General features: G+C 71.5%; 90 protein-coding genes and 1 pseudogene (2 of these 91 cut by a window edge). 38 read left to right on the top strand and 53 right to left on the bottom strand.

Features of this window, described 5'->3' with window-relative positions:
* Positions 1–380, top strand: partial view of a PepSY domain-containing protein gene (locus AB0B14_RS00610; protein ID WP_357520354.1) — the 3' portion only. Its footprint begins 1,084 nt before the window's first position; the window shows 380 of its 1,464 coding nt (coding positions 1,085–1,464); the start codon falls outside the window, past its left edge; its stop codon occupies positions 378–380.
* Between the two features lie 116 nt (positions 381–496).
* A complete protein-coding gene (locus AB0B14_RS00605) occupies positions 497–1,324 on the top strand; it encodes a GNAT family N-acetyltransferase (RefSeq protein ID WP_357520352.1) in 828 nt (275 codons plus the stop codon).
* 48 nt (positions 1,325–1,372) lie between these two features.
* On the opposite strand, the gene AB0B14_RS00600 is transcribed toward AB0B14_RS00605, so the two are convergent.
* The 6 genes from AB0B14_RS00600 to AB0B14_RS00575 form a co-directional block, all read right to left on the bottom strand.
* Positions 1,373–2,254 (bottom strand): TauD/TfdA family dioxygenase, encoded by an 882-nt coding sequence (locus AB0B14_RS00600; RefSeq protein ID WP_357080643.1) that lies wholly within the window; start codon positions 2,252–2,254, stop codon positions 1,373–1,375.
* Positions 2,255–2,271: 17 nt separating this feature from the next.
* On the bottom strand, positions 2,272–3,051 hold the full coding sequence (locus tag AB0B14_RS00595) for an ABC transporter ATP-binding protein (RefSeq protein ID WP_357520350.1): 780 nt from the start codon (positions 3,049–3,051) through the stop codon (positions 2,272–2,274).
* Complete coding sequence (locus AB0B14_RS00590) at positions 3,035–4,081, bottom strand: ABC transporter substrate-binding protein (RefSeq protein WP_357080637.1); 1,047 nt, start codon at positions 4,079–4,081, stop codon at positions 3,035–3,037. Before AB0B14_RS00590 ends, AB0B14_RS00595 begins: the two co-directional genes overlap by 17 nt.
* Positions 4,082–4,116: 35 nt before the next feature.
* The gene (locus AB0B14_RS00585; protein WP_357520348.1) at positions 4,117–4,983 is read right to left on the bottom strand and encodes an ABC transporter permease; all 867 of its coding nucleotides are present in this window, start codon (positions 4,981–4,983) and stop codon (positions 4,117–4,119) included.
* 169 nt (positions 4,984–5,152) lie between these two features.
* Entirely contained in the window at positions 5,153–5,785 is a 633-nt protein-coding gene (locus tag AB0B14_RS00580) for a VOC family protein (protein ID WP_357520347.1), read from the bottom strand.
* 58 nt (positions 5,786–5,843) lie between these two features.
* Positions 5,844–7,034 (bottom strand): MFS transporter, encoded by a 1,191-nt coding sequence (locus AB0B14_RS00575; protein ID WP_357520345.1) that lies wholly within the window; start codon positions 7,032–7,034, stop codon positions 5,844–5,846.
* A 241-nt stretch (positions 7,035–7,275) separates the two neighbouring features.
* Between AB0B14_RS00575 and AB0B14_RS00570 the strand changes: the two genes are divergently transcribed.
* Complete coding sequence (locus AB0B14_RS00570; protein ID WP_357520343.1) at positions 7,276–11,538, top strand: hypothetical protein; 4,263 nt, start codon at positions 7,276–7,278, stop codon at positions 11,536–11,538.
* Positions 11,539–11,989: 451 nt separating this feature from the next.
* Complete coding sequence (locus AB0B14_RS00565; protein ID WP_357080622.1) at positions 11,990–12,490, top strand: hypothetical protein; 501 nt, start codon at positions 11,990–11,992, stop codon at positions 12,488–12,490.
* A gap of 18 nt (positions 12,491–12,508) precedes the next feature.
* On the opposite strand, the gene AB0B14_RS00560 is transcribed toward AB0B14_RS00565, so the two are convergent.
* Positions 12,509–14,809 (bottom strand): LLM class flavin-dependent oxidoreductase, encoded by a 2,301-nt coding sequence (locus AB0B14_RS00560; protein ID WP_357520341.1) that lies wholly within the window; start codon positions 14,807–14,809, stop codon positions 12,509–12,511.
* Between the two features lie 109 nt (positions 14,810–14,918).
* On the bottom strand, positions 14,919–15,752 hold the full coding sequence (locus AB0B14_RS00555) for an SAM-dependent methyltransferase (RefSeq protein ID WP_357080616.1): 834 nt from the start codon (positions 15,750–15,752) through the stop codon (positions 14,919–14,921).
* A gap of 234 nt (positions 15,753–15,986) precedes the next feature.
* Between AB0B14_RS00555 and AB0B14_RS00550 the strand changes: the two genes are divergently transcribed.
* The 4 genes from AB0B14_RS00550 to AB0B14_RS00535 all read left to right on the top strand — a co-directional run bounded on the left by AB0B14_RS00550 (position 15,987) and on the right by AB0B14_RS00535 (position 23,420).
* Positions 15,987–18,782: a BTAD domain-containing putative transcriptional regulator gene (locus tag AB0B14_RS00550; protein WP_357520339.1), complete on the top strand. Its 2,796-nt coding sequence runs from the start codon at positions 15,987–15,989 to the stop codon at positions 18,780–18,782.
* A gap of 57 nt (positions 18,783–18,839) precedes the next feature.
* Positions 18,840–20,408 carry an alpha/beta fold hydrolase gene (locus AB0B14_RS00545; protein WP_357080610.1) on the top strand — a complete coding sequence of 523 codons (1,569 nt, stop codon included), beginning with the start codon at positions 18,840–18,842 and terminating at the stop codon, positions 20,406–20,408.
* Between the two features lie 777 nt (positions 20,409–21,185).
* Positions 21,186–21,518 (top strand): hypothetical protein, encoded by a 333-nt coding sequence (locus AB0B14_RS00540; protein ID WP_357520337.1) that lies wholly within the window; start codon positions 21,186–21,188, stop codon positions 21,516–21,518.
* Between the two features lie 168 nt (positions 21,519–21,686).
* Positions 21,687–23,420 (top strand): cellulose binding domain-containing protein, encoded by a 1,734-nt coding sequence (locus AB0B14_RS00535; protein ID WP_357074986.1) that lies wholly within the window; start codon positions 21,687–21,689, stop codon positions 23,418–23,420.
* Positions 23,421–23,498: 78 nt separating this feature from the next.
* Here the strand turns inward: AB0B14_RS00535 and AB0B14_RS00530 are convergent, their stop codons facing one another.
* The 6 genes from AB0B14_RS00530 to AB0B14_RS00505 form a co-directional block, all read right to left on the bottom strand.
* Positions 23,499–25,226, bottom strand: coding sequence for an IlvD/Edd family dehydratase (locus AB0B14_RS00530; protein ID WP_357074989.1), 1,728 nt, complete (start codon positions 25,224–25,226; stop codon positions 23,499–23,501).
* Between the two features lie 59 nt (positions 25,227–25,285).
* A complete protein-coding gene (locus AB0B14_RS00525) occupies positions 25,286–26,170 on the bottom strand; it encodes a carbohydrate ABC transporter permease (protein ID WP_357074992.1) in 885 nt (294 codons plus the stop codon).
* Positions 26,170–27,111 carry a sugar ABC transporter permease gene (locus AB0B14_RS00520; protein ID WP_357520335.1) on the bottom strand — a complete coding sequence of 314 codons (942 nt, stop codon included), beginning with the start codon at positions 27,109–27,111 and terminating at the stop codon, positions 26,170–26,172. Before AB0B14_RS00520 ends, AB0B14_RS00525 begins: the two co-directional genes overlap by 1 nt.
* Positions 27,112–27,192: 81 nt before the next feature.
* A complete protein-coding gene (locus AB0B14_RS00515) occupies positions 27,193–28,533 on the bottom strand; it encodes an extracellular solute-binding protein (RefSeq protein WP_357074999.1) in 1,341 nt (446 codons plus the stop codon).
* Positions 28,534–28,638: 105 nt separating this feature from the next.
* Positions 28,639–30,798 carry an alpha/beta hydrolase-fold protein gene (locus AB0B14_RS00510; protein WP_357520333.1) on the bottom strand — a complete coding sequence of 720 codons (2,160 nt, stop codon included), beginning with the start codon at positions 30,796–30,798 and terminating at the stop codon, positions 28,639–28,641.
* A 108-nt stretch (positions 30,799–30,906) separates the two neighbouring features.
* Positions 30,907–31,902, bottom strand: a complete 996-nt coding sequence (locus AB0B14_RS00505) for a LacI family DNA-binding transcriptional regulator (protein ID WP_357520876.1) — start codon at positions 31,900–31,902, stop codon at positions 30,907–30,909.
* 697 nt (positions 31,903–32,599) lie between these two features.
* Between AB0B14_RS00505 and AB0B14_RS00500 the strand changes: the two genes are divergently transcribed.
* Complete coding sequence (locus AB0B14_RS00500) at positions 32,600–34,123, top strand: alpha-L-arabinofuranosidase C-terminal domain-containing protein (protein WP_357520331.1); 1,524 nt, start codon at positions 32,600–32,602, stop codon at positions 34,121–34,123.
* Positions 34,124–34,222: 99 nt separating this feature from the next.
* Here the strand turns inward: AB0B14_RS00500 and AB0B14_RS00495 are convergent, their stop codons facing one another.
* From AB0B14_RS00495 to AB0B14_RS00470, 6 genes are all read right to left on the bottom strand, one after another.
* Positions 34,223–35,740 (bottom strand): aldehyde dehydrogenase family protein, encoded by a 1,518-nt coding sequence (locus AB0B14_RS00495; RefSeq protein ID WP_357075011.1) that lies wholly within the window; start codon positions 35,738–35,740, stop codon positions 34,223–34,225.
* Entirely contained in the window at positions 35,737–36,948 is a 1,212-nt protein-coding gene (locus AB0B14_RS00490; RefSeq protein WP_357075014.1) for a fumarylacetoacetate hydrolase family protein, read from the bottom strand. The genes AB0B14_RS00495 and AB0B14_RS00490 overlap by 4 nt, the downstream gene beginning before the upstream one ends.
* On the bottom strand, positions 36,945–38,126 hold the full coding sequence (locus AB0B14_RS00485) for a mandelate racemase/muconate lactonizing enzyme family protein (RefSeq protein ID WP_357520329.1): 1,182 nt from the start codon (positions 38,124–38,126) through the stop codon (positions 36,945–36,947). Before AB0B14_RS00485 ends, AB0B14_RS00490 begins: the two co-directional genes overlap by 4 nt.
* A gap of 8 nt (positions 38,127–38,134) precedes the next feature.
* Positions 38,135–38,965 (bottom strand): carbohydrate ABC transporter permease, encoded by an 831-nt coding sequence (locus AB0B14_RS00480; protein WP_357520327.1) that lies wholly within the window; start codon positions 38,963–38,965, stop codon positions 38,135–38,137.
* On the bottom strand, positions 38,962–39,915 hold the full coding sequence (locus AB0B14_RS00475; RefSeq protein WP_357520325.1) for a sugar ABC transporter permease: 954 nt from the start codon (positions 39,913–39,915) through the stop codon (positions 38,962–38,964). The genes AB0B14_RS00480 and AB0B14_RS00475 overlap by 4 nt, the downstream gene beginning before the upstream one ends.
* A 74-nt stretch (positions 39,916–39,989) precedes the next feature.
* A complete protein-coding gene (locus tag AB0B14_RS00470; RefSeq protein ID WP_357520323.1) occupies positions 39,990–41,237 on the bottom strand; it encodes a sugar ABC transporter substrate-binding protein in 1,248 nt (415 codons plus the stop codon).
* A gap of 118 nt (positions 41,238–41,355) precedes the next feature.
* On the opposite strand from AB0B14_RS00470, the gene AB0B14_RS00465 reads away from it, so the two are divergent.
* A complete protein-coding gene (locus AB0B14_RS00465; protein WP_357520321.1) occupies positions 41,356–42,198 on the top strand; it encodes an IclR family transcriptional regulator in 843 nt (280 codons plus the stop codon).
* A 19-nt stretch (positions 42,199–42,217) separates the two neighbouring features.
* Here AB0B14_RS00465 and AB0B14_RS00460 read toward each other — a convergent pair whose 3' ends face one another.
* The 3 genes from AB0B14_RS00460 to AB0B14_RS00450 all read right to left on the bottom strand — a co-directional run bounded on the left by AB0B14_RS00460 (position 42,218) and on the right by AB0B14_RS00450 (position 43,550).
* The gene (locus tag AB0B14_RS00460) at positions 42,218–42,778 is read right to left on the bottom strand and encodes a GNAT family N-acetyltransferase (RefSeq protein ID WP_357520319.1); all 561 of its coding nucleotides are present in this window, start codon (positions 42,776–42,778) and stop codon (positions 42,218–42,220) included.
* Positions 42,779–43,011: 233 nt separating this feature from the next.
* Positions 43,012–43,257: a flavin reductase gene (locus AB0B14_RS00455; RefSeq protein WP_357520317.1), complete on the bottom strand. Its 246-nt coding sequence runs from the start codon at positions 43,255–43,257 to the stop codon at positions 43,012–43,014.
* Positions 43,257–43,550, bottom strand: a complete 294-nt coding sequence (locus AB0B14_RS00450) for a hypothetical protein (RefSeq protein WP_357520315.1) — start codon at positions 43,548–43,550, stop codon at positions 43,257–43,259. The genes AB0B14_RS00455 and AB0B14_RS00450 overlap by 1 nt, the downstream gene beginning before the upstream one ends.
* Positions 43,551–43,839: 289 nt before the next feature.
* On the opposite strand from AB0B14_RS00450, the pseudogene AB0B14_RS00445 reads away from it, so the two are divergent.
* The 3 genes and pseudogenes from AB0B14_RS00445 (at position 43,840) to AB0B14_RS00435 (ending at position 46,011) form a co-directional block, all read left to right on the top strand.
* Positions 43,840–44,606: pseudogene (locus tag AB0B14_RS00445) on the top strand (DUF5753 domain-containing protein).
* Entirely contained in the window at positions 44,603–44,785 is a 183-nt protein-coding gene (locus tag AB0B14_RS00440) for a DUF397 domain-containing protein (RefSeq protein ID WP_357520313.1), read from the top strand. Before AB0B14_RS00445 ends, AB0B14_RS00440 begins: the two are co-directional and overlap by 4 nt.
* A gap of 113 nt (positions 44,786–44,898) precedes the next feature.
* Positions 44,899–46,011, top strand: coding sequence for a hypothetical protein (locus AB0B14_RS00435; protein ID WP_357520311.1), 1,113 nt, complete (start codon positions 44,899–44,901; stop codon positions 46,009–46,011).
* Positions 46,012–46,092: 81 nt separating this feature from the next.
* Here AB0B14_RS00435 and AB0B14_RS00430 read toward each other — a convergent pair whose 3' ends face one another.
* The 5 genes from AB0B14_RS00430 to AB0B14_RS00410 form a co-directional block, all read right to left on the bottom strand.
* A complete protein-coding gene (locus AB0B14_RS00430) occupies positions 46,093–46,311 on the bottom strand; it encodes a hypothetical protein (protein WP_357520309.1) in 219 nt (72 codons plus the stop codon).
* Between the two features lie 54 nt (positions 46,312–46,365).
* On the bottom strand, positions 46,366–46,662 hold the full coding sequence (locus tag AB0B14_RS00425) for a chorismate mutase (RefSeq protein ID WP_357075038.1): 297 nt from the start codon (positions 46,660–46,662) through the stop codon (positions 46,366–46,368).
* 98 nt (positions 46,663–46,760) lie between these two features.
* The gene (locus AB0B14_RS00420; protein ID WP_357075040.1) at positions 46,761–47,432 is read right to left on the bottom strand and encodes an HAD hydrolase-like protein; all 672 of its coding nucleotides are present in this window, start codon (positions 47,430–47,432) and stop codon (positions 46,761–46,763) included.
* Positions 47,429–48,109 (bottom strand): creatininase family protein, encoded by a 681-nt coding sequence (locus AB0B14_RS00415; protein ID WP_357520874.1) that lies wholly within the window; start codon positions 48,107–48,109, stop codon positions 47,429–47,431. Before AB0B14_RS00415 ends, AB0B14_RS00420 begins: the two co-directional genes overlap by 4 nt.
* Before the next feature lie 51 nt (positions 48,110–48,160).
* Positions 48,161–48,790 carry a GTP cyclohydrolase gene (locus AB0B14_RS00410; protein ID WP_357075043.1) on the bottom strand — a complete coding sequence of 210 codons (630 nt, stop codon included), beginning with the start codon at positions 48,788–48,790 and terminating at the stop codon, positions 48,161–48,163.
* Positions 48,791–49,054: 264 nt separating this feature from the next.
* Here AB0B14_RS00410 and AB0B14_RS00405 point away from each other — a divergent pair, with 264 nt between their 5' ends.
* Positions 49,055–51,703, top strand: a complete 2,649-nt coding sequence (locus AB0B14_RS00405; protein WP_357520307.1) for a family 78 glycoside hydrolase catalytic domain — start codon at positions 49,055–49,057, stop codon at positions 51,701–51,703.
* Here the strand turns inward: AB0B14_RS00405 and AB0B14_RS00400 are convergent.
* The 4 genes from AB0B14_RS00400 to wrbA form a co-directional block, all read right to left on the bottom strand.
* Positions 51,685–53,118 carry an FAD-dependent monooxygenase gene (locus AB0B14_RS00400; protein WP_357520305.1) on the bottom strand — a complete coding sequence of 478 codons (1,434 nt, stop codon included), beginning with the start codon at positions 53,116–53,118 and terminating at the stop codon, positions 51,685–51,687. The two genes, AB0B14_RS00405 and AB0B14_RS00400, sit on opposite strands and share 19 nt — an antisense overlap.
* A 208-nt stretch (positions 53,119–53,326) precedes the next feature.
* A complete protein-coding gene (locus tag AB0B14_RS00395) occupies positions 53,327–54,064 on the bottom strand; it encodes a tetratricopeptide repeat protein (protein WP_357520303.1) in 738 nt (245 codons plus the stop codon).
* Between the two features lie 49 nt (positions 54,065–54,113).
* Entirely contained in the window at positions 54,114–54,854 is a 741-nt protein-coding gene (locus AB0B14_RS00390) for a GNAT family N-acetyltransferase (RefSeq protein WP_357520301.1), read from the bottom strand.
* Between the two features lie 146 nt (positions 54,855–55,000).
* A complete protein-coding gene (gene wrbA, locus AB0B14_RS00385) occupies positions 55,001–55,600 on the bottom strand; it encodes an NAD(P)H:quinone oxidoreductase (protein WP_357075058.1) in 600 nt (199 codons plus the stop codon).
* 233 nt (positions 55,601–55,833) lie between these two features.
* Between wrbA and AB0B14_RS00380 the strand changes: the two genes are divergently transcribed.
* Positions 55,834–56,778, top strand: coding sequence for an acyltransferase domain-containing protein (locus tag AB0B14_RS00380; RefSeq protein WP_357520299.1), 945 nt, complete (start codon positions 55,834–55,836; stop codon positions 56,776–56,778).
* A 36-nt stretch (positions 56,779–56,814) separates the two neighbouring features.
* Here the strand turns inward: AB0B14_RS00380 and AB0B14_RS00375 are convergent, their stop codons facing one another.
* On the bottom strand, positions 56,815–57,249 hold the full coding sequence (locus AB0B14_RS00375; RefSeq protein ID WP_357075064.1) for a VOC family protein: 435 nt from the start codon (positions 57,247–57,249) through the stop codon (positions 56,815–56,817).
* Between the two features lie 73 nt (positions 57,250–57,322).
* Complete coding sequence (gene rph, locus AB0B14_RS00370; RefSeq protein ID WP_357520297.1) at positions 57,323–59,923, bottom strand: rifamycin-inactivating phosphotransferase; 2,601 nt, start codon at positions 59,921–59,923, stop codon at positions 57,323–57,325.
* 474 nt (positions 59,924–60,397) lie between these two features.
* Here rph and AB0B14_RS00365 point away from each other — a divergent pair, with 474 nt between their 5' ends.
* Together AB0B14_RS00365 and AB0B14_RS00360 are read left to right on the top strand one after the other, a co-directional pair.
* Positions 60,398–61,810, top strand: a complete 1,413-nt coding sequence (locus AB0B14_RS00365; protein WP_357520871.1) for an acyl-CoA synthetase — start codon at positions 60,398–60,400, stop codon at positions 61,808–61,810.
* Positions 61,811–61,945: 135 nt separating this feature from the next.
* Positions 61,946–62,701 (top strand): MBL fold metallo-hydrolase, encoded by a 756-nt coding sequence (locus AB0B14_RS00360; RefSeq protein WP_357520295.1) that lies wholly within the window; start codon positions 61,946–61,948, stop codon positions 62,699–62,701.
* A gap of 63 nt (positions 62,702–62,764) precedes the next feature.
* Here the strand turns inward: AB0B14_RS00360 and AB0B14_RS00355 are convergent, their stop codons facing one another.
* Both AB0B14_RS00355 and AB0B14_RS00350 read right to left on the bottom strand, forming a co-directional pair.
* Positions 62,765–65,158 carry an FtsX-like permease family protein gene (locus AB0B14_RS00355; protein ID WP_357520293.1) on the bottom strand — a complete coding sequence of 798 codons (2,394 nt, stop codon included), beginning with the start codon at positions 65,156–65,158 and terminating at the stop codon, positions 62,765–62,767.
* Positions 65,155–65,847 carry an ABC transporter ATP-binding protein gene (locus AB0B14_RS00350; protein WP_357075075.1) on the bottom strand — a complete coding sequence of 231 codons (693 nt, stop codon included), beginning with the start codon at positions 65,845–65,847 and terminating at the stop codon, positions 65,155–65,157. The genes AB0B14_RS00355 and AB0B14_RS00350 overlap by 4 nt, the downstream gene beginning before the upstream one ends.
* 205 nt (positions 65,848–66,052) lie before the next feature.
* Here AB0B14_RS00350 and AB0B14_RS00345 point away from each other — a divergent pair, with 205 nt between their 5' ends.
* From AB0B14_RS00345 to AB0B14_RS00330, 4 genes are all read left to right on the top strand, one after another.
* Positions 66,053–67,423, top strand: coding sequence for a histidine kinase (locus AB0B14_RS00345; protein ID WP_357520291.1), 1,371 nt, complete (start codon positions 66,053–66,055; stop codon positions 67,421–67,423).
* A complete protein-coding gene (locus AB0B14_RS00340; protein ID WP_357520289.1) occupies positions 67,420–68,079 on the top strand; it encodes a response regulator transcription factor in 660 nt (219 codons plus the stop codon). Before AB0B14_RS00345 ends, AB0B14_RS00340 begins: the two co-directional genes overlap by 4 nt.
* Before the next feature lie 326 nt (positions 68,080–68,405).
* Positions 68,406–69,881: a family 43 glycosylhydrolase gene (locus tag AB0B14_RS00335; RefSeq protein WP_357520287.1), complete on the top strand. Its 1,476-nt coding sequence runs from the start codon at positions 68,406–68,408 to the stop codon at positions 69,879–69,881.
* 144 nt (positions 69,882–70,025) lie between these two features.
* Entirely contained in the window at positions 70,026–71,594 is a 1,569-nt protein-coding gene (locus AB0B14_RS00330) for an RICIN domain-containing protein (protein ID WP_357520869.1), read from the top strand.
* A 48-nt stretch (positions 71,595–71,642) separates the two neighbouring features.
* On the opposite strand, the gene AB0B14_RS00325 is transcribed toward AB0B14_RS00330, so the two are convergent.
* Positions 71,643–72,908: a PHB depolymerase family esterase gene (locus AB0B14_RS00325; RefSeq protein ID WP_357520285.1), complete on the bottom strand. Its 1,266-nt coding sequence runs from the start codon at positions 72,906–72,908 to the stop codon at positions 71,643–71,645.
* 161 nt (positions 72,909–73,069) lie between these two features.
* Entirely contained in the window at positions 73,070–73,669 is a 600-nt protein-coding gene (locus tag AB0B14_RS00320; protein ID WP_357075095.1) for a hypothetical protein, read from the bottom strand.
* A gap of 118 nt (positions 73,670–73,787) precedes the next feature.
* Between AB0B14_RS00320 and AB0B14_RS00315 the strand changes: the two genes are divergently transcribed.
* The 4 genes from AB0B14_RS00315 to AB0B14_RS00300 all read left to right on the top strand — a co-directional run bounded on the left by AB0B14_RS00315 (position 73,788) and on the right by AB0B14_RS00300 (position 78,722).
* A complete protein-coding gene (locus tag AB0B14_RS00315; RefSeq protein WP_357520283.1) occupies positions 73,788–76,103 on the top strand; it encodes a tetratricopeptide repeat protein in 2,316 nt (771 codons plus the stop codon).
* Positions 76,104–76,247: 144 nt separating this feature from the next.
* Positions 76,248–77,486 (top strand): MFS transporter, encoded by a 1,239-nt coding sequence (locus AB0B14_RS00310; RefSeq protein ID WP_357520281.1) that lies wholly within the window; start codon positions 76,248–76,250, stop codon positions 77,484–77,486.
* Positions 77,487–77,689: 203 nt separating this feature from the next.
* Positions 77,690–78,430 carry a hypothetical protein gene (locus AB0B14_RS00305; RefSeq protein WP_357520279.1) on the top strand — a complete coding sequence of 247 codons (741 nt, stop codon included), beginning with the start codon at positions 77,690–77,692 and terminating at the stop codon, positions 78,428–78,430.
* A gap of 13 nt (positions 78,431–78,443) precedes the next feature.
* Positions 78,444–78,722, top strand: a complete 279-nt coding sequence (locus tag AB0B14_RS00300; protein WP_357075106.1) for a hypothetical protein — start codon at positions 78,444–78,446, stop codon at positions 78,720–78,722.
* A gap of 96 nt (positions 78,723–78,818) precedes the next feature.
* On the opposite strand, the gene murQ is transcribed toward AB0B14_RS00300, so the two are convergent.
* Positions 78,819–79,712, bottom strand: coding sequence for an N-acetylmuramic acid 6-phosphate etherase (gene murQ / locus AB0B14_RS00295; RefSeq protein WP_357075109.1), 894 nt, complete (start codon positions 79,710–79,712; stop codon positions 78,819–78,821).
* Positions 79,713–79,975: 263 nt separating this feature from the next.
* Here murQ and AB0B14_RS00290 point away from each other — a divergent pair, with 263 nt between their 5' ends.
* From AB0B14_RS00290 to AB0B14_RS00280, 3 genes are read left to right on the top strand one after another with little or no spacing between them, the layout of a single operon-like run.
* Positions 79,976–81,538, top strand: coding sequence for a sodium:solute symporter (locus AB0B14_RS00290; protein WP_357520276.1), 1,563 nt, complete (start codon positions 79,976–79,978; stop codon positions 81,536–81,538).
* Between the two features lie 11 nt (positions 81,539–81,549).
* Complete coding sequence (locus tag AB0B14_RS00285) at positions 81,550–82,722, top strand: anhydro-N-acetylmuramic acid kinase (RefSeq protein ID WP_357075114.1); 1,173 nt, start codon at positions 81,550–81,552, stop codon at positions 82,720–82,722.
* A 23-nt stretch (positions 82,723–82,745) separates the two neighbouring features.
* Positions 82,746–85,613 carry an FAD-binding and (Fe-S)-binding domain-containing protein gene (locus AB0B14_RS00280; RefSeq protein WP_357075117.1) on the top strand — a complete coding sequence of 956 codons (2,868 nt, stop codon included), beginning with the start codon at positions 82,746–82,748 and terminating at the stop codon, positions 85,611–85,613.
* 15 nt (positions 85,614–85,628) lie between these two features.
* On the opposite strand, the gene AB0B14_RS00275 is transcribed toward AB0B14_RS00280, so the two are convergent.
* From AB0B14_RS00275 to AB0B14_RS00235, 9 genes are all read right to left on the bottom strand, one after another.
* Complete coding sequence (locus AB0B14_RS00275; protein WP_357075120.1) at positions 85,629–86,672, bottom strand: NAD-dependent epimerase/dehydratase family protein; 1,044 nt, start codon at positions 86,670–86,672, stop codon at positions 85,629–85,631.
* On the bottom strand, positions 86,669–88,639 hold the full coding sequence (gene asnB, locus AB0B14_RS00270; RefSeq protein ID WP_357520274.1) for an asparagine synthase (glutamine-hydrolyzing): 1,971 nt from the start codon (positions 88,637–88,639) through the stop codon (positions 86,669–86,671). The genes AB0B14_RS00275 and asnB overlap by 4 nt, the downstream gene beginning before the upstream one ends.
* Positions 88,640–88,650: 11 nt before the next feature.
* Positions 88,651–90,741: a 3-oxoacyl-[acyl-carrier-protein] synthase III C-terminal domain-containing protein gene (locus AB0B14_RS00265; RefSeq protein WP_357520272.1), complete on the bottom strand. Its 2,091-nt coding sequence runs from the start codon at positions 90,739–90,741 to the stop codon at positions 88,651–88,653.
* A 39-nt stretch (positions 90,742–90,780) separates the two neighbouring features.
* Positions 90,781–92,052: a beta-ketoacyl-[acyl-carrier-protein] synthase family protein gene (locus AB0B14_RS00260; protein ID WP_357075129.1), complete on the bottom strand. Its 1,272-nt coding sequence runs from the start codon at positions 92,050–92,052 to the stop codon at positions 90,781–90,783.
* Positions 92,052–92,351, bottom strand: coding sequence for an acyl carrier protein (locus tag AB0B14_RS00255; protein ID WP_357075131.1), 300 nt, complete (start codon positions 92,349–92,351; stop codon positions 92,052–92,054). Before AB0B14_RS00255 ends, AB0B14_RS00260 begins: the two co-directional genes overlap by 1 nt.
* Positions 92,352–92,666: 315 nt before the next feature.
* Positions 92,667–93,383: an alpha/beta hydrolase gene (locus tag AB0B14_RS00250; protein WP_357075134.1), complete on the bottom strand. Its 717-nt coding sequence runs from the start codon at positions 93,381–93,383 to the stop codon at positions 92,667–92,669.
* A gap of 101 nt (positions 93,384–93,484) precedes the next feature.
* A complete protein-coding gene (locus AB0B14_RS00245; RefSeq protein WP_357520270.1) occupies positions 93,485–93,844 on the bottom strand; it encodes a DNA polymerase ligase N-terminal domain-containing protein in 360 nt (119 codons plus the stop codon).
* A gap of 39 nt (positions 93,845–93,883) precedes the next feature.
* Positions 93,884–95,065 carry a MalY/PatB family protein gene (locus tag AB0B14_RS00240; protein WP_357075140.1) on the bottom strand — a complete coding sequence of 394 codons (1,182 nt, stop codon included), beginning with the start codon at positions 95,063–95,065 and terminating at the stop codon, positions 93,884–93,886.
* Positions 95,066–95,154: 89 nt separating this feature from the next.
* Positions 95,155–96,480 carry a glycoside hydrolase family 6 protein gene (locus AB0B14_RS00235; RefSeq protein ID WP_357520867.1) on the bottom strand — a complete coding sequence of 442 codons (1,326 nt, stop codon included), beginning with the start codon at positions 96,478–96,480 and terminating at the stop codon, positions 95,155–95,157.
* Positions 96,481–96,964: 484 nt separating this feature from the next.
* Here AB0B14_RS00235 and AB0B14_RS00230 point away from each other — a divergent pair, with 484 nt between their 5' ends.
* Genes AB0B14_RS00230 through AB0B14_RS00205 form a run of 6 tightly spaced genes read left to right on the top strand, consistent with a single transcriptional unit; the run spans position 96,965 to position 103,056 of the window.
* On the top strand, positions 96,965–98,029 hold the full coding sequence (locus AB0B14_RS00230; protein ID WP_357075143.1) for an ABC transporter substrate-binding protein: 1,065 nt from the start codon (positions 96,965–96,967) through the stop codon (positions 98,027–98,029).
* Positions 98,026–98,862 (top strand): ABC transporter permease, encoded by an 837-nt coding sequence (locus AB0B14_RS00225; RefSeq protein ID WP_357520268.1) that lies wholly within the window; start codon positions 98,026–98,028, stop codon positions 98,860–98,862. The genes AB0B14_RS00230 and AB0B14_RS00225 overlap by 4 nt, the downstream gene beginning before the upstream one ends.
* A 29-nt stretch (positions 98,863–98,891) precedes the next feature.
* Positions 98,892–99,575, top strand: a complete 684-nt coding sequence (locus AB0B14_RS00220; protein ID WP_357520865.1) for an ABC transporter ATP-binding protein — start codon at positions 98,892–98,894, stop codon at positions 99,573–99,575.
* The gene (locus AB0B14_RS00215; protein WP_357520266.1) at positions 99,572–100,909 is read left to right on the top strand and encodes an LLM class flavin-dependent oxidoreductase; all 1,338 of its coding nucleotides are present in this window, start codon (positions 99,572–99,574) and stop codon (positions 100,907–100,909) included. Before AB0B14_RS00220 ends, AB0B14_RS00215 begins: the two co-directional genes overlap by 4 nt.
* An 18-nt stretch (positions 100,910–100,927) precedes the next feature.
* Positions 100,928–101,971, top strand: a complete 1,044-nt coding sequence (locus AB0B14_RS00210; protein ID WP_357520264.1) for an aldo/keto reductase — start codon at positions 100,928–100,930, stop codon at positions 101,969–101,971.
* Positions 101,971–103,056, top strand: coding sequence for an LLM class flavin-dependent oxidoreductase (locus tag AB0B14_RS00205; protein ID WP_357520262.1), 1,086 nt, complete (start codon positions 101,971–101,973; stop codon positions 103,054–103,056). Before AB0B14_RS00210 ends, AB0B14_RS00205 begins: the two co-directional genes overlap by 1 nt.
* Here AB0B14_RS00205 and AB0B14_RS00200 read toward each other — a convergent pair.
* The gene (locus tag AB0B14_RS00200; RefSeq protein ID WP_357075158.1) at positions 103,053–104,348 is read right to left on the bottom strand and encodes a GAF domain-containing protein; all 1,296 of its coding nucleotides are present in this window, start codon (positions 104,346–104,348) and stop codon (positions 103,053–103,055) included. The two genes, AB0B14_RS00205 and AB0B14_RS00200, sit on opposite strands and share 4 nt — an antisense overlap.
* 416 nt (positions 104,349–104,764) lie before the next feature.
* Between AB0B14_RS00200 and AB0B14_RS00195 the strand changes: the two genes are divergently transcribed.
* From AB0B14_RS00195 to AB0B14_RS00185, 3 genes are all read left to right on the top strand, one after another.
* A complete protein-coding gene (locus AB0B14_RS00195; RefSeq protein WP_357520260.1) occupies positions 104,765–105,970 on the top strand; it encodes a hypothetical protein in 1,206 nt (401 codons plus the stop codon).
* Positions 105,971–106,169: 199 nt separating this feature from the next.
* Positions 106,170–106,775, top strand: a complete 606-nt coding sequence (locus AB0B14_RS00190) for a response regulator transcription factor (RefSeq protein WP_357520258.1) — start codon at positions 106,170–106,172, stop codon at positions 106,773–106,775.
* Positions 106,776–106,895: 120 nt separating this feature from the next.
* Positions 106,896–107,480 carry a response regulator transcription factor gene (locus tag AB0B14_RS00185; protein WP_357075167.1) on the top strand — a complete coding sequence of 195 codons (585 nt, stop codon included), beginning with the start codon at positions 106,896–106,898 and terminating at the stop codon, positions 107,478–107,480.
* Between the two features lie 29 nt (positions 107,481–107,509).
* Here AB0B14_RS00185 and AB0B14_RS00180 read toward each other — a convergent pair whose 3' ends face one another.
* From AB0B14_RS00180 to lanKC, 4 genes are all read right to left on the bottom strand, one after another.
* On the bottom strand, positions 107,510–109,285 hold the full coding sequence (locus AB0B14_RS00180) for an ATP-binding cassette domain-containing protein (protein ID WP_357075171.1): 1,776 nt from the start codon (positions 109,283–109,285) through the stop codon (positions 107,510–107,512).
* Positions 109,282–111,009: an ABC transporter ATP-binding protein gene (locus AB0B14_RS00175; RefSeq protein ID WP_357520256.1), complete on the bottom strand. Its 1,728-nt coding sequence runs from the start codon at positions 111,007–111,009 to the stop codon at positions 109,282–109,284. The genes AB0B14_RS00180 and AB0B14_RS00175 overlap by 4 nt, the downstream gene beginning before the upstream one ends.
* 73 nt (positions 111,010–111,082) lie before the next feature.
* Positions 111,083–111,202: a SapB/AmfS family lanthipeptide gene (locus AB0B14_RS00170; RefSeq protein WP_013734295.1), complete on the bottom strand. Its 120-nt coding sequence runs from the start codon at positions 111,200–111,202 to the stop codon at positions 111,083–111,085.
* Positions 111,203–111,207: 5 nt separating this feature from the next.
* Positions 111,208–113,844 carry a class III lanthionine synthetase LanKC gene (lanKC, locus tag AB0B14_RS00165; protein WP_357520254.1) on the bottom strand — a complete coding sequence of 879 codons (2,637 nt, stop codon included), beginning with the start codon at positions 113,842–113,844 and terminating at the stop codon, positions 111,208–111,210.
* 310 nt (positions 113,845–114,154) lie between these two features.
* Here lanKC and AB0B14_RS00160 point away from each other — a divergent pair, with 310 nt between their 5' ends.
* A protein-coding gene (locus AB0B14_RS00160; RefSeq protein WP_357520252.1) for an RICIN domain-containing protein crosses the window boundary here: on the top strand, positions 114,155–115,343 show its 5' portion. 554 nt of this gene lie beyond the right edge of the window; 1,189 of the gene's 1,743 nt are visible here — the first part of the coding sequence; its start codon is at positions 114,155–114,157; its stop codon lies off the right edge, out of view.

Genomic DNA, 115,343 nt, shown 5'->3' with positions numbered 1-115,343 from the left:
TGGCCAAACTGAGCGGCCTCGGCATCCAGGCCCACATGGGTCTGCTCTTCGGCCTGGTCAACCAGATCCTGCTCGCCGCGCTCGCCCTCGGGCTGCTCTGCGTCATCGTCTGGGGCTACCGCATGTGGTGGCAACGCCGACCCACCCGCACCGACCGCCGCGCCCTCGCCGGCACCCCGCCGGCCCGTGCCGGCGTACGCGGCCTGCCGCTGTGGGCACTGCTGATCGGCGTACCGGTGGTCGTGGCGGTGGGCTGGGCGCTGCCGCTGTTCGGACTCACCCTGCTGGCCTTCCTCGTCATCGACATCGTCGCCGGTGCGGTGTCCCGACGCCGACGACCCGCCGAGGCTCCCACCTCCCCGGCACCCGCCGGGAGCTGACCGAGCGGTCCGGCCGCCCGGCCGAGGCGACTCCGCTCCATATATCACAAGCTGGGCATTCACCATCGGATGCAGTTGGTGCGGGCCAGGGACCGGTACCGGGCGAGAATCGGCTGATGACCGACACGACCGACCTGACCCCGCTCGCCGAGGGCGTGGAGTGCGAGTTCATGTACGCCTACGAGTCGCGGGCGCCCGAGCCCGCGTACACCGATCTGGGGGTCGCGACCACGCGCATCGGCGGCGGTGTCGCCCTCGCCATGCGCAACGACCCCTCCGGCGGATACTGGAGCAAGGCGCTCGGCTTCGGCGTCACCGAGCCGTTCACCGTGCGGGTCCTGGATCGCGTCCTCGACTTCTACCGGGAGCAGGGCGTCGACCAGGCGGTCCTCCAGCTCGTCCCGGCGGTCCTGCCCGACGGCTTCGACGCGGTCGCCGCCGCACGCGGGCTGGAGCCGGGCAGCACCTGGGTCAAGCTCGCCGCCCGAGCGGGTGACGTCGCCGCGGCGCGGACCCACCTGCGGGTCGCCCCGGTGCCGGCGGCCGAGGCGCGGCGCTGGGCCGACGTGTTGCTTGCCGGCTTCGGCATGCCGGCCGGTGGGCTCACCGACATGCTGGCGTCGACCGTGGGCGAGCCGGCCTGGCGGCCGCACGCGGCGTGGGACGGCGACGAGGTCGTGGCCGGCGGCAACCTGTTCCTGCACGGCGAGTCGGCCTCGCTCAACGCCGCCGCGACGGCACCCGGGCACCGCGGCCTCGGTGCGCAGTCGGCGCTGATCGCCGCCCGCGCCCGCGCCGCGGCGGAGGCCGGGTGCCGGTGGCTGTTCGCCGAGACCGGGAAGCCCACGCCCGGTACGCGGAACCCGTCGCTGGACAATCTGCGCCGGGCCGGGCTGGTGCCGCTCTACGAGCGCCGCAACTGGGTCTGGCGATCGGCGCCCTGACCCCTTCCTGGCCAGGCCCTCCCCGCGAGCGAGGAGGGCCAGCGCGGCTCAGCGTGGCGGGCCACGCCAGGGATCGGCCGGACCCTGCGGGCGGTCGCCGCGCAGGGTGATGCGGTGCACGACCCGCCGGGCGCCGCCGTAGTCGCGGTTGGCGTAGTGGGCGGTGCTGCGGTTGTCCCACATCGCCACGTCGCCGGGGCGCCACCGGTGTCGGACCAGGTGCTCCGGCTTGGTGAGGTGGGCGTAGAGCAGGTCCAGGATGGCCCGGCTCTCGGCCTCCGACACCCCGACGATGTGCGAGGTGAAGCCGGGGTTGACGAAGATGCCCCGGCGGCCGGTCTCCGGATGCACGCGCACGACCGGGTGCTCCACCGGATCCAGTCGGGTGACGACCTCGCCGTCCCACACACTGCCCCGGCCACCACGGCGTTGGGCCAGGTAGTAGCCGAACTCGCGGTTGCCGTCGTGCACGGCCACCAACGTGTCGACAAGTCGGCGCACCGGCTCGGCGAGCGAGTCGTACGCGAGTTGGCTGTCCGCCCAGGTCGTGTCGCCGCCACTGGGCGGCAGCGTCACCGCGCGCAGGATCGACCCGAGCGGTGGACGGGCGACGAAGGTGACGTCGGTGTGCCACACGTCGGCGAACCCGTTGTCGGCGCTGTCCAGGGCGTATACCTCGGGGTGTCGCTCGTCCACCCCGCCGACCACGGGGTGCGAGGCGGTCAGCTCGCCGAGCCGGCGACCGAGGCGTACCTGCCCGTCGTCGTCGAGGCGCTGGTCGGCGAAGAACAGCACCTTGCGGTCCACCAGCGCGGCGCGCACCGCCGCGAGTTCGTCGTCCGTGGCTCGGTGCAGGTCCAGGCCGCGCACCTCGGCGCCGAAGTGCGGCCCGAGGGGGTCCAAGGTCAGGTGCAGCAGGGTGTCGGTCATGGCGGTGCCCCTCACATTCAGGCGGCGGCGGCACGCACGGCGTGGCCGATGGTGGCGCGCAGGGCCGCGTACTCCGGTGAGCCGCGCAACTCGTCGGGTTCGACGCCGCTGCGTGGAAGATCGACGTTCAGGTCGAGGGCCACCCGGCCCGGCCGGCGGGTCAGGACGATCACCCGACTACCGAGGAAGACGGCCTCGTCCACGCTGTGCGTGACGAACACACACGTACGGCCGGTCTCGGCGCTGACCCGGCGCAGGTCTTCCTGCAACCGCTCCCGGGTGAGCGCGTCGAGCGCCGCGAACGGCTCGTCGAGCAGCAGTAACGGGTTGTCCACGGCCAGCGCCCGCGCGATGGCCACCCGCTGCTGCTGGCCGCCGGAGAGCTGCCAGGTGCGGCGGTGCGCGACGTGCGGCAGGCCGACCCGGTCCAGCAGGGCGGTCACCCGGGGGGACCGTTCGGGCCGGGGCACACCGGCGTAGCGCAGCGCGAGACCGACATTGCCGCCGACCGTCTTCCACGGCAGCAGCCGGGGTTGCTGGAAGACCAGACCGGCGTTGCGGCCGGGCACCGGCGGCCGGCCGGCGGCGGTCACCGTGCCGGCCGTCGGCCGTTCGAAGCCGGCGATCAGCCGCAGGAGTGTGGTCTTGCCACATCCGGAGGCGCCCACGAGGACCAGGAAGGTGCCCGGGGGTACGCGGAGGTCGACCGGGCCGAGGGCGGTGACCGCCGCCGGCCCGGTCCCGTACGTGTGGGTGACGTCGCGGACCTCGACCGCGGCGTCAGGGCTGGAGGACACTCGGCAGGCCCTTGGTGTAGACGGCCGCCTCGAACACCGACCGGTCCGGTATCGCGTCGACCTTCTTCTGCCCCTTGAGGAAGACCGCCGCGTTGTACAGGTTGTCGGCGAGCGCGCCGACCTTCTCCGGCGAGCCCAGCCACTCGGGGCTGGCCAGGTCGGCGGGCTTGAGGAACACGCCCTGACTGAGCTGGTGCTGGGCCGCCGCGGTGTCCAGGTTCAGCTCCCGGCCGACGGCGGTCGCCGCGGCGGTCGGGTCGGTCGCGATGAGGTCCAGGGCCTTCGCCTCGGCCTTGCGCCACGCGTCGACGGCCTCCGGGTGGGCGTCGGCGAACGCGGTGGACACCACACCGAGGTCCAGTGTGGGCTTACCGGCGGCGGCCAGCTCGCGGCTCGTGACGAGCACCTTGCCGGTCTTCTTCAGGTCGTCGAGCGAGGGCAGCCAGGAGTACGCGGCGTCGAGGTCGCCCCGGGTCCAGGCGGCGAGGATGTCCTGCGGCTCCAGGTCGACGAGTGTCACCTCGCTCTCCTTGACTCCGGCGCGCTCCAGGGCGGCGAGCAGACTGAAGTGCGCGGTCGAGGCGAACGGGGTGCCGATCTTCTTGCCCCGCAGGTCGGTGATGGTGGCGACGTTGGCGCTGTTGCGGGCGACAAGCGCCTCGTTGTCACCGGCGACGTCGAGGACGAAGGCCACCTTGTAGGGCAGGTTCAGGGGCGCCGACAGACCGCGCGCGACCGGGCTGGAGCCGATCGCGGCGATGTCCACACTGCCGGCCGCGAACGCGGTGTTGATGCTCGCGCCGGAGTCGAACTTGGTCCAGGTGATCGCGTAGTCCGGCAGCGCCTCCTCCAGCAGCCGCTGGTTCTTCACGATCAGGTCGCCGCTCGGGAACGCCTGGTAGGCGAGCCGGATGCTCTTGCGCTGCGGGTCGCCGCCGCCGCTGGCGGCGCCGTTGCCGCACCCGGCGAGGGGGGCGGCGGCCAGCAGCAGGGCAGCCGCGAGGAGAGTTCCGACAAGTGGTCTGCGCACGGGACGTCCGTTCTGCGAGGTGGGGAACAGCGCGGTCAGCTTCGACCGCGCCAGGGAACGAGCCGGTCCTCCGCGGTGCGCAGCAGTGCGTCGATGAGGAGGCCGGACAGGCCGATGGCGAACAGACCGAGCACCACCACGTCGGTCTGCGAGTACCGTTGCGCGTCGCGGACCATCCCCCCGATGCCCGGTACGCCGTTGATGGTCTCGGCGGCGACCACCGACGAGTAGGCGATGCCCACGGCGAGCCGGATGCCGGTGAAGATCTCCGGAAGCGCGTGCGGCAGCACCACGTCGCGGGTGACCGCCCAGCGTCCGCCGCCCAGTGCCCGGGCCGCCTCGACGAGGGTGGCGGGCGCGGCCTTGACGGCGGCGGCGGTGGCGACCGCGACCGGGGGCAGCGCGGCGATGGACAGCAACCACAGCTTCGGCGTCTCGTCGATGCCGAACCAGATGATGAACAGGCTGAAGTACGCCAGGGGCGGCAACGCGCGGACGAAGGTGACGACCGGTTCGGTCGCGACCCGCACCCAGGTGACGGTGCCCATCACCAGGCCGAGCACCAGCCCGGCGGCCACGCCCACCACCGAGCCGATGAGGATGCGCCGCAGACTCACGCCGAGGTGCTCGATCAGCAGGTGACCGCTGTAACCCCGGACACCGTCGTGGGTGGTGGACGTCTGCACCAGGCGGGCCCACACCGCGCCCGGCGACGGGATGAACGTGGGGTTGTCGGTCAGCACCGCGAGGATCTGCCAGAGCGCCAGCAGGACCACCAGGGACACGGCGCGCAGCGCGACGCGTCGCCACCACCCGGCCCGCTCCCCCGCCCGCGGTGGACGTGTCGGTGGTGGGGCACCGACATCGGAGCCCACGGTCTGCGCCGCGGTCACAACAGTCATGGCTTCTCCCGATCAGGATGACCCACTATTCCTACAGTTTTAGTGGGGTATACACAAGGGATCGCCCACTGCGTGGAAACTCGGCGCGGGACGGGCTCAGCCTGCCGCGGAAGACAGTGCTGCCGGCGAGTCGTCGTGCTGACCCACCGGCATCAGGCCGACCCGGGGCTCACTCGGGCGGCTTGGCCCCGGACTGCTCACTCACCAGGTACGCCGCGTACCAGTCGGGCCAGTTGTCGTCGTGCTGGCCGGTCCGCTTCTCGTGCTCACCGTGCGCGGCGGCCGCGCGCCGCAGCGCGTCGGCCAGGTCGCTCGTGGAGCCGAACGACGTCAGGCCTCCCTCGACGCGCCCGGGCAGTCTGGTCGTGATCTCCTGGAGCAGCCAGGTGTTGCCGTCCGGGTCGCGCAGCGTGGCGCGCGAGAAGTAGCTGCGCCGCTGCGGGTCCAGCCCGTCGACCGGGCCGTCCGGGCTGACGTGGAAGACGTCGCCGACCTCGACACCGGCGGCGACGAGGGTGCCGTGGGCCGCCTCGATGTCGGACACGACCAGGTACGCCACGGCCGAGCCGGGTGCCGCTGGCGTGAGGCCGGGGCCGAACTGCACCGAGCACGCGGAGCCGTGCGGCGTGAGCTGCACGATGCCGGGCGGTGTCTGGTCGAGCCGCCACCCGAGCCGTTCGTAGAACGCCTTCGCCCGGTCGACGTCCGACACCGGGATGACGATCACCTCCAGCTTCACGTCGACGCTCTCGATGCTCGACCCGCCGCTCGCCGCACCCTGGGCACTCTTCGGGCTCATCATCGCCCCCTCCCGATCCGCCGATCACCGAAACCGTGTGCCGGATGCCGCCTTCCCGGCATCAGCCCGACGACACCCTCGTGGCCCGGCGCACCCCGAACAGGGCGATCAGGGCGAGCAGGATGACGGCGACGGAATACTCGTCGGCGGTGCGCGGCAGGCCACCGGCGTAGACCACGAGGAAGCCGGCGATCACCGTGGGGAGGCCGAAGCCGACATAGCAGACGACGTACAGCAGAGAGAGCACACTGGCACGTTCGTGCGCCTCGACCAGCGGCATGATCGTCTTGAGGCTGCCCTGGAAACCGGCACCGAAGCCGACGCCCCCGAGGGCGAGGCCGACGAAGAAGCCCGGAACGGTCTCGCCCAGCACCGATACCAACGTGACGATCATGCCGAGGATGAGCGCGACGATCCCGGTCAGGATCACGGTCCGCGCGGCGGTATCGCGCAACAACAGGACGGCGATCGACCCGAAGACGGCGAAGACGAAGAGGACCAGGCCGCCGACCACGATCGACGTGTTCATGAGGCTGCGGACGAGCGCTGGTCCGAGGGCACCGAAGAACCCGGCCAGCGCCCAGACCGCGAAGAGCACCGGGACGACGACAAGCACCGGCTGGCGTACGGATCGGGGCAGCGTGACGTCGGGCCGCAGGCTACGTAGCGCGCCCGCCATCGGCGTGACAGTCTCCGACATCAGCGCGACCCCGACGGCCTGGAGCAGGAGGATCACGAGCAGGACGACGTACACCAGCCGCGTCGGCGCGGGCAGAAAATCGATGAGCAGCGCCGAGAGCAGCGCACCGCTCCCGGTGCCGATACCGGGGGCGATCGAGTTCGCGAGCGTGCCCCGGGCGCGGTCGATGTCGAGCATGCCGGCACCGACGGTGCCGGTGGCGGCCCCGGCGGCGAGCCCCTGGAGCAGACGGGCGGCCAGCAACGTGGGTACGCCGTTGGCGAAGACGAAGACGACGAGCGACAGCATCTGCACCACGATCGCGACGGCCAGGACCGGCCGCCGGCCGACGTGATCGGACAACCTGCCGAACGTGAGCAACGAGGCCAGCACCGCGAGCGCGTAGACGGCGAACACCACGGTGGTCGTGACCGGTGAGAAGTGCCAGCGCTGCTGGTAGAGCCCGTAGAGCGGGGTCGGGGCCGCCGACGCGGCCAGGAACGACACGAGAATCGACGCCAGCAGCACCAGGGATACCGCCGGCGAGAGTCGGGCCCGCCCTGCGATAGGCATGTCGGTGCTCCTCGGCTGCGCGGAAAGCGACAGCTCCCGGGCGTCCTGCCAGCCCGGGGCCACGGCGGCGTACCCGGCGAGCGCCGTCACATGCCGGCTCAGCCCACGGTGTCGTGGCCGCGATCAAGATGGGGCCGTTCGAGCGCGTGAGTGGGCATTCGAGGGCTGCCGCCTTTCCGACAGATCGATGTCGGCCGCCCGGTCTACGATGTTCGGCAGGTCCGGCCCCGGGTGGGAACGATTGACCAGCGAGAGTGACGACGCGCAGTTGCGCGACAAGATGCGCGCGGCGGTGGCCGGGCTCGCTCGCCGCGGCGGAGTTCTGAAACAGTCCTCCGGCCCGTACCTGGTCGGCCTCCTGTGCGCCACGAGCTTGGTGCCCGTGGTGGCGGCCGGGTTGACCAACACGTCTGTCGGTCTGGCGATCTCGGCGGGTCTCGGCTCGGTTGGTGCGAACGTTCTGACGAACGTCGTCTCCACCGCGATCGAGCACCTGCGCGGGACTGAGCCCGATCAATCTTCGCCCGAGGCGATCGAGCGGGAGCTGATTGTCCTGCTCGATGAGGTGCTGTCCGAGGATGGAGAGCAGGCGAGCGTGGCGCGGGCCGAGATCGCGGAGTTGCTCAAGCGGATCGACGCGGTGGGTGCCCTGGTTGAGGCGGGCGACGCGGAGCTGCGGGACAGCGTCCTGGAAACTCTGGCATTGCTCGCGAGCCGGTTCGCGGAGTTCCGGTTCGTCGTGGCGGAGGCGCGACAGGCGCTGTGGCGTTTCGAGGCCTCGCTGCGTCGGCAGGAGGAGCTGCAGCGGGTCGGGCTGGAACGGGTTGCCGACCAACAGGTGACGTTGCGGCTGGTCTTGGAGAAGGTCTCCGCCGTGGAGGCTCGTACGAGTGCCGATCCGGGCGCGTCCGTGCGGGCGGCGCCCTGGGTGGGCTCTCCGTACCGGGGCTTGGCGCCGTTCGAGGAACGCCACTCGGGCGTGTTCTACGGGCGAGCCGAGGCGACCTCGCGTCTCGTCCAGCAGTTGGCTGCCCGGTTAGCCCACGGCCAGCTGTTGTTCTTGGTCGGCGCGTCGGGCGCCGGCAAGTCGTCGTTGCTTCGGGCCGGTCTGATTCCTCGGTTGGCCGGCGATCGGCTGGTGCCGGGCTCGGCCGCCTGGCCCCGCCGGGTCATGACGCCGACCGGTAACCCGCTGGAGGAGCTGGCCGCTCATCTGGCGGACCTCGCCGGCACGGATGCTGCCGCGGTTCATCGGTCCCTGGTCGCCGATCCGTCCAGTGCCCGGTTGCTGGCGCGGCAAGCCACGCGTGGCGATGCGCCCGGCGGGGACGGTGTGATCTCCAGGCGTCTGGTTCTGATCATCGACCAGTTCGAGGAGTTGTTCACCCTGGTCGCCGATGATCCGCCGGGTCGGCAGGTGCGGTTGGCATTCGTCGCCGCGTTGCACGCGATGGCGGCAGTACGGCGTACGGGCGATCTACCCGCCGCGTTGCTCGTCATCGCGGTGCGTGCCGATTTCCTGGACCGGGCCGCCGCCTATCCCGAGCTGCGCGAGGCGTTGCAGGCCGGCTCGTTCCTGCTGGGGCCGATGACCGAGGCGGAGTTGCGCCTGGCGATCTGCGGGCCGGCCGCCGAGGCCGGCGTGCCGCTCGAGCGGGGCCTGGACGAGGCGATCCTCGGAGAACTGCGCGATCGCACGCTGGTCACCGGCTTCGACGCCGGTGTGTTGCCGCTGTTGTCCCAAGCGATGCTCGCCCTGTGGGAGTCGCGCGACGGGGGCCCGCTGACGGTGCGGGCCTACTGGCGGATGGGCGGGGTCGGGCAGGCCGTGCAGAGCACCGCCGAGTCGGTGTACCAGGCGTTACCGGCCGCCAGTCGCGAGGCCGCACGCTCGGTCTTCGTTCAGTTGACGGTCGTCACCGGCAGCGGACAGCTGGCCTGCCGCCGGGCGACCAGCGAGGAGTTGGGGGCCGCGACGGGCGTTCCGCAGGAAGACCTCGACGCGGTCCTGGCCCCGTTCGCCGGCCGCCGGTTGATCGTGCTGGAGCGTCACAGCGTCCGGATCGCCCACGACGCCTTACTACTGGGGTGGGCGAGGCTACGCGGCTGGCTGGACGCCGAACAGGCCGACCGCACGCTCTATCGGGAACTGGCGGAGGACGCGTCGCTCTGGGACAGACGCGGACGCGACGCGTCGTTCCTTTACCGCGGCTCGCAACTGGGCTCGGCCGTGCGGGCGGCCGAGCGCTGGAGCGCGGCAGCGAACCGGTTTCCGGCGCTGGCACCGGGTACGCAGGAGTTTCTGGCCGCCAGCAAGAGGGCCGCGGTCCGCAACGCCTGGCTACGCCGCGCGGTCATGGCGGCTCTGTCGATGCTGACGATTGCGGCACTGGTGGCGGCCGGGCTTGCCACCAGCCGCCAAGCGGACCTGCGCCGGCAGCAGGCCGTGGCATTGTCGCGCCAGTTGGCCGCGCAGAGTCAGGTCACCCGCCAACATGATCCTCTCCTCGCCGGCAGGCTGGCCGCCGCCGCGTGGCGGATGGCTCCCACCGACGAAGCCTTCGCCAGTATGCGGATGCTGATCGCGGAACCCCGCTCGGTGCTCTACGGCCACACGGCGAGCGTGCACGATGTGACGTTCAGCCCACGCGGACAGCTACTGGCCAGCGCCGGCGGCGACGCGACGGTACGGCTGTGGGACTCGCTCACCGGCCTGCCGATCGGCCGCCCGCTTGTCGGTCACGAGGGCAAAGTGAGCCGCGTGGCATTCAACGCCGACGGATCGCTACTGGCCAGCGTCAGCGACGACGGCACCGTCCGCCGGTGGGACCCGGCCACCGGCAGCCCGGTCGGTGGCCCGCTGACCGGCCACCAAGGCCCGGTGACAACTGTCGCGTTCCACCCCCGCGATCGCCTGCTCGCCAGCGCCGGTGACGACGGCACCATTCGGCTCTGGAACCCCGACACCGGTTCCCCCGTCGGTCAACCGTTGACCCCCCGTTCCGGGCCGGTCACCGCTGTCGCGTTCAGCCCGGACGGCCGGCTGCTTGCCGCAGCATCCCGATCGGCAGCGGGCCACGGTGTGATCCAGTTGTGGGATCCGGCCACCAGCCGAACCGTTGGTAAGCCGCTGAGAGGGCACTCCGACTGGATCTGGAGCCTGGCGTTCAGCCGCGACGGTCGGTTGGCCAGCGCCGGCCTGGACGGCAGCGTCAGGCTGTGGGAGCCGTCCACGGGCGGCTCGGCGGGACCGGTGCTCAGCGGCAGTGGCAGCAAGGTGACCGGGGTGGCGTTCACCCCGGACGGTACGCGGCTGGCCAGCACCGGCGCCGACCGGACGATCCGGCTGTGGAACGCGGCCGACGGCAAGCCCGTCGCCGCACCGCTGACCGGCCACCGCGACTGGGTCTGGAGTGTCGCGTTCAGCCCTCACGGACAGCTGATGGCGACCGGCAGCAGCGACGGCACAATCCGGCTGTGGGATGCCGCAAGCGGCCAACCGGTTACCAGGTCGACGGGGATCGGCCGGGGCTACCTGAGCGACGTGGCGTTCAACCCGGACGGCAGCCTGGTTGCCACCGCGAACGGCAACGACCGGACGATCGGCCTCTGGAACCCTGCCACCGGGCGGCCACTCGGCAAGTCGATCGACGCCCAGCAGCAGGACGTCACCGCTGTCGCGTTCAGCCCGCAGGGCTCCATCCTGGCCAGCGGCGGCAGTGACGGCAGCATCCGGCTCTGGAACCCCGCCACCCGCCGGCCAATCGGCCGCCCGCTGACCGGCCACCGGAAGGTGATCACCGCACTGGCCTTCAACCGCGATGGAACGCTGCTGGCCAGCAGCGGCGACGAGCAGGCGGTATGGCTGTGGGACCCCACCACCGGCCAGCCGGTCGGCGACCCGTTGACTGGCCATCCGGGCACGGTGAACGCGGTGAGCTTCGGCAGCGACCTGTTGGCCACGGGAGGCGACGACGGCACCGTTCGCCTTTGGAACCCCGCCACCGGCCACGCCGTCGGCCCTCCACTGACCGGCCATCGCGGCCCGGTGACAGCGATGCGCTTCAGCCGCGACGGACACCTGCTGGCCGCCGCCGGCGACGACGGGACCATTCGCGTGTGGAACCCCGCCACCGGCCGGCAAATGAGCACAATGAGCGCCGGAAGCTCCGTCTCCGGCCTCGATTTCAGTCCGGACGGGAGCGTCCTGGCCGGCGGCGCCCAGAACGACGCCGTACGCCTGTGGAATCCGGAAGACGGCCGGGAAATCGGGCGGCCGGTATCCGTCGCGGCCGAATTGACAAGTGTGTTGGGAGTCAGCGCGGTGGCCTTCAGCCCGAACGGCAAAATCATCGCGCACATCAGTATACGCGGACTATCCATCACCGACCGCGCTGTCGTCGCCGACACATTCGGGACGGTCTGCTCCCTCTATGGGTCGCTGGCCGGCGATGAGTGGAAGACGTACCTCCCCGGAAGACCCTTCGCAACCGTCTGCCCGTAGCGCGACCGGCAGCCGATCAAACAATTCGCCTTTCCCCTACGGCAAAGATTCCCATCGATCATGAATAGGGTGAAATGAGGATGCTAAATTCCGTGCCATGTTCTCGCGGTGTCTCACCCGGCTCTGCGTAGCCGGGCTCGGAGTGGTCCTGCTGGCCGGTTGCGGAAGTGCCGAGCGTTCTGCGCGCGGTGCCGACCCGGCTGCCTCGGCCAGCGATCCGGCCACCTCACCAGCCGCCGCACCGACAACACCGGTCCCACCCTCTGCCACGGTGACGCCTACACCGCCGGTCACGAGTCCTGGCCGGTCGGCCACACCGACCCGGCGGCCAACGCAGCGCACGCCACCCACCAAGCAACAAACGGAGCGTACGCCAGCCACCAAGCAACAGTTGCAAAAGATCGTTGTGCGGGCGACGGACGTGCCTTCCGACTGGGTCACCACGGAGTCGATGAGCATGCTGGACCCGGACGTCAACGCCGCGACGGCGACGTGCATGGGAGTACGCGACACCACCCCGAACATGGTCGCCGGAGTGGAATCAACGCCCTACTCCGGTGGGCCGGTGTTCATCCAGTCCGTGGCGGCGAGCTACCGATCAGAAGCTGATCTCGACGTCGATTTCGGCCTGTTGACCAACCCGAGGCTGCAGCCCTGCACGGAGCGCATCACGCGGCTGGTTTACGAGCAGCTCGACTGGACCGTGGACTCGATGTCCACCAAGGTCACACTCGCGCCGACCCGGGGCGCGGCCAACGTGGTCGGTGTCGTGGACAACAAGCTCGTCGGCACGATCGCCGGGCAGGACCTGGTCCAGTACGACCGCACCGCGTTCATCCGGGGACCGCTCATCGAGGTCCAGGTGGCGATGGCCAGCATCGACGAGCCGATTCCGGAAGCTCTCTGGAACAGGATCCTTACCCAGGTCGCCGGACGCGCCGCCGCCCACTGACCCCCGCCGCCCGGCCTGTCAGGAGTTGGCGAGCGCCTTGTCGCCGGTGTTGTCTGCCGGTGGGATCGGGAAGTTTCGGTTGAAGACGTTGTCCGGGTCGTAGGTGGCCTTGATGGCGCGCAGCCGGCCGAGGGTGGGCTCGGGCCAGGCGTCCAGCAGGCGGTCCGGATCGGTGTCGGTCTCGAAGCTGAGGTACAGGCCGTCGAGATGCGGATACAGCTCGGTCCACAGCTTGTCGAGGTGGGGCCTGCGGTCCGGCACGGTGGCGGCGAGCACCGAGAAGTTCTGCGTCCGGTGCGGGTAGGCGGTCGCGTCGCCGGCGACGTCGTTGACCGCCGCGCCGACGGATCGGACCTGCATGATCATCACATCGCCGGAGTTCATCATGGTCGCCATGCGGTCCGCCACCTCGGGTGTGATGTGGTGCAGCAGCCCGCTGCGGGTGTCGTTGAGCCGCTGACCCCGGTGCCGATTGCCGGGCGGCGCGACGATCGCGGGATAGGGCACGAGCTGCGCCTGCTGGTCGAGAATCGGTCCGATCTCCAGGAACGGGCTCAGGGCCGACCGCGCCGCCTCGATGTCGTCCCCGGCGAAGACGAGGGTGACCTGGGCCGTCGCCGGGTCGCCCCGACGACCGGGGAAGAGGGACAGGAAGCTGGTCAGGTCCCGGGGCGCCTCCTCGACGAGTTGACCCCAGCGGCGCAGCAGGTGGGCGGTGTCGGTCGCGTCCGCGACGAGCTGGGCGTAGACGACGTTGTCGACCTCGTACGCCGCCATCTCGATGGCGGTGACGACGCCGAAGTTGCCGCCGGCGCCGCGTACGGCCCAGAACAGGTCGGGGTGATGCTCGTCGTCCACGCGGAGCAGGCGGCCGTCCGCGGTCACGATCTCGGCGGCCACGATGTGGTCGATGGTCAGGCCGTGTTTGCGCGCCAGGTATCCGATGCCGGCGGTGGTGGCGAGACCGCCGACGCCCACGTCACCGTAGTCGCCCGAGCTCATCGCCAGGCCGTACGGGGCGAGTGTCTGGGCCACGTGCCCCCAGCGGGCGCCCGGTTCGAGCCGGATCCGGCGGGTCGCCCGGTCGAGCACCTCGACCTTGTTCATCAGCGACATGTCGATGATGACTCCCCCGTCGTTCGTCGACCGACCGCTGATGCCGTGCCCGCCGCTGCGCACGGACAGCGGCACGTTCTGCGTCCGCGCGTACGACACGGCGTCGATCACCTCGGCGACGGCCTGCGGCCGGATGACCAGGGCCGGTGATCCGTGCCAGCTGTAGCTGTGGCGGACACCGTCGTACTCCGGGTCGCCCGGCTCGACGGCCCGGGCGGCCAACGATTCCGGTAGCGCGTCGTAGTCGACGCCCGGGTGACGCTCGGCCAGGGCGGAGACGCCGCGGCTCCGTCCGGTGTCGGGCCCGCCCGCCGCGCGCTCCTTGGCGACCGCCTCGCGCAGCGCGGGGGCGATCTCCTGACCGAGGGTCTGGATCAGGCGCGGGTCGTCGCGGCCGATCAGGAAGGTGCTGAACCCCTCCTCGAGGACCATCGGAAGGAGCTGTTCGACCCACTGTTCGGCAGGCCCCTGGAGGAAGCCACGGCTGCGCGACGAGACGTCGACGGTGAACAGGTTGAGCAACCGCCGGATCTTTCGAGGGTCGCGTCCCGCCGCGACGGCCGCCTCGTCGATCAGCCGGTTGGCGGTCACCCGGTCCGGCGAGCGCAGGTACTCCAGGGTCGGCAGCCAGCCGTTCGCCTTCTGGCCGGTCAACGCCAGCATCTTCGGCTGGTACGCGCCGAGCCAGATGTCGATCTCGTGTGCCGGCTCGGGGCCGCGCTGCGTGCCGGGGGTCGGGTAGTACCTACCGTCCTGCCGCAGCGGCCCGGCCGCGGTGACATCCCAGACACCGCGCAGGATGTCGATCGCCTCGCGGAGCGCCTCGACGCCCTGCCCCGGCGTCAGCCGGCGGGCGCCCATGCCCTCGATCCCGTCCCAGAACGCGCCGGCGCCGAGGCCCAGCTCGAAACGGCCGTGGGACAGCCGGTCCAGGCTCGCCGCCGCCCTCGCCAGCACGGCCGGCGGACGCAGCGGAAGGCTGAGGACGTTTCCCGAGATCCGCAGCCGTTGCGTGCGGGCCGCGACCCAGCTCAGCAGGGTCCAGGTGTCGAGGAACTCGGCGTTGTAGGGGTGGTCCTGGAAGGAGGTGAGATCCAGCCCCGCCGCTTCGGTCAGCTCGGCGAGCGCCACCACCTGGTCCGGGTTCTGCGCCCCGGGGGTCAGAAAGGTCCCAAACAGGATTTCGTGCCCGTAGTCAGGCATCTCTTCGCCATCTCCGTGGTCGTGTTTTCAGAATACGTTCTGTTTCGCAGACCGTATTTCAGACAACACACTTTCCCCACGGGCTCATTCCGCGACCGTGCGGGGCGTCCTACCGCTTGCGGCCCACCCCGCCGAACGCGTCGATGTCGGCAGGCGTGTCGACCGCGTCGTCAGGTCGCCACTGCGGGCACGGCACGACGCCGGGCTCCACCAGCTCCAGGCCGTCGAAGAACCCGGCGATCTCATCCGGCGAGCGGAGCGTGTACGGAACCGCACCAGTGTCGTTGTAGTCGTCCTGCGCCTGCTGCATCTCGGCGCTGATCAGGCTCGTGCCGTCGTTGAGGGACAGGTAGCTGCCGCTGGGCAGCGACGCCAGCAACTGTCGCGTGATCGAGCGGGCCGCCTCGTAGTCGGGCACGTGGCCCAGCACACCGCTGAGGATGAGGCCGACCGGCTGCTGGAAGTCGAGCGTCTTGCCGGCCTCGGCGATGACCGCGGCCGGGTCGTGCAGGTCGCCGTCGATATAGGCGGTCCTGCCCTCGGCCGTGCCGACCAGCAACGCACGGGCGTGCGCCAACACCAGCGGGTCGCTGTCCACGTAGACGATCCGCGCGTCCGGTGCGATCCGCTGCGCCACCTCGTGGGTGTTGTCGGCCGTCGGCAACCCCGTGCCGACATCGAGGAACTGGCGGACGCCCGCCTCGCCGGCGAGGAACGTGATCGAGCGGACCAGGAACTGCCGCGAGGCGCGGGCGACGTCGACGACGCCGGGGAAGACCTGCCGGTACTGGTCGCCGGCTTCGCGGTCGACCGCGAAGTTGTCCTTGCCACCGAGCCAGTAGTTCCAGATCCGTGCCGAGTGCGGCACCGACGTGTCGATCTTCTGCACCGCATCGACCGCGCCGGCCTCGGGTCGGTCGGTCGCCTGCGAATCCGTGGTCACGACGAACCCCTCTTCTCATCGCGTACGCGATGTCATGGCGGGGACGGCCCGCGACCGTGCCACGGTATATAAGGCAACGAATCCACGCCACCCCGAGCGGAGTCCCCGTGCCGGCCGGCCAGGACCGCCGCGGTCGGTGCCGGTGGGACCCTGCCGGACCTCCTCGGGAGGCAGTGGACCGGCGGCAGGCCGTACGGTGGGGTGATGGTCCAGCGTGACGGGGGGAGGCCGGCGATGCGGTACCACCTGCTCGGGCCGGTCGAGGTGTGGTCTCCCGCGGGGGAACGGCTGGCCCTCGGCACGCCGATGCAGGTGCGCCTGCTGGCCGTCCTGCTGTCGCGGCCGGGCAGCGCGTGGTCCATCGACCAGCTCGTCGACGAGCTGTGGCAGGGCCGCGCACCGAAGACGGCAGCCGGCAACGTGAAGACCTACGTCTGGGCGTTGCGCCGGGCGCTGCGGTCCCCGGGGGCACCCGACCCCGCCATCCTCGCGGGGGCCACCGGCTATCGGCTCGTCCTCGATGGGCAGACGGTGGACACCGTCACCTTCGACGACCTGGCCCAGCAGGGATATCAGGCGTTGCGGCAGGACCGCGCCCCGGATGCCCTGCGGGCGTTCGAGGGGGCGCTGGCGCTGTGGCGGGGCGAGCCGTTCGCGGGCCTGCCCGGCGCGGGGGTGTTGCTCGCCGTCCGGGCCCGACTCCAGGAACAGCGGTCGACTCTGCTGGAGGAGGTCGCGGACCTCCAGTTGCGCGCCGGCCGGCACCACGAGCTGATCGAGCCGCTCCGGACGCGGATCGACGGGGATCCGCTGCGCGAGCGCCCCTGGGGGCAGCTCATGGTGGCCCTGGCCCGGGCCGGTCGGCGGGCGGACGCGCTGGCGACGTACCGGCGGTTACGCCGGGTCCTGTCCGAGGAGGTGGGCGTCGAGCCCGGTGCCGAGCTGCAACGGCTGCACACCAGCATCCTGCGGGCCGACCGGGAGGTGTCGATGCCCGGGGCGCGACCGCCGCGACGACCCGCGCCCCGGATCGTGCCCCGGCAGTTGCCGGCCCCGCCGACGTTGTTCACCGGCCGGACCCGTGAGCTGGCCCGGCTCACGACGCTGCTGCTCGACGACACCGACCCGGCCGGCACCGTCGTCGTCACCGGCACCGGGGGCGTCGGAAAGACGTGGCTGGCGTTGCGCTGGGCACACGACAGCCTGCGCCACTATCCGGACGGGCAACTCCACGTCGACCTGGGCGGTTTCGGCACGGCCACCCAGGAGGCCGCACCGTCCGCCGTCGTCGTACGCTCGCTGCTGCCCGCCCTGGGCGTCAAGCCCCTGGAGATACCCGCCGAGCCAGCGGCCCAGTTCGCCCTGTACCGGAGTCTGACCGCCGACCGACGGCTGCTCGTGCTGCTCGACAACGCGCGCGACGCCGAACAGGTGCGACCGCTGCTGCCCGGGTCCAGCCGATGTGGCGTGATCGTGACGAGCCGCCACACGCTGCCCGGCCTGGTCGCCGCCGAAGGCGCCCACACCGTCGCACTCGACCTGCCCAGCACCCCCGAGGCACGCCAGTTGCTCGTCCGGCGACTGGGTGCACGGCGGGCCGCCACCCAGCCGGCCGCGGTGGACGAGCTGATCACCCGTACCGCGCGGTTGCCCCTCGCACTGTCCATCGTGGCCGCGCGGGCCGCCGCCCGGCCCACGTTCCCGCTCCAGGCCATCGCCGACGATCTGGCCGTGAGCAGGGGTGGCCTCGCCGCCCTGGCCACCGACGACGCCGCCACCGACCTGCGGACGGTGCTCTCCTGGTCGTACCGTCTGCTCAGCCCGGACGCGGCCCGGCTGTTCCGGCAGATCAGCCTGCACCCCACGGCGGACATCAGCGCGGCGGCGGCGGCCAGCCTCGCCGGGGCACCGCCGCACCTGATCCGGCCGGCACTCGACGAGTTGACCCGGGCGAACCTGCTGGCGGAGCAGTCCCCCAACCGCTTCCGCTGTCACGACCTGCTCCGGGCCTACGGGGAGGAGCTGACGGACGCGCACGACTCCGCGGACGACCGTGCCGCGGCGCGCAGGCGCGTGTTCGACCACTACCTGCGGGCCGCGCTCGCCGCGGCGAGGCTTGTCGACGCCGGCCACCAGCCGGTCGATCCGCTGCCCGCCGACTGGTCCACACCGACGTTCGCCGATCACCGGTCCGCACTGGCCTGGTTCGCCATCGAGCAGGGGGCGCTGCTGGCCGCCGTCAACGACGCGGCCACCCACCGCTTCGAGGCGCACGCCGGCCAGCTCGCCCAGGCCCTCACCCCGCTGCTCAGCCGGATGTCCCGGTGGCACGACCTGAGCACCGTACAGTCGGTCGCGGTCGCGGTCGCCCGACGCCGGGGCGAGCCGCGGGCCGAGGCGGTGGCACACCGGGACCTCGCGCTGGCACACCTCCAGCTCCGCCGGTACGACGCGGCCCGCCGTCACCTGCGCAGCGCGATGGCACGGTACGACCGGCTCGGTGACCGGCCGGGGCAGGCGAGCACCCACCTGCATCTCGCCTGGGTGTACGACACCGAGGGAAACCCGCGGGCAGCGCTGCCGCACGCCGAGAAGGCGCTGGCGTTGTCCAGCGGCAGCGACGACCGACGCGGCGTGGCCGCCGCGCTCAACGCGATCGGGTGGGGCCACGCCCGGCTGGACGAGCACGTCCGTGCCATCGCCTACTGCGAGCAGGCACTCGCACTGCACGAGGAGGTCGAGGACCGGGTGGGCTCGGCCCACACCTGGGACAGCCTCGGCTTCGCCCATCAGGGTCTCGGTGCGCACCCGACGGCGGCGGCCTGCTACCGGCGCGCTCTGGCGCTGTACTCCGGCGCTCAGGACCAGTGCGGGCGGGCCGAGACACTTGTCCGGCTCGGCGACACCCATCGGGCGGTGGGCGACCACGACACGTCGACGGACCTGTGGCGACAGGCGTTGGAGATCTTCGACCGGGTCGGTCATCCGCAGGCCGGGGAGTTGTCCGAGCGGTTGGCGACCTCGCGCTGAGCCTGCCCACGGGCCGGCATGGATCCGACGTGGACCGGGCGTCGGCAGGCTGGGCGCATGCTGACCACGAAGAGAACCACTCTCTGGCGTCGCGGCGGGGTCGACCGCCGGCGCCCACCACTTGTTCGTCGCCTTCCGGCCGTCGTCGCGATCCTCGTCGCCCTGTCGCTCAACGCCCCACCGGCGTTCGCGGGCCCCACGCCGGCGTCGTCCGGCGGCACCGGTTCGGTCGCCGGGAGCGGCACCGGCGGGTGGAACGGCCGCATCGACTGGCGGGCGTGCCCGGAACGGCCCGACGATCCGGGTACGCGGTGCGGCACCCTGCGGCTCCCGGTGGACTGGGCCCGACCGGGTGGGGAGACCTTCGAGCTGGCCCTGGCCCGGCGTACCGCCACCGACCCGGCCGCCCGCATCGGTGTGCTGGTCTTCAACCCCGGCGGGCCCGGTCTGTCCGGGGTCGACGTGGCGCTGACCGCCGAGACCCAGCTCGGGCCGGACGTGCTGCGCCGCTTCGACCTCGTCGGCTTCGATCCCCGGGGCACGGTCCGTAGTGCGCCGGTGCGCTGCTCGTCGGCGTTGCTGGGCCGGCACCCCTCCCTGACGCCCACCAACGCGGCGGAGTTCGAGCGACTCCGCGCCTACAACCGCCAGTTGCGCGACGACTGCCGCGCGCAGAGTGGCCCACTGTTCGACCACCTCGACAGCGTGAGCGTCGCGCGGGACACGGACGCCATCCGGGCGGCACTCGGTGAGCGGCAGCTCAGCTTCTACCAGTGGTCCTACGGCACCCTGATCGGGCAGGCCTACGCCGAGTTGTTCCCCGACCGGGTCCGGGCCCTGGCCATGGACAGTGTGATGGACCACAGCCAGGGGGTCCGGGGGTACGTCCGCAGCGGCGCGGCCAGCAACGAGGCCCTGTTCCACGAGTTCGTGAGCTGGTGCGGGCGAACCCCCAGTTGCGCCCTGCACGGACGCGACGTGCCGGCGCTGTACGACCGACTGGTGCGCCGCGCCGACGCCGGCACGCTTGTCGACGCGAGCACCGGCCGGACGCTCACCTGGTTCGAGCTCGGGTTCGCGACGTTCGTCAACTTCTTCGACGCGACCTGGGCCGACCTCGCGAACATGCTGCTCGCGTTGGAGCGGGGCGAGGAATACCCGCTCGCGTCCCCGATGGTGCCGGTCGACGGCGACGCGGGCCTGACCGAGTACGCCCTGCCCGCGTTCTGCCAGGACTGGTCGCTGCCGGTCGACGGTTTCACCGAGTGGAACCAGTACCTCGAACTGGCCCGCGCCGCGGCACCGCACCTGCGGGCCTCCCCCGTCGTCGTCCGCTTCACCGCGATCTGTTTGGGCTGGACGGCGAACAACCCGCAACACCGGCTGCGGGTGCGGACGAGCACCCCGCTGTTGCTGCTCAACGGTCGCTACGACCCGGCCACCCCGTACGACGGGGCACAGCGGGTGGCGGACCAACTCGGCACGCATGGTCGCCTGCTCACCTACGAGGGGTCGGGCCACGCCAGCTACCCCCGCACGGAGTGCACCCGCAGCCGCGTCGAGCGGTACCTGATCAGCAGGGTCATCCCGCCGGTCGGTGCGAGTTGCCCGGCCGCCCCGGCCTGACGCACCGGTGCCGCCCGGACGAGTGCCGGACACCCGGGTCGGCGCCGAGGCCTCAGCCTCGGCGCCGACCCGGCGCCGCGCCGCGTTCGGAGCGAGGAGAGTAGATCCCTCCCGCGAGGGAGCACCCGTCCCCTGTCAGCGGGGTTCGTCCGCGCCGAAGCGGCGCAAAGATCGGATGCATGGCGACGACGATCGCCCGCAGGACGGGCCACCGCCAGACGTACGTTGTGCTCGGCTGGGCCGTGGCATACGGGGGCGTGCGTCTGGCGTGGACCGTCGGCGAGGCTCCGGCCCTCCGGCGGTTCGGGTCGGACCTGCTGGGCTTCACCGGCTGGTGGTCGGTGGCGTTGTGCCTGACCGTGGCCGTGGTGGCGGTGGCGCTGGACCGGGCGACGACGTGGCGGCCGATGCTCGCGGGAGTGGCCTGGGCGGTCGCCGGGGCGCTTGTCGCGGCGGCCGCGATCCTGCTGCCGGAGCTGGTGGGCTTCCTGCTGTTCACGGTCGGCCCGTACTTCGATCCGACGGCGTTCGCCAGCCGGCTCGGTTGTGTGACCGGGGCGGTCCTGCTCGGCCTGGCCACCGCCCACTACCAGCGGCGCACCCGGGGCGACTGTCCGCAGTGCTGCCGGACGGTCCGCCCGGGTTGGCGGCGCGTGGCCCCGGCACGCTGGGCACGCTGGGCCGCGTACGCCGCGGTGGCCGGCCTCGTCGGCCGCTTCGCGGCCCAGCTCCTGGTGGGCTTCGACGGGCTCACCCGGGACGCCTCGGTGGTCGGGGTTGGAGATCGGCCTGCTGTTGGCGGGAGTGCTGTTGCCGCTGGCGCTCGTGCACGGTTGGGGGGAGATCTGGCCGGCGTGGGTGCCGCTGCTCGCCGGCCGCCCGATCCCCCGTCCGCTGTTGCTGGTGCCCGGCTTCGGGCTCGGGGCGGGCATCGTGGCCTACTTCGGCATGGGGCTGACGCAGTTGGTGTCCGGATCGGTCAGCCAGTTCTCCGACACGTTCCTCTGGCTGGCGATGTCGGCGTACTGCGTCCTCGGGCTCGGGCTCGTCGTGGCGTCGAGCGACTACCACCTGCGCACCCGCGTCGCGTGCGGGGCCTGTGGACGATGACGGCCACCGGGCCGGGACGTTACGGCATTGACATACATCATTAGACGAATTAACTTCCTGGCAACGAGGCGATTGGGAGCGCTCCCAATGGCCGAGCCACCCATGGGCTCGACGAACAGTCGGGCCCCTGGACGCGTCGACCGCCACCACCATGTCAGGAGAGGTCGCATGAGAAGACGAAGAGGGACAAACACGGCGCTGGTGTCGGCCAGCGCCGTCCTGTTGGCATCGGCCGGGGTCGCCCTGGCGATGCCGGCCGGGGCGGCAGCCGCTGGCTGCTCGGTGGACTACAGCGTGTCGTCGCAGTGGCAGGGTGGCTTCGGCGCCAACGTCGCCATCACCAATCTCGGTGATCCGGTCAGCAGTTGGACGCTCGGCTGGTCCTACGGCGCCGGGCAGACCGTCACCCAGGCGTGGAACACGACGCTGACGCAGAGCGGCGCCGCGGTCACCGCAAAGAACGTCAGTTACAACGGGGCCATCGCCACCAACGCCACCGTCTCGTTCGGCTTCAACGGCTCGTGGACCGGCAGCAACCCCGCTCCGACAAGCTTCACGCTCAACGGGGTGGTCTGCACCGGCGACCCCGCGCCGACCACGCCGCCACCGACCAGCCCACCCCCGACCACCCCACCACCCACCACGCCACCGCCGACGACTCCGCCGCCGAACGGACCGGCGGACATCACTGTGAACAGCGCCACCAGGTACCAGACCGTGGACGGGTTCGGGGCCGCGCAGTCCATCTGGGGCAGCGCCTGGTCGACGACGGACACGCAGACGCTTGTCGGAATGGGCGCCAACCAGTTGGGGCTGTCCATCGTGCGGACCGGCCTGTCGCCGGAGTCCAGCGAGTGGGCGACGCACGTCAACTCGTTGAAGACGGCCGAGGCGTCCGGGTCGAACGTGAAGATCCTCGCCTCGCCGTGGACCGCCCCGGCGGCGTGGAAGACGAACAACAGCCGGGTCAACGGCGGCAAGCTGAAGACCGACTACTACGACGACTACGCCAACCATCTCAACAGCTACGTGCAGTACATGCGTGGCCAGGGCGTGAACATCGACGTCACCTCGGTGCAGAACGAACCGGACTGGCATCCGAACTACGACTCGATGGACTGGAGCGGCACCGAGCTGCGCAACTTCGTCCGCGACCAGGGCACGAAGGTGCAGAACACCAAGCTGATGGTCGCCGAGGCGGTCAACCTCAACTACAACTTCACCGACCCGACCCTCAACGACACCACCGCCCGCAACAACATCGGCTACATCGGCGGGCACCTGTACGGCACCGAGGACTCCGGCCGGCTCAAGCCGTACCCGTTGGCCGCGCAGTACAACAAGCCGGTGTGGATGACCGAGTGGAACCTGCACGAGGCCGACGGTGGCGGCTCCAACATCTGGGGCAACCCCGCCAACGTGACGGTCTGGAACGAGACCCTCGACGACATCATGCGCACCGTGCACCGGTCGATGGAGGCCAACTGGAGCGCCTACATCTGGTGGTACGGCAAGCGCTACTACTCCTTCATCGGTGACGGCGAGGCCGCGTTCGGCACCGTCGCGGGCGCTCCGCTCAAGCGCGGGTACGCCTTCTCGCAGTACGCGAAGTACGTCCGCCCCGGCTACCAGCGGGTCGGCCTGACGAAGAGCTCCAAGGCCTCCCCGCTGGAGGTGACCGCCTACCAGGGCGACGGCAAGATCACCCTGGTGATCCTCAACCGGTCCAACAGCGCGGTCAACAACGCCGTGATCCAGGCACCGCAGAACGTCACCACGGCCGAGCACTTCCTGACCTCGCAGAACGCCAACGCGGCAAGCCAGCCGACGAGCGTCAACGGCGGTCAGGCCACCATCAACGTCGGCGCGCGCAGCATCTCCACGCTCGTCTTCACCCTCTGAACACCACCGCTCGACCCTGAGAGCGGTCCGACGTCACGGGAGCCCCGGCAACCCGCCGGGGCTCCCGTTTCGCGACGGTCAGTGCGAGTGGCGGGGCACGGCGCTGCCGCTGCCGCCGACCAGGAAGTCCAGGTCGGCGCCCTGGTCGGCCTGCAGGACGTGCTCGCTGTACAGCTTTGCCCAGCCCCGGTCGGCGCTCAGCGGTGCCGGATGCCAGCCGGCACGGCGCTGGGCGAGTTCCGTGTCGTCGACCAGGAGGTCCAGGCGCCGCGTCGCGACGTCGACCCGGACCAGGTCGCCGGTGCGCACCAGCGCCAGCGGGCCACCCACGGCCGCCTCCGGGGCCACGTGCAGGACGCAGGTGCCGTACCCCGTGCCGCTCATCCGGGCGTCGGAGATCCGCACCATGTCCGTGATGCCGGCTTCGAGCAGCCGACGCGGCATGGGCACGTTGCCGACCTCCGGGAAGCCGGGATAGCCGCGTGGGCCGGCGTTTCGGACCACGATCACCGTGTCGGGGGTGACCTCCAGGGCCGGATCGTCGGCCGCGACGACGTAGTCCTCGATCCGGTCGAAGACGAGCGCCGGCCCGGTGTGCGCGAGAAGGTGCGCGGAGGCGGCGGACACCTTCAGCACGGCCCCGTCCGGCGCGAGTGACCCGCGCAGCACCACGGTGCCCGAGCCGGCGGGCTGGAACGGCTCGGCCATCGTGCCGATGACCTGCCGGTTCCAGCACTGGACGCCGCTGATGTTGTCGGCCACGCTCGCCCCGCTGACGGTGACGTGCTCCAGGTGCAGCAGCGAGGCGATCTCGTTCATCACCGCCGGCACGCCGCCCGCGTAGGCGAAGTCCTCCATCAGGTACGCCCCGGACGGCATCAGGTTGACGAGCATGGGCACGTCGGCGGTGAGGATGTCGAAGTCCTCCAGGGTCAGCGGGACGCCGAGGCGGCCGGCGATCGCCAGCAGGTGGACGACGGCGTTCGTGGAACCGCCGATCGCGGCGTTGACCCGGATGGCGTTCTCGAACGCCTCCCGGGTCAGCACCGTGGACAGCCGTTGGTCCTGCCCGACCATGGCGACGATCCGCCGGCCGGCGGCCTGCGCGAGCGCGTACCGGCGCGAGTCGACAGCCGGCACGGCGGCCGCACCCGGCAGTTGCACGCCCAACGCCTCGGTCACGCAGGCCATCGTGGAGGCGGTGCCCATGGTCATGCAGTGCCCCCGGCTGCGGGACATGCCGACCTCCGCCTCCGCGCAGTCGGCCGCGGTCATCCGGCCGGCGCGCTGCTCCTCGGTGAAGCGCCAGACGACGGTGCCCGACCCGATGTCCTGGCCCCGGAACTTGCCGTTCAGCATCGGACCGCCGGTGATCATCAGGGTGGGCAGGTCGACACTCGCCGCGCCCATCAGCAGGCCGGGGGTGGTCTTGTCGCAGCCGGAGAGCAGCACCACCCCGTCGAGGGGGTTGGCGCGGACCGACTCCTCCAACTCCATGGCCAGCAGGTTGCGGTAGAGCATGGTCGTGGGCCGCATCAGGGGCTCGCCCAGGCTCATGGCGGGAAACTCCAACGGCAGGCCGCCGCTCTCCCACACGCCGCGCTTCACCGATTCGGCCAGATCGCGCAGATGGGCGTTGCAGGGTGTCAGCTCCGACCAGGTGGTGGCGATGCCGATCACCGGGCGACCGTCGAAGACGTCGTCCGCGAAACCCTGGTTGCGCATCCAGGACCGATGGATGAACCCGTTGCGGCCCTCCGCACCGAACCACTGCCCGCTGCGCAGCGGACGATCCGTCGTCGACATCAGCACACCTCTCTGTCATGCGTGCGGCCGCGGGGTGCGCGGCGGTCACGGGGTGGCACCTACCGGAGGCCGCCGACGGACAGCCCGCCGCGCCAGTGCCGTTGCAGGCTGAAGAACGCGATGACCAGTGGAATCACGGACACCAGCGAGCCCAGGATGATGAGGCTCCACAGCGAGGTGCCGCCCGAGTTGTTCGCGGAGGCGATCCCCTGCCACAGACCGAGGCCGACGGTCACCGGGAAGAGCCGGTTGTCGGAGAGCATGGCCAGCGGCAGGAAGTAGTTGTTCCAGGACGCCACGGCGGACAGCAGGAGCACGGTGACCACCGCGGGGCGCATCAGCGGAAGGGCGATCTGGACGAAGGTGCGCAGCTCGCCCGCGCCGTCGACCCGCGCCGCGTCCAGCAGCTCGTCGGGCACCGCGTCCCGCGCGTACACGTGCATGAGGTAGACGCCGAACGGGTTGAGCAGCGACGGGAGGATCACCGCCCAGACCGTGTTGGTCAGGCCCAGCCGGGAGAACATGATGAAGGTCGGGATGACCAGGGCGGTGGCGGGCACCATCACCGCGCCGAGCACGACGGCGAAGCTGAAGCGCCGGGCGGCGAACCGATACTTGGCGAAGCCGTAGCCGGCCATCACCGACAGGACCGTGGCGCCGATTCCGCCGGCGATCGCGTACAACGTGGAGTTGAGGATCCACCGCAGGTAGATGCCACCGTCGTAGGTGAACAGCTGCCTGAGGTTGCCGACGTAGTCGATCTGGTCGGAGAACCACATGGTGTTGCCGCCGCCGAACAGGCCCGGTGCGTCCTTGGAGCTGTTGACGACGACCCACCAGAAGGGTACGAGGAAGTAGATCACCATGAAGCCGAGCAGGATCTGCAGCGGCAGGTAGCGCTGCGGTCGGCGGGGGCCTGCGCTGACGCTCGTGCGGTTGGCCATCAGAGGAAGCTCCTCCGCTTGCGGGTGAAGAACAGGAACACGTACACGCAGACGAACACGATGCCGCCGAGGGCGAACGAGATCGCCGATCCGTAGTTGAAGTTGGCGAGCGAGAACGCCTGCTGGTACGCGTACATGTTGGGGGTGAAGTCCGCGCCGATCGTGCCGGCGGCGAGGTACCGCAGGATCTGCGGCTCGTTGAAGAACTGCAGGGTGCCGATGAGCGCGAAGACGAGGATGAGGCTCAGCGCGGGCGCGATCAGCGGAATCTTGATCCGCAACGCGACCTGCCACCGCCCCGCGCCGTCCATCCGGGCGGCCTCGTAGAGCGTCGGATCGACCCCCTGCAACGCCGCGTACAGGATGATCATGTAGTAACCCACCCACTGCCAGGTGACGACGTTGAGCAGGCCGTAGAAGATCAGGTTGCTGCCCAGGAAGTCGGGTGCGGTCGCGCCGAACAGCCCGAAGATGTCGGTGAGCGGGCCGAAGCCCTTGCTGTAGAGGAAACCCCACATCACCGCACCGATGACCGTCGGGATCGCGTAGGGCAGGAAGATCATGAGGCGGGAGAAGCGGGCGAACAGGGACGTCACCGCGTCCAGGATGAGGGCCATCGCGAGCGCGATGGCGATCTGCACCGGGATGGCGACAAGTGCGAAGCGGATGACGAACCACGCCCCGGACAGGAAGCTCGGGTCGGTGAACGCCTTCACGTAGTTGTCGAAGAGGACGAAGCTGGTGCCGCCGATCAGTTTCTTCTGGAAGAGACTGAGATACAGCGCGTAGCCCAGTGGCGCGATGAGGAACGCCAGGAAGACGACCGCGAACGGCCCGACGAAGAACCACCCCATCAGGTGTTCGCGGAGGTGCACCTTGCCACGGGTCCTGCGTGTCTCGGCGCGGGTACGCGCGGCGCGCTGCTCGGTCAGGAGTGTCATCTGTGGTCTCCGGGACGTGGACGCTACGGGTCGTGGGCGGGTGGGCCGGCCGTCGAGCGGCGGCGCGGCCCACCCCTGGGGTCACTGAACGGTGAAGCCCTGTTCCTTGGCGTACTTCGTCACGTCGCCCTGGAGCTTGTCGGCGGCCTGCGAGCCGCTTGTGGAGCCCTTGATGATCTCGCTGATCTGCTTCGTCATCGCGTCGAGGTAGTACTGACCGAACGGTGCGTAGGCGACGCCCTTGTAGGCGTTGGCGGCGGGGACGTAGACCTCCTTGTTCGCCTGCTGGCCGTCGAAGAACGCCACCTTCAGGTCGATGAACGCCGGATCGTTGAGTGCCGTGAGGTTCAGCGGGAAGATGATCTGGTTGGTCCAGCCGTCGGTGAGTGACTCCTTGTCGGCGTAGAGGCCGTAGGCGACCTTCGCCGCCAGGTCCGGCTTCTTCGCCTGCTTGGTCACCGAGAAGGCCGACCCGCCCCAGTTGACCTGCACGGGGTTGTTCACATCCCACTGCGGCAGCGGCGCCACCGCGAACTTGCCGGTGTCCTGGCCCTTGCCGACACCCGCACCGGTGAGATAACCCGGCGCCCAGGCCGCCGAGATGTACGTCGCGTAGTTGCCGCTGATCACGCCGGAGATGTACTCCGGGGTGAACTGGTCCTGCGTCCCGACCAGGCCCTTCTTGGCGAGGCCGCCCCAGTAGTCCAGCACGTCCTTGGAGGCCTGGTCGTTGAGCTTCACGCCGATCGACTTGGGCTGCGCCGGATCGAAGGTGAAGGGCGAGGCGCCCTTCTGGATCTGCAGCGCCATCAGGACCGCCGGGACGTTCGCGCCCAGGTCCCCGAAGAGCGGGCCTCCGGCGTCCTTCACCTTCTGCGCGGCCTGCTCGTACTCGGCCCAGGTCTTCGGTGGTGTGATCTTGTACTTGTCGAAGATGTCCTTGCGGTAGATCATGCCCATCGGGCCACCGTCGACCGGGACGCCGTAGACCGCGTCGCCGACCGACACGTCCTTCCAGGCGCCCTCGCCGTAGTTGGCCTTGACCGCGTCGTAGCCGTACTGCTTGATGTCGACGAGCGCGCCCTGGATCTGGAAGGTCGGGATCCGGTCCGCCTCGACCATGATCACGTCGGGTGCGCCGGTGCCCGCCGAGATGGCCGTCTGGAACTTGTCGTACTCGTCGCCGCCCTGCCCGACGTTGGTCCAACAGACCTGCACGTCGTCGTGCTGCTTGTTGAAGTTGTCGACGACGAGCTGGGTGTTGGGATACCAGCCCCACATCGTCACCACCGGCACGTTCTGCTTGGTGATGGTGTTCGTGCAGTTGCTCGCGTCGCTGCCCCCCTCGTCGGAGGAGCAGGCGACGAGGCCAGCCCCGGCCGCGAGCATGGTCACCGTGGCGAGTATTCGTTTCGTCTTCATCGACGTGATTCCCTCCGGGGTTGGCGGTGCGACAGTCTCCTGCTCGGCGGGCGCCACCGGGCGCGGGAGACCCCGCTCCCGGTGGCGCCGCCGGACACGCTGCTCCTAGCGCTTGAACAGACGCGGCGCCAGGTCGATGAGGTTCTTCTGCCACACGTCCCAGCCGTGCGGCCCGGGGGTCACCCCGTCGAACTCGTAGCGGATGCCGAGGGTGTTCAACGTGGTCAGCGATGCCATGAAGCTCGGGTACACGAAGTCGGTCTGGTCGCCGACGTACAGGCGCAGCATCGTGGTCCCGTTGTTGATCGCCTCGACGTCGACGCCGGTGCCGCTGCCGAACCCGGCGGAGAGTGCCGCGACGTAGGCGAACTCACCCGGGTAGGCCCGCAGCACCCCCAGCGCCTGCCCGCCGCCCATCGACAGGCCGGCGATGGCCTGCTGCGACGACTCGCTGGAGACGTGGTAGCGAGCGCGGGCCGTCGGCACGATGTTGTCCAGCAACTCCCTGTTGAAGTTGGACGAGTTGCCGTTGCCCATCACCACGACCATGGGCGTCAGGTCGCCGTCGAGGAACTGGTGGTCGAGAATCTGCTTGGCGCGGCCCATCTCGACCCAGTCGGTATAGTTCTGGCCGCCGCCGTGCTGGAGGTAGAGCACGGGATACGGCTGCGGCCGGGCCGGATCGTATCCGGGTGGTGTCCACACCAGCGCGGTGCGCTCCTGGCCCGCCACGGTGCTCAGATAGGTCATGCTCTCGACCGTGCCGCCCCGGCCGGCGGGCACGTCCGACAGCAGGCGAGCGCCCGGCCCGGGGAGGAGGAAGGTGCTCCACGTCGGTTCGGTGGTCACCTTCGTCGGGTTGGCGGTGTCCTTGACCGCGACCCGGTCCACGATGAGCCGGTAGTAGTAGAACCAGGGCTTCAGCGGGCCCACTGTCGCTCGCCACCGGTCGCCCTCGCGGGTCAGCGGCACGCGCAGCCAACTGCCGCCCGGCGCGATGTTCGCCCATACCGTGACGTGCTGGGCGTCGGTGAAGTCGGTGGTGGTCTCGAAGGTGACGAAACCGTCCCTGGTGACGAAGGGCGTCGGGGTGGTGCCGGCCGGCGGCGGGGCGAACTCCCCCGTCAGCGGCCGGTGACCGGGGCTCGGGCCGTGGTCCGACACGTGCTGGAACAGCCGCGGCACGAAGTCGACCAGATTCTCCTGCCAGGTCTGCCAGTTCGCACCACCGTCCGGGTTGATCCCGTCGAACTCGAACCTCACATCGGCCCGGTCCAACGCCCGCATCAGCCGGTAGGTGGTGTTGTACGCGGGATCCGTCACGTTGCCCGTGTAGAGGCGCAGCAGCTTGACCGCCCGGGCGTTCCTCCGGTCGACGGTCGGGGCCGCGTGGCCCGAGAACCAGCCCACGTGGGCGAACTGGCCAGGACTGGCCACGGCCGCTGTCAGCGCCTGCGTCGCGCCGTCGGACACGCCCGCGATCGCCTGGTGCGCCGGGTCGCGCAGGACCCGGTACCTGTCGGCGACCGCCTTGCGCAGCTCCCTGCCATCCGCGCCGTTGGCGTCGTTGATCACGACCACCATCGGCCTGCTGGCGCCCTCGGCCGCGAGGTTGTCGAGGATCTGCCTGGTCCGGCCGAGGTCGAGCCAGTCGGTGGTGGGCACGTCCTCGCCCGACTGCAGGTAGAGCACCGGGTAGCCCCTGGAACCCTTGGCCGCGTACCCCGGTGGGGTCCAGACCAGGGCCGACCGCTGCCCGCTCCCGGTCCGGTAGGTCAGGGTCTCGACCCTGCCGCCGGTGCCCGGCGGCACGTCCGCCAGCCACCGTGCCGAGTCACCCGCGACGAGGAAGGTGCTCAGGAGGGGTTTGGACGCCACACCCGTGCTGTTCGTCGGATCCTTGAGGCTCCTGGTGTCGTCGGCGGTGAGCTGGTATTGGTAGAGCCCCGGCTTGAGCGGGCCGAGAATGCCCGACCACACGTCGCCACGCCGGGTCAGACCAAACTCCGCCCACGCCGCGGAGGGGCCGATGTTGCCTTCGACGACGACCTGCGACACCGTGCCCAACTGCTCCTGGATGTACGCCGCGGGAACGGTGAACGAGGCGTAGCGATCCGCGGAGACCTCCAGCCACGGCGTCTCCGCCGCGGCCGGCTGCGGCGCGAGCAGAACAGTCGCGGCCGCCATGACTCCGGCGGCGAACACCGCCGAGAGCCGGCGCACGCCCGATCGGCGTGAACGCCAGTGGTACGTTTCGGTTGTCACGCTCCACTCCTTTCCTGCGCCGGCAGCGGATGCGACCCGACTGACCGGCTCAACTCATCGGTGGATCTCGCCGTGGGTCTGCGTGCACACCTCCTTCGTGGGCCTGGGTCACCCTCGTGCCGTGCCTCGTGGTGGCGCGCTCGATCCGCGGATGACCAGGCTGGTCGGGAGCACCACCTGGCGCGGCCCCTCCCACTCGCCGGTCACCAGCGACCGCAACATGCGCGCGGCCTCGTACCCGAGCTGGTACATCGACTGGTCCACGGTGGTCAGACCCGGCTCGGTCAGCGCCGACTCCGGGATGTTGTCGAATCCGACGACGGACAGGTCCCCGGGGACCGAGAACCCCAGCTCCGCGGCGACCTCCAGCACCTTGAGGGCCATCCCGTCGCTCGCCGCGAAGATCGCCGTTGGCGGGTCCGCCCGGTGCAGCAGGGCGCGCGCCAGCGGGACCGCCGACTCGGGGTTGAAGTCCCCTTCGCCGATCAACGTCGGGTCGATCGGGATGCCGGCGTCGCTCAGCGCGGCCCGGTATCCCTCCTCCCGCGACCAGGCCGCCGCGAGGCTGGATCGGCCCGCGATGAACCCGATGCGCCGGTGGCCCAGGCCCAGGAGGTGCTCGACCGCGGTGGTCGCGCCCGCGAGGTTGTCGGCGGTCACCGAGGGCGCCGTCGAACCCCGCACCGGGTCGATGGCCACGATCGGCGTCCGGCTCTGCACCTCGCCCCAGGGTGTGACGACGATGCACCCGTCGGTGAGGGTGCCCGACAGGCGCGTCACGTGCCGCTTCTCCCAACCCTCCGAATACGATCCGTAGAGGTCGCTGTTGGCGTAGATGATCAGGTCGAAGCCGGAGCGACTCAGCGCCTTCATCGCCCCCTTGAGCACCTCCGCCGTGTACGACTGGAAGCTGTGCGTCACCAGGCCCAGGACGTTGGTGCGGCTGCGCCGAAGGCTGGTGGCCACCAGACTCGACTCGTAGCCGAGTTGCTCGATGGCCGAACGGACCTGAGCGATCGTGCGGGCACTGACGCCGTAATGCCCGTTGACCACCCGCGAGACGGTGGCGGTGGAAACGCCGGCAACCCGTGCCACATCACTCATTGTCGCTGGGGCATTGACCTCGATCATGCCGCTCCCTCTGGACTGCAATCGTTATCGGTTACGTTTCCAGGGTGTTGCCAACGTAACCGACAGGGGTTACGAGCACAAGACCTCCGGACCGGGGACAACCGTCCTACCAGGACAGTTGTCGGGACACGATGGACCGACGCGGGTTGTCACGAAAATGTGGCCGACTGTCACTCCGGGCGGCCGATTAGAGATGCCGACCTCCGGCCCGGAAGAATGGCGGGCGAGCGCCGTCGGAATCCATTCCACACAAGACGAAGCGAACGGCGACGTGGAAATGCGGGCCACCGGAAACCGGCCCGGGCCGCCGTGGCGGTGAATCCGGTCGGCGCCTGCACGGCGGTCGCCCGGCCGGGCGAACATTGATCGCGGGCGACGTGTTCCCTACTGCAAACGTAATCGGTAACGTTTACATAGATCGAGAACGTAACCGACCGCCACCGCGATGTCCAGACCTCGCACGGCCACCACCACCCCTCGGTTCCGCTGCCGCGGCAGAGATCTCGGCGTCGGGGCCCGCATGAAGGGAGCCCGTCCTGAACCCCCACCGCAACCCGCCGGAGCACCTGGCCGGCACCGGATGCCCACTCCCCCACCGCCGCCGGCTGCCCGCCCGGCCCAGGCCGGACCGGCAGGCCGGGATCGCGCCGATGGTCACCGGGGAGGCGCCGTGCACACCGCGCGTCTGAGCCTGGACCCCCGTCGGCGCGTCGCGCCGGTGCCGCGTCGACTCTTCGGCTCGTTCGTGGAGCACCTGGGTCGCTGTGTCTACACCGGCATCTACGAGCCGGGGCACCCGACGGCCGACGCCGACGGCTTCCGGGGCGACGTCCTCGCGCTCGTGCGCGAGTTGGGCATCACCACGGTCCGCTACCCGGGCGGCAACTTCGTCTCCTCCTACCGGTGGGAGGACGGCGTCGGGCCGGTCGCGCAACGACCGGCCCGGCTCGACCTCGCCTGGCACAGCCTGGAGACCAACGCGTTCGGGCTCGACGAGTTCGTGCGCTGGCTCGGCAAGGCGAACGCCGAACCGATCATGGCGGTCAACCTCGGCACCCGGGGCACCGCCGAGGCGGTCGACCTCCTCGAGTACGCCAACCACCGCGCCGGCAGTCACCTCGCCGACCAGCGGCGCGACAACGGCGCGGTCGACCCGTACGGGATCCGGCTGTGGTGCCTGGGCAACGAGATGGACGGCCCGTGGCAGGTGGGCCAGCGCAGCGCGACCGAGTACGGGCGCCTCGCCGCACAGACCGCGAAGGCGATGCGCCGGTTCGATCCCGGTCTGGAGCTCGTCGCCTGCGGCTCGTCCCACCTCGGCATGCCCACGTTCGGCAGTTGGGAACGCGACGTGCTCACCGAGGCGTACGACGACGTCGACCTGATCTCGCTGCACGCCTACTACCAGCCGGTCGACGGCGACCTGCGCAGCTTCCTCGCCTCCGCCGAGGACATGGACACCTACATCGACGCCGTCACGGCCATCGCCGACTCGGTCGGTGCGATCCGCCGCTCGACCAAGAAGATCATGATCGCGTTCGACGAGTGGAACGTCTGGTACCAGTCCGCCGCCCCGTCGACGCCGCCGAGCGGCGAGGACTGGCCGGTCGCACCGCCGTTGTTGGAGGATCACTACAGCGTGGCCGATGCCGTCGTCGTCGGTGGCCTGCTCATCAGCCTGCTCCGGCACAGCGACCGGGTGGCGGCGGCGTGCCAGGCGCAACTGGTGAACGTCATCGCACCGATCATGACCGAGCCCGGCGGCTCGGCCTGGCGGCAGACCATCTTCCACCCGTTCGCCCGCACCGCCCGGCACGCCCGGGGGGCGGTGCTCGACGTGCTCCGCGCCGGCAGCACGACGGCCACCGACCGCTACGGCGAGGTGGCGGCGGTCGACGCGGTCTGCACCTGGGACGACAGCACCGGCGAGCTGGCCGTGTTCCTCGTCAACCGGGGCACCGACGCCCCGGCCGCGGTGACCGTCGACGTCAGCGGCGCCCAGGTGACCGGGATCATCGAGTGTGTCACCGTCGGCGGCACCGACCTGGCCGCCAAGAACACCGCCGACGGCCCGGACCACGCCGAGCCGCGCCCCAACGACACGGCGCGACAGGCCGACGCGGACGTCCGGCTGACCCTGCCCCCCGCATCCTGGACGATGCTGCGGATGCGGGCCACGGAAGCGACCCGGTGACCGGCTGAGGCGGCGGTGCCCCGGCCGTCACTCCTGACACCAGGGGTGGCGGCCGGGGTTCATCCCACCGCCCACCGGGGAGGTCGATGGGTGCGGCGGCTATCGCGCCGCCTGCTCCAACCTCCCGTCGACGCGCCGGGGAATGGCGGTGTAGCCGTCCTGCAGTTCCTCCGGAAGGACCCAGGCCGGGGCGTCCTGCCAGGCCAGCGGGCGAAGGAAGCGCCGGATCGAGGTGGCGCCGACCGAGGTGTGCACGGCGTTCGTCGAGGGCCAGGGCCCGCCGTGGTGCTGGGCCCACGACACCCGCACGCCGGTGGGATAGCCGTCGAAGACGACACGACCCGAGCGGCCGGCGAACCTGTCGACGAGCCGGCGTACGACACCGGCGTCGTCGGCCGGTCCACGATGGATGGAACCGGTCAGCGACGGGGGGACGGTCGCCAGGACGGCGTCGAGCGCGGCGACGTCGTCATAGCGCACCACGACCATCAGCGGGCCGAAGCACTCGTCGGTGAGCTCGGCGGTGAGGCCCGGCAGATCGACCTCCAAGAGCGCTGGCGCGACGCGGAAGCCCTCGTCGGGGTCGACCTGGGCTCGTGCCGCGACACGGGCGCCAGCCTGCTCGAACGCCGTCGCCTGCTGCTCGTACGCGGCCTGGATGCGGTCGTTGAGCAGGATCGCACCGCCAGCGGCGGCGACCTTCTTCCGCAGCGTGTCGACCAGGCGCGCACCGCTCGGATCGGACGGCACGAACGCCAACCCGGGCTTCGTGCACAACTGGCCGCCCGAGTTGGTGAAGGAGGCGAACAGCCCCTCGGCGATCTGCTCCGCCCGGTCGACGGCCGCGCCGGGCAGGACGACGATCGGGTTCACGCTGCTCAGCTCGGCGTAGAGGGGAATGGGATCGGGGCGTTCGTCGATGGCCGCCTGGATGGCACGGGCGGCGCCGACGGAGCCCGTCAACGCGGCGGCGCGGATCTCGGGGTGGCGCACCAGCGAGCGGCCGGCCTGCTCGCCGTACACGGTCGCGACCACACCGTCGGGCCCACCCAGGTCGCGGACGGCCGCCGCGATGGCCTCGGCCGAGGCGTGCGAGGTCAACGGGTGTGACGGGTGGGCCTTCAGGACGGCGGGACAGCCCGCGGCGAGCGCGGCGGCGGTGTCACCCCCCGCCACCGAGAAGGCGAACGGGAAGTTGCTGGCTCCGAAGACGGCCACCGGCCCGAGGGGTACGAGCATCCGCCGCAGGTCCGGGCCGCGTCCGAGAGGTGTGTCGGCGGCGTGGTCGATGGCGGCCTCGACGTAGCCCCCGTCGCGCAGCACGTCACCGAACATCCGGAACTGGATCGCCGCCCGGGTGAGTTCCTGGTCGAGTCGCGCGTGGCTCAGCCCGGTCTCCGCCTCCGCCGCCGCGACCAGGTCCCCGCGACGGGCCTCCAGGGACGTGGCGATCGCGTCCAGCAGGTCGGCCCGGCCGAGTCGGCCCAGGCCGGACAGCCACCGGGCGGCCTGGGACGCCTGGTTGGCGATCACCTCCAGCCGAGGCTCGTCGGTCTCGGTGAGTTCCGTCGTACGACGTCGACCGTCGCGGGGGTCGACAGTGCTGACCACGTTCACAGCAGTCCTCTCCTTACCAGATTGCCCATCAGATCCCGGACGCCGAACTGCCAGGGCTCACACTCCTGGGCGTGCCGTACCCGGTTGACCAGGGTGCCCAGCGCCGGGCAGCCGATGCGTACCACGTCGTCGACCTTGTGGGTGAAGCCCTCGCCGGGGCGGTCCCGGTCCTGGGTGGGCGCGAACATCGTGCCGAGCATCAGGGCGGCGCCGTCGGGATAGCTGTGCTGCGGGCCGATCAGCTGCCGCACCAGGTCCGCCGGGTCGCGCGACATCTGGGTCATCTGCGAGACCGCCGCCAGGTGGAAACCGTCCACACCACGGACCTCCAGGCTCACCTCGAGCTCGCGCACCCGGGCCAGGTCGAACCGCTCGTCGAACAGCCGGATCAGGGGACCCAGGGCACACGAGGCGTTGTTGTCCTTGGCCAGGGGAAGCAGGAGCGCCGAGCGGCCCTCGACATCGCGCAGGTTCACGTCGTTGCCGAGGGTGGCGCCGACGATCCGGCCGCTGGACTGGACGATCAGCGTGACCTCGGGCTCCGGATTATTCCAGGTCGACGAGGCGAGGACTCCCACCGGGACGGCCGTGCCGACGGCGGAGAGAATCTGCCCCTTGGTGAAGATCTCGGCGTCCGGCCCGATCCCCACCTCCAGATACTGACTCCAGACACCCTCGCTGACCAGCAGGCTCTTGAGCCGCTCGGCCTCCACCGAGCCGGGCACCAGGCTGTGCAGGTCGGCGCCGATGTCGGCGAGCATCCGGTGCCGGATGTCCGCGGCGAGCGCCAGGTCACCGCGGGCCCGCTCCTCGATGACGCGTTCGATGAGCGAGACGGCGAAGGTCACGCCGGCGGCCTTGAGTGCCTGCAGGTCGACCGGGGCGAGCAACCAGGGCCGGGTGTGGTCGCGGGTCGCGGCACCCGTGTTCGCCAGGATCTCCCCGAAGTCGCCAAGCCGCGGCCCGTCCAGGCCGGCCACGGTCGCGGCGGGGTCGGGCAGTTCGCAGATGTCCCGGATGGTGGGGAACCGCCGGCTCAGGTCGATGACCTCGCCGTCGCGGACGGTCACGGGTGAGGGGCCGTCGCCGGCCGGATCCCAGATCCGGCCGATGAGGACACTGTCGTCGACGTCGTCCGGCAGCGCCTCGGCGGCGGTCCCGCACCAGTCCGCGCCGTCGGGCTGTCGTCGGGGCTGGGGCACCGTCATGAGCCGCTCTCCAGGTTGAAGAAGGAACGCTCGTCTCGCGGACGGATGTCGTACACGGCGTCCTGGAACATCCGGAGTGGATGCGGTGTGAACGGGTGCCGCTCGATCGCGGCGAGATCCAACTCGATGCCCAGTCCGACCCCGGTCGGGATGAGCACATCGCCGTCGGCGGTCAGCACCAGCCGTTCGTTGGTGATCTCGGGCCGCCATGGCACGTCGGTCGCCATGATCTCCAGGTACCGGAAGTTGGGCAGCGTCGCCCCGAGTTGCAGCGTCGCGGCCGTGCTGAGGGGGCCGCTCGGGTTGTGCGGCGCGAACCCCACGTAGCTGGTCGCCGCGAGCGTCGCGATGAAAGCCAACTCGGCGATCCCGCCGGCGTGCGTCACGTCGGGTTGGACGAAGTCGACCGCCTGGCGGGCCAGCGCCGGCGCGAAACCCTGCCGGCCGTACCACCGCTCCCCCGCCGCGATGGGCACCGGCGACGCGCGGCGGATGTCGACAAGCGCGTCGAGGTTGTCCGGCGGGCACGGCTCCTCGAACCACACCGGGTCGAACTGGGCGATCTCCTTCGCGACCCTGATCGCGTGGCGGACGTCGAAGCGCCCGTGCCCCTCGATGAACAGCTCGACGTCGCGACCCACCGCGGCACGGACGGCGTCGATCTGGGCGAGCACCCGATCCAACTGCCCGGTGGTGATGGTGAGGTCGTAGTTTTCGAACGGGTCCCACTTGAGGCTTCGGAAGCCGGACTCCACCGTCCGGCGCGCGGCCGCCGCGTAGTCCCCGGGCGTGACCGCTCCGGAGAACCAGCCGTTCGCGTACGCACGCACCCGGTCGCGGGTCGCACCGCCGAGCAGCCGGGAGACCGGGACACCGAGGTCGCGCGCCGAGATGTCCCACAGGGCCATCTCCAGCGAACTCAACGCGGTCATGATGACCGGCCCGCCGCGCCAGTACCAGTCCCGCGCGGTCTCGTAGAGGATCTTCGAGATGCTTGTGGGATCCAGGCCCACCACCGCCTCGGCCAGCTCGGCGATCGCGCCCTGGACGGCCCGTTCCTTGCCCTCCAGGGTGGCCTCACCGAGCCCGGTGATCCCCTCGTCGGTGTGCACCCGCACGATGACGAGGTTCGTACGGTAGAAGTCGACGACCACCGTGTCGACGGAGACGATCTTCATTCTTCGACTCAACCCTTCACCGCGCCAGCGGTCATGCCGGACACCACGTACTTCTGCACCAGCAGGTAGAAGCCGACGGCGGGCAGCGTGAACAGGAACGCGACGGCCATCACCGTCTGGATCGGTGTACCCAGTTCGCCGATGAAGTTCGCAATGCCGACGGAGGCCGGCTGAAGGTCGGGGTTGAAGATGAACGTCACCGCGAACACGTACTCGTTCCAGGCGTGGAAGAAGGCGATGACCGCGGTCGCCGCGATCGACGGTGCGATCAGCGGCACGTTGATGCGGGTCAGGGTGGTGAAGGGCCGAGCGCCGTCGGCACGCGCGGCCTCCTCCAACTCCTTCGGGATGCCGTCGATCGCGCCCTTGAGGATCAGCGCGACGATCGGCAGGACGAAGGCGGAGTTCACCAGGACGAGGCCGGTCAGCGAGTCGAGCAGTTCGAATCGGCGGAACAGCGCGAACAGCGGCACGACCATGAGCGCCTCGGGCAGCATCTGCGTGAACAGCAGCACGACTGTCAACACGGCCTTGCCGGCGAACGAGAACCGGGACAGCGCGTAGCCGAGCGGGATGCCCAGGCCGACCGAGACGACCATCGTTCCCACGGCGATGATGAGGCTGTTGAGCAGCCAGCCGGCCGCCTTGCCCTCGGCCAGCGCGTCGACGAACACCCCGAACTGGCCGAGGTCCGGCGTGAGCCGGGGCCGGTCGGCGAAGAGGTCGCTGTTGCTCGACAGCGCCGTGACGAACATCCAGTACAACGGGAACACCGCGACACCGAGTACGACGAGCACGGCGACGATTCGTGCGGTGACACCGAAACGGAAGCGCCTCATCGGGCGTGCTCCTTCTCCACGGCACGGGCGACCAGTCGGCTGCCGATGACGACGATGAGTGAGATGACGACACCGACCATCCCGATGGCCGCCGCCGATCCGAGTTCCTTCGAGTCGAACGCCTGCGAGTAGAGGTCGATGACGAGCGTCTCGGTGGCGCCGACCGGGCCGCCCTTGGTCATCAGCCAGATCAACTCGAACCGCCGCAGCGACCAGATCGTCATCAGCAACGCCAGCAGGCCAACGGTGGGCTTGATGACTTGCCAGGTAACCGCGCGGAAGGTGGCCCATCGCCCCGCGCCGTCCACGGTCGCGGCCTCGTTGAGGTCCTGCGGGACCGACTGCAACGCGGAGAGCAGCACCACGGAGGTGAACGGAAACAGCTGCCAGATGGTCGTGGCGAGCACCGCCGGGAGCGCGTAGCGGGAGCTGTCCAGGATCGCGCCGCCCGGCACACCGAGCCCCACCGCGTCGAGGAACCGGTTCACGATCCCGTACTGCGCGTTGAGCATCCAGGTGGCGATGAGCGCGACCGCGATGCCGGGAGCGGCCCACGGGACCGTGACGAGCGCCCGCGCCACACCGCGGCCCCGGAACTTCCCGTTGAGCAGGAGTGCGACGGCGAGCCCGGCGCCGATCGCGACCACGACGCAGGTGATCACGTAGACGACGGTGATCAGCAGGGTGTGGCGGAACTCCGGGTCGCCGAAGATCCGGTTGAAGTTGTCGAAGCCGACCCACTCGCTCTTGGTCGGGTTGAGCAGTCTCGTCCGGGTGAAGCTGAGGTACACCTCCTGAACGAGAGGCACCGCCTGGAAGACGAGGATGAACAGTGCGGCGGGTGCCAGGAACAGGTACGGCGTCCACCTGCTGCCCAACGGGCTGGGCCGACGCCCGGCCCCGGGCCGGGGAGTTGTCTTCGGTGCTCCGGTCTGCTCGACCACAGTCATCGGGTTCGATCCTTCTGGGAAGGACGCTGCCGGCGCACGTCGCGTCGCGCCGGCAGCGTCGCCGTGTCGAGCGGTCAGCGGACCAGGTCGGTCGCCTGCTGCTGGGCGCGGTCCAGTGCCGACGTCAGGTCGGCCTTACCCTGCAGTGCCGCGACCACGTTCTGCACGACCACCTTGCGGATGTCCGGCGTCTTGGCTTCGAAGCCCAACACGATCTGCGGCAGGCTGGTCTCGGTGAGCCCGTCGAAGACGGTGAGGAACGGGGTCGCCTTGAGCGACTCGGCACTGCGCTGCGTGGTGGTGGCGACGCTGCTCGCGCCGAGGATCTCCTGCAGCTTGACCTGGTTCTGCGGCTCCAGCGCCCACTTGATGAAGGTGGCGGCCTCGTCCTTGCCCTCGCTCGCCTCGTTGATCACGATCGGCGCGAGGATCGCACCCTGCTTGCGGACCGGGAACGGGATGGGCGCGACGGTGAAGTTCAGCTTGGCGTTCTGACCGCGCGTCGCGGTCACGTACCCCCCGTTGTTGAGCTCCATCCCGACCTTGCCCTCGGCGAACATGCGCCGGAACGTCGCCGCGTCCGCTCCGCGCGGGATCACCTTGGCGTCGTACAGGTCCTTGTACGCCTGCAGACCCTTGAGGTTCGCCGGCGAGTTGATCGTCAGGTTCTTACCGTCGGACCACGCGCCGCCGAAGCCGTAGACGTAGTTGAAGATGTCCTGCCACACGCCGGCCTCTTCGGCCTCGGTCTGCCGGAACGCCAGGCCGAAGACGTCGCCCTTGGTCAGCGACTTCGCGGTGGCGGCGAACTGCTCGTAGGTGGACGGCGGCGTCGGGATCAGGTCCGCGTTGTAGAACATCGCGTAGTTCGACGCCTCGAAGATGAGGCCGTGCCGGACACCGTCGTGGACCATGAACTGGTCGGGCTGCTTGAGCAGGTCGTACTTCCCGGCATCGATCAGCTTGTCCAGCGGTGCGACGAGGCCGGCGTCGGACGCGGCCTCGAACTCGGGCATGTCGAAGCGGACCAGGTCGGGGCCCTTGCCGCTGCCCATCTGGGTGAGCACCGTCTGCCCGAAGGTCGGGTACGGCACCGCGGCGGCGGAGACCTGGACCTTGGTCTGGCTCGCGTTGAACTCGTCGAGCCACTTGGTCAGCAGAGGTCCGCGACCCGGATCGCCGAAGGTCGAGGCGGCGAAGGTCAGTTTGGTGACACCGTCCCCCGAATCGCCGTCGGAGCCACAACCGGTCAGGAGAGCGGCGACCAAGCCGAGGGCACATGTCGCCCTGGCGATGCCGAAGCGAGCGCGCTGGTTACCCATTGTTACTCCAGTGTTACGAGACAGCATCATCTGGATGAAATTGCAACGATCGTAGCGCCATGCGCAACGGTGTCAAGAGGCGATTGCACATGGCGTCATCCATGTTGCATAATGTGCAATGACAGCGACGGTCCGACCGTCGCGTAAGGGGGGCACAGCCTTGGCGCAATCGATCCGCCGCGCGATCGACCTGATCCGTCGATCCGCAGAGCACCCGCTGTCCCTTACGGAGGCTGCGGAGGTGCTCGGCGTCCACAAGTCCACAGCCCTGCGCATCCTGCAGACACTGGAGTCCGCGCGCTTCGTCCGACGGACCGGCGCGGGCACCTACGTGCTCGGCAGCGGCCTGATCGAGTTGTCCGAGCTCGCGCTCGGCTCGATGGACCTCCGCCAGCCCGCCGCCGCACACCTGCGGGCGCTGCAACGCGAGACCGGCCACACCGTACACCTGGCACAGTTGACCGGCGACGAGATCATCTACATCGACAAGGTGGACAGCCCGGCGTTCGACGCCGTCAAGCTGCCGTCCCGGGTCGGGCGGGCGGTGTCCATCTACGCGAGCGCCGTCGGCAAGACGATCCTTGCCTACCTCCCCCGCGAGGAACGCGACCGCCTGCTCTCCCACGTCGTCTACAAGAGATTCACCGACACCACCTTCACCGACCGCGATGCCCTCGACGCCGAGCTTGCCCGCATCCGCGATCTCGGCTGGGCCACCGACAACGGTGAGCACGACGCCTACGTGATGTGCGTCGCCGCGCCGATCAGGGACTCGCGGGGCCAGGTCATCGCCGCCGCCTCGATCACCGCGATCGAGGTCATCGCCAGCCTCGACCAGCTGAAGGGCAACCTGCCGCGCCTACTGGAGACCGCGACCCAGATCTCCAACGAACTCGGCTACACACCCCCGTCGGCCCCGAGCCCGGCGGGGCCGGAGGATGGCCGATCGACCGACGGCTGAGGGCGTCGCGCCGCGCCCCTCAGCGTCCGGTCGACCCGGGCGCGGTCCACCACCACGTCTCGAGCAGCTTCGACTCCCCCAGCCCATTGATCCTCTCGACCAGGGCGTCGTCGCCGCGGGCGTAGCCGACGGACCGGGCGACCGCCCGCGAGGGCACATTGCCCCGCACGATGGCGAGCCGCAGCCGGGAGAAGCCCAGGTCCTCGTGGCAGAACGCAGTCATCCGCCGCAGCGACCGCGACGCCAGGCCTCGACCACGATGCGCCGGGCCGATGGCGTACCCCAGGACGCCGCTCGCCACGTGCAGGGCGATGAGGCCGAGCGGCTCCCCGCCGTCGCGCGTCACGGCCAGGTCGACGACGCGCTGTGCGCGACGCCGCCGGATCCTGACCAGGAAGGCATCCGCGTCGAACGGAGAAGGAATATCGGTGTTCGCGGCCACGTCGGCCGAGTCGAAGAGCCCTTGCAGGTACGGCAGATCGGAGTCAGCCCATTCGCGCAACACCACCCCCTCCCCGGTCAGCAGGAGCGGAGAATCGGTCGGATCGACGGCGGACGAAATTGTCGATGCGCAGCTCACACGACATCCTTACATGGGCACCACCGCATTCGGTAATGGGCCGACTCCGTTGATGATTCCGCGCGAGTTTTCGCCCGTGGCGTCTTTTTTCGATCCGGAGCCCTTCGGGGCTGGATCGAAGCCGACAAGCCCGCGAGAAGGAAAGAGCAGCAAGGAAAGAGCAGCAATGTGTCGCCCCTATCTGTCTGCCCTGCAGGCGACGATGGCAGTCCGGGGCGGGCGGGCGAGAAGGGCTAGCGGCGCTCGGCCCAGCCGACGAAGCGTGGCGCCAGGTCGGGCAGCGCGCCGCCTGGGTTGAGTTGACTGAGGTCGGCCTCGGCCTCCTTCTGGACCCCCGCCAGGTGAAGCAGCAGGCCCGGCCGATTCTCGCGGAACTCGCCGAGCAGGCGCAGCTTCGCGGCCGAGCAGGGCCACAGAATGCCGCAGTTCGGGCAGCGCCACGACGGGCGTAGCGGCTTGTGCTCCGGCTCGCCGCGCATCAGCCGACCCTCACGGGGCCGCGACGGATGGGCTGCCGGTGGGCGGGCCGGGGCTTGCTCGGTGCGGCGGGGTGAGCCTGCAACTGCACACCGCCCCGCATCACGAACAGCTCGCGCCGCGCCACCGCGTCGCCCGCCGCACTTGATTCGTAACCATCGATCCATACCCACCCGTCGTACGTATGCCGATCAGGCAACTCGCGAATCACTCGGACCGTGATCGGGCGCAGGAACTGCACGCTCGCGGCGGTCGTCAGAAGGATTACGTCACCGGCCCTCATCTGCCCGATCATTGCGTCACCGGCCAGATCGGACCATGAATCCTGGCGGCCACGGGAACAAGCGGCTGCACAGGAGTGGGCTTCGGGTCGCCGGGCACGGTCTCCCCCTACTGTCGCTGGGAAGGGGCCTCCCCGACGAATGCTCGCCGTGAGGAGTAGCCCCGCTTACGATCGCGTCCGCCGAGTCTCAGGGCCTCCACGGGCCGCGCCGCCTATCGCCACCTTGCCGACTGTTGCATCACGAACACACTGCGTAGCAGTATCTCCTGTAGACGATCGGGACGATCTGAGGAGGCAAAGGATGAACCACGCGGTTATCGAAGCCATGTCGGCCGTAGGCGAGACGGCGGACAGCCTCGCAGGTCAGATCGGCGTTGACCCCAAGACAGCAGCCAAGTGGGCGAACCCTGGACGCATCCCCAGACTCGGCACCGCTCGAAGGTCGCCGCGTTGTTGGGTCGTGAAGAAACGGACCTATGGCCGGACGTATTGAAACGTCGGGAACCTTCCTGGTTTCGGCGGTGGGTCGACGTCGAGCGGGAAGCGGTCGCGCTGCGCGCATTCCAACTCGCGTGGGTGCCGGGCCTGCTGCAGACCGAGGCGTACGCGCGGGCCACGCTCGCGTGGGAGGCGCTGACACCTGCTGAGACAGACGAGTTGGTGTCCGCGCGCATGGACCGGCAGGCGGTCCTGACCCGGGAACGCGGCCCACTGTTCGTCGCCGTCCTGGACCAGGCCGTACTGGACCGTCCCATCACCGCGGACCGATCGGTCATGGCCGCCCAGCTTGACCGCCTGGTGCAGTGCGCCGAGCTGCCCAGCGTCGAGCTTCATGTGATACCGCGCGAGACGATGGCCTACCCAGGGCTCAACGGACCGTTCACCATCGCCGATCTACCGGACGGGACGCGAGTGGCACACGTGGACAGCCAAGCGCACGCGCAGATCGTTGAGCAGGCGTCCGAGCTTGGTACGCTCGAACGACGGTGGGAACGCATCCGGAGTGAGGCTCTACCCCGGGGGCGATCAGTGGAACTCCTGAGAGAAGCGGCAACATCATGGACATGACCGGCGCGCAGTGGCGCAAGAGCACCAAGAGCGGCAGCAACGGTGGCGACTGCGTAGAGGTCGCCGACAATCTCCCCGGCGTCGTCCTCGTGCGCGACACCAAGAACCGCGACGGCGGCACGCTCAACTTCAGCGCCCAGACCTGGCGCTCGTTCGTTCAGTTCGCCAAGCAGCGCTGACCCGGAAGTCCAGGAAGGCCCGGCCCCACACTCGGGGGCCGGGCCTTCCTGTTTCGTGTCACGGCCAATTCGACGATGCGGACGCTCGTCGGCAGTGGGATCTTGTACGGGTGATGGAGGCGGCGCGTCGCGCACTCGAACGGGCACGAAGCTCCTCGGCCGGGTGGCACGAGCTGCGCTACGCGCGTGGCACCGACGCCGATGGCCAGTCCTGTGACGAGAACGCGGGCCGGCGAGCGAGCGTGTTGTGGGCACTGCAGTACGACCGTCGGGCCGGTGACCTTCCGCTGGTGCGGTGGCTGGTCGGGCAGGAGGCGCAGTGCCGACGCGAGGCGCCGTTCCAGGGGCTGACCGACGAGACCGAGCTGGCCGGCTATCTGCTCGCCGAGTATCGCCAGGTGGAGGACGTGTGGCTGCACTGGGAGGTCAAGCGGGCCAACTTCGACACCTGGTGCGGCTACGACGCGGAGTACCTGTTCGCCGCCGGTGTGTCGGCCACCGTTGCCTTCGTGCGGGACAGCGGGCACGCCGACCGGGACGACGTGCTGGCGTACCTGGTGGACCAGGAGGGCGAGCCGGGCGTCTCCGAGGAAGGCCTGGCCCAGTGGTGGGGTGGGACACGATCGCGCTTCCCGGGCGACCCGACCGCCGAGGACCCGCTCACCTGGATCGCACGCGCCAAACTGGTCGGTGAACAGGTGCTGGCGCGCGAGTGGTTGGACCGCTGGGCGGTGGACCGGCCTCGGGACAGGGCCACACTGAGCCAGCTGCGATATGAGTTGGCCGATCTCGGTGCGTTCGCTGAGGCCGCTTCGGCGCAGCGGGAGAGCCTGGTGTTCGCCGACAACGCCTGGGATGCGGCGTCGGCCTGGCAGTCCCTTGCCGGGCTGGAGCGTCAGGCCGGCAACCACGCCGCCGCCTGGGAGGCGTTACGTGAGTGTCGCCGAGCCTTGCACGACGTGTCCGGCTGGACCGAGGTCGGCCTGGGTCGGATGTACGTGGAGGAGCTTTTCCTCCTGGCCCGCTCCGCCAGCGCCGAGCTTGCCGCCGTGGTGTTCGTCGAGGCCGACCGGCAGGCGCGCCACGTCCCCCGGTTGCCCCTGGTGGTGCTGCGCGTCGCCGTCGAGGCGGCCGACCGGGTCGGTCAGCAGACTGCGGCGAGGCGCTACCGGCAGCTCCGCGATGCCGAACAACTGCGTATCGACGTCGAGCTGGGTCGCGCGTGACACCGCGCGCCGAGGTACGGGAGCCGGACGCACCGCCTCCCGCGTCTCAGGTGCGGGAGGCGGTCGCGCCGCCGTGGAGGGTCACGCGTGTCCGCGTTCCCTCCGACCCGCTCGGCCGAGGTCTGGTGACCGCTTGAGCAGGACGACACCGCCCACGATGAAGATGATGCTGAGGACCAGCCCGGTGACGTTGCCCTGGGCCAGGGTCGCGAAGATGCCCAGCAGGCCGATGATGACCGCCACCCCGCCGACAAGTCGCATGAAGTAGCCGCCGACTGACTTGACTCGTTCATTCGCCATGGTGATTCTGTGCCCGACGGGCCGTCGCCACAAACCCGTGCTGGCGCGGAGCGCTCAGGCGCCGCCGAGCCGCTGGTGCTCGCCGGTCTCCATGTCGATGAAGGCCTGGATCATGGCGCGGTAGATGCGCTCGATGAGGTCCGGATCCGCGCCGGCCTCGTCCGCAAGCGCGCGGACCCGGGCCACCACCTGGGCGACCCGGTCCGGCGCACGGACCGCCTGCGTGTCGCTCTTGAGCGGGGCCGCTCGCCGGACCAGGGCCTCCCGCCGGGCGAGCAGCCCGACGAGTGCCGCGTCCAACTCGTCGATCTGGGCGCGGATGTCGGCAAGCGCCGACGCGGTGTCTGTCATGCCGGGATCGTGGCACAGCGAGAGGCACTCGGACCCGCCGAGGATCGGCACGGTCCACCCCCGGTCGCGGACGCCGACGGTCGGGGCGCCGTGCGGCTCTACGGCAGGTCGGCCACGGGCCCCCGGTGCCAGCTCTGGACGCAGGCGGCCAGCCGCTCCGGCGACTCCACGTGCCAGGTCGGCCGGTGCTCGTCGAGCGCCCGCGCTACCTGGTATCCGTAGCCGACCGCCACCACGTCGACCGGCACCGCCCGGCCGCAGATGATGTCAGCCGCCGTGTCACCGACGTACACGGACGACACCGGCGACCGACGCGCCAGCAGACGCCGCACCTTCTCGACCTTGTCGCCAGTCTCCTCGGCACCCGCGATGGAGGCGACCGACGGTGGAACACCGCCGACGCACCGGGTCAGCACCTCACGCACCCGCCGCGCCCGCGCGCCGGTGACGATCGACACGCTGCCCGCCGGCAGCGCCAGCAGCAGATCGCCGATGTGCGGGAACAGCCCGAGCTCGGCGGCGAGGTCGGTCATCCGGGCCTCGTGGCAGCGCCAGAACGCGTTTGCGCGGTCGACGCCGAGCCAGGGCGCGAGCCACGTCCCCGGAGGCCCGGCGCACACCCAGTTCAGGTCGGCCACGCCGCCGACCTCCGGCAGGTCGGGGAATTCGTCGCGGAGCTCGCGATAGATCCGGACGCTCAGCGCGGCGCTGTCACACAGCACGCCGTCGAAGTCGAACAGCACGTGCCCGTACGCGGCCCGTTCGATCACGGCGTCTCGGCGAGGTCGGCGAGGCGCTGCGGAAGTGACGCGCTCAGGCTCGCCAGGATCCGCGCGCCCTTCTGCGCCGTGGCGGCCGACGGGCGCCCGATCACCCCGTGCGGGGTGTACGCGCGCATCCCCCGGGTGAGCAGCCCGCCGCGCCACTCCTCGGTCTCCCAGTCGGTCTCCTCGTAGCCCGGCCGTACCAGCTCGGGATGGAGGTGCAGCAGCAGCGAGACCTCGTACTCGCCGCCGTGCATGTCGCTGTGGCCGGCGCGCGTCGACAGCGCGGCGTCGTCGCAGGCGGCCGCGACGTCGGGGGGCGTGGGGAAGAGGACGATCCGGGGACCGTCGACGTTCAGCTCCTGCACCGCGTTCGACAGTACGTAGTTGCCGCCGTGACCGCTGACCACCACCAGCCCGGACCAGCCGTCACGGGCGAGCGAGCGCCAGATGTCACCGATCATCGAGTGCAGGGTGACAGCGCTGATACTCACCGTCCCCGGGAAGCCCGCGTGCTCGTGCGAACACGAGATCGTCACCGGCGGAAGCGGGAACAGTTGGTGGTCGAGGCAGATGCGGTCGCTGATCGCGGTTGCCACGATGGTGTCGGTCGCCAGCGGCAGGAACGGCCCGTGCTGCTCGAAGCTGCCCACCGGCAGCACCGCCACGCCGCCACGCCGCACGCCGGCGTCATCGGACGTGACGCCGGGGAGAAGGAGTCGCGGGTCCACCTGTCACTTCCGGATCAGGTACGAGTAGCCGCGCGACAGCTTCGACAGGACCTCGCTGGTCGCCTCCGCCGACCGGGGAGGTGCGATCTCCGGGTCGACCGAGACCGTGATTCCCGCGTCGGACAACGCTTTCGCCTTGTCGGGGTTGCCCGACAGCAGACACACGTCGTCGACGCCGATGTGGTGGAGAACGCGCGCGGCGAGGCCGTAGCCGCGGGCGTCCTCCTTGGCGCCGATCGCGACGTTGCGTTGGTAGGTGTCGCCGTCCTGGAGGAGGCTGCGCACCTTGTCGTACAGCCCGATGCCGCGCCCTTCCTGCCGAAGGTAGACGATGATGCCGTAGCCGCGGGCGACGATGCGGCGCCGGGCCGCGCGGAGTTGGGCGCCGCAGTCACACCGGTCGCCGCCGAACACGTCGCCGAACAGGCACTCTGAGTGCACGCGCACCGGTACCGGCCGGGCGGGCAGGGTCGGGAACGCGCCCTTCGGCGGAGCGGTTCCGGCCGCGTACACCAGAATCAGATGGTCGCCCCCGGTGTGGCCCTGCGCGGGGTCGTACGCGCGCACACCGGCCGCATGCCAGTCGCGATCGTCGATCCGAAGCGTGGCCACCTCGGAACGTTCAATGGTCATGTGTGCTGTCCTCGACGTTGCGGGCCGGCCCTTGTTGAGCGTGCGGGGCCGACGGAGTGACGGTCGGTGTGACCAGGATCTTGACTGGTCCGGGTCGTTGACAATGCAATTCCGGCGGCAGGATTGCCGGCCCGGATCATCCGGCCGGAATCCTCGAAACCCGCAGAACCGGGCCGATTTCCGCCGTCCGAACCGCGTGGCGCACGACTGCCGCAGCGGCGAGCATGTATCGATTCGGACCCGGTTCCCCTGAGGGAGAGCATCGTGTCGCTGCAGGTCGACGACCTCCGCACAGACGCCCGTACCAACCCGCTGGGCATCGACAACCCGACGCCGGAGTTCGCCTGGCGCCTCGTAGCCGAGCGGCCGGGCACGCTGCAGGCGGCGTACGAGATAGAGATCTCCACTTCGGACGGCGCATGGTGGAACAGCGGACGCATCAGGGGTGACCGCCCGTTCGGGGTGGCGTACGCGGGACCACCGCTCGAGTCGTGCCGCCGCTACCACTGGCGGGTGCGGGTGGTCGACGACGCGGGAACGATCAGCGGGTGGAGCGGGCCGGCCTGGTTCGAGACGGCCCTGCTGGATCCGGCCGGCTGGCGGGCGCATTGGATCAGCGGCCCGCCGGAGTCCGCGCAGGACCATGCCGCGCTCTACCTCCGCACCACCGTGGAGGTGTCGGATCGGATCGTGCGCGGCCGCGCGTACGTGTCGGCGCTGGGCTGGTACCGCTTCTTCGTCAACGGGCACGACGTCACGGGTGATGCCCTGGTGCCGCGGTGGACACCGCTCGACCACATGGTGGAGTACCAGACGTACGACGTCACCGGATTCTTCCGCCCGGGCACCAACGTCGTCGCGATGGCGGTCGGTGACGGACGGTTCCGCGGCCGGCTCGGGGCACTCGACAAACGCTCGGTCTACGGTGACCGGCTCGCCGGCCTCGTACAGGTCGACCTCGAACTGGCCGACGGCGGCGTGGCCCGGCTCGACTCCGACGAGCGGTGGTGCGCCGGGCGCGGCCGCATCCTCGCGTCCGACCCGAAGTGGGGCGAGCGCGTCGACCTCCGGATCGACGACCACGCCTGGCGCACCGCCGCCACAACGCCGGTCACCCCGCCCCCGGTGACCCTGCACCCGGTGGACGTGCTGCCGTGGCCGGATCGGCAGTTGGTGGCCGAGGAGGTGGAGCGGGTTCGGTGCATCGAACGGCTGCCCGCCACTCGCGTGTGGCGCTCGCCCGGCGGACGGCAGCTCGTCGACTTCGGCCGCAACGTCTCCGGTGTCGCGCGGCTGCTGCTTGCCGGCCCCGCCGGCACCACGGTGAGCGTGACATACAGCGAACTCCTCGACCCCGCGGGCGAGCTCGACGCCGCGCACACGGCGAACCACGGCAGGGCCAAGCCGCAGCGGGACCAGGTGACGCTGGACGGCGGCCCGACGTGGTACCAGCCCTGGTTCACGGTGCGGGGGTTCCGCTACGTCGAGATCGACGGTCCGGCCGAGGACCTCACCGGCGCCGAGGCGATCGTCCTGTCCACCGACGTGGCCGCGACGGGCCGCGTGGACACCTCGGATGAGCGACTGAACCGTTTCCACGACAACGTGCTGGCGAGTGTGCGGGCCAACTTCGCCGACACGCCGACCGACTGCCCCACGCGCGAGCGCTCCGGATACACGGGCGACATCCAGACCTTCGCGCCCACGGCGGTCGTCTGTGTCGACGCGCAGGCGTTCCTGCGCCGCTACCTCCGCAATCTGGCCTGCGAGCAGCTGCCGGACGGCCGCGTACCACCGATGATCCCGAGCGAGGACTCGACGTTCTCCGGCGGCCGGAGGACGTTCTCGAAGCTGGCGTCCGGGTCAGTCGGATGGGGCGACGCAAGCGTCATCCTGCCCTGGACGCTGTACCGCTACCACGGTGACGAGCGGGTGCTCGACCGCCAGTACGACAGCATGCGCCGCTGGGTCGACCACCTGGAACGGCGGGCACGTACCCGCTCGGGCTGGGCCCGCTGGTTCGGGAAGCGGGTCGGTGGCCAGGAGCGGTACATCCTCGACTCCGGGTTCCACTTCGGGGAGTGGTACCGCGCCGGGTCCGACACCGGATCGCAGGTGCGCAACCTTCTCGTACGTCGGCCGGTGGTCGCCACCGCCTACCTCGCGCGGTCCGCCCACCTCCTGTCCCGCGCGGCGGGCGTCCTCGGCCGCGACGCCGACGCCGCGACCTACGCCGATCTCGCGCACGCCGTACGAGCCGCGTGGCGCGCCGCGTTCGTGCGCCCCGACGGCCGGATCGGCGCCGACGGCCAGGACGACTACGTCCGCGCCCTCGGGTTCGACCTGCTGACCGGTGAGCAGCGGCCGGCGGCGATCGCCCGGCTGGCGGCCCTGGTCGAAGGCGCGGGAACCCGCGTCACCACGGGTCTGCTGAGCACACCGATGATCCTGCCCGTACTCGCCGACGGAGGCCGCGCCGACCTCGCCTACGCCCTGCTGATGCGCACCGCGTCACCGTCGTGGCTGGCGCAGGTGGAGCGCGGCGCGACCACGGTGTGGGAGACCTGGGACGGATACGACGACAAGGGCCGCGGGCTCCTGTCCCACAACCATTACACGCACGGCGTCGTCGCCGGATTTCTCACCGAGTACGTCGCCGGGCTGACTCCGGCGGAACCCGGCTACCGCGTCATCGACGTGCGGCCCGTGCCCGGTGGCGGCCTCACCCACGCGTCCGCGACGGTGCGCACCCCGTACGGACCGGCGTCCAGCGCGTGGCGTGTGGACGGCGGGACGTGCACCCTCACCGTCACCGTACCCGCCGGGACGAGCGCCAGGATCCACACCGATCGCACCGTCGACGTCGGATCGGGCATCCACGAGATCAGCTGGGGTCAGATCGCGGTGAGGTAGGCCGCCACCTCGTCGGCCGAACTGGTGTCCACACCGATGTAGCCGTCCGGCCGCACCAGCACGTACCCCGAGTCCCCGTAGGCGGCCCGGACGTGTCCGTCCGGATCCAGGAGATCGACGCCCACGCGGTACGCCCGCACCGCATCCGACATACCCTCCGGAACCTCTCCCGAGCGTTCGAGGCACAGCAGCGTGGGCGAGGTGCCCCGGAACACGTCGAAGAGGCTGGTCGACGTGCCGTCGGCGGTGCGGCACGGCGCGTCGGGAGCGCGGTCACCGCCGCGTCCGCCCGCCGCCAGTGGACCGTCGCGGTACGACAGTCTGAGTTGGAAAGTCCGTTCGTCGGGCGTGGCCTCTTTGTCGTCAAGCAGTTCGGTGCTCAGCCCGATTGCCTGCTCGGCGACCGGCCGCCGCTCCGCCTCGTACGTGTCCAGCAGCGCGTCCGGCGCTCCGGCGAGCACGCGGGCGAGTTTCCAACCGAGGTTGTAGGCGTCCTGGACCCCGGTGTTCAGCCCCTGGCTGCCGGCCGGCGAGTGGATGTGGGCGGCGTCGCCGGCGAGGAACACCCGGCCGACACGGTAGCGGTCGGCGAGCCGCATGCTGACCCGGTAGTCCGTCGCGGCCGTGAGCGTCGTGACGGTCAGGTCGCGCCGCCGCGTGCGCTCGGTCAGGAGCCGCTGGAATCCCGCCAGCGTCAGATCGGGTGTGTCGTCGGCGGTGATCGGTGCCGACATCCGGAAGTAGTCGGTGCCGGCGACCGGCCAGATGCTGGCCTGGACCTGTTTGCGTTCCGGGTCAACCCAGACCTGCCACACGTCGCGGCGCATACCCGGCACGGTGACGTCGCCCAGCAGAAGGCGTTCGGCGGGCCGGGTGGTCCCGGTGAAGCCGACGCCCAGCGCTTTGCGCACGCCACTACGGCCGCCGTCGGCACCGACCACGAACCGTGCCCGGATCGACGAACCGGCCGCTGTGGAAACGGTGACCCCGTTGTCGTCCTGGTCGAACCCGACCATCTCGGCGTCGTGCTCCACCGCCACGCCGAGTCCGGCCAGCCGCTCGCGGAGGATCCGCTCGGTGCGCCACTGCGGCTGCACGATCGGCATCGGGTACGGCACGTCGGGCGTGGGCTCGCTACGCGGTTGGGTGTGCCCCTGGTACACCGGGTCCCGTCCGAAGTACACCTGGACCGGCGGGTACTCCTGGCCGGTCGCGAGGATCGGGTCGATGACGCCGAGGTCGTGGAATACCTCCAGCGTGCGCGGCTGCAGCCCGTTGCCGCGTGTGCCGGGGTAGAAGTCGGCCGGGTTCCGGTCGATGATCCGCACCCGCACCCGGCGCCGGGCCAGCTCGATGGCGAGGGTGAGCCCGGTCGGACCGGCCCCCACGACGACGACGTCTACATCCGGGTTCACCTGAGAGACCATCGCCACAGTATTGCCAGGCGAATCCGGGAAAGGCCGCCCACCGGCAGTTTCAACGCGATTCCGCCGCCGGAAACGCATGCGTAAGCGCGTGTCGCGGACGCGGCGGTGAATCGAGGAGCGGGATCGATCCGTCAGCATGCTCCGCCACCACCCGTCGGTGCGCCCCACCGCCCCGTCGGCCTGCGCCGGACCCAGCTCAGCCGCCGGAGTCGGCACCGTCGGCGAACGCCGCCTGCGGTTCGAGACGCTGGCCCCGCGCGTACTCCTGGGCGTAGCCGGCCGGGCCGAGGGCCTCGACCGCGGCCGCCCGCACGGCCGCCAGGTCGGCGGCGTCGTCGGGATCCGGCACCTGGCCCAGTGCCGCGAAGGCGGCGTCGGTGACGGCGATCATCCGGGCGGCCCGCGCGTGGTCGCCGTGGGCCGACGCGAGCGCGGCGCCCGCCACGCAGACGTACGGGACGAAGTCCGCCCAGCCGTTGCGGAAGACCTTCTCGCGGCTCGCGGCGAACAACGCCCTCGCCGCGTCGAGATTGCCGAGACCCAACTCGCAGAACGCGAGGTTGTGGGTCTCCGAGTTGACGACCTCGGGCTGGCCCAGGGCCTCGTTGAGCGCGATGCTCTCCCGGTAGAGCTCCCGGGCGCGGGCCAGGTCACCGGACATCCGTGCCACGGCGGCAAGCACGTGGCGGGGCCGCTCCTCCAGACTCCGATCGCCGGCAGCGACCGCGACCGCGAGCGCCTCCCGAGCGCGTGCCTCCCCACCGGCGAGGTCACCTCCTCGGATGGCGACCCGGGCGAGGCTGTAGCGGGCCTCCACCTCTCCCGCCGGATCACCGGCGGCGCGCGCCCTGTCGATCTCGACCTCGCTCATCCGCACCACCGCGGCGGTCTCGCCCCGACGGAAGGCCGCGCGCACGTCGTCGCTGAAACCCATCTCTGTCCTTCCCTCTGCGCTGCGGTCATCCTGCGCGAACGCGTGCTGGTCAGCCCGCGGTGAAGCTGGTCCAGGTCTCCACGAGACCGAACCCCATCGACTCGTAGAGCGCCCGGCCCATCGCGCTGGACTGCAGGTAGGCGGCGTCCGCGCCGGCCGCGACACCGTCGCGCAGTACGGCCTCCGTGATCGTGCGGCCCAGCCCGCGGCCTCGTGCGGATGGCACGACGGCGATGTTGAACACGCCCACCACGCCGGAGGTCGACATCCCGAGCCCGGTGCCGACCGGCCGGCCGGACTCCTCGGCCAGGTAGCCGGTGATGGAGTCGGCGTCGAGCACACCGCCGCCCATCAGCGAACCGAAGATGCCCTCGGGAGCTTCGAAGCCCCGGGTGAGGGTGTCGGTGTAGAGGTCGGCCTCCGCCGCGCGGACCTGGCGGACCACCTCTCGCCGCCGTGCGTCGGCCCGGAACACGACGTCTTCCGCGCCGCAGGCCAGCATCGGCACAGCACTGCTGTGGAGCAACCCGTGTCGAGCCGCGAGAGCGCGGACCTCGTCGTCCGCCTCGCCGCGAACCATGATCGACCAGCGCGTGGTCTGCCTGCCGACCTCGACCGCCATCTCGTCGAGCGCCACGAGGTCCGGTCTGAGCGTCGTGTCGTAGGCCGCGTTCAGCGCCGCCACTCCGGCGTGGGTCAGCGCTGCGCGTGCGGTGCCCCGCTCGGCGTACCAGCCCTTCGGGGTGACCGCACAGAGGTTCTGGATGGCATCGAAGTACGACGCGGCCATCCGCTCGGCGATGGTGTTGATCGAGACTCCCTCGTGTTGTCCGCAGCCCCCAACCCCAGCTCTGCGGCGCCCTGACCAGCCCGTGAAGCGTTCGAGTATGCCTGGGCCGGTCTCCGTCGATGGAAACCGGCCCCCAGCGAGAGCGGTCAGGCGGCGAGCTTGTTGGCGATCTTGACGACCCGCTGAGCCATGTGGTCGAGGGCGTTGAGCTGAGCGTCACCCAGCGGCGCGTCGTTGCCGCCGCCGGTGACGTGCGAGACGCCGTACGGGTTGCCGTCCGCGAACTTCAGCGGGTCGGTGTAGCCGGGTGCGACGACCACGCCGCCGAAGTGGTGGATCGTGTTGTAGAGCGCCAGCAGCGTCGACTCCTGCCCACCGTGGGCGGTCATGGTCGCGGTGAAGCCGGCGTACACCTTGTCGGCCAGCAGGCCCTGCGCCCACTGCGGGCCCAGGGTGTCGAGGAACTGCTTGAGCTGGCTGGCGATGTTGCCGAACCGGGTGGGCGAGCCGAACAGCACCGCGTCGGCCCAGACGAGGTCGTCGGCGGTCGCCTTCGCCTCGTTCTTCGTGGCGTCGAAGTGCTGGCTCCAGGCGGCGTTGGAGGCGATGGCCTCCTCCGGGGCAAGCTCCGGAACCTGACGCAGGCGCACCTCGGCGCCGGCCTTCTCGCCAGCCTCGGCGAGCCGCTGGGCCATGGCGTGGATGGTGCCGGTGGCGGAGTAGTAGATGACGGAGAGCTTGGCCATCGAAGGGTCCCTTCTCGAAGTAGTTGCTGGCGATAAAGTTGCGGCAGCAACAATCTGACTCTAGCAACGGGAGCGGGAGACCGCCAACGAGCCCCCGGCAGCCCCATGATCAACTCGGCTTTCAGAGAACCGGGCTGTCCGACCGGCCCAGACACCCCGACATTCAGGAGACCGAGTCGATCACCCCAACCCGGCGGCCGGCCGGGCGAGTCCGCGGCCGGTACGATCAGCGCGTGAATCTGGACGTCACCGCCGACCGGCTCGGGGTGCCCGTCGAGGACGTCGACCGCGTGCACCGCCTCGCCGACGGCCGGCCGTCCGCTCCGCTACCGGTCAAGCCGGACGCGCCCGCACTCCTCGACCGGCTCGCCGTACGGCCGGACGACGCCGCCGAGATCATGGCGGGCTGGCCCGACCCCGGCTCGCCACTGTGGACTCCGGAGCTGCGCTGGCTGCTCGACCGCTCGACCGCTCTGGTTGTCGCCGATCTCGGCGGCCACGGCTGGCTGCCGCCCGGCCCCGCACTGCCGCGCGACCGGGGCCCCGCCTGGCGGCATCTCTACGTGTACGCGTACCTGGCCCTGGTCGACGTCGTCCGGGGATACCACCGCGACCACGGCATCCCCGACGACGTGTCCTGGGTGACCCTGGCGGACCTGGGCCGCAACCTCGCGATCGACAGGCGGATGCGCCGCGAGGGGTGGCCGGTCATGCAGAGCTGGCTGACGCTGCACGCACGCGGCGGCCTCTACGAGCTGGGCCGACTACAGCACCAGCGCGGCGGCACGGCCATCGATCTGCACATCCCCGAGGCGGGGCCGCTGACCCCGACGGCTGTCGACGCGTCACTCGACGAGGCCCGCGCGTTCTTTCCACGCCACTTCCCCGACGAGCACTACACCGCGTTCGCCTGCGGCTCCTGGCTGCTGGACCCGCAGTTGCGGGAGTACCTGCCCGAGGGTTCCAACATCATCCGGTTCCAGCAGCGGTTCGAGCTGGACCCCTACGAGGAGCCCGAAGGCATCGACGCCGACGTCGAGGTGCTGCGGTTCGCGTTCCGCACCCTGACCACGCCACTCGACCAACTGCCGCGCGGCACCGTGCTCCAGCGTGCGGTCGTCGACCACCTGGCGGCCGGCCGCCACTGGCGCTGGCACCGCGGCCGGTTCCCCATCTAGCTGCCCGCCCGCACCGGGTGCCGCGTTCTCGGCCGCTCAGTCGAGGCAGAACTCGTTGCCCTCGACGTCCTGCATCACGAGGCACGACTCGTTGTCCTCGTCGGCGGTGAGCAGCCGTACGCGCGTCGCGCCGAGCGCGACAAGCCGCGCGCATTCGGCCTCCAGTGCGGCCAGCCGCTCATCGCCGACGAGGCCGGTGCCGACCCGTACGTCAAGATGCAGCCGATTCTTGACGACCTTGCCTTCGGGAACGCGCTGGAAGTACAGGCGCGGACCCACCCCGGTGGGATCGGCGCAGGCGAACCCGGAACCCTGTTTCTCCGGTGGCCGCGCCCGATCAAAGTCGTCCCAGGTGGCGAACCCCTTCGGCGGCGGCGGTACGACGTAACCCAACACCGCGCACCAGAAGCGGGCGACGCGCTCCGGCTCCGCGCAGTCGAAGGTGATCTGGACCTGCCTGACCGACGCCATCCCGCCACCCTAGAGGGACGGCCTCGTCGTCCGCACCGACCCTGCCCGACGGCCGCCCCCGAGTTCTGGTCGGTCACGAGAGAATCTCGACGTACCCGTCGCTGCCGTGTACGCGGATCCGCTGCCCGTCGGCAATCAGCCGGGTGGCGTCCACCACGCTGACGACGGCCGGCAGACCGTACTCCCGGGCGATCACCGCGCCGTGCGTCATCAGGCCGCCGACCTCCGTCACCAGGCCCGCGACGGCGACGAAGAGAGGCGTCCAGCTCGGGTCCGTGTGGGCCGTGACGAGGATGTCGCCCGGTTCGAGATGAGCCTGGGCCAGGTCCAGGATGACGCGGACACGCCCTTCGACCGTCCCGGCGGAGACCGGTAGCCCGATCAGCGCGCCGGCCGGCACGTCGTCACGCCGGTACGCCCCGGTGAGGGCCTCGCCGTCCGAGGTCAGCACCCGGGGCGGCGTGAGCGCGTGGTACGACCGGAACTCGTCCCTGCGGCGCTGGATCAGGGCGTCGTCCACCACCTGGTTCGCGCGCACGACGTCGTGCAACTCCTGGAACGTGAGATAGAAGACGTCCTCCCGGTCGCGGAGCACGTCGGCCCGCACGAGGCGCTCGGCCTCTCGCATCAGGGCCTGCTTGTAGACGAAGTAGCGGCTGATGATGCCGTACTTCGGGTACTCCCGATAGCCGACGAAGGTCCGGACCCGGTCGATCATCCGCTTGGTCTCGTCGGCCTTCTGCTCCCCGTCCGGCAGTGCCCGCAGGCGCGTCAACACCTCGCGCTCCTTCTCCTGCGCCTCCTGCCGCCCCTGCTCGAAGCGCCGCTGGGCGGCACCCGGCGCGAAGTTCGCGACGTTGTCCAGGAGCACCGGCACGAGCGTGGCGGGGCGTTCGCGCCACCGCGGCCTGGTGATGTCGATCTCGCCGACGCAGCGCATGCCGTACCGGTCGAGGTAGGCCTCGATGGCGTCGCGCGCCTCCGGCCCGCCCGCGAGCTTCGGCAGCTCGTCCAGGAAGCCGTCATCCTGGACGCCCCGCAGGAACGCCACCACCTCCGGATGTGGACGGATCACGTCCGCGACGTCGAGCAGCGCGAGCCCCATCTCCGACGTGACGTTACCGGGGGCGGACAGCGTGAGGATGTCGGCGGCGTTCCGCTCACCCAACCACTCCCCCAGCCGGTCGTTGAGCCACCAGGTGGCCTCCATCCCCGCCATGATCGCCTGCATGCTCAGCGGATCGCCGAGGTCGCGCTTGTGCTCCGCGAAGGCCGTCAGCAGGAAGTCGAACAGCGCCGGGCCACTCAACGCCGCGATGTCGTGCCGCAGGGCGGCGACGGCCGCCTCGCTGCGCGCGATCAGTTGGGTCACAATGGCCGGATCGGTCTCGATCGGGGCGGACGCACCCCGAGCCGGCGGCCCGACGGGACCGCTGTCCGCGAGCGCCGGTACGAAGTCGGGGCGCTCCAGGACCGTCTCCAGCGCGTCCCTGGTCAGCGGGTCGGTCCGGTCTGCCATCTTCAGGAAGCCGGCCCGGCTCCCGGGCGAGGCCAGGATCCGGGTGGCGTCGACGAACAGTCTCCCGCCGGCCTCGAGCATCGGCGCCATGGCCGTCAGCTGCCACATGGAGAGTCCCAGCGGCCTCATCGGGTCGGTCATCATCTGCTGGTGACCGACGGAGAGGTAGACGTGGTTCTCCTGGTCGGCGACGGCGGGGATGGGGAAGAGCGTGGTGATCGGCCGGCTCTGCACGATCTGGAAGTCGTCGTCGACCAGACACCATTCGATGTCCTGTGGCCGACCGAAATGCGCCTCGATCCGTCGCCCGAGCTGCACGAGTCGTACGACCTGCGCATCCGTGAGCGCCGGCTGCTCCTGCCGCTGCGGGTCGATCGTCACCTCGCGCGTCCCACCGGCCGGCAGGGCGTGCACGGCGACCCGCTTGGCGGCGACGGTCCGGGCGATGACCGCACCGTCGCGCGCCGTGAAGACGTCCGGGTTCACCCGGCCGGAGACCAGGGCCTCACCGAGGCCGAAGCTCGCGTCCACGGTGGCGACCTTCCGGTTGCCGGTGACGGGGTCCGCCGTGAACAGGACGCCGGCCGACTGGGGGAAGACCATCTGCTGCACGACCACGGCCATGCCGACCCTCCGGTGGTCGAAGCCGTTGCGCAGGCGGTAGGTCACGGCCCGCTCGGTGAACAGCGACGCCCAGCACCGGCTGAGGTGCTCGAGGATCGCCGCCGGGCCGATGACGTTCAGGTAGGTGTCCTGCTGACCGGCGAAGGAGGCGGTCGGCATGTCCTCTGCCGTCGCGCTGGAACGCACGGCGTAGGCGGATCGCTCGCCGAGGACGGCGAGCGGACGGGTGATCGCCGTGGCGAGATCGCCAGGGATGGGGATCCCCTCGATGCTCCGGCGGACCTGCGCGCTGAGCGCACCGATCGCCTCCCGGTCGTCCGGGCTCAGGCGCGACAGCTGATCGAGCGCATCGTCGATCCCCGGTGAGTCCGCCAGGATCCGCCGGAAGGCGGCGGTCGTCACGCAGAAGCCAGCCGGCACCCGGATGCCGTCGATCCGGGACAGGCCGCCCAGGTTCGCGGCCTTTCCGCCGACGAGCGCGACGGACGTCTGGTCAACCTCTCGAAGATCCAACACGTACTGCTCGATCACTGCCCCACCTCCCGGATAGCCGTGCTGCCTGGCACCGCGGCGGCCGCGGTCGCGGGCCACCGCACCGCCACTACCGTCCGCGGATCGCGGTGGCCGCGTCCCCCGTACAACGAACACACACCCACGTCGGGCCCCCGTTTTCCTTGTCGACGCCGCGTTCGGCCGCCGATTCTGCGGCACGACCCGGGCCTTGCCGCAAGCCCCCTGGTGCGCTATAAGTTAGAAGTGGCAGGGAGTCTGATCTCCCTGCCTTTGCTTTTGTCGGCCGTTGCGGGCCGAGATCCGTCGACCAACTCAGAGCCCGCCGGGCACCCGCGGCGGATGCCGGTTAGGGGTGGTCCGCTCCGGTGGGCCGGGCTAGGTTCACAACGTCCGGCAGTTGCCTGCCGGGGCACCGGCCACGCCCGGCGACCCGCACCGGGCCCGGCCGTCGTGCGCCGGTGACGCGCCGCGGGGTACGACGAGAAGGGGCACCTGCCTGTGCTGCTGAGTTCGCTGCTCGCGTCGACCGACGAGCACCCGGATGCGATCCGGATCGACGACCGGGCGACGTCGTGGGTGGAGTTACGGCGGCTCGCCGGTGCGGTGGCCGACGACCTGCGCGGTGTGGACCGTGTCGCCATCGACGCGACCGCCAGCCTGCACACCGTGGTCGGCGTCGTCGGCGCGCTGCTGGCCGGGTCGGCGGTGATACCGTTGCCACCGGACGCCGGCCCGATGGAACGGGAGCACATCCTGCGCGACTCGGCGCCCGGAGCGTTGCTCGTGCCGGCCGACGCGGAGCGCCGCGAGGCACCCGACGGGCTGCCGACCATTCCGATCGACCTCGCGCGACGATCGGACACCAACCATCCGGAGCCGGATCCGGCCGGCATCGCGCTGATTCTCTACACCAGCGGCACCACCGGCGCGCCGAAGGGCGTGATGCTCTCCCGGCGCGCCATCACGGCCTGCCTCGACGGGCTCGCCGCGGCCTGGCAGTGGACGCCGGACGACCTGCTCGTGCACGGCCTGCCGCTGTTCCACGTACACGGGCTGGTGCTCGGGGTGCTCGGCCCCCTGCGCGTGGGCAGCCGGCTGCACCACGTGGGCCAACCCCGCCCCCAGCGGTACGCGGCGGCGGCCGGCTCCCTCTATTTCGGCGTCCCCACCATCTGGTCCCGGATCGCCGCCGACGAGCCCTCGGCCCGGGCCCTGCGCGCCGCGCGACTGCTGGTGTCGGGCAGCGCGGCTCTGCCCGCGACGGTCTTCGCCGACCTGACCCGGCTCACCGGCCACCAGATCGTCGAACGCTACGGGATGACCGAAACGTTGATCACGGTGAGCGCCACCGCCGACGGCCCCCGCCGCCCGGGCGCCGTCGGTCTGCCGTTGCCGGGGGTACGCACCCGGGTCGTCGACGAGCAGGGCCGCTCGATGCCCACCGACGGGGTGGCGATGGGCGAGCTCGAGGTGTGCGGCCCGACCCTCTTCGACGGGTACCTGAACCGGCCCGACGCGGACGCCGCCGCCCGCACCACGGACGGGTGGTTCCGCACCGGCGACGTGGCCACGATCGGTCCGGACGGTTGGCATCGCATCGTCGGCCGGGCAGCCACCGACCTGATCAAGAGCGGCGGTTACCGGATCGGCGCCGGCGAGGTGGAGGACGCGCTGCTGGCGCATCCCGGTGTGCGGGAGGCCGCGGTGGTGGGCACGCCGCACCCTGATCTCGGCCAACAGGTGACGGCGTACGTCGTGGGTGACGCGCTCGACGAGGCGGATCTGATCGAGTTCGTGGCCCGACAACTGTCGACACACAAGCGTCCCCGGCAGGTGCGGCTGGTCGAGGCCCTGCCGCGCAACGCTCTGGGCAAGGTGCAGAAGGGCCGACTCCGGGCGGACTGATCCCGCACCGGCCGCCGGCGCCCCTCCCTGACCGGCCGGCGCGAGATCGAGGCGTTCCCGGCCGAAAAGTGGGAATGCCGACTCGCGCACCTCGCGCGGACGACCGCGGGTGCCACCGGAGACCAGAGAGGCGCCATGAACGAGCTGACCGTACGCGCCATCGGCGGGCCGACGGCCGTCCTCGACTACGCGGGCTCGCGCGTCGTGTTGGATCCGACCTTCGACGATCCGCAGACGTACCACTACGGCAAGGTCACCGCGACCAAACTGGTCGGCCCGAGCGTCTCGCCCGAGGACCTCGGTCAGGTCGACCTGGTGCTCGTGTCGCACGAGCACCACCTCGACAATCTCGACATCTCCGGCCGGGAGTACGCGCGGCAGGCCCGGCGGGTGCTCACCACGGCGGCGGGGGCACCGAAGCTCGGCCCCGGTGCGGTCGGCCTTCTGCCGTTCGCGCACGCCGACGTCGGCGACCTGCGGGTCACGGCGGTTCCGGCGCTGCACGGTACGCCGGAGATCGGCGTGGTCAACGGCCCGGTGATCGGGTTCGTGCTGGAGGCGGGTGGCTGGCCGACTGTCTACGTCAGCGGTGACAACGCGTCGGTGGACGTCGTGGCGGTGATCGCGGAACGGTTCCCGGCGATCGAGATCGCGATCCTCAACCTGGGCGCGGCCTACATCGCGGCACGCGGCGAGGGGTTCCTCACCCTGACGGCGGAGCTGGCGGCACGCGCGGCGGCCCTGCTCGGCGTCCGGGCGGTGGTCCCGGTGCACCAGCACGGCTGGGCGCACTACACCCAGGACGCCGACGACGTCGAGCGCGCCTTCACGGCGGCGGGCCTGAGACACCTGCTCGTCGACCTGCGCCCCGGCCACTCGGCGACCATCTGAGCTTTGTGTGCGGGCAGGTGACCGCCGCTCACGGGCAACCCCGTGAGCGGCGGTCACTTCTCGTCACTCGGTTCGCAGTGCCACCGCGACCCGGGTCTTCGCCGCCCAGCCGGCCGGCAGCAGGGCACCGACCACGGCGATGACCAACCCGCCGAGACCGAAGAGCAACAGGTCGACCGAGCCGTACACGTCCAGGACCGCGTCCGGCAGGCGGAAGCCCACGCTGCTCGCCATCTCGGTGATGACCGTGCGTTGCAGCAGCACGCCGACCCCCGCACCGACCGCACCGCCGACCAGGCCGGTGACCACGACCGAGGCGATGACCATCACCGTGGTCTGCCGGGGCGTCATCCCGAGCGCCTTGTGCACGCCCAGGTCGTGGACGCGTTCCCGGGTCTCGAGGACCACCGTGTTCAGCACGCCGAGGCCGGCGACGACCATCAGCAGGAGGCTGAGCAACCCGGTCAGCGCGTTGATGATGATGATCATCTCGTCGGGCTCGTGGCTGAGGCCGTCGGCCACCGCGCCGAGCGGGTCGAGGGCCGCCGTCAACGCCGTGGCGTACGCCCGGGCGTCGGTGCCGGGCTCCACCGTGACGTAGTACATCGACGGTGCCAGCTCCGGCTCGGCCACCCACAGCGTGGCGACGTCGGTGACGACCTGCATGCCGTCGTCGTCGATGTTGAACGCCTCACCGACGATCGTGACGGGGATGTCGACGCCCTTGTCGGTCAGCACGATGCGGTCACCGACCCCTTTTCCGGCCGCCGTGAGGAACGGCGTCGAGACGACGATCTGCGCCGGGCCGGTCAGCCAGGTCCCCGACACCATCCGGTAGTAGCGCGCAGCGTCCGGCCCGGTGACCGCGACCGCGTCCAGCTCGCCGGTGATCCCCGCGGCGGTGATCTCGCTGCGGGCCATGCCCAGGTACCCGTCCGTGCCCGCCTGGTCGGCGATCACCCGCTCGATCGCCGCCGGGTCGCCGAACGGCTGCTCCTGCACCGGACCCGGTCGCTGCCCCGGGCCCGGCGGCTGCCCCGGCCCCGGCGGCGGGCCGCCCCGCGGCATCCGGTGCGGCTGCCCGACCTGGACGTCGGCGATGTCCTCGACCTCCTGGATCCGGTTCAGCGACGTACCGAGACCGACCGCGAAGGTGACCGCCGCGGCGCCGAACGCGATCGCGGCGACCACGCTCACCGCCCGTACCGGTCGGGCGAAGGGGTGGGCCAGGCCGAGCGTCACCGGCCGGGAGACCGGCAGCCGGCTGGTCAGGCGGGCCGCCCACCGACCACGGCCGGGCCGGGGGGTACGCCCGACGGCGAGCGCGTCGACGCTGCGCAACCTGCCGGCCCGGGCCGCGGCGGCCAGGGCGGTCACCGCCACGAGGGTGAGCGCGCCGCCGGCCACCACCGCGTCGACCCAGAGCGCGACCCCGTTGTCGTCCGTACCGTAGATCCGGTCGGTCTGGGCGAGGATCGGCACGGTCAGGAGGTTGCCGGCGACCACACCGAGCGCCGCACCGACAGTGGCCGGGATGAGCGCCTGCCCCACGTACGCGCGGACCACCTGGGCTGGCGTGAAGCCGAGCGCCTTGAGGATGCCGATCCGGCGGGTGGCGGTGGAGACCGCGCCGGCGATGACGTTGCCGATGATCAGCACCGCCATGACCACACCCAGCATGCCGAAGGCGATCAGGAACGGCACCAGCAGGACTGTCTCGCCGGTGGCCTCCCGGCGGACGTCGAGCCACGACACGGCGCTGTCGAGCGCGGCAGCGGGGAGGGACGCCTGCACCGCGGTCCGACCGGCCTGGACCTGGGCGGCCGTGCCGGCCTCGGTGAAGCGGTAGAGCATCTGGTAGGCGCGCGGGCCGTCGGGGCCGGTCCAGGCCACGAGTTGCGCCGGGGTGGTCCAGGCGTCGGCGGTCTGACTGGCCGACCGGGCCAGCCCGACGACTGTCACCGACGGGCTGCCCGGTGCGTCGGACACCGTCCACCGCTGGCCGAGCACCTTCGGTGGCAACCGCAGATTCTCCCCCGTGGCCAGCACGATCTCCCCCGGTCCGGTCGCCCACCGGCCGTCGACGACGTCGACCCGGTCGACCGCGCCGCCCGGATCGGCACGCCCGACGACGGTCAGCGGCGGCATCGGGTTACCCATCGGGCTGGTCAGGTTCAGCTCCGCGTTCGGGAACGGTCCCGCCGACCCGGCGACCCCGGCGACGCTCGCGGAGGCGGCCAGCTGCGCCTCGGTGACCGCGTCCGCGTCGAACTGGGCGGCGAGGTGCGCGCCCTGCTGCTGGCTGAAGGCCCGGTCGAAGGGTCCCCGGGAGGCCACCATCAGCGAACCGCCGAGGACCGCCGAGGTCACCGCGATCATCACGACCAAACCGATCACGACAGTCTGTACGCGTCGCCGCCCGACCCCGGCGCGGACAACCCGAGCCAGCGCGCTCATCGGATCCGCTCCAACGCGGAGTCGGCGGCGACCTGCCCGTCCAGGAGCTGGACGGTCCGGGTCGCGCACCGCTCGGCGAGGACCAGGTCGTGGGTGACCACGACGATGGTCTGGCCGTCGGCGTGCAACTCGGTCAGCAGGCGCATGACCTCCTCGCCGGAGGCGGTGTCCAACGCCCCGGTCGGCTCGTCGGCCAGCAGCAGCGGCGGCCGGTTCATCAGCGCGCGGGCGACGGCGACCCGCTGCCGTTCACCGCCGGAGAGCCTCCCGGGGTACGCGCCGGCGTGTCGGTCGACGCCGAGCCGGCCGAGCAGTTCGGTCGCCCGCCGCTGGGCGGTGCCGCGGCCCATCCCGGCCAGCTGTGCCGGCAGCATGACGTTGTCGGCGACGGTCAGGTCGTCGAGGAGGTTGAAGAACTGGAACACCAGGCCGATCCGGGCCCTGCGGTACCGGGCGGAGGCCGCCTCGCCGAGCTGGTCGACCCGCACCCCGTCGACGGTGACCGTGCCGGTGCTCGGCCGGTCCAGCCCGGCCACCAGGTTCAGCATCGTCGACTTGCCGCTGCCGGACGGGCCGAGGATCGCCACCGCCTCGCCGGGCGCGACACTCAACGACACCGCACGCAGCGCCGGTGGCCCCTCGTCGTACCGGCGTGTCACCTCGTGCAACTCGATCAGCGGTGTGGTCATGTCCCCGTCTCCTCAGGTGGTGGTGAGCTGGCGAGGCTGACGCTAGGGGCGGGGACGAGTCGGACACATCGGCAGCGGGAGGCATCTTCGGTACCGCGTCGGGATGAGCGGTGGCGGCGTCATCCCTGCGAGGTAGGCGTGTGATGTAGCGACACCACTCGCCAGGCGGATGCCCACCGGCGCGGTCGGCACCGAGAATGAACCGATGACGGGACGTGCGGTGGTGATCCGGCTGTGGTCGCACATCCGGTCCCTGGCGCGTCCGGTCGGCCAGTTGCCGCAGTTGTCACGCCGGGGGCAGCTGTTCGACGCGCTGTTGGCGCTCGGGCTCGGTCTCCTCGCGATCCAGGCGGGCACGGGTGACGCGGACCTGCCGAGGCCGTACCGGGTCGAGGTGGATCGGGGTGAGCTCTGGCGGGGGCCGCCGGTGCCACCCGACCCGGTGTGGCCGCCCTTCCTGCCGGTCGAGGACGACGGCACCGGCTGGACGGCGGCGCTGCTCCTGCTCGTCGTGCTTCCGTTGGTGTTTCGCCGCCGCTACCCGTTGGGGACGCTCTGGGTGGTGCTGGCCAGCGCCGGGCTGGTCGACGGCAATCCGGCCGCGCTGCGGCTGTCCTTCTTCGCCTGCGTGGTGGCCGGCTACAGCGCCGCCGTCTTCAGCCCGTACAAGATCCTGGCATTGGCCAGCCTACCGGCGGCCGCGATCCTGCACGCCGGGCTGCAGTCGGACGCCAGCTCGGTGTCCGACAGCGCCGTGCCGTTTTTGATCCTGCTGCCGATCGCGGTGGCGGCCGACGGGCTACGCCGGTGGAAGGAGCACGCCGACGAGGGCCGGGCGCGGATGGTGGCCATGGAGCACGAGCAGGTCGAGGCGCTGCGCCGGGCGACGGAGGTCGAACGGGCCCGGATCGCCCGGGAGTTGCACGACGTGGTGACCCACAACGTGAGCGTGATGGTGATCCAGGCCGGCGCGGCCCGCAAGGTGATGGAGTCCAGGCCCGAGGACGCCCGGGCGGCGCTGCTCGCGGTCGAGGCCGGTGGTCGGGCGGCGATGACCGAGCTGCGGCACGTGATGGGTCTGCTCACCATGGACGACGACGTTCTCGGGCAGGAGGGTGGGTCCGACCTGGTGCCGCAGCCCGGTCTCGACGGGCTGGACGCGCTGGTGCAGCGGGTCCGCGACTCGGGGGTCACGGTCGAGCTCGTCGTCCGCGGGCAGCGGGGGCCGCTGCCGTCGGGCATCGAGCTGACCGTCTACCGGCTGGTGCAGGAGGCGTTGACGAACGCGGTCAAACACGCTGCCAGCGCATCCGTCCGTGTGCTCGTCGAGTACGGCGGGGAGCACCTGCGCGTCGAGGTCACCGACACCGGCGGCCGAGCCGGCGTGACCACCGGCACCGGGCGAGGGCTGATCGGTCTGCGCGAACGGCTCGCGGTCTACGGTGGCACGCTCGCGGCGGGTCCACGACTCACCGGCGGGTACCGTGTCCAGGCCCTGATCCCGATGGAGAATGTCGTGGTCGACGGCGTCGCGGGCGACGGTCGGACGGGCGCACCGTTGGGGGGCGAGGCATGACCACACCACTGCGGGTGGTGGTCGCTGACGACCAGGCGTTGGTCCGGGCCGGGTTCCGGATGATCCTGACCGCCGACGGAATCGACGTGGTCGCCGAGGCGACGACCGGGGTCGAGGCGGTCGACGCGGTCCACCGGCACCGGCCCGACGTGGTCCTGATGGACATCCGGATGCCTGACCTGGACGGTCTCGCGGCCGCCCGCCAGATCCTCGCCGGTGTTGGCGAGGCGCCGCGCATCATCATGCTCACGACCTTCGACCTGGACCAGTACGTGTACGCGGCACTGACCGCGGGCGCCAGCGGATTCCTCCTCAAGGACGTCACTCCGGAGCATCTGGTGGGTGCGGTCCGGCTGGTCCGCTCCGGCGACGCGCTGCTGGCGCCGACGATCACCCGGCGGCTGGTGCAACGGTTCGCCCAACGCGACACCGACCCGCCGACCATCCACCGGGACCTGTCCGCCCTGACCCCGCGTGAACTGGAGGTGCTGGGCCTGCTGGCCCACGGCCTGAGCAACGCCGAGCTCGCCGGCCGCCTGCACCTGTCGGAGGCGACAGTGAAGACGCACGTCGCCCGGATCCTGGCCAAGCTGGGCCTGCGCGACCGGGTCCAGGCCGTCGTCGTCGCGTACCGGACCGGCCTGGTCGCCCCCTGACCGTGGGCCGGCACAGAAGCCGGCGACGGCGGTGGCCACCCGAGGTCACCGGCGTGGTTGACGTGCTGAGGCCCCGCGCGGGCGGCAGACCAGACGGTGCAGGTCACGACCAGAATTCCTTGACACACGTCAATGTTAACGCCAACACTATGACGCAACCTGGACGCAACGCCACCGTCACGAATCCCGGCTCGCTCGCTCTTCGGCCCCGGCCCGACCCCGCCCGGTTCGCGGTCGCTGCTCGGGCGTTCGACCGGTCGACCCCGACGGGTCGGCTGGTACCGCCGTCCTGACCACCGGTCGCCCACGAACCTCACGGAGGACAGATGCCGCTGCCACTCCCCCACGCCGACCGCCGCACCCCCCGCCGCCTACGGTCGGTCGTGGCCGCGGTGTTGGTGGTGCTCGCCGTGTCGGCCGGCCTGCCAGCGGCGGGGCCGGCGCAGGCCGCACCGGCCGTCAACTACACGAACCCGCTGGTGAACCAACGGGCCGACCCGCACATCTTCCGGCACACCGACGGCTACTACTACCTGACCGCCACCGTGCCGCAGTACGACCGGATCGTGCTGCGACGGGCGACCACCCTGCAGGGGCTGGCGACGGCGGCGGAGTCGACGATCTGGAGCCGGCACACCAGCGGAGAGATGGGCGCCCACATCTGGGCACCGGAGATCCACTTCATCAACAACAGGTGGTACATCTACTTCGCCGCCGGCCGGGCCGACGACGTGTGGCGGATCCGGATGTACGCGTTGGAGAACGCCAGCGCCAACCCGCTCACCGGTTCGTGGACCGAACGCGGACGGATCACGACACCCTGGGACACCTTCAGCCTGGACGCCTCGACCTTCGTCGCGAACGGGGTGCGCTATCTGACCTGGGCGCAGCAGGAGCCGGGCATCTCCAACAACTCCAACGTCTACCTCGCCCGGATGGGTGCCAACCCCTGGCAGATCACGGGCACCGTGACCCGGCTCGTCGTGCCGACGTACGACTGGGAGACCCGCGGCTTCCGGGTCGCCGAGGGGCCGGCGGTGATCCAGCGCAACGGCCGCATCTTCCTGACCTACTCGGCCAGCGCCACCGACGCCAACTACTGCCTCGGGATGCTGAGCGCCTCCACCACCGCGAACCTGCTCGACGCCGGCTCCTGGAGCAAGAGCCCCAACCCGGTGTTCGTCAGCAACGCCGCCACCAGCCAGTACGGCCCCGGCCACAACTCGTTCACCGTCTCCGAGGATGGGCAGAGCGACATCCTGGTCTACCACGACCGCAACTACCGCGACATCAGCGGCGATCCGCTCAACGATCCGAACCGGCGGACCCGGCTGCAGAAGGTGTACTGGAACGCCGACGGCACCCCGAACTTCGGCATTCCGGTGCCTGACGGGGCCACCCCGGTCCGGCTACGTTCGCACGACCTGGCCACCAGCTACATCCGGCACTGGGAGTACCGGGCCCGGATCGAGCCGAACGTGACGAATCTGGCGGACTCGCAGTTCCGGATCGTCAACGGGCTCGCCGGCGGTGGGTCGGTGTCGCTGGAGTCGACGAACTTCCCCGGGTACTACCTGCGCCACCGGGGCTACGCCCTGTACGTCGAGAAGAACGACGGCTCGGCCCTCTTCGGCGGCGACGCGAGCTTCCGTCGCCAGTCCGGCCTCGCCGACAGCGCCGGGATCTCCCTGGAGTCCCACAACTTCCCCGGCCGACACGTGCGCCACCGCGGCGGCCTGCTCTACGTGGAGCCGGTGAGTTCGAGCGCCGACCGCGCCTCGGCCACCTTTCACCTGGAATAGTCGCCCGCCGGTTGCGAGGCGCGCCGTCGCCGACACCCGTCCGGGCTCGCCCGGAGCCGATCCAGCCCAGGAGGAGCGATGCCTTTCACCATCAGGACAAGACCGTCCGGCGGCGGATCGATCCGTGCGGGGCTGGTCCTCGCCATGATCACCACGCTGGTCGGCGCGGCCGCCGCCGTCGTGCTCGGCGCACCGCCGGCAGCGGCGGCGAGCATCGACACCAACGCCTACTACGTGCTGGTCAACAGATACAGCGGCAAGGTGCTCGACGTCCGGGACGCCTCGACGGCGGACGGCGCTGTGCTCCAGCAGTGGTCCCGCAACGACGGCGCGTGGCAGCAGTTCCAGTTCGTCCCCTCCGGCGGCGGCTACTACCGCCTCAAGGCTCGGCACAGCGGCAAGGTCGTCGACCTCTGGGAGTGGAACACCGCAGACGGCGCCGACTTCCGCCAGTGGTCCGATGTCAACGGCGCCAACCAGCAGTTCCAGGTCCTCGACTCCGACAGCGGCCACGTCCGGCTGATCAACCGCCACTCGGCCAAGGCACTCGAGGTCTGGGAGCGGTCCACCGCCGACGGCGGCCGGATCAGCCAGTACGCCGACGGCAACGGCCCGAACCAGCAGTGGCAGTTGGTGCCGATAGGCGGCGGGGGTACCGGGTGTGGCAGCGGGTCGAGCAACGCCGAGGCCGTGCTGAGCGGAGGCACCTGGACGGCCCGCAACGGCTCGTCGACTGTCTACTCGGGTTCGGACATGCTGTCGGCGATGCAGGCGGCGGTCAGCTCGCTCTCGGCCGGTCGTACGTCGAAGCAGCGGGTGGTGGTTCGCGGCTCCGGCTCGATGAGCGCGGGCTCCCGGTTGTCACTGCCGTCGTACACGACCCTGGCCGTCTGCGGCACGATCAACGTGACCGGGTCGGGCTCGGGTGACCAGGCACCCGTGTACTCACGGGGGACCACCGACGTCGAGGTGCAGAACCTCACGCTGACCGGGTCCCCGTTGTACGGGATCTTCATGCGCAACGTGAACAACCTGACCCTCGGGCAGATCGACATGCGGCTCTCCGCCGGCCTGGGCGTCCGCATCGACAACCACGGCGGTGACCGGGCGGTCAAGGTTCGCAACGTCCGCATCGACACCGTGTACGTTTCCGGAACCGGGACGCACGGGGTGGAGACCTACGGTGTGGACGGTCTGACGATCGGCACGGTCACGGCACGCAACACCCGGGACTCCGGCCTGCTGCTCAACGACACGATCAACGCCACGGTGGGCACTGTCGACGCGCAGGGCGCCGGGGCCGGCACCGGGTACGCCGCGTTCCGGATGGCCAACCGCAACGGTCGGGTGGGCAGTTCCTATCCGACGAACATCCGGGTCGGCACCGTGCTCGCGTCCGGGGGCGGTCGGGGGATCTTCTGCGTGTCCGAGTCCGGTGGCGCGGTCATCGACCGGGTGACGATCTCGAACACCGGCAACAACGCGATCCTGGTGGAGAACTGCTACAACGTGGTCATCGCCGGGGTGTCCGGGACGGTGACCGGCGGCGGTGAGGTGCGGATCGCGGCACGGACCGAGTTCCCGATCTCCTCTGGCATCCGGTTGCAGAACCTGACAGTCAGCGGCACCAACATCACCCAGAGCCCCTGCGGTGGGGCGAACAACACCATCAGCAACGTCACGCGGGTCAACTCGACGCTCACCTGGTGTTGAGCTGAGGGAGTGCGGCCGCCCGGGTTCGGGCGGCCGCGCTCGCTGCGCTCACCGACGGCGGCGGGCCATCCACTGCCAGATGTGGGTGCCGTTGAGGCTCGGGTCGTTGCGGGCCACGTAGATCCAGGACCAGTGGCCGGGGAACTGGTAGCCGTTCCAGACGACGTGGTCGTACAGGCTGATCAGCGATCCCGGGATGAGGTCGTGGGCGTGGATCGAGTTGGTCTCCGGTGGCACGGTGTCGTCGTCGCGCGAGGTGACCAGCCAGGTCGGGGTGTGGATCCTCGCCAGCTCCGCGTCGGTGATCAGCGGCGGGCCCTGCCCGTCGAGCGGCTCGACGACGCCGCAGATCGGCACCGACGCGGCGAACAGGTCGGGATAGGTGACTGTCATCTCCAGGGACATGTAGCCGCCGTTGCTGCAACCGACCACGTAGATCCGGTCGGGGTCGACGCGCTTTCGGCGGACCAGGTCCTGGATGATCTCGCGGATCAGCGGGGCGAAGCGGGGGCCGTCCTCCATCCAGTAGGAGGTGCTCTGCGGAGCCACGACGTACGCGCCGGAGAAGATCCGCTGCGCCTGCGCAGTGGCGAAGCCGAGCGCCCCCCGGTTGGCGCGCAGGGTGGTCTCGTTGTCGTAGTAGTCGTCGGGCAACGAGGCACCCTCGCCGGCGCCGTGCAGCCAGACGATCAGCGGCCGTCGACCGTGCCGGGGCGACTGGTCGGGGGAGTACAGCCGGTACTTCATACCCGAGCCCGAGACGTGGTGGGTGAAGGCGTCCACCTCGGGGTTCGACAGCCGTCCCTGCACGAAGCGCGTGATGGTGACCGGCGAGCCGTGGCGCCGGGCGATCGGGGCGTTCTGCGTGATGGTGTAGACGAGGTCCAGCCGGACGTTGCGGCCCTTGCTCAGGATGTAGCCGAGGGTGCCGCCGCCGGGTTGACCTTCGGCGTGGCTCAGCTCCAGCACGATGTTGCCGTGCCGGTCGAGGCGGGCCGCGGTCACCGTGCGGTCCAGGTCGTACTCGCTGAAGATCTGGTCGCCGGGAGCGATCGGGAGCGGGCTGGTGGCCTTGGCGTGCACGCTGAACGTGGCGGGGGTCAGCCCGGCCGGGTCGATCGGCCCGAGCCGGCGGGTGTCGAGGGTGACCGAGGTGATCTGTTCGCCGCCGTCGAGCGTTGTCGCGTCGAGGGTGAAGCCCACGGTGGTGGGATGGCGGCCACCGGCGTGGGCGGCGAGGCCGGGCAGGGCCAGGCCGATGGCGGCACCGGCCCCACCGGCCAGGACGGTGCGACGAGTGACAGGCGTGGACATGCGGCCCCCGTACGTTGCGACGTAGACATCCGTCGATGAGATCCCAACGTAACGCCGCCGAGATCCGCTGGCAACCGGCGCCGGCACGAGTGATCAGGGCGCTCCACGTCGTGGGAGCTGAAGACGCCCTGATCAGTCACGGAAGGAAGGTCGTCGCCCGGTCAGCCCAGGCGCTGGAACACGGAGAACGGGTAGACCCAGGCGGGGTTGAAGATGAGGCCCAGCCGGTGCAGGTAGCGCTGGCAGGTGCTCGGCTGCGCCGGGTCGGGGCAGAAGGTCACCCACAGCTCGGAGTAACCGTCCTTTTCGGTCGGGCTGTAGGTGACGACCTGGTCCCGCACGACGAACCGCATCGAGGTCAGTCGGGGGTCCTGCACGTCGTTGGGAAAGGAGAGGGAGGTGTCCAGGCCGTACAGCACGATCTCGTTGGCGAACAGGCAGACACTCGCCTGGAAGTACAACGTGTAGATGGTGGTGTAGGTGGCTGTCTCGTAGACCTGCTCGGAGACCTCCTCGCGGTAGCAGGGGGTGCCCGGCGGGAACGCGGGCGGCGTCGGCACCGGGATCGCGTTCGTCGTGATGTCACCTGTGGTGCGAGTCTTGCCGCCCGACGACGTCGCGCGCAGGCCGCCGTCGGCGCACGCCGCCTTCGTCGTGCAGACGGACGCGTCGGGCGCCGCCGAGGCGGCCGCCGCCGGGACGGCGAGGGTTGCCGCGAGCACGGTCAGGGCCGTGACCAGAGACTTGAGCTGTACGGGCACGTTACCTCCACTGGGTGCGGTCGGTGCGCTCTGCACGCGAGCAGGATCGCCGATCGGGCCGAGCCTCTGGCCGGAATCCCGTACACCGCCGTACATTGACGTACGTCAGCAGTCGAGTGTGGGGGGCCGGGCGCTGGATGCCACCGGGGCGCAGACGCTCGACGACCTGGCCGGGCTGTTGCGGGCGTTGCGGCGCAGGCACGCTCGCCAACTGGGCGGCGGTGAGCTGACCTACCGGGAGTTGGCCGCGCGCACCGGCTGGTCGCACACGGCGATCGCGGAATACCTCACCGGAAAGACGCTGCCGCCCACCGACCGGCTCGACGATCTGGCGCGACTGCTCGGCGCCACGCCAGCCGAGCAGGGCGCGCTGGCCACCGCCCGGGACCGGATCGACGAGAGCCGCCGCCGCGCGGCGCGCGCACCGGACCGGCTGGCGCCCCGGCAGTTACCCGCAGACGTGGCCAGGCTCGCCGGCCGCGACGACGAACTGGCCAGGCTCGACAAGCTCGCCACCGCGCCCACCGCCGTTGTGGTCGCCGCGATCTCGGGCACCGCCGGGGTGGGCAAGACCGCCCTGGCCGTGCACTGGGCCCACCGCGTCGCCGAACGGTTCGACGATGGTCAGCTCTACGTCAACCTGCGCGGCTTCGACCCGGGCGGGCAGGCTCTGAGCGCGGCGACGGCGCTGCGCGGCTTCCTGGACGCGCTCGCCGTACCGGCCGCGCGGGTGCCCGCCGAACTCGACGCCCAGGCCGCCCTGTACCGCAGTGTGCTGGCGGGCAGGCGGATCCTCATCGTGCTGGACAACGCGCGGGACGCCGAACAGGTCCGTCCGCTGCTGCCCGGCGCACCCGGCACGCTGGTACTGGTGACGAGCCGCAACCAGCTCACCTCTCTGGTCAGCCTCGACGGCGCGCACCCGCTCCCGCTCGGCCTGCTCACCCGGCAAGCGGCCAACGACCTGCTCACCAACCGGCTCGGTGCGCAGCGGGTGGCCGCCGAGCCGGAGGCCGCCGAGGCGATCATCACCGCCTGTGCCCGCCTGCCGTTGGCGTTGAGCATCGCCGCCGCCAGGGCCCAGCAGTCCGGCTTCCCGCTGGCCACCCTCGCGGGCGAGTTGGGCACCGCCGGTCAGCGCTTCGGCGTACTGGACGCGGGTGACGCCGTCGGCGAGGTGCGGGCGGTGTTCTCCTGGTCGTACACCTCGCTCACCGCACCAGCGGCCGGGCTGTTCCGGCTGCTGGGTCTGCACCCCGGCCCGGACATCACGGTGCCCGCGGCGGCCAGCCTGGCCGGTCTCACCGCGGCTGCGGCCCGCCGGTTGCTCACCGAACTGACCCGCGCCAACCTGCTCACCGAGTACCGGCCCGGGCGGTTCACCGCGCACGACCTGTTGCGGGCGTACGCCACCGAACTCGCCGACGACACCGATCCCGAGTCGGACCGCAGGGCCGCCACGACCCGGCTGCTCGACCACTACACCGACACCGCCCACGCCGCCGACGAACTGCTGCGCCCGAACGCCGACCCGGTGGACCACCTCAGGGCCGCGCCCGTGGCCGGCGTGCTCTCCGATCGGCCCACCACCCACGCCGAGGCGTTGGCCTGGCTGACGGCCGAACACCCGGTCCTGCTCGCCGTGCTGCGGCAGGCCGCCGGCGCCGGCTTCGACGTGCACGTGTGGCGGCTGGGGCGGGCTCTCGACACCTTCCTGGACCGGCAGGGGCACTGGCACGACCGCGTCGAGAGCTGCCGGGCGGCCCTGCTCGCCGCCGAGCGTCTCGGCGACGGAGTCGCGCAGGCTGTCGCGCACCGATTCCTCGCCGGCGCCCACACCGTGGTCGGTCACTATGCCGACGCGCACGACCACCTCGAACGCGCTCTGGCGCTGTACGTCCTTGGCGGGGACACCGAGGGCGAGGCGCGTACGCACCAGAATCTCGCCGCGCTGTGGGACCGGCAGGGCGAGCCGCGGAAGGCCCTCGCGCACTCGATGCGGACTCTCACCCTGGCCCGGGCCGCGGGCCACGACAGGGCCCAGGCCGACGCGCTCAACGCGGTCGGGTGGTGCCACGCCCAGCTCGGCGAGCACAGCTCGGCCCTGGCGTACTGCGAGCAGGCGCTCCAACTCCTCCAGCAGCTCGGCGACCACGCGGGCGAGGCGGCCACCTGGGACAGCCTCGGCTTCGCCCACCACCACCTCGGCCAGTACGACCAGGCCGTGCACTGTTACGAGCGCACGCTCGAACTGACTCGGGACCTCGGCGACCGCTGGGGCGAGGCGGACACCCTCAGCCGACTGGGCGACACCCGCGCCGCCCTCGGCGACCCCACCTCCGCTCGGGCCGACTGGCAACTGGCGCTGGACATCCTCACCGCCCTGAACCACCCGGACGCCGCCGCCGTCCGCGCGAAACTCGTACTCCCGTAAGCAGAGCCCACCCCACAGGAGAGGGACGGGGAGCGTCGAGTCGGGCCCGGCTGCCCCGGCGCGCGGTCCGGCCGTACGGCCGGCGCCACGGCCCGGGTTGCCGGGTCGACCGCCCGCACCCGCACCGCTATATTGAGTTCCATTATGGAACTTACTGCGTTCTGGCGTTGGTGGGTGGCCAGCACGACCAGCCACCTCGGCTCGGCGGTCGGCGGGGTGGCCCTGCCGCTGACCGCGCTTGTCGTGCTGGACGCGTCGGCGTTCGACATGGGACTGATCACGGCGGCCGGCTACCTCGCGTACCTCCTGATCAGTCTGCCGGCGGGGGTGATCGTGCAGCGCGTGCCGCTGCGCGGCATGCAGGTCGCCCTGGACCTGGTCCGGGCCCTCGCCATCGCGTCCGTCCCCCTGGCCTGGTGGTACGACGCCCTGACGGTGGCCCACCTGGTCGTGGTCGCCCTGGTCGTGAGCTTCGCCAACGTGCTGTTCGACGTGGCGAACCAGACGTTCCTGCCGGAGATCGTGCCGGCCGCCCAGTTGCAGGCACGCAACAGTCTCAACTCGGGCACCCATGCCGCCACCCAGTTGGGCGGGCCGTCCCTGGGCGGGCTCGCGGTGCAACTGGTGGGAGCGGTGCCCACGCTGCTCGTGGACGCCGTCAGCTATGTGGTCTCCGCGGTGCTGCTGCGCACCCTGCCGGCCCGGCAGGTGCGGCAACCGGACCAGCGGCCACCGATGGTCACGATGATCCGCGAGGGTTGGCACTACGTGCTGCGCCACCCGATCATCGGGCCGGCGATGTGGGACGCCACCGCGACGAACTTCGTCAACGGCGCCATGCTGGCTCTCGTCCCGTTCTACCTGGTCCGCGAGCTGCACGCGTCGCCGCTCCTGGTCGGGCTGTTACTCGCCGCCGACGGGCTCGGCACGCTCATCGGCGCCGCGCTGACCACGCGCTTCACCGACCGGTTCGGCACCGCACGTGGTCTGATCATCGCGGCCTTCGTCGGCGTGGTCGGCGCGCTCATGATCCCGCTGGGCACCGGCACCGCCGCCTACGTCGCCTTCGCCGTCGGGAATCTCGTCCTCGCCGGCTCCACGGTGGTGCTCAGCGTGACCACCCGCACGTACCGGATGCTCGCCAGTCCGCCGGAGCTTCTCTCGCGGGTGATCGCCACTGTCAAGTTCGTCTCCTGGGGCGCCATTCCGCTCGGCGGTCTGCTCGCCGGCGCCCTGGCCGGGCCGCTCGGCGCGCGCACGACCCTGCTGATCTTCGGCGCGCTCACCGTGCTCTCCCCGATCATCTATCTGTCGACCCCGATCCGCCGGATGCGCGACCTGCCGCTCGACCCCGCGCCGGCGCCCGCCGAAGCCCGGGTGTGATCCGCCGGCGCCCGCGTCCAGGGCGGAGGGGCACGCCAGCCACCGAGGCATCGACAGAAGGTGTAGCCCAGAGATTCCCGGGGCAAGAACTCGCGTATGGAGGGAACGGCAGAACGCGACGGGCAACCGCTCGGCCGGCGGCACCGTACCGGTGAATCGGGCCGGGCCGGGCTCGCGGCGCAACTGTCGGTGGCCTCCGTCTGATGCGGCTGCGGCACAGCCTTCCGGCGGCGGCGTTCGGGGCCGCGGCGCTCGGCGCGGCCCTGGGCACCAACCCCGCCCACGCCGACACGCCGCTACCGCTGCCGACGAGTCTCCAGCTGGTGGAGGTCAGCACCTCGCCGAGCACCATCACCGTGCGGGTGCCCGACCTCGTCGAGGTGCGGCTGTCCATCCCCCTGCCGTTGCCGACCGCACTCCCCCTGCCGTCCGCCGCTCCCCTGCCGTCGGCCGTCCCGCTGCCGGTCGATCCCTCCACCGTCGTACCGACGCGGCCGGCCCGCCCGTCGCCGTCGCCGCCGCGGGCCACGCCCACACCGTCGAACCCGGCCTCCACGGCGGCACGCGCCGCCTCGCGGTCGGCACCGGCGATGCCCGTGCCGGCGATGGTGTCCCCGGTCGTGCACGGCACCTCCGACGGCCGGACACCGGGTCGGGCGCGGGTGGCGACGGCCGCGGTCACCGACGAGCCGCCCCGGTCACCCGCCCGTCCCGCGTCGGGGCCACCGGCGCTCGTGCTGGCCCTCGCGTCGGCGCCCACCGGTGCCAGCACCGGCGGCACCGATCCACCCACGTCGCCAGCCGAGGCTGCCCCGCCCAGCGCGTCGCTGGGCCCAGGGCGCACCGTCACCGCCGTCGACAGGCGCGCTGCCGGCCGACCGGTGGAGCGGGGTCCCCCACCGCCACGACAACTCCTGATCACCCACTCGCGTCCACGACGTTGATCAGGAGAGGACCATGGAGATAGCCGTTATCTGGATTCCCGCCGACATCGAACCGGCGGAGCCCGCCGTCGCGACGTGTCTTGCGCACCTTCGCCGACACTCGTACCGATTCGCGGGAATACTGCGGGCATCGTGGGAGACCGTCGAGCAGGCCATGATCGACGGGGAGGTGGACGTCGTCGTCATCGCCGACCATGCCCACCTCCCGCCGGACCGGTCCCCCCGGATCGAGTTGGCCACCGCGACCGCCGCCGACGGGGACCGAACGGTTTCCTACCCGAAGCTCGGCTGACACGACGAAGCGCCCCGTCCGACCCGGACGGGGCGCTTCGTCGACTCTGGATCGAGGCGAGGGCGAGCAGGCGGCCGTCGGCGCGGCCGCCGCGTCTCAGGCCGCGACCGCCGCCCGGACGTCGTCGTCGGCGTCGCGCAGCCGGGCTGCGGCCTCCTCGGCGGTGCAGTTCGCGAGCAGCAGCACGATGGCCGTCTTGGCGTGCCCGTTCGCCGCCGCGAGCGCCCGCGCGGCGCTGTCGAGATCGGTGTCGGCGGCCTCGGCGACGATCCGACGTGCCCGGTCGACGAGCTTCTCGTTCGTGGCGTTCATGTCCACCATCAGGTTGCCGTAGACCTTGCCGAGCCGGGCCATCGTGGCGGTCGAGAGCATGTTGCAGACGAGCTTCTCGGCGGTGCCGGCCTTGAGCCGGGTGGAGCCGGTGAGCACCTCGGGGCCGGTGGGCACCTCGATGGCGACGTCGGCGTACCGGCTGATCACCGCATCGGAGTTGCAGGCCACCGAGACGGTCGACGCGCCGAGCGCGCGGGCGTGCTCCAGCCCGCCCACCACATAGGGCGTACGGCCGCTGGCGGCGAGCCCGACCACCGTGTCGCGGGCGGTCAGGCCGACCGCGTCGAGGTCGGCGACGGCACGGTTCGGGTCGTCCTCCGCGCCCTCGACGGCGACGCCGAAGGCGCGCGCTCCCCCGGCGAGCAGGCCGAGAACCCGGTCGGGCGACGTACCGAAGGTGGGTGGGATCTCGACGGCGTCGAGCATGCCGATCCGACCGCTGGTGCCGGCACCGACATAGATCAACCGCCCGCCCTGGCGCAACGATGCCACGACGACGTCGACGGCGGCCGCGATGTCCGGCACGGCCCGGCGGACCGCCTGGGCCACCGTCTGGTCCTCGTCGTTCATCGCGAGGAGCAGCTCGGTGGGGGACATCAGGTCGAGGTCGCTGGTCTTGTCGTTGCGGGTCTCGGTGCCGAGGGTGCTGAGGTCCACGGGGTTACTCGTTCCTCTCGCTGGTGTTCAGTCGCCGGTCGGACGACGGGCCGCGGCTCGTCGGGCGCCGCGTCCGCAACGCGCCGTTCCGACCGTGCCAGCCTGGACGGCACGGTGGATGTGGGCCGTTGCGCCGGGCCCCGCATCCCCCGTATCCGCAGGCCGGGACCACAGCGTAGCCAGCCCGGGCGGGGACTGGCAAAAAGTTTCGCGATACGCTAGACATGCGTCACTTATTGACAACTCCTGGTTGGGAGCGAGCCGTGCGTCAACTCGACCTTGTCGTGATCGTGCTGTACCTCGTGGTGATCGCCTATGTCGGACTACGCCTGTCCGGCAAACAGAAGTCCGCGAAGGACTACTTCGTGGGCGAGGGTCGGCTGCCGTGGTGGACCGTCTCGTTCTCCGTGGTCGCCACCGAGACCAGCGTCCTGACCGTGATCAGCGTCCCCGGTGGCGCCTACAGCGGGCAGGGGTTCGGCAACGTCGAGCTGGCCCTGGGTTACGTGATCGGTCGCGTGGTCGTGGCCGCGGTGCTCATCCCGCTCTACAAGCGGGGTGGCTTCGTGAGCGCCTACCAGTACCTCGGTGAGCGGTTCGGCCTCAAACTCCAGGGTCTGGCGTCCGTCACGTTCGTCTTCACCCGCCTGCTCGCCGAGGGCGTACGGCTGTTCGCCTCGGCCATCCCCATCAAGCTGCTCCTCGACGAGTTTGGGCTGAATGTCGGCTATCAGGCGATCATCATCGTCCTGACCCTGATCACGGTGATCTACACCTACCTCGGCGGCATCAAGGCGGTCATCTGGACCGACGCCATCCAGATGGGGCTCTACCTGGGCGGGGCGATCCTGGCCATCGCGGTGCTCAGCCACGCCGTCGGCTTCGACGGCTACTCGCAGGCGCTGGACGCCGGCAAGTTCCAGCTCTTCGACACCAACCTCGACCTCGCGCACGTGCTCACCAGCCCGTTCGCCCTGCCGACCGCGATCATCGGTGGTGCGATCTTCGCGATGGCCAGCCACGGCTCGGACCAGCTGATCGTCCAGCGCATCCTGTCCACCCGCACGCTGCGCGAGGGACAGCAGGCGATGATCTCCTCGGGCATCTTCGTGGTCATCCAGTTCGCGGCGTTCTCCCTGGTCGGCGCGCTGCTGTGGTCGTACAACAAGGGTCAGACCTTCAAGGAACTCGGCCTGAACAGCAGCGACAACCTCTACCCGAGCTTCATCCTGCACGCCCTGCCGGTGGGCATCTCGGGTCTGCTGGTCGCCGGCATCCTCGGCGCCGCGATGGGGTCGCTGTCGTCGGCGCTGAACTCGATGTCGAACTCCACGGTCGCCGACTTCATCCACAGCTTCTTCCGCAAGGTGCCCTCCGACGACGCGATGCTGCGGCTCGCCCGGGTGATGACCCTGGTCTGGGCGGTGCTGATGGCGGCCTTCGCCTGCGCGTTCAGCTCCAGCACCGGCAACGTCTACCTGACCGGTCTGACCATCGCCGGCTACACCTACGGGGCGCTGCTCGGGGCGTTCCTGCTCGGCCGCCTGGTCAGCCGGGCCAACCAGGTCGACGCCTTCGTCGCCTTCCTGGTCACCGTGGCGGTGATGACCTACATCGTCCGCTACGTCAAGATCGACATCACGACGGCCGGGCACACCGTCCCCACCGCCATCGCCGCGCAGTGGCTGGTGCCGATCGGAGTCCTGATCACCCTGCTGGTCGGCGCGGTGTCGAGCCGGTTCCACGCGGCCCCGGCAGCGCCCTACGACCACCGGCGCGGCGACGACGCCGACGACCCGGCGGCAGAGCCCGCCGGCCGGGCGTGAAGGAGACCGTGATGCGTGTCATCGGCCTGATGTCCGGCACCTCCTACGACGGCATCGAAGCCGCCGCCGCCGAGTTCGACAGCAGCGGCGACACCCTGCGGATGCGGCCACTGGGCCGGCTCAGCCACCCGTACCCCGACGAACTGCGCACCCGGATCGCCGCCGCCCTGCCGCCCGCGCCGACCACCACCGAGGCGATCACGGTGTTGGACACCGGCATCGGTCAGGCCTTCGCCGAGGCCGGCGCGCGGGCGCTCGCCCAACTGTGCGACGGAGACGCCGACCTGGTCGTGTCGCACGGGCAGACCATGCACCACTGGGTCGACGGTGGGGTGGTCCGGGGCACCCTGCAACTGGGCCAGCCGGCCTGGATCGCGGAGGCCACCGGTCTCCCGGTCGTGGCCGACCTGCGCTCCCGCGACGTCGCCGCGGGCGGCCAGGGCGCTCCCCTGGTCGCCCTGTTCGACACGCTGCTGCTGCGGGGCCTGCCCGGCGTCCCCGCCGCGCTGAACCTGGGCGGCATCGCCAACATCACAGTCGTCGCGCCGGACGCGGACCCGCTCGCGTACGACACCGGGCCGGCCAACGCGCTCCTCGACGCCGCCGTGCGGCACTTCAGCGGCGGCACCGAGGAGTACGACCGGGACGGGCGCGGGGCGGCGGCCGGGCAGGTGGACCAGGCCCTGCTGCGGCGGCTGCTCGATGAGCCGTACTACCGGCAGCCCGGCCCGAAGAGCACCGGCAAGGAGCTGTTCCACCTGCCGTACCTGCTCGCCGCCCTCGCCGACGCGCCGACGCCAGACCCGCAGGACGTGCTGGCCACGCTCACCCGGCTGACGGCGGTCACGGTGGCCGACGCCTGCCGCGAGCACGGCGTCACCCGACTCGTCGTCTCCGGCGGCGGCGCACACAACCCGACACTGCTGCGCATGCTCGCCGAGGAGTTGCCGGGCGTCGACCTGTCGTCCAGCGACGACCTGGGTGTGGCGTCGGACGCCAAGGAGGCGCTGGCCTTCGCGCTGCTGGGCTACCTGACCGTGCACGGGCTGCCGGGCACCCTGCCCTCGGGCACCGGCGCGCGGCACGCCTCGGTGCTCGGCAGCATCACCCCCGGTCGCCAACCGCTGCGGCTGCCGGCACCCGTCGACACCGCTCCGGACCGGTTGCTGATCGCCGCCGACTGACCACCCTCCCGGGAGGACCCGCCATGAGCACCGTCGTACCCGCGCCGACCGCCGCCGGCGTCCGCGCCCGCGAGGTCACCGAGCTGCTGCGCTCACGCCTCGACGATCCGAGCCGGGCCAGCGGCGAGCTGCCCCGCAGGCTGGCGGCGGCGCACGACGCCTCGCCGTACCTGTTCGAGCCACAGGCCGTGGTGCGCGCCGCCTCGGCGGCCGAGGTGGGGGCGCTGATGGCGGGCGCCCGGGAGGCCGGCGTCCCGCTGACCCTGCGCGGCGGCGGCACCAGCCTCGCCGGGCAGGCCGGCGGCGCGGGCGTGCTCGTCGACGTGCGCACCGACTGGCGGCACGCCGAGGTGCTCGACGACGGCCGCCGCATCCGGCTCCAGCCGGGCCTGACGATCCGGCAGGCCAACGCCCGGCTGGCCCGCTACCGACGCCGGCTCGGCCCGGACCCGGCCAGCGAGGCCGCCTGCACGGTCGGTGGCATGGTCGCCAACAACTCCAGCGGGATGACCTGCGGCACCACCGACAACGCGTACCGCACCATGGAGTCGCTGCGCTTCGTGCTGCCGTCCGGCACCGTCGTCGACTCCGGCGCGCGCGACGCCGACGACCGGCTGCGGGCCGACGAGCCGGAGCTGCACGCCGGGCTGCTGCGGCTGCGCGACCGGGTGCGCGCCACACCGGGGTCGCGCGCCACGATCGAGCGGCTGTTCGCGATGAAGAACACCATGGGGTACGGGCTGAACTCCCTGCTCGACCACGACAGCCCGGCCGACATGCTCGCCCACCTGATGATCGGCAGCGAAGGCACGCTCGGCTTCGTGGCCGAGGCCGTCTTCCGGACCGTCGAGATCCACCAGCACGCCGCCACCGGCCTGCTGATCCTGCCCGGCCTCAGCGCCGCCACCGACGCGTTGCCCGCCCTGCTCGCCGCCGGTGCGCGCACCGCCGAACTGCTCGACGCGGCCGCGCTGCGGGTCAGCCAGCGCGACCCGGACGCCAGCGCGGCCCTGCGGGGCCTGACGGTCACCGGGCACGCCGCGCTGCTCGTGGAGTTCACCGAGGACAGCGCGGAGCGGCTGGCCGCGACGCTTGCCGACGCCCGGGGTGTGCTCGACCGGCTGCCCGCCGTCACCGGCACCGAACTGACCCGCGACCCGCGCGAACGGGCCAAGCTCTGGCACCTGCGCAAGGGCCTCTACACGGCGGTCGCCGGGGCCCGCCCGCCCGGCACCACGGCCCTGCTGGAGGACATCGCGGTGCCGATGCCGCGCCTGACCGGCACCTGCGACGGGCTGATCGACCTGTTCGACAGGCACGGCTACCCGGACGCGGTGATCTTCGGGCACGCCCGCGACGGCAACCTGCACTTCATGCTGACCCAGTCCTTCGACACACCCGCCGAGATCGACCGCTACGCCCGGTTCACCGAGGACATGGTCGACCTCGTGCTCGCCGAGGGGGGCACCCTCAAGGCCGAGCACGGCACCGGCCGGGCGATGGCACCCTTCGTCCGCCGCCAGTACGGCGACGACCTGTACGACGTGATGCGCGACCTCAAGCGGCTGTGCGACCCGAGTGGCCTGCTCAACCCGGGTGTGCTGCTCAACGACGACCCGACCGTGCACCTGCGGCAGCTCAAGGCCGTCCCGACGGTCGACCCCGAGCTGGACGCCTGCGTCGAGTGCGGCTACTGCGAGCCGGTCTGCCCCACCGCCGACGTCACCACCACACCCCGGCAGCGCATCGTCCTGCAACGACAGATCGCCCTCGCCACCGCCGCCGGGGACGAGGAGCGCCGCCGCGAGCTGACCGCCGACTACGCGTACGCCGCGGTGGACAGCTGCGCCGCGGACAGCCTCTGCGTCACCGCCTGCCCGGTCGGCATCGACACCGGCGCGGCCATGAAGCGGCTGCGCGCCGAACGGCACAGCCCTGCCGCCCAGCGCACCGCCCGCGGTGTCGCCCGGCACTGGAAGGGCGCTGTGGCCGGCGTCCGGGTCGGGCTGACCGCCGCACACGCCGTGCCGACGCCGCTGACCCGGGCCGCCACCGGGGTGATCCGTGGACTCGGCGCCACCGAACTCGTACCCCGGTGGAGCGACGACATGCCGCGCGCCGGCGCTCCCCGCCCCCGACCCCGCAGCGCGCCGGACGCCCGGGCGGTGTTCTTCGCGGCCTGCGTGGGCAGCCTCTTCGCGCCGGACGACGGCCCGTCCGGCGGTGCGGCGGCGGCGTTCCTGCGCCTGTGCGAGCTGGCCGGCGTGCCGGTCGTCGTGCCGGCCGCCACGGCGGGCCTGTGCTGCGGCACGCCGTGGCAGTCCAAGGGCTACCCCGCCGGTCACCGCGAGATGGCCGAGCGGACCCTGGCCGCGCTGTGGGAGGCCAGCGACGAGGGTCGCCTGCCCGTCGTGTGCGACGCGTCGTCCTGCACACACGGGCTGACCCAGCTGACCGCCGCGCTGGCCGAGGAGGACCGGGCACGGTACGACGCCCTGCGCTTCGTCGACAGCGTGACCTTCACCGCCGAGCACCTCCTGCCGGCGCTGCCGCAGCCCCGACGGCTGGGCTCGCTGGCCCTGCACCCCACCTGCTCCACGGTGCACCTGGGCGGCAGTGACGACCTGCGCACGGTGGCCGAGGCGGTCGCCGACACGGTGACCGTGCCGGACAGTTGGGGGTGCTGCGCCTTCGCCGGTGACCGGGGGCTGCTGCATCCCGAGGTCACCGCCGGCGCCACCGCCGCCCAGGCCGCCGAGGTCAACGAGCGCGACCACGACGCGTATGCCTCCTGCAACCGCACCTGCGAGATGGGCATGAGCCGGGCCACCGGACAGTCGTACCGGCACGTGCTCCAGGTCCTCGTCGAGGCGGTCGAACCGCAGGCGTAGCCGGGTTGGCGGTGGTCAGCGGAGCAGGCCCTGGCCGCGGTACCACGCCACCGCGCTGGCCAGGCCCTCCGGCAGGCGGTACGCGGGGGTGAAGCCGAGGTCCGTCCGGGCCCGATCGGTGGCGCACGTCCACGCCAACTGGCGGATCTCGTGCGCGCGGTCCCGGTTCATCGTCAGTGCCGGGCCGCGCCGGACCGGGCTCAGGTCGCACAGCCAGCCGGTCGCGTGCACGAGCGGGCCCGGCACCGGGATGAGGCGCGGGCGGGGGCGGCCGATCGCGGTGGCGAGTTCGCGGCAGAAGTCGCTCCAGCCGTACACCTGGCCGTCGCTGATGAGGTACACGCCCGCGGCACCGCCGTCCGGGGGCAGCGTCTCGCCCCGGACGACGGCCGCGATCAGGGCGGCGCACAGGTCGTCCACGTGGACGAACGAGTACTCGCGTTCCGGGCGGGTGGGGCGCAGCTGGGCGCCCAGGCGGGCCATCGGCAGGAAGGACGGCAGGAAGTCGTGGTCGCCCGGGCCGTAGACGATGGTCGGGCGCAGGACCACTGTGGGCACACCGGCGGCGCGGGCGATCTCCTCGGCGGCGAGCTTGCTGCGGCCGTACGCGGAGACCGGCGCGACAGGCGTGCCCTCGTCGCGGGGCCGGCCGGGCCGCGACGGGCCGGCGGCGGCCAGGGACGAGCACAGCACCAGCCGAGGGGTCGGGTCGGCGGCGGCGACGGCGGCGACCAGCCGGCCGGTGGACTCGGTGTTTCCACGCCGGAAGGCCCCCGGACGGCGGGCCTTCACCTGGCCGGCCAGGTGCACGACGGTGTCGACGCCGGCGACGGCCGCCGGCACGCCCGCACCGGTGTCGAGGTCCGCCACGGCCCAGCGCAGCCCGGGGATGCCGGCCAGGGCCGTCCGGTCGGAGGTCGGGCGGACCATCGCCACGACGGTGCACCCCAGCTCCGCCAGCCGCCGCACGAGCCGGACGCCGATGAAGCCGGTCGCACCGGTGACCAGGATGGTGCGCGAATCGATGCCGGGCCAGGGGTGCCCCTCGGTGCTCGTCATCGCCGCTCGGCACGTTGCAGGGCGCTGGTGAGCGGCGCCGGGAGCGCGTCCGGTGCGGGTCTGACCGCCGCGTCGCGGAACACCTCCAGCAGCAGGTGGGTGGTGAGGACGGCCATGCTGGCCCACTCGGCGACCGTGCCCTCCCAGGTGCGGCCGGCTCCCCGCAGCGCGGCCTGGTGCAGGGCGGTCACCTGCGCCGGGTCGAAGAGCCCGTGGGCGCGTACCGCCGCCGGCCCGAGATACGTCGCCGCGAGTTCCTCGCCCGGGCCGGTCAGATACCAGGGCGTGATGGGCGTGAAGAACGGTTTCTTGCGGCGGCGTCGGATCGGTGCCGGGACCACGTCGCGCAGGGCCTGCTTGAGGATGTGCTTCTCGCTGGTGCCGCGCATGAGCACCCGAGGATCCAGCCGTGCCGACAGGTCCAGCAGCGCCCGGTCCATGAACGGCACGCGTACCTCGACGCCGTTGGCCATGGACAGCCGGTCGCTGAGCACGAGGACCCAACTGGGCAGGCGGGTCTGGTACTCGTAGTGCAACGAGCGGTGCAGCGCCGTGTGCGTCGGCGGGGCCGGCAGCGGCGACGGGGCGAGAGCGCCGCTGGACGGTCGCAGCAGCGCGGGCGCGACCGCGTCCATCGCCGACCACAGGTAGAACCAGGCGGGTGCGCCACCGCCGAAGCGATCCGCGGTGGCCGCGAGCCGTCCCGGCACGGCGGTCAGGTGGGCGGCGGTGCCGGTGGGTGCGCCGTTGCGGGCGAGCACCCCGGCCAGGATCAGCCGGCGCAGCGGGTCCAGGCCCGCCCGGGTCAGCCGGCCGAGCCGCTGCTCCAGCCGCTGGAGTACGTACCAGGAGTAGCCGCCGAGCAGTTCGTCGGCGCCGTCGCCGGTCAGCGCGACCTTGGCGCCCCGCTCGGCGGCGATCCGGGTCACCTCCAGAAACGGGGTGGCCACGCCGAACCACTGCGGCGCCTCCAGGTGCCACAGTGTCTTCGCCAGGTGCTCGCACGCCTGCGCGCCGCCGAACTCGATCTCGACGTTGTCGACAGCCAGTGCCTTCGCGGCGAGCCGCGAGTAGCGGCCCTCGTCGAGGTCCGAGCCGGGCAGTCGGATACTGGCGGTCCGTACCGGTGTGCCGAGAACGGCCGAGATCGTCGCGACGACGGCGGTGCTGTCCAGACCGCCGCTCAGCGTCGCGCCGAAGCCGACCTCGTCCGGCAGCCGCTTACGGACCGCCTCGACGAGCGCCGAGCGGAACTGCTCGACGGCCGCCCGCCCGCGCAGCAGGTCGTGCGGGTCACCGACCAGCGGGGTGAAGTACCGGCGCAGGACGACCGCCTGCTCGTCGGCCACCAGCAGGTGCCCGGGCGGCAGGTCGTGGATATCGGCCCAGAAGGTGCCCGGCGCGGTCGGCTGGCCGTAGCCGAAGACGTCGCGCAGCCCCTGCGGGTCGACGCGCGCCGCGCACAGCCCGGACGCGAACAGGGCCTTCACCTCGCTGGCGAACTGAAGCCGGCCACCGTCCACGTGGTAATACAACGGTTTGACACCCACCGGATCCCGGGCGAGCGTGAGCCGACGAAGGCGGGCGTCCCACAACGCGATGGCGAAGTCCCCGTCGAGGTGGTCGACGAAGGCGAGACCGTGCTCCTCGTAGAGGTGAGCGATCACCGCGCCGTCGCTGCCGCTGGTGAACGTGTGACCGCGCGCGACGAGCCGGGCCCGGAGCGCCCGGTGGTTGTAGATCTCGCCGTTGAAGATGACCTGGATGTCCCCGCGCTCGTCGCTCAGTGGTTGCTGCCCACCGGCCACGTCGACGATCGCGAGTCGCCGGTACGCCAGCCCGATCCCCGGGCCCACGAAGTAGCCCTCACCGTCGGGGCCGCGATGCGCCAGCGAATGCGCCATCCGGGCCAGCCGGTGCGGCTCGACAGCCGCGACGAGATCGAGGATGCCCGCGACACCACACATACGCGCCCCCTTCAGATGCGGTACAGCGCGGCGCCGATCTCCATGCCGGTGCTCGCGCCGACGACCACCACCAGTTCGCCTGGCGACACGCCGCCACCGGCGGACACGGCGCGCAGGCCGATCGGCAGGGCCGAGGTGAACAGGTCGGTGCCGTCCCAGGCGGGCGGCAGCGTGGTCAGCCGCGGACCGAGCACCGGCCAGGTGTCGCGCAGCCGGCGTGCGACCGGCGGTGGCAGCCAGGGCGGTACGACCGCGCGGATCGCGTCGGGTCGCACCCGCAGGCGGTCCAGCAACTCGGCGACGACCACGGGCAGGTGCTCGGCGTACGCGGCGGCGGGCTCGGTTCGGTCGGTGGCGCGGATGAAGCTGTGCCCGCCGTCCTGCATCACCCAGGCGCCCCGGTCCGGGGCGGGCGTCGCGACGGAGCGGCTGTGGAAGCCGAGGAAGCCGCTGGCCCGGTCGGGGTCGAGGCGCAGCAGCACCGCCGAGCCGCACCTGGCCACCGCGGGCCCGACCGCGCCGGGTTCGCGTTGCTCGACCTCGGAGGCGACCACGACGGCGGTGTCCGCCTTGCCGGCCCGGATGAGTTCGGCGGCGATCCGGCAGCCGTCGAGCATGCCCAGCGCGCCGTTGGCGACGTCGAAGGCGAGGATCTCGCCGGTGGCGGCGGTGCTGCCGTCGAAGCCCAGCTCCCCCGCGGCGATCGCGGCGATCGCCGGCTCGGCGATCATGCCGGTGCGGTACACGCCCACGTGGATGAGCAGGTCGACGCCGGAGGCGCGGACGCCCGCCCGGCGCAGGCAGTCGCCGGTGGCGGCACCGATGAGCTGAAGCGTCGTCGCGCCGGCCCCGGGTTGGGCCGCTGCTGCGGCTGCGGGGTGGGGGTCGGCTGCGGGGTGGGCTGCGGCTGCGGGGTGGGGTGCGGCCGCGGCTGTGGGGTCGGCGAGGCCGATCGCGACGGCGCGCACCGGGTGCCGCCACGATGCCGGGCGGCGGGGCGGCGGCGCGGTACGCGATGACCGGGCCCCCCGGGCGAGCCGGTCGGGCAGCCCGTCCAGCCGGTACGCGGCGGTGCCGACGTTGACTCCGGACGCGGCGACCTCGAACAGCACCCGGTCGCCGGTCCGGATCCGCCCGTCGAGGCTCGCGTCGCGCAGCGCGACCGTGTGCGTCGTGGTCGCGGTGTTGCCACGCCTCGGCAGGTTGTTGATGACGTCCCGTTCGTCCAGGACCACCCCGCCGAAGACCTTGTTCGTCCGGCGCACGGCGGCCTGGATCGCCAGCGTCGACGTCTGGTGCGGGATGAACCGGTCGAAGTCCGTCGGCGACAGGCCCATCGCGCCGAGGGTCTGCTGGGTGTGCGCCACCATCTCCCGGATGCCGGCGGCCGCCAGACCCATCATGTCGGTCTTCATGATCACGCCGCCGTGCGGCCGGTCGGTCGGCCCGGCCACGCAGAGGGTGTGGTATCGCCCGACGGTGCGGATGCCGATGTGGTCGAAGCCCCCCGACCCGTCGTCGGCCCGGGTCAGCAGGACGGCCGCACCGGCATCGCCGAGCGTCAGGCAGGCGATGCGGGCGTCGAGCTCGTCGGCGATCTCCAGCTGGGCGGTACGCATGAGATGGGAGATGTACTCCCCGCTGACGATCAGCGCCGAACCGATCTCGCCGGCGCGGATGAGCGCGTCGGCGATGTAGATGCCGGTGAACTGACCGGCACACGCGTTCGTCACGTCGAACGCCCACGCCCGTTCGCAGCCGAGCCGGTGGCGCAGGTGGGTGGCTGCCGACGGCTCGTAGGTCGACCGTTGCGGGCTGTCGACCCGCGAGATGCTCGCACTGATCAGCAGGTCGACGTCGCCGAGCCCGATGGACGAGCGGGAGACGCAGTCCTCGGCGGCCCGGGTGGCCAGGTCGAGGGCGTACTCGACGTCGCCGGCGACGCGCCGCGACACGATGCCGGTGGTCTGCTCCAGCGGCAGTGCCAGCCGGCTCCGGCAGCCGTCGAGCACCTCGCGGGTGGTCATGACCCGGTCGGGCAGTGCGACGCCGATGCTGTCGATGACGCTGCCGGCTCCCGCCGGGGCGGCCTGGATGCTCACCCCTCGACCACCTTTTCTCGGTTGGACGCTGCGATTGCTTCAGTTGGCGTTGACGGTGGCGCCACCGTCGTCGACGGAGGCGAGCACCAGCGCGGCGTTGTGCCCGCCGAAACCGAACGAGTTCGTCAGGATGGGGCCGGGGCGGCCGGTGCGTGGGGCGTCGGCGACGACGTCGATGGGGATGTCGGATCCGCGGGTGCGCAGGTTGGCCGTTGGCGGGATCTCGCCGTGCCGCAGAGCGAGCAGTGACGCGACGACCTCGACCGCGCCGGCGGCGCCGATCAGGTGCCCCAGCGAGCCCTTCGCCGAGGTGGTCGGTGGTGCGGCGCCCCCGAACACGGTGTGGATGGCCTGTGCCTCGGCGGCGTCGTTGAGCATCGTCGACGTGCCGTGCGCGTTGATGTGGCCGACGTCGGCCGGGTCGATGCCCGCGTCGCGCAGCGCCAGGCGCATGCAGTGCACGGCGCCGCGACCTTCCGGGTGCGGCATGGTGGAGTGGTACGCGTCGCTGTTGAACCCGTAGCCGGCAACCTCGCCGTGGATGCGGGCACCTCGGGCCCACGCCCGGTCGAGGCGTTCCAACAGCACGAAGGCCGCCCCCTCGGCGAGCACGAAGCCGTCCCGAGCGCCGTCGAACGGACGTGAGGCGGTCTCGGGCTCGGCGTTTCGCGTGCTCAGCGCGTGCATCCGGGCGAAACCGGCGACGACGATGGGGTTGACCGCCGCCTCCGCGCCGCCGGCCAGGACGACGTCAGCGCTGCCGTCACGGATGAGCCGGACGCCTTCGCCGATCGCGTTCGCACCGGCCGTGCAGGCGGTCGAGATGCAGAAGTTCGGGCCGCGCCAGCGGAGTTGCCGGGCGATGAGCGACGCCGCCGCGTTCGGCATGATCATTGGAATGGCCCAGGGGCTGATCCGGTCCGGGCCGTTCTCGACGAACGCGCGGACCTGCCGGTAGAAGCTGTCCGATCCGCCCATGCCGGTGCCGACCACGACCGCGCACCGGTCCGGGTCGAACTGTCTGGTGTCGGCGTCGGTGAACGCGTCAATGGCCGCCGCGTAGGCGAGTTGGCTGACGCGATCGGTCTGCCGGACCATTTTCGGAGTGAGATAGGCGGCCGGATCGAAACCCTGGATCTCACCCGCGAAGCGGGTCGCCAACCTGGAGGCGTCGAAGCTGCGGATCGGACCGATGACGGAACGCCCGGACCGCAGCACCGACCACAGTGCGTCGGGGGTGTCGCCGGCCGGCGTCCTGGCGCTCAGCCCGGTGACGGCGACCCGGTGCCGGGCTGGGCCGTCGCCCGCCATCAGGCGGGCGTCTTACGCTCGGCCTCCCCCACCACCCCGGCGCCCTCGGCAACATCGCCAGCCCCACCGTCGAGCACCATGTCGAGCGCCTGCCCGACGGTGTTGATCTCGCGCAGCCCGTCCTGCGGAAGCCGGATCCCGAGCCGGTCCTCCAGCGCCATCAACAGCTCCACCAGATCGAGACTCTCCGCGTCGAGATCCTTGCGAAAGTCGGCGTCCTCGGTCACCGCCTCCGGCTCGACCATCAGCACCTCGACCGCGACCTCACGTAAAACCGCATAAGCCTGCAGTCTGTCCATATGCCCTCCAACAATCGCCCGAGGTAATCGGTGCCGAATTGGGCTTCACCTGCAAGAGTTGAGGCAGGCTAACACGCAGGGCGGTTGGCCAGTAAGGCCGATTGCGCGTGGGTCATGGATCCGACTCGGATATGTCATCGCCAATACAACGTGCTCATTCCCATCGCGTCGACAACCGATCATGAATGACAGTGGGCACGCCTGTCGGGCACCGGCAAACAGCCCCGCGTCGTGGCGCGGGGCTGCGGACCAGCAGACGTGCGGCACCCCGGTCAACCGCGACAGCGGTCGACGACGTGCCACCGGGATCGGGCGTCAGCCGCCCACGCCCCGGACCGCCTCGATGATCGTCTCGGTGACCTCACTCGGCCGGGCCACCACCATGGCGTGCGAACCCCCGGCGACCTCACGCTGGCCCCGCGGTTGGGCCCGCTCGGCCATGAACCGGTGCGCGGCGACCGGGATGTTGTTGTCGGAGTCCCCGAACACGAACCAGCTGGGCAGCGATCGCCAGGCCGGGTCGCCGGTGAGCCCGTCACCCAGGGCCTTCTCGGTGATCGGCCGCTGGGTCCGGGCCATCTGCGCGGCGACGTCGGCCGACACGTCCGCGACGAACTGCTTGTGGAAGGTGTTCTGGCCGATCGCGACCTCGTTACCGCCGGTCGACAGCGGGTACTTCACAAGCGTGTCGGCGAGCGTGCTGCCGGGGAACTTCCCGGACAGCGACAGCCCCGACTCGCCGGTGTCCGGGGCGAAGGCGTTGACGTACACGAGGGCCCGCACCAGTGGTTCGTCGGCAGCGGCCTGCGTGATCACCATGCCGCCGTAGGAGTGTCCGACGAGGACGACCGGACCGCCGATCCCGTGGACCACGTCCCGCACGTACGCGGCGTCGCCGGCGACCTCCCGCAGCGGGTTGGCGGCGGCCACCACGTCGTACGCGGCGCCCAACCGCTCGATCACGCCGTTCCAGCTCCCCGACTCGGCGAACGCCCCGTGCACGAGAACGATTGTGGGCTGCGGATCAGACATAACGCGCACTCCCTTACTCCGTGACACTTGTTGCACCCACGGCCGCGCCGGTGCGCCTGAATACCCGTCACGCGAGGCCGAAACATCGGGAGCCGCCGCCCTCACTCGTCCGCGGGTTGCTCCTTCGTCAGGTGCAACAACCAGCCCTCGCCGGTGCGGATGAGCGCGTACCGGCGTCGGCCGGTGCGACCGTGCAACGTGAACAGCATCCGGCGCTCGGTGCGGTCGTGCTCCTCCCAGGTGCCGATGTCGGCGATCGACTTGTCGGCGTCCTGATAGGTGAGGTGATCGAGGTGGTGGTCCGGCACGGCGATCGCGAGCCGGTTGGCACGGGGACTGTCCGGCAGGCCGCGGGGCACCGCCCAGGAACGCAGCACACCAGCCTCCTCCAGCCGCAGGTCGAAGTGCGGTCGCGGCTTGCGGTGGTGGTGCAGCACGAAGGCGGGTGGCGCGCCGACCATTGTCGCCGTCCGCCACCGCTCTCGGTGCGCTGACCTTGCCTATCCGGCGACGGCGGTGGCCATCCGGCGTACCGCCTCGGTGATCAGCTCGGGTGCGGTGGCCAGGTTCAGCCGGACGTGCCCGTCGCCGCCGGTGCCGAAGGCCGGACCCGGGTTGAGCGCCACCCGGCCACGGTCGAGGAACACCGCGGCGGGGTCGTCGCCGAGGCCGAGGGCGCGGCAGTCGAGCCAGGCGAGGTACGTGGCCGGACCGGGTTGGTAACGGATGGCCGGCAGGTGCTCGCCGAGCAGCGCGGCGAGGAGCCGACGGTTGTCGTCCAGGCCGGTCAACAGGGCGTCGAGCCACTCGCCGCCGTCGCGGAAGGCGGCGGTGTGCGCGATCACCCCGAGGTGGCTGGTGCTGACGCTGGCATCGAACGGAACGCGGGCCAGGTCTCCGGCCGCGGCCGGGCCGGCGATGAGCAGCGCACCGCGCAGGCCGGCCAGGTTCCACCCCTTGGAGGCCGACATGAGCGACAGGCCGTTCTCCGTGCCGGGCACCGAGAGGTACGGCACGAAGCGCGCTCCCCCACCCACCAGCGGGGCGTGGATCTCATCGGCGACCACCCGTACCCCGTGCCGCTCGGCCAGGCTGGCGACGGCGGCCAACTCGTCCACGGTGTGCAGGACGCCTGTCGGGTTGTGCGGGCTGCACAGCAGGTACGCCGCTGGCCGCCCACCGGCCCGGGCCCTGCGGAACGCGCCCTCCAGCGTGCCGAGGTCGATCCGCAGGTCCGCGCCGAGCGGCGCCTCCACGATCCGGCGGTCGGCATGGGTCACGAACTCGTAGAACGGCGGGTAGACCGGGCAGTTGACGACCACCGCGTCCCCCGGCTCGGTGACCAGCCGCAGCGCCTCGACGACACCGTGCATCACGTCGGGCACCAGCGCGGTGCGCTCCACCACCAGCCCGTCCCAACCCCACCGCCGCCGGGCGAACTCCGCCAACGCCTGCGGGTACGCCGTGCCGGCGGGGTAGCCGGTGTCGCCGCGCGCGACCGCGTCGGTGATCGCCGCCGCGACCGGCTCGGCCAGCGGCACGTCCATCTCCGCGACCCACAGCGGCAGCACGTCGTCGGGGTACTCCCGCCACTTGAGGCTCGTCCGTTGCCGGAGTTGGTCGATCGTGAGCTGGCGAAGGGGATTCGTCGAGACTCGGGCACCGCTCGGCACGCCACTCATGGCCGCAGCCTATTCCGCTCAGCGTCCGCGCGATTTGGAGGCCGCCACGTCGGCCAGGCTAGCGACTCGTGGGCGGAGCCGAACCACTGTCACAGTGGCGGCCAGGCGTTGGTCAGCAACTGTCGGAAGTGCGCCGGGAACCACTCGCCGAACGGCGGGGCGCCCGGCATCGCCCCGGTGGCGTACGGGGAGCCGCGCGGCGCGAGGTAGTTCGGGTCGCACAGCGGCTCGTACGGCAGACCCGGGGTCGGGCTGCCGGCGGCGCCGTCGGACTCGCCGGGCGGCTTGACCCACGCGTAGGCGTCGATGCCCGGCTCCGGTTCGGCGGCGGGCCGCTGACCGAGGCCGGAGCCCACCTGGTTGCACCAGTTCCCGACGTAGGCTCGCCGGTCGATCCGGCTGCCGTCGACGTACCGGTTCACCTCGCTCGCGGGCGCCGGCCCGGTGGGGCGGGCGGGGCCGCCCCAGCCGTTGCGGGAGGTGTCCACCACGACACCGACCTGCGGGGAGAAGCCGGCCTCGGTCAGCAGGGCACGCAGGTGCCGCGCGTAGGGCATCTCGTCGACGAACGGGTTCCAGTCGACCCACCTCGACTGGTACACCGGTTGGCCGTTGATGACGTCGTCGACGCGGAAGTGCTCCTCGCGCAGGACGGAGTAGTTGGCGGTGTTGGCGACGAAGCCGTGCACGTTGGCCACCGTGCTGCCGGCGGCGGTCGCGGCCTGGAGCAGCAGCGCCGTCAGCGGCGCCGAGTCCTCCGGCCAGCCGACTTCGCCGTGGTGACTGATGTCCAGGTACGGGTAGACGTTGGGCACCGTGCCGAGCCGGGCCAGGGCGTACCCGATCGCCTGCTGGTAGGTGCCGCGTGCCCGCACCTCGTCGCAGGCCGGGGTGGCGGTGTACCGGTTGCCGGTGTTGACGACGAGGTTGGGCAGCGAGTTCGGCTCGACGAAGGCGACGATGCGCAGGTCGGCGTAGCGGGGAGCGGCGAGGATCTCGACGATCGGATCGATGAACTCGTCCTGGTACCGGGCGGTGTCATCGATCGACAGCTCCCCCTGCGGGGCCCGCCGGCCGCAGTCGCGGGCCGGCAGGTTGTAGAGGGTCAACTGGACGAGGTCGGCGCGCTGCGCCAGGGCGGCGTCCAGATGCGCGCGCAGGCCCAGCACCCCGTCGGTGCCGGCGATCCGAGCAATCCGGTCCAGCCAGACGGCCGTCGGCTGGCCGGCGACCGCGGCACCGCCGGGCTCGGCGGCGGCGCGAGCGGCCCACTCCGGATTGACGTAGACCCGGGCGCCGACGTAGGGGTTGTCCACCCTTGGCGGCGGGTCGGCGGCGTGGGCCGGGCCGGCGTGGGCGAGCACTCCCGCCACCAGGATGGACACGGCGGCGAGGACTGAGCGGACCGGCGGCATGGTCACGGTGGTGGCTCCCTCGGATCTGACCTGGGCGGCGGGCGTGCGCCTCGGTCACAGATTTATCTATTTCGATCTATTATCGCACCCGTCGCGTCCCAGCGCATGAAATCCTAGTTGACACATAGGAATTGTGGGTTAGCGTCGTATCCATGACCAGCCAGCACACCCTGCTTCGGGGCACCGCCATCGCGGTGTCGCGGGGATGCTGCCGCAGCTGGACCGCCGCCTGCGGCTGCTGCCGCTGAGCGAGCGTTACCCGCTTCTTCCATCCGCGGCGCCGCCGGCTCGACGACGACCGGCAGCCGTTCCCTCCGCCCGATCAACGGATGCGCGCCGAGCCGATCGCGCGGGCTCCCACCGGGTGCCCCGCTGACCACGCGATCGTGCTCGCCGAGCCGCTGGTCGGCAGTCCCGGCGACGGCGCCGCCCCGACCACGTGGGGTGCTGCCCCGTCCCGCAACCAGCCACGAAGGAGTCATACGTGACATCACCATCCCTCCTGGGTCGACGGGCCTTCCTGTCCGCCACCCTCGGCGCGGTCACGCTGGGCCTGACCGCCTGCGCCGGCGACGAGACACCCCCCGTGGCCCTGGCCGCCGGCGAGCCACTGCCGGAGGCCGTACCGAAGGGCACCAAGCTCGTCATCGGGGACAAGGAGCACCAGAAGGCGATCGAGTTCTCCGGGGAGGCGGAGAAGCTGTCCTTCACCGTGGAGTGGGCGAACATCAGCGGCGGCCCACAGACCCTGGAGGCCTTCCGCGCGAAGGCGGTGGATCTCGGCTCGGTGGCGGACATCCCCCCGATCCACTCGCACTGGACCGGCATCCCCACGAAGATCGTCGCCTCGAAGTACCGCCAGGACCCGCTCAACCACGCCATCTACCGCCTCGGCATCGCACCCGGCGTCACGGTCGCCACCCTCGCCGACCTGCGTGGGAAGAAGATCGCGTACAGCCCGGGGCAGGCGCAGGGCGCGCTGATCCTGCGGGTACTCCACAAGGCCGGCCTCAGCAAGAAGGACGTCAAGCTGGTCGAGCTGCCGAGCACCGGCGACGTCTACGGGACAGCGCTCGCCAGCCGCCAGGTCGAGGTGGCGCCGATCGGCGGCGTGCAGATCAAACGCTACGAGAGCAAGTACGGCCGCGACGGCGCGACACTGATCTCGCACGGACTGCGCGACGACCCCGGTCACCTGTACGCGCCCGTCACCGTGCTCGGCGATCCGGCCAAGGCGGCGGCGATCCGCGAGTACGTGCAGGCGTGGGCGCGGGCCTGGCGATGGCGCGAGGCCAACCCGGACGAGTGGATCGAGCGGTATTACGTCAAGGACCAGGGCCTGACCACCGACGACGGCAGGTGGCTGGTCGAGAACGGCGGCGTGGCCGACATCCCGTCCAGCTGGACGGAGGCCATCGGCCGGCACCAGGAGACCATCGATCTGCTGGCCAAGGAGACGGGCAACAAGCCCCTCAAGGCCGAGGACCTCTACGACCGGCGGTACGAAGCCGTGGGCGCGCAGGCGCTGACCGCGGGAGGCGCCAAGTGAGCGTCTCGGCACTGACCCGACCCCGGCCGGCCGCCACCGTTCCCGCCAGGCGTCCACGGCGCCGGCTGAAGCCGGGTCGACCCATCCCCTTCGGGTCGGCGATCGGTCCGTTGCTGCTGCTGGCGGTGTGGGCGGCCGGCTCGGCGGGCGGCTGGATCGACCCGCGTACCCTGTCGGCGCCCTGGACCGTGGTGACGACGGCGGGTGACCTCATCGCGGACGGCCGACTGCAGGACAACCTGGCCATCTCGGCCCAACGGGCCGGCCTGGGCCTCGCCATCGGCACCGTCGTCGGCATCGTGCTGGCCCTGCTCGCGGGTCTGAGCCGGTGGGGTGAGGCCATCCTCGACGGACCGATCCAGATCAAGCGGGCCATCCCCGCCCTCGCGCTGATCCCGCTGCTCGTCCTCTGGTTCGGCATCGGCGAGCAGATGAAGGTCATCACCATCACGCTCGGCGTCTTCGTCCCCGTCTACATCCATACCCACAACGGGCTGCGCACCATCGACAGCCGGTACGTCGAGCTGGGCGAGTCGCTGCGCCTGCGGCGGACGACCTTCATCCGCCGGATCGTGCTGCCCGGAGCGCTGCCCGGCTTCCTGCTCGGCATGCGGTTCGCGGTGGTCGGGGCATGGCTGTCCCTGGTGGTCGTCGAGCAGATCAACTCGACGAGCGGCATCGGCTACATGATGGAACTGGCCCGGGAGTACGGCCAGACCGACGTGATCATCGTCGGACTCGTGCTGTACGGGCTACTCGGGCTGCTGTCCGACGGTGCCGTCCGGCTTGCACAGAGGAGGGCACTGTCGTGGCGACGCACCATGGCGGACTGACCGCCACCCGTACCGTCCGGATCGAGGGACTGGTCCGCGGCTTCGGGGACCGGGCCGTCCTGGACGGGTTCGACCTGGAGTTCGGCGCGGGCGAGTTCGTCGCGCTACTGGGCCGCAGCGGCTCGGGCAAGAGCACCCTGCTGCGTGCGCTCGCCGGCCTGGACGGCGACGCCACCGGCTCCGGCCTGATCGACGTACCGGAGAACTCCTCGGTCGTCTTCCAGGACGCCCGGCTGCTGCCCTGGCAACGGGTGCTGGACAACGTCGTGCTCGGCCTGCGCGGGCCGGACGCCTACCAGCGCGGCCGTGCGGCACTCGCCGAGGTCGGCCTGGCCGGGCGGGAGCGGGCCTGGCCCAACGAGCTGTCCGGTGGCGAGCAGCAACGGGTGGCGCTGGCCCGGGCACTGGTGTCCGAGCCGGAGCTGCTGCTCGCCGACGAGCCGTTCGGCGCGCTGGACGCGCTGACCCGCCTGCGCATGCACGGCCTGCTGCGTGAGCTGTGCGCCCGGCACCGGCCCACGGTCCTGCTCGTCACCCACGACGTCGACGAGGCCATCACCCTGGCCGACCGGGTCCTGCTGCTCGACGCGGGCCGGATCGCGGTCGACCTCGCCATCGACCTGCCGGCGCCACGCTCGTACCGGCAGCCGCAATTCCTCGCGTACCGCGAAACCCTGCTGCGCGCGCTCGGCGTCGAGCAGACGGAAGGATGACCATGCTGCACCTCAACGCGTTCCTGATGGGCGTCGGCCACCACGAGGCCGCCTGGCGGCTGCCGGAGAGCGACCCGTTCGCCCAGACCGACGTCGCGCACTTCACGCGCCTGGCGCGCATCGCCGAGCGGGGCAAGCTCGACTCGCTCTTCCTCGCCGACAGCCCGGTGCTCTGGAACAGCATCGGCCGACGGCCGGCGGGCACGCTCGAACCAACGGTGCTGCTCACCGCACTGGCCGGCGCGACCCGGCACATCGGGCTCATCGCGACCGCCTCGACGACGTACAACGAGCCGTTCAACCTGGCCCGGCGGTTCGCGTCGCTGGACCACATCAGCGGCGGCCGGGCCGGCTGGAACATCGTCACCACGGCCGGCGTGGACGCGGCCCGCAACTTCAACCTGGACGAGCTGCCCGCCCACCGGGACCGGTACGAGCGGGCCGCCGAGTTCATCGAGGTCTCGCTGAAGCTCTGGGACAGCTGGGACGACGAGGCGCCACTCGGCGACAAGGACGCCGGCCGGTGGGGCGACGACAACCTGGTCTACCCGCCCGGCCACGTCGGGCGGCACTTCCGGGTGGCCGGCGCGCTCAACGTTCCGCGCTCGCCGCAGGGCTACCCACTGCTGGTGCAGGCCGGGTCGTCCGAGGACGGCAAGGAGTTGGCCGCCCGGTACGCCGAGGCCGTCTTCACCGCGCAGCAGACGCTCGGCGAGGCGCAGGAGTTCTACCGCGACCTCAAGCGGCGTGCCGCGCAGTTCGGGCGCGACCCGGACTCGGTCAAGATCCTGCCCGGCATCGTGCCGGCGGTCGGCGCCACCGAGGCCGAGGCCCGCGCGCTGGAGGAGGAGTTGGATCGGTTGATCAAACCGGAGTACGCGCGCGCCCAGCTCGCCACCACGCTGCGGGTCTCCCCGGAAGACCTCGACCTGGACAAGGAGCTGCCCGCCGACCTGCCCAGCGAGGACGAGATCCAGGGCGCGAAGAGCAGGTACACGCTCATCGTCACCCTGGCCCGGCGGGAACGCCTGACCGTACGCCAGCTCATCGGCCGGCTCGGTGGCGGACGCGGGCACCGCACCTTCGCCGGCACGCCGGAACAGGTCGCCGACGCCATCGAGGAGTGGTACCGCAGCGGCGCCGCCGACGGCTTCAACATCATGCCGCCGGTGCTGCCGTCCGGGCTGGAGACGTTCGTCGACCACGTGGTGCCGATCCTCCAGCGCCGAGGGCTGTTCCGCACCGAGTACACCGGGACCACCCTGCGCGACCACTACGGGCTGCCCCGCCCGGCCAACCAGTCCGCACGGCGGCTCGCCGCCGCAGCCCACTGACCACCAGGAGGACGAACCATGGTCGACCAACGACCCTTCGGGCGCACCGGCGTACGAATCAGCTCGCTGACGCTGGGTGCGATGAACTTCGGCGAACGGGGCAACCCCGACCACGAGGACGGCATCCGGATCATCCACCGGGCGCTCGACGCGGGCATCAACGCCATCGACACCGCAGACGTCTACTCACACGGCGAGTCGGAGGAGATCGTCGGCAAGGCCCTCGCCGGCGGGCGTCGCGACGAGGTCTTCCTCGCCACCAAGTTCCACGGCCAGGTGGGCGACAACCCGCAGCACCGGGGCAACTCCCGCCGCTGGATCTTCCGAGCCGTGGAGAACAGCCTGCGCCGGCTCGGCACCGACTGGATCGACCTCTACCAGGTGCACCGGCCGGAGCCGGACACCGACTTCGACGAGACCCTGGGCGCGCTCACCGACCTGGTCCGCCAGGGCAAGATCCGCTACCTCGGCACCTCCACGTTCGAGCCGTCGGCCATCGTGGAGGGTCAGTGGGTCGCGCAGCGGCGCGGCCGGGAGCGGGTGGTCAGCGAGCAGCCGCCGTACTCGATCCTGGCCCGCGGGATCGAACGCGAGGTGCTGCCGGTGGCGCAGCGCTACGAGCTGGCGGTGCTGCCGTGGAGCCCACTGGCCGGCGGTTGGCTCTCCGGGCGCTACCACGGCGGGCTCGACGCGCCGATCTCCCGCCGGGCCGACCGGTTGCCCGCCCGGTTCGACCCGTCGTGGCCAGCCAACGCCGCCAAGCTCGCCGTCGTCGACGAGCTGGCCGCCCTCGCCGACGAGGCCGGGTTGTCCCTGATCCACCTGGCGATCGCGTTCGTCCTGGAGCACCCGGCCGTCACGTCGGCGATCATCGGCCCGCGCACGCTGACCCACCTGGAGTCACAGCTCGGCGCCGCCAAGGTGAGCCTGTCCCGCGACGTGCTGGACCGCATCGACGTCATCGTTCCGCCGGGCACCACGTTGAACCCCGCCGACGCCGGATACCAACCGCCGGCGCTGAGCGACCCGGCCCACCGGCGTCGCGGCGGGAGGAACGGCTGATGAGTTCGGAGTTCCTCTGGTACATCCCCAACCAGGTCGAGCCGGGCCACCGCGGCGACGACGTCGTCCAGCAGCACAACAGCCTCGACACCCTCACCGGCCAGGCCGAGGCTCTTGAGCGGCACGGGTGGTCCGGCGCCCTCATCGGCACCGGCTGGGGACGCCCCGACACCTTCACGGTCGCCGCCGCGCTCGCCGCCCGTACGACGACGTTCCAGCCACTGATCGCGATCCGGCCCGGCTACTGGCGGCCGGCCAACTTCGCCTCGGCCGCCGCGACGCTGGACCACCTCAGCGAGGGGCGGGTGCTGATCAACATCGTGTCGGGCAAGGACAACCTGGCGGCGTACGGCGACACCGACGGCGACCAGGCCGCCCGCTACGCCCGGACCAGAGAGTTCATCCAGCTCGTGCGCCGGTTGTGGACCGAGGACGCCGTCACCTACCGCGGCGAGCACTTCGGCGTCACCGACTCCACCCTGGCGCTCCGACCGGTGGTCCGGGGCGAGCGCACGCACCCGCGCCTGTACTTCGGTGGCGCCTCGGCCGCCGCCGAGGAGGTGGCAGCCACCGAGGCCGACGTCCAGCTCTTCTGGGGCGAGCCACTCGACGGCGTGGCCGAGCGGATCGAGCGGCTGCGGCAGCTCAGCGAGAAGCTGGGGCGCGAGCACGCCCCACTGGAGTTCGGGTTGCGGGTCACCACCCTGGTCCGGGACACCACCGAGCAGGCGTGGGCCGACGCCGAGGCGAAGGTTGCCCAGCTGGCACGCCGCGCCGGCGGCATCGAGCGCAACCCGCACTGGCAGGCCGCCGTCGGGCAGCGGCGGTTGCTCGACCTCGCCGCGCGCGGCGACGTGCTCGACGACAACCTCTACACCGCACCCGGCAGGTACGGCGGCGGCGGGGCCGGCACCACCTGGTTGGTGGGCTCGGCCAAGGACGTGGCGCGATCACTGCGCAGGTACGAAGATCTCGGCATCAGACACTTCGTACTCTCCGACACGCCCTACCTACCGGAGATCAAACGCCAGGGTACGCAGCTCCTGCCGCTGCTGCGCGAAGGAGCCGTGCGACAGAACACCTAGCGCCTGAGGTAGGCGGCCAGACCGCCGAGCTCTTCGCTGGCGATGAACACCGACCGTACGTTGAGGATGGCCTCCTCGACGTGGGCGGAGCAGCCCCACGCCGCGTCGCCCCACGAATCGGCGATCTTGATCTCGGCCGGGGCGGTGCATCCCAGGGCGCCACCGAGTTCGCAGTGCTCCGGGTGCGGCATCGCGGCCTGCGCGGCCGCGGCGGCGCGCATCCGGGCGGCGAGTTCCGCGGCGGCCGCGGCGCGCTGCTCGGCCTCGGCGCGCAGCTCCCGTTCCACGCGTACCACCCTGGCCAGCTCGTCATGGGCGGACCGGGCACGTGCTTCGGCGGCCCGGCGTGCCTGCTCGCTGTGGTGACACTCGATCGCCAGGGCGGCGGTGCCGGCGAAGACCCGGGCGAGGGCGAGGTCGGAGTCCTGCGGAGCCCGCGGAGTGCGGTGGTACATGGCGAAGGTGCCCAGGAGGCCGCCGTCGCGGGCCAGGATCGGGGTGGACCAACAGGCCGACACGCCGGCCTGATCGGCCAGGTGCCGGAAGTCGTCCCAGAACGGGTCGGTGCTGATGTCGGTGACGATCACCGGTTGCCGCCGGTGGGCGGCGGTGCCACAGGAGCCGACGCCCTCGCCGGTGGCGATCCCGTCGATGGCCTCGTTGTAGAAGGCGGGAAGGCTGGGTGCGGCGCCGTGGCGCAGGTGCCGACCGTCGGCATCGGCGAGGAGAACGGAGACGAGCACTTCCTGCGGTGCGAGATTCTCGATGCAGCGGGCCATCCCGTCGAGCACCTCGGCCAGGGGCGCCTGACGGGCGATCTGCTCCAACAGGGCGCGGTGTTCGGCCATCAGCCGTTGCGCCTGCTTGACCTGGGTGGTCTCCACGCCGAGCACCCGGATCCCGCAGACCTGACCGGCGGCGTCCCGGCGCGGCTCGTAGGTGAAGTCGAAGTATGCCTCCCGCGCCTGCGGGCCGGTCCCCAGGATGACCCGGACGTCGCCGCCGGTGTACGGCTCACCCGTGCGGTAGACCTGGTCCAGCAGGGTGATGAAGCCCTGACCGGCCAGCTCGGGCATCAGGTCCACGAGGGCGACGCCGGTGCGGGCCCGTTCTTCGCCGATGGTGGCGAAGAACGCCGGATTCGCCGTCTCCACCAGATGCTCCGGGCCGGCCAGCGAGGCGAAGACCGCGGTGGACTGCCCGAACAACGCCCGCAGATCCTCCTCCGCCGCTCCCGGCCCGGCGCCCGCCGAATCCGCGGTCGAGGACAGCTGGCCTGGTACCGCCGTCACGTCGTGGTCCGCCTCTCGTCTGCGGTTACGGGGATGACTGGGTGGTGCGTCGCTCGGTAACGGTGCTCACCGTGTGCGAGGAGGTGGCTGGGGCCGCCGATGCAGCGTACCGGCGGGCGGAACCGGCGGCGAACGCAGCGGCGACGGCGCGCCCGGCGCACCTGGTCCGTACACCCGTTCCCCAGGCCAGCGCAGCGGGACGGCGGACACCGCACCGGCCGGTGGTCGCACCCGGCCAACACATGCACACATCAACAGATGCGGATATGTGAGCGCATCGCTACTATGGGTCAGCAATCCAGACGGAAGGGGGTCGTGCCCGCGTGCGAAGTCCCGTCAACGGAACCGCGCCGACGTCTACGCCGGGTCGACCCGCGCCGCCTGCGGCCGGCCGACTCCGCAGGCTCGCCCGGCTGATGGTGCTGTTCGCGGCTGCCGTCGGGGCCGGTTTCCTCCTGGCCGCCCTGTTCGACGGGCCGGCCGCCGCCGGCGGGATACGCGGCGGCACCGGAGACGACCCTCAGGCGCGGATCGGCGGCCTGGTCGAGCCGGTCACGCGGCTCACGGTCGCACGGCTCCCCGACCCGCACCGTCAACGCCCCACCGGTGCCGACGCCCGCCGCGACGGGCACCCCGACACCCCGCTGGCAGGGACCATCGCCGCCGCCGTCGCCCCCCGCGACGCCACCTCCTCGACGCCGCCTCGACCGCCGAAGGGCGCGTCACCGGCGCTCGTGTCACCGCCCCGGGTCGACCCAACCGGTGCGGGAAAGCGCGAACGGCTCCGGCCCGCCTCCCCCGCCCACCCGTCGCGACCGGCCGCTGCTCCACCACGACAAGCGGCCAGCACCGCACCCGCGGCGCACGGGCCGGCCGACCCACCCGCGACGGACCGGGCCACCGCCCCGCTGATCACCGCCACCCTGCCGCACGTCATCGACATCGCGAACGCCACGCTGTCGCCCGTCATCGACACCGCGAACGCCGCGCTGTCGCCCGTCGTCGACACCGCGAACGCCACGCTGCCGCCCGTCGTCGACACCGCGAGTGTCGCACTGCCGCACGTCGTCGAGATCGTGCCGATCCGGCCGGTCGTCCTGGCGCTCCTCGGTGTCACCGACGCCGTTCTGGCGCCCGTTCTCGACGCGGTGGTCGTTCCGGCGGCACCTCCACCACCCGCTCGCCGAGCACTCGGGCCGCCCGCCGTGCCGGTGGCCGACCCGACACCCGCGCCGACCGTACCGACGCCACCAGCGCCACCAGCGCCACCAGCGGACCCGACGGGCCCGGCGGACCCGGCGTTGGTGCCGGTATCCGTCACGGCGGTGCTGACCCCCGCCGCGCCGCCGCGGGTGTCCGTCGTCGAATGCACGCGCCCGACGGCCTCGACCCGGCACCTCGCCGCGCGTCCGGGTCCGGTGCTCGCGGCTGCCGACCCACCGGGCGGACCCGTCGCGCCCGTCGACCAGGACGCCGCCGGTGTCGACGATGGATCGACGCCGGGGCCGGGGCTGGTCCGGGCGGCCGACCGGCAGTCGCACCTCGGTGTCGCGCAGCCCTGCCATCTCCTGCCGCTTCTCGTCGAGGGCCACACTCCGTCCGGGATCGCCCGGCCGGGCTGAGGCGGGTCGACCGACCCGGGTGGCTGGCACACACGGCCAACTCCACCCGGCTCGGTCGACAGGGCCCCGCGCCCGTCCGCCGTGACGGTGCCACGGGGCGGTGCCTATCCCGTCCGTCGCGCACGAGCGCCCCGACCAACCCGTGGATGTTCCGGGACCGGTGGCCGTCGTGCCGCGTACCTGAGATCGGAGAAACGTGGTGATCCACGTTGTCGTCGCCGAAGACATGGGTTTGCTGCGTGGTGCGCTCTGCGCCGCGCTGTCACGTGAGGAGGACATGGAGGTGGTCGCCGACGTCGAGGGTGTCGGCGAGTTGTTGACGGCGGTCCGGCGGTACCGACCCCAGGTGGTGGTGTTGGCGCTGACACCCGAGTCGCCCGACCCGGTGGAGGTGGTCGCCCGGATCAACGCGGAGGCGCCGCACGCGGCCGTGCTGGCGATGAGCCCCCGGTGGAGCCCGACCCTGGTGGAGGCCGCGCTGGCGGCCGGGGCGCGCGGCCTGGTCGGCAAGGACAGCTCTCTGACGGAGTTGGTACGGGCGATCCGCGCGCTCGCGGCCGGGGAACGGGCGATCGACCCGGCCGCGGCGGTGGCGGTGCTGAGCCCTCCGGAGATCCCGTTGACACCTCGGGAGATGGACGTGTTGCGGATGGCCGCCGAGGGTCTGCCCCTGAAGGAGATCGCCGTCCGTCTTTACCTGGCACACGGCACTGTGCGCAACCATCTGTCGGTGATCCTACGGAAGACCGGAGCCCGCAACCGCCTGGAGGCGGTGTGGCGCGCGCGGCGTAACGGCTGGTTGTAGCCGTGGTGGCGGGTCCGGCGAAGGCGTCCGGGCCCGCCTCCCGTCGCCGTGCGGACCCAGCCGAGTCGTGTTTGAATGTTGACGTTGAGTGATCGTCATCGGAGTGCGGGAAGGTTCGTCGTGATCCGTACCCTGCTCGCCCTGGACGGCGCCCTGGTGTTGGGCGCGCTGTCGTTCGTCCTCGCCGCCGAGGAGGACATCCATGTCGTGGCGGAGGTGGATCGCGGCGACGCGGTCTCCGCGGCTGTCCGCGCCCAACGACCCGACGTGGTGGTGGCCGACCTCGACCTCGTCGAGGACGTCGATTCGGGTCGCCTCGACCCGTGCCCCGTCCTGGTGCTGGCCCACCCCCATCGGGCCCGGCGGCTGCGCGGCATGCTCAACCCGACCCGGACGGTCGGCATCCTGCGCAGCGACGCCGCCCCCCAACGCGTCATCGACGGGATCCGCCGGCTCGCCCGGCGGGAGCCCGTGCTCGACGCGGACCTCGTCGTCGCGGCACTGCAGTCGGACGGCCCACTGACCAGCCGGGAGACGGAGGTGTTGAGGCTGACCGCGGCGGGTGCGCCGGTCGCGGAGGTGGCGGCGTCACTCGGGCTCAGCCGTGGCACCGTCCGCAACCACCTCGGTCGGATCGCCCGCAAGGTGGGCGCGCGTACCCGGGTGGAGGCCGTGCGGATGGCCGGCGAGGCCGGCTGGATCTGACCGGTGCCGTCGGCCCTGGTGCGCGGGGTTCAGCCCCGCCGCCGGGCCGACGCCGCCCGGGACGGCACCACCGGGTCGTCCCAGCAGCCGACGAGCATGCGGTAGGTGGCCGAGCGGGCCAGCAACTCCCGGTGCGTCCCGAGGACGGCCTCGTCGCCGTCGAGGACCAGCATCCGATCGGCCCGCAGCGCGGAGCTGATCCGGTGCGCGATCACCACGAGACTGCCGGGCCGCCGGGCGAAGGCGTCCTCGACTGTCGCCTCCAGCGCCGGGTTCAGGTGGCAGGTCGCCTCGTCCAGGATCACCAGCGGGGCGGGTGCCAGCCAGGCCCGGACCGCCGCGATGAGCTGCCGCTCGCCGGCGGAGAGCAGAGCCGGCACGACCGGCGCGGCCAGGCCTCCCAGGCGGGTCGCCAGGGGACGCGCACCGAGCGCGTCGAGGGTGGCCTCCAGCGTGTGGTCGTCGGCGTCCGGCCGCAGGTAGCGCAGGTTGTCGGCGAGGCTGCCGGTGAAGACGTACGCCTCCTGGGGCACCAGCACCCGCATCTCGCCCAGGGCGGACGGCTCGGCGTCGGCGACCGTCGCGCCGGCCAGGTGGACCGTGCCGGTCTGCGGCGGCACCAGCCCGGCCAGCAGGGTGGCCAGTGTGGACTTGCCCGCTCCACTCGGGCCCACCACGGCGAGGTGCTCCCCCTCGGCCAGTGTCAGCGAGAAGTTCCGGAGCACGGGCCGGGCGCGCGGGCCGTACCCGAAGGTCAGCCCCCGGACCTCGACGGCCGGTGAGCGGCCGACCGGCCCGGTTGGCGGTCGGGGTGCCCGGGTGGCGGGGGCCGGCGGGCGGGGGGCGGTGGGCCCCGGATAGGCACGCAGGATGTTCTCCAGGGTGACCGCGTACCGCAGCCCGCCGCCGCCGAGGCCCTGCACCAGGGTGTGCAGGGCGGGTTGCAGACCGGTGGAGACGTAGATCAGCGCGCCCAGCACCGCGCCCGCGGTCAACCCGCGCTCGACCAGCCACGGCGCGGCCACGAGCAGCACCACAAGCGGCAGCCAGCCACCGATGCCGAGGCTGAGGCTGCGGATCGCCGCCATCCGGGCGAGGGTGCGTTCGGCGGCGGCCTGCGCGGACACTCGGCGTTCCACGTCCGCCGTCACGCGTGCCTGGGCGCCGCAGGCCACCACGTCGCGGTGACCGGCCAGGGCGGCCCCCGCCGACTGGCCGAGGTGCTCACCGGCCCGGACGTACGCGCGCTGGTGCGCGACCATCGCCGGCAGTGCGGCGAGGAACACGGCCAAGCCGGCGACCAGCGGCGCGGCGGCCAGCGCCGCCACCACCGGTGCCAGGGCGAGGAGGCCGAGCAGGGCCGCACCGGCGGAGAAGAGGAAACCGCGGGTCACCATGAGCAGACCGGCGAAGGTGTCGCGGACGATCTCCATCTGGTGGGTCAGCCGGGTCACCGCGGCGCTGTCCGGACGACCGCCCGCCCGGGTGGCGTCGCGCAGCGCACCCCGGACCACCTGGGCGGCCACGTCGTCGCGGAACGGCTCGACCACGGCACCGAGGCTCCGGTACGTCCGACCGGTCGCCGCCGCGCCGACCAGGACGGCCACGGCGAGCGCGCCCAACCACGCCAGGCCGTTGAAAAGACGTCCGGCCAAAAAACCCTCGTCGACGGCGCGGGCGACCAGGAGGCCGGCGAGCAGGGCGGGCAGCGACTCGACGAGCGACCAGCCGCAGAGCCGGACGAGAGCACCCCGCCGGGCTCGCAGTGCCCGCCAGGTCACCCGCCGTACGCTCAGACGGCTCACGGCCCACCGCCGGCCGGCTGGAAGACGGCCCGGTAGTCCGGGTCGGCCCAGAGCCGCCGGTGCGGTGCCAGGCCGCGCAGCCGACCGCCGTCCAGCCAGGCCACGAGGTCGGCCGCCGCGGCCGCCGCCGGCCGGTGGGTGACCACCAGTCGGGTACGCTCGCCGGCCCGCCCGAGCACCGCCTGGGTGATCCGGTGTTCGGTCGCGGTGTCCAGGCTGGACGTCGCGTCGTCCAGGATGAGCAGCCGCTCGGCGGCGAACGCCCGAGCCAGGCCGAGGCGTTGGGCCTCGCCTCCGGAGAGCGGTGTGTCCACCAGCGGGGTGCGGTAGCCGTCGGGCAGCCGGTCGATCACGTCGGCGACCGCCGCCAGGCGGGCCGCCCGCAGGACCGCCGGTGTGGCCGGGCTCGGGTCGGCCGGTGGTGCCGCCGCGTCGACCGGCAGCGCCAACCCGATCGCGTCGTGGACCGTCGCGCCGATCAGCACCGGCCGGTCGAAGGCGTAGCCGACGGCTCGGCGCAGTGCCGACCCGTCGAGGTCGCGCAGCGGTACGCCGTCGAGTCGCACCTCACCGGCGTCGGGGTCGTACAGCCGTCCGGCGACGGCCGCCAGTGTCGACTTGCCGGCACCGGAGGCTCCGACGACAGCCACCGTCGCGCCGGCCGGTACGTCCAGGTCGATGCCGTCCAGGATGGGCCGGCCGTCGTCGGCGTGCACGCGTACCCCGCGCAGTCGCAGGGCGCCTCCGCCGGGTGCAAGGGGCCGGTCGCCGGCCGACGTGGCCGGCTGGTGCAGCAGTTCGGCGAGCCGGTGTGCCCCGGCGCGGCTGCGGACCAGGTGGTTGAGGGTGGCGAGCACCGCGCCGAGCCCAGCGCCCATGGCCGCGTAGCGGACCGCGGCGACCAGTTGGCCCGGCGTGAGCCAGCCCGCCGTGAGCGCGTACCCGCCGACCGCGATGACGCTCAGGTTCAGCAGCGGCGCCACGGCGGAGGTGCGCGCACTCGCCCGGGCCAACAGGTCCCAACCGCGCCGGCCGTGCCGGCCCAGCTCCGGCAGGGCCGCCAGCACGCGGTCCTCCTCGCGGTGGGTGGTGGCGGCGGCGGCGATGGTCCGCGCACCGGTCAGCGACTCCAGCAGCCGGCCGGCGATGGTGCCGAGCACCCGCTGGTACGCGGCGGTCGCGGCCGAGGCGTCGGCCACGAAGGCGCGCATGAGGACGGCGAGCAGGACGAGACCGGCGAGCAGGGTGACCCCGAGGACCGGTTCGATGAGGGCGAGGGCGGCGACGCTGCCCAGCGGTGGCAGCACCGCCACGACGGCCAGCACCACGGCGTTGCCAGCCTGTCCCGCGTCGGCGGCCTGGCCGACCAACCGGCCGACGAGATCACCTACGGGATGGCGGCGGGTGGCGCGGACATCCAACGCGAACACGTGCCGCAGGAGGTGCCGACGCAGCCCGGCGGTGGCGCGTGCCGCGCCGAATCCGCTGGTCAGATCCGTGAGGGTGTCGACGCAGACGAGGACGACGACCAGGCCACCGGCGGACACCGCCCACCAGCCGGAGCCGCCGGCGAGGGCGGCGTCGACGGCGCGGCCGAGAGCCGCGGGTAACAACAGTTCGGCGGCCGCGCCGAGCAGCGCGACCGCCGCGAGCCCACCGGTCCAGCCGCCGCCCGCTCGGACCGTCCGCCACAGCAACCGGTCCCCCGCGGCGAACGTCGGCATCGGTCCTCCCGTTGGTACGCGACTGCCCTGGGTGGGCACGTCTGCCCACCCAGGGCCTCGCTTGTGCGGCGGATCAGTTGCAGGTCGTGACGGAGAGCGAGCTGTCGCCGCAGAGCAGCAGGCTCGCCCGGCTACCGCCACCCGTGCGGTCGGCCGGAGCCATCTCCAGGCCCTGGAGGTCCAGAAGCGCCATGTCGTTCACCTCCCTTCCTTCTGTTCGCCGAACCGGTCGCCCCCGCTGTCGCGAGGGAGTCTCTGCGCGCCCGGCAGGGGCGCGAGAAAGGGCAGCACCGGCGGCTGGTCGCGCTGTGCGCAGGCCAGCGCGTAGAGCACGCCGGCGGTGCCGGTGCCGAAGTCCATGGAGAGCCGCAGCAACTGCTCACCGGGGAACGCGGTCCCGTCCCGGTACGGCAGCGCGTGCCAAGTCAGCCGGTCCACCTGCGCGGCGAGTTCCCGGCGGTCGGTGTCGTCGGTCGAGGCGGCCAGGTAGGCGATGATGCCGGCGCGGCCGGCGAAGAGTCCGGACTGTGCGTAGAACGGTGACCGCGCGGCGCGGCGGATCCCCGCGCTCGCCTCGGCGAACCGTTCGTCGGCGCGGTGGCGCAGGTACTGGTCGAGGACCAGCCCGATGCCGACGCTGCCGTGCGCCAGGTACGGCATGGTCCGCCAGCCCTCGTTGACCTCCAGGGCGCCGTCCGGGCGCAGCACACATCGGCGCAGATCCTGGCGCAGCGCCGTGGCGGCGTGCCCCAGCAGCTCCTCGTCGCCGCCGAGCTCGTAGAGCCGCAGCAGCATCAGCGCCGGTCCGGTCCGGCCGCGCAGCAGCCCGGCGTACGGATTGCGTCCGCCGCTGAGGTCCGGCCCCGGGTCGTCGGCCAGTTGCCCGATCACCCGCTCGGCGACCCGCCACGCGGCGTCGCGCAACGACGCCTCTCCGGTACGCGCGGCCAGCTCGGCCAGGTTGAGCGCGATCCCGGACAGTCCGCTCGCCAGGCTGTGGTCGAGCCCGTCCACGGGTTCGCGCAGGCAGATGTCGACGACGTCCAGCGCGTCCTGCCGTCGGCCGAGGTGATCGAGCGCGTGGGCGACGCCGTGCAGCCCGTCGTAGAAGCCGCAGCGGGTGCCGGACGGTGGCGCTGTCGCCCGCCGCACCAGCCAGTCCTCGTGCTCGGGCCACCGCCCGGCACCGCTCTTGTCCAGCGCGTACAGCACTCCCGCCGCCCCGTGGGCGAGGTTGAGGCCGCCGCTGCGGAACTGTTCGATGTCGCCGGGGAAGAGTCGGTCGTCCCGGGTCGGGGTGGCGCTGGCCAGGATGGCCGTCGCCAGCTTCTCCCGCGTGAGCGACGCGTGGTGTACGTCCGCGGCCCGGGGGCCACCGGTGATCTCCTCGACGGCGGGGTCCAGGAAGGACCTCGGCACCGGGAAGTTCGCGGCGATGATGTCGGCCAGGTGCGCCACCTTCGCCGGTGCGAGCCGCACCAACTGGGTCAGGGGCAGGAACAGCGCCAGCCGCAGGCACGCCAGGGCGTACCTGTCGACCGCCGGCCCGGTCCGGTCCCGCGGTGCCGCGAACCCCTGGTTGCGCAGCCCGGGCCGGCGGTGCCCGGCGATCGGCGCGGCCACCTCGAAGTCGACGAGGGCGACCCGGTCGTCCGGCCGAATCATGATGTTGAACAGGTGCAGGTCACCGTAGACCAGGCCGCGCTCGTGGATAGCCGCGACGACCGACTCGACCTGCTCGTAGGTCTGCCGGGCCCACCGGGCGTACGCCGCCCGGTCGTCGTCGGTCGCGTCGGCGTCGATGAGCGGGTACCTGTCGACGAGCACCTTGTTCAGCGGTCGGCCCTCGATGAACTCGAGCGCGAGGAACCGGTGCTCGCCCAGGGCGAACTCGTCGTGCACCCGGGGCACCTGCGGCAGGTCGGCGAGTTGCCGCAGGGCGTCCGCCTCGCGGGCCAGCCGGGCGACGGCGTCGGTGCCGTCGGCGTCCAGGCCGGCGTGCGGCCGGGCCTCCTTCAGCACCACCTCGGTGTCGGTACGCAGGTCCCGGCCCACGTACAGCCCGCCACCGTTGGAGAAGTGGATCACCCGCTCGATCCGGTACGGCACCTGGTCGGTGCTGGTGCCGCTGCGGGCGGCCAGGTGCGGGCCGAGGAAGTCGGGCAGGGTGATCCAGGACGGTACGTGGAAGACCGGCTCCCGGCGGTCCGGCACCAGCGTGCCGGAGTCGTCCTCGATGGCCGGCACCACCTGCCCGTCGGGCGAGAGGCAGTAGCGGGCGGCGAAGCCGCCGTAGCGCACGTGCACCGGGCCGCTGCCGTAGCGCAGGTCACTGAGGATGTACGGCCCGGTCTCGCCGGTGAGCAGTTCGTCGAGCTCCTTGCAGGTCAGCTCCAGCTCCGCGTCGTCGCGGGGGTAGACCGTGACGAACTTGCCGCTGGCGGCGCGGGCGGCGTACTTGGAGTTGCGCAGCAGCAGTGTGCGGGGCCCGCGCAGGAACTTGAAGGACAGGCCACGGGGGACGCAGTAGTCCCAGACGGTGTCCAGCACCCGCTCGGCGTTCGCCAGACCCGCCGAGATGTGGATCTTCCAGCCCTGCTGCGGCAGCGAGCCGCCGTCGGGGGCGTAGATCAGCCAGTCGTCGAGCGGCTCGCGGCGCCAGCCGGTCGGCAGCGGCCGTTCGGCGGCCGGGAAGACGGGCTGCGCGACGGCGCTGCCGAGCGAGTCGTAGAACAGCGGGTCCGCGGCGCAGTAGCTGTCGTAGCGTTCGTCCACTGTCCCGCCGCCCTTCGACTCGGCCGGCTGTGTTCCGGCGTTGCATCGAGTCTCGTCCACGGGACGTGCCGTGCCCCAGTGCACATAGTCACGACGTTCGATGCGGGGCGCACGGTGCCCAGTGACATTAGTCAGGGCCTGACACACAGGGTGGCCGCCTGCTCACTGAGCTGCGTGTTCTTGACCCCCGGCGAGAACGGAACTTAGACTCCCGTGATTGTTAACGTTAACAGTCACGTCATTCGATCGTAATCGACAGGTCATCACCGCCGGGGTCCCCGTCAACCCCGGTGGCCACGCGACAGACCAGTGCCGACCGGGCCGAGGGGACCGCGAAGGCGCGTACCACCACCAGCCAGGAGGACGAGACATGACGCACGAGCAGAACGAGCCGGTGAGCGGCGAGCGGAAATTGCTGAGCCGGAGAACCGTCCTGACGACAATGGGGGCCGTACCGGTCGCGGCGGTCGCCGCGGTCGCGGGGGCCACGCCGGCCTCGGCCGCACCGGCGAGCATCAATCCGTCCGCGACGCGGCAAACGATCCGAGGCTTCGGCGCCATGGCCCACGCGGCCTGGATCGGTGACCTGACGGCCGCCCAGCGGGACACGGCGTTCGGCACCGGCCAGGGTCAGTTGGGGTTCTCCCTGCTGCGGATCCCCGTCAACGAGAACCAGGCGGACTGGAGCGCTGATCTGGCGACGGCGCAACGCGCGGTCGCACTCGGAGCCACCGTGTTCGCGTCGCCGTGGAACCCCCCGGCCAGCATGATCGAGACCTTCACCCGCGGCAACCAGACCAACGCGAGGCGCCTGCGGTACAGCTCGTACGCCGCCTACGCCACGCACCTGAACAACTTCACCACGCACCTGCGCAACAACGGGGTGGACCTGTACGCCATCTCGGTACAGAACGAGCCCGACTACGCGGCCGAGTGGACGTGGTGGACCACCACCGAAATGGTGCGGTTCCTGCGGGAGAACGCAGGCTCGATCAGCACCCGGGTCATCGCCCCGGAGTCCTTCCAGTACGTGAAGTCCGTGTCGGACCCGATCCTCAACGACGCCACGGCGCTGGCCAACGTGGACATCATCGGGGCGCACCTCTACGGCACGTCGTACTCGAACTTCGCCTACCCGCTGTTCAAGCAGAAGGGTGCGGGCAAAGAACTCTGGATGACCGAGGTCTACTACCCCAACAGCAACACGAACTCGGGCGACGCCTGGCCGGAGGCGCTCGACGTGGGCGAGCACATCCACCGCGCCATGGTGGACGCCGAGTTCCAGGCGTACGTCTGGTGGTATCTGCGGCGCAGCTACGGTCCGATGCGCGAGGACGGCCAGATCAGCAAGCGTGGGGCCATGATGGCGCACTTCGCCAGGTTCGTCCGCCCCGGATACCAGCGGATCGACGCGACGGCCAACCCGGCGTCGAACGTCTACGTCTCGGCGTACCGCGGCGGCAACACCGTCGTGATCGTCGCCGTCAACAAGAACACCTCGTCGGTGAGCCAGCAGTTCACCCTGTCCAACACCACCGCGTCCGGCAGCGTGTCGAACT

It is taken from the genome of Micromonospora sp. NPDC049171 (genome assembly GCF_040648275.1).
Classification (GTDB): domain Bacteria; phylum Actinomycetota; class Actinomycetes; order Mycobacteriales; family Micromonosporaceae; genus Micromonospora.
This window is presented reverse-complemented; position numbering and strand designations above follow the sequence as displayed.

Coding starts and splice junctions, on each gene's coding strand:
- AB0B14_RS00605 (WP_357520352.1), top strand. CDS start 497: ATGACCGACACGACCGACCTGACCCCGCTCGCCGAGGGCGTGGAGTGC.
- AB0B14_RS00600 (WP_357080643.1), bottom strand. CDS start 2,254: ATGACCGACACCCTGCTGCACCTGACCTTGGACCCCCTCGGGCCGCAC.
- AB0B14_RS00585 (WP_357520348.1), bottom strand. CDS start 4,983: ATGACTGTTGTGACCGCGGCGCAGACCGTGGGCTCCGATGTCGGTGCC.
- AB0B14_RS00580 (WP_357520347.1), bottom strand. CDS start 5,785: ATGATGAGCCCGAAGAGTGCCCAGGGTGCGGCGAGCGGCGGGTCGAGC.
- AB0B14_RS00575 (WP_357520345.1), bottom strand. CDS start 7,034: ATGCCTATCGCAGGGCGGGCCCGACTCTCGCCGGCGGTATCCCTGGTG.
- AB0B14_RS00565 (WP_357080622.1), top strand. CDS start 11,990: ATGAGCATGCTGGACCCGGACGTCAACGCCGCGACGGCGACGTGCATG.
- AB0B14_RS00560 (WP_357520341.1), bottom strand. CDS start 14,809: ATGCCTGACTACGGGCACGAAATCCTGTTTGGGACCTTTCTGACCCCC.
- AB0B14_RS00550 (WP_357520339.1), top strand. CDS start 15,987: ATGCGGTACCACCTGCTCGGGCCGGTCGAGGTGTGGTCTCCCGCGGGG.
- AB0B14_RS00545 (WP_357080610.1), top strand. CDS start 18,840: ATGCTGACCACGAAGAGAACCACTCTCTGGCGTCGCGGCGGGGTCGAC.
- AB0B14_RS00535 (WP_357074986.1), top strand. CDS start 21,687: ATGAGAAGACGAAGAGGGACAAACACGGCGCTGGTGTCGGCCAGCGCC.
- AB0B14_RS00530 (WP_357074989.1), bottom strand. CDS start 25,226: ATGTCGACGACGGATCGTCCGCTGCGCAGCGGGCAGTGGTTCGGTGCG.
- AB0B14_RS00525 (WP_357074992.1), bottom strand. CDS start 26,170: ATGGCCAACCGCACGAGCGTCAGCGCAGGCCCCCGCCGACCGCAGCGC.
- AB0B14_RS00520 (WP_357520335.1), bottom strand. CDS start 27,111: ATGACACTCCTGACCGAGCAGCGCGCCGCGCGTACCCGCGCCGAGACA.
- AB0B14_RS00515 (WP_357074999.1), bottom strand. CDS start 28,533: ATGAAGACGAAACGAATACTCGCCACGGTGACCATGCTCGCGGCCGGG.
- AB0B14_RS00505 (WP_357520876.1), bottom strand. CDS start 31,902: ATGAGTGATGTGGCACGGGTTGCCGGCGTTTCCACCGCCACCGTCTCG.
- AB0B14_RS00490 (WP_357075014.1), bottom strand. CDS start 36,948: ATGACGGTGCCCCAGCCCCGACGACAGCCCGACGGCGCGGACTGGTGC.
- AB0B14_RS00485 (WP_357520329.1), bottom strand. CDS start 38,126: ATGAAGATCGTCTCCGTCGACACGGTGGTCGTCGACTTCTACCGTACG.
- AB0B14_RS00480 (WP_357520327.1), bottom strand. CDS start 38,965: ATGAGGCGCTTCCGTTTCGGTGTCACCGCACGAATCGTCGCCGTGCTC.
- AB0B14_RS00475 (WP_357520325.1), bottom strand. CDS start 39,915: ATGACTGTGGTCGAGCAGACCGGAGCACCGAAGACAACTCCCCGGCCC.
- AB0B14_RS00470 (WP_357520323.1), bottom strand. CDS start 41,237: ATGGGTAACCAGCGCGCTCGCTTCGGCATCGCCAGGGCGACATGTGCC.
- AB0B14_RS00465 (WP_357520321.1), top strand. CDS start 41,356: ATGACAGCGACGGTCCGACCGTCGCGTAAGGGGGGCACAGCCTTGGCG.
- AB0B14_RS00455 (WP_357520317.1), bottom strand. CDS start 43,257: ATGCGCGGCGAGCCGGAGCACAAGCCGCTACGCCCGTCGTGGCGCTGC.
- AB0B14_RS00450 (WP_357520315.1), bottom strand. CDS start 43,550: ATGATCGGGCAGATGAGGGCCGGTGACGTAATCCTTCTGACGACCGCC.
- AB0B14_RS00440 (WP_357520313.1), top strand. CDS start 44,603: ATGACCGGCGCGCAGTGGCGCAAGAGCACCAAGAGCGGCAGCAACGGT.
- AB0B14_RS00435 (WP_357520311.1), top strand. CDS start 44,899: ATGGAGGCGGCGCGTCGCGCACTCGAACGGGCACGAAGCTCCTCGGCC.
- AB0B14_RS00430 (WP_357520309.1), bottom strand. CDS start 46,311: ATGGCGAATGAACGAGTCAAGTCAGTCGGCGGCTACTTCATGCGACTT.
- AB0B14_RS00425 (WP_357075038.1), bottom strand. CDS start 46,662: ATGACAGACACCGCGTCGGCGCTTGCCGACATCCGCGCCCAGATCGAC.
- AB0B14_RS00410 (WP_357075043.1), bottom strand. CDS start 48,790: ATGACCATTGAACGTTCCGAGGTGGCCACGCTTCGGATCGACGATCGC.
- AB0B14_RS00395 (WP_357520303.1), bottom strand. CDS start 54,064: ATGGGTTTCAGCGACGACGTGCGCGCGGCCTTCCGTCGGGGCGAGACC.
- AB0B14_RS00390 (WP_357520301.1), bottom strand. CDS start 54,854: ATGGCCGCGTCGTACTTCGATGCCATCCAGAACCTCTGTGCGGTCACC.
- wrbA (WP_357075058.1), bottom strand. CDS start 55,600: ATGGCCAAGCTCTCCGTCATCTACTACTCCGCCACCGGCACCATCCAC.
- AB0B14_RS00375 (WP_357075064.1), bottom strand. CDS start 57,249: ATGGCGTCGGTCAGGCAGGTCCAGATCACCTTCGACTGCGCGGAGCCG.
- AB0B14_RS00360 (WP_357520295.1), top strand. CDS start 61,946: ATGAACGAGCTGACCGTACGCGCCATCGGCGGGCCGACGGCCGTCCTC.
- AB0B14_RS00355 (WP_357520293.1), bottom strand. CDS start 65,158: ATGAGCGCGCTGGCTCGGGTTGTCCGCGCCGGGGTCGGGCGGCGACGC.
- AB0B14_RS00350 (WP_357075075.1), bottom strand. CDS start 65,847: ATGACCACACCGCTGATCGAGTTGCACGAGGTGACACGCCGGTACGAC.
- AB0B14_RS00345 (WP_357520291.1), top strand. CDS start 66,053: ATGACGGGACGTGCGGTGGTGATCCGGCTGTGGTCGCACATCCGGTCC.
- AB0B14_RS00340 (WP_357520289.1), top strand. CDS start 67,420: ATGACCACACCACTGCGGGTGGTGGTCGCTGACGACCAGGCGTTGGTC.
- AB0B14_RS00335 (WP_357520287.1), top strand. CDS start 68,406: ATGCCGCTGCCACTCCCCCACGCCGACCGCCGCACCCCCCGCCGCCTA.
- AB0B14_RS00330 (WP_357520869.1), top strand. CDS start 70,026: ATGATCACCACGCTGGTCGGCGCGGCCGCCGCCGTCGTGCTCGGCGCA.
- AB0B14_RS00325 (WP_357520285.1), bottom strand. CDS start 72,908: ATGTCCACGCCTGTCACTCGTCGCACCGTCCTGGCCGGTGGGGCCGGT.
- AB0B14_RS00310 (WP_357520281.1), top strand. CDS start 76,248: ATGGAACTTACTGCGTTCTGGCGTTGGTGGGTGGCCAGCACGACCAGC.
- AB0B14_RS00305 (WP_357520279.1), top strand. CDS start 77,690: ATGCGGCTGCGGCACAGCCTTCCGGCGGCGGCGTTCGGGGCCGCGGCG.
- AB0B14_RS00300 (WP_357075106.1), top strand. CDS start 78,444: ATGGAGATAGCCGTTATCTGGATTCCCGCCGACATCGAACCGGCGGAG.
- AB0B14_RS00285 (WP_357075114.1), top strand. CDS start 81,550: ATGCGTGTCATCGGCCTGATGTCCGGCACCTCCTACGACGGCATCGAA.
- AB0B14_RS00280 (WP_357075117.1), top strand. CDS start 82,746: ATGAGCACCGTCGTACCCGCGCCGACCGCCGCCGGCGTCCGCGCCCGC.
- AB0B14_RS00275 (WP_357075120.1), bottom strand. CDS start 86,672: ATGACGAGCACCGAGGGGCACCCCTGGCCCGGCATCGATTCGCGCACC.
- asnB (WP_357520274.1), bottom strand. CDS start 88,639: ATGTGTGGTGTCGCGGGCATCCTCGATCTCGTCGCGGCTGTCGAGCCG.
- AB0B14_RS00260 (WP_357075129.1), bottom strand. CDS start 92,052: ATGGCGGGCGACGGCCCAGCCCGGCACCGGGTCGCCGTCACCGGGCTG.
- AB0B14_RS00255 (WP_357075131.1), bottom strand. CDS start 92,351: ATGGACAGACTGCAGGCTTATGCGGTTTTACGTGAGGTCGCGGTCGAG.
- AB0B14_RS00250 (WP_357075134.1), bottom strand. CDS start 93,383: ATGTCTGATCCGCAGCCCACAATCGTTCTCGTGCACGGGGCGTTCGCC.
- AB0B14_RS00245 (WP_357520270.1), bottom strand. CDS start 93,844: ATGGTCGGCGCGCCACCCGCCTTCGTGCTGCACCACCACCGCAAGCCG.
- AB0B14_RS00240 (WP_357075140.1), bottom strand. CDS start 95,065: ATGAGTGGCGTGCCGAGCGGTGCCCGAGTCTCGACGAATCCCCTTCGC.
- AB0B14_RS00235 (WP_357520867.1), bottom strand. CDS start 96,480: ATGCCGCCGGTCCGCTCAGTCCTCGCCGCCGTGTCCATCCTGGTGGCG.
- AB0B14_RS00215 (WP_357520266.1), top strand. CDS start 99,572: ATGACCATGCTGCACCTCAACGCGTTCCTGATGGGCGTCGGCCACCAC.
- AB0B14_RS00210 (WP_357520264.1), top strand. CDS start 100,928: ATGGTCGACCAACGACCCTTCGGGCGCACCGGCGTACGAATCAGCTCG.
- AB0B14_RS00205 (WP_357520262.1), top strand. CDS start 101,971: ATGAGTTCGGAGTTCCTCTGGTACATCCCCAACCAGGTCGAGCCGGGC.
- AB0B14_RS00195 (WP_357520260.1), top strand. CDS start 104,765: ATGGTGCTGTTCGCGGCTGCCGTCGGGGCCGGTTTCCTCCTGGCCGCC.
- AB0B14_RS00175 (WP_357520256.1), bottom strand. CDS start 111,009: ATGCCGACGTTCGCCGCGGGGGACCGGTTGCTGTGGCGGACGGTCCGA.
- AB0B14_RS00170 (WP_013734295.1), bottom strand. CDS start 111,202: ATGGCGCTTCTGGACCTCCAGGGCCTGGAGATGGCTCCGGCCGACCGC.